Source organism: Bradyrhizobium sp. BRP56 (assembly GCF_020194035.1).
In the GTDB taxonomy this organism is placed as follows: Bacteria; Pseudomonadota; Alphaproteobacteria; order Rhizobiales; family Xanthobacteraceae; genus Bradyrhizobium; species Bradyrhizobium australafricanum.
This window is the reverse complement of the sequence record NZ_JADYVV010000011.1, coordinates 1-111,165: the sequence shown is the minus strand read 5'-3', so window position 1 is coordinate 111,165 and position 111,165 is coordinate 1. Positions and strand designations below refer to the sequence as shown.

The 111,165-nt window shown below is 64.8% G+C and carries 112 protein-coding genes, 3 tRNA genes and 2 pseudogenes (1 of these 117 only partly in view); 72 read left to right on the top strand and 45 right to left on the bottom strand.

Annotated features, from left to right (window positions below; all coding sequences use genetic code 11):
* The 3 genes and pseudogenes from I6F38_RS10655 to plsY all read left to right on the top strand — a co-directional run.
* Positions 1 to 1,428, top strand: the 3' portion of a protein-coding gene (locus I6F38_RS10655) for a cyclic nucleotide-binding and patatin-like phospholipase domain-containing protein (RefSeq protein ID WP_225160267.1). The gene continues 516 nt to the left of window position 1, outside the view; 1,428 of the gene's 1,944 nt are visible here — the last part of the coding sequence; its start codon lies beyond the left edge, outside the window; it ends in the stop codon at positions 1,426 to 1,428.
* Between the two features lie 58 nt (positions 1,429 to 1,486).
* Positions 1,487 to 2,610, top strand: a pseudogene (locus I6F38_RS10650) (amidohydrolase/deacetylase family metallohydrolase).
* Positions 2,611 to 2,650: 40 nt separating this feature from the next.
* On the top strand, positions 2,651 to 3,304 hold the full coding sequence (gene plsY / locus I6F38_RS10645) for a glycerol-3-phosphate 1-O-acyltransferase PlsY (protein WP_225160266.1): 654 nt from the start codon (positions 2,651 to 2,653) through the stop codon (positions 3,302 to 3,304).
* 75 nt (positions 3,305 to 3,379) lie between these two features.
* Here plsY and I6F38_RS10640 read toward each other — a convergent pair.
* The 5 genes and pseudogenes from I6F38_RS10640 to I6F38_RS10620 form a co-directional block, all read right to left on the bottom strand.
* A pseudogene (locus I6F38_RS10640) lies at positions 3,380 to 3,565 on the bottom strand (ABC transporter substrate-binding protein); the annotation flags it as partial.
* Entirely contained in the window at positions 3,565 to 4,758 is a 1,194-nt protein-coding gene (locus tag I6F38_RS10635) for an aspartate kinase (protein WP_225160265.1), read from the bottom strand. The pseudogene I6F38_RS10640 and the gene I6F38_RS10635, both read right to left, overlap by 1 nt.
* 39 nt (positions 4,759 to 4,797) lie before the next feature.
* Complete coding sequence (locus I6F38_RS10630) at positions 4,798 to 6,096, bottom strand: peptidase M15 (RefSeq protein ID WP_225160264.1); 1,299 nt, start codon at positions 6,094 to 6,096, stop codon at positions 4,798 to 4,800.
* A 340-nt stretch (positions 6,097 to 6,436) separates the two neighbouring features.
* Entirely contained in the window at positions 6,437 to 6,883 is a 447-nt protein-coding gene (locus I6F38_RS10625) for a DUF4440 domain-containing protein (protein WP_225160263.1), read from the bottom strand.
* Positions 6,884 to 6,988: 105 nt separating this feature from the next.
* Entirely contained in the window at positions 6,989 to 7,681 is a 693-nt protein-coding gene (locus I6F38_RS10620; protein ID WP_225160262.1) for a winged helix-turn-helix transcriptional regulator, read from the bottom strand.
* 405 nt (positions 7,682 to 8,086) lie between these two features.
* On the opposite strand from I6F38_RS10620, the gene I6F38_RS10615 reads away from it, so the two are divergent.
* On the top strand, positions 8,087 to 10,096 hold the full coding sequence (locus I6F38_RS10615) for an SPFH domain-containing protein (RefSeq protein WP_225160261.1): 2,010 nt from the start codon (positions 8,087 to 8,089) through the stop codon (positions 10,094 to 10,096).
* A 275-nt stretch (positions 10,097 to 10,371) separates the two neighbouring features.
* Here I6F38_RS10615 and I6F38_RS10610 read toward each other — a convergent pair whose 3' ends face one another.
* Entirely contained in the window at positions 10,372 to 11,967 is a 1,596-nt protein-coding gene (locus tag I6F38_RS10610; protein ID WP_225160260.1) for an ABC transporter substrate-binding protein, read from the bottom strand.
* 317 nt (positions 11,968 to 12,284) lie between these two features.
* On the opposite strand from I6F38_RS10610, the gene I6F38_RS10605 reads away from it, so the two are divergent.
* From I6F38_RS10605 to coaA, 5 genes are all read left to right on the top strand, one after another.
* Positions 12,285 to 12,743, top strand: a complete 459-nt coding sequence (locus I6F38_RS10605) for a hypothetical protein (protein WP_225160259.1) — start codon at positions 12,285 to 12,287, stop codon at positions 12,741 to 12,743.
* Positions 12,744 to 12,997: 254 nt separating this feature from the next.
* Positions 12,998 to 13,858, top strand: coding sequence for a xanthine dehydrogenase family protein subunit M (locus tag I6F38_RS10600; protein ID WP_225160304.1), 861 nt, complete (start codon positions 12,998 to 13,000; stop codon positions 13,856 to 13,858).
* A gap of 4 nt (positions 13,859 to 13,862) precedes the next feature.
* Positions 13,863 to 14,345, top strand: a complete 483-nt coding sequence (locus tag I6F38_RS10595) for a (2Fe-2S)-binding protein (protein WP_225160258.1) — start codon at positions 13,863 to 13,865, stop codon at positions 14,343 to 14,345.
* The gene (locus I6F38_RS10590) at positions 14,342 to 16,600 is read left to right on the top strand and encodes a xanthine dehydrogenase family protein molybdopterin-binding subunit (protein ID WP_225160257.1); all 2,259 of its coding nucleotides are present in this window, start codon (positions 14,342 to 14,344) and stop codon (positions 16,598 to 16,600) included. The genes I6F38_RS10595 and I6F38_RS10590 overlap by 4 nt, the downstream gene beginning before the upstream one ends.
* Before the next feature lie 224 nt (positions 16,601 to 16,824).
* Entirely contained in the window at positions 16,825 to 17,757 is a 933-nt protein-coding gene (coaA, locus tag I6F38_RS10585) for a type I pantothenate kinase (protein WP_225160256.1), read from the top strand.
* 738 nt (positions 17,758 to 18,495) lie between these two features.
* On the opposite strand, the gene I6F38_RS10580 is transcribed toward coaA, so the two are convergent.
* Positions 18,496 to 19,440, bottom strand: coding sequence for a dehydrogenase (locus I6F38_RS10580; RefSeq protein WP_225160255.1), 945 nt, complete (start codon positions 19,438 to 19,440; stop codon positions 18,496 to 18,498).
* Between the two features lie 159 nt (positions 19,441 to 19,599).
* Here I6F38_RS10580 and I6F38_RS10575 point away from each other — a divergent pair, with 159 nt between their 5' ends.
* Positions 19,600 to 20,340 (top strand): hypothetical protein, encoded by a 741-nt coding sequence (locus tag I6F38_RS10575; protein WP_225160254.1) that lies wholly within the window; start codon positions 19,600 to 19,602, stop codon positions 20,338 to 20,340.
* 259 nt (positions 20,341 to 20,599) lie between these two features.
* Positions 20,600 to 20,986, top strand: coding sequence for a hypothetical protein (locus I6F38_RS10570; protein WP_225160253.1), 387 nt, complete (start codon positions 20,600 to 20,602; stop codon positions 20,984 to 20,986).
* Positions 20,987 to 21,151: 165 nt separating this feature from the next.
* Here the strand turns inward: I6F38_RS10570 and I6F38_RS10565 are convergent, their stop codons facing one another.
* Positions 21,152 to 21,733 (bottom strand): HdeD family acid-resistance protein, encoded by a 582-nt coding sequence (locus I6F38_RS10565; RefSeq protein ID WP_176936851.1) that lies wholly within the window; start codon positions 21,731 to 21,733, stop codon positions 21,152 to 21,154.
* A 244-nt stretch (positions 21,734 to 21,977) separates the two neighbouring features.
* On the opposite strand from I6F38_RS10565, the gene I6F38_RS10560 reads away from it, so the two are divergent.
* Positions 21,978 to 22,199 carry a dodecin gene (locus I6F38_RS10560; RefSeq protein WP_026192947.1) on the top strand — a complete coding sequence of 74 codons (222 nt, stop codon included), beginning with the start codon at positions 21,978 to 21,980 and terminating at the stop codon, positions 22,197 to 22,199.
* A gap of 354 nt (positions 22,200 to 22,553) precedes the next feature.
* Here the strand turns inward: I6F38_RS10560 and I6F38_RS10555 are convergent, their stop codons facing one another.
* The 4 genes from I6F38_RS10555 to I6F38_RS10540 all read right to left on the bottom strand — a co-directional run bounded on the left by I6F38_RS10555 (position 22,554) and on the right by I6F38_RS10540 (position 27,545).
* The gene (locus I6F38_RS10555; RefSeq protein WP_225160252.1) at positions 22,554 to 23,114 is read right to left on the bottom strand and encodes a GNAT family N-acetyltransferase; all 561 of its coding nucleotides are present in this window, start codon (positions 23,112 to 23,114) and stop codon (positions 22,554 to 22,556) included.
* A gap of 18 nt (positions 23,115 to 23,132) precedes the next feature.
* Positions 23,133 to 25,490 (bottom strand): Orn/Lys/Arg decarboxylase N-terminal domain-containing protein, encoded by a 2,358-nt coding sequence (locus tag I6F38_RS10550; protein WP_225160251.1) that lies wholly within the window; start codon positions 25,488 to 25,490, stop codon positions 23,133 to 23,135.
* A 105-nt stretch (positions 25,491 to 25,595) separates the two neighbouring features.
* On the bottom strand, positions 25,596 to 26,747 hold the full coding sequence (locus I6F38_RS10545) for a DJ-1/PfpI family protein (RefSeq protein ID WP_225160250.1): 1,152 nt from the start codon (positions 26,745 to 26,747) through the stop codon (positions 25,596 to 25,598).
* A gap of 201 nt (positions 26,748 to 26,948) precedes the next feature.
* On the bottom strand, positions 26,949 to 27,545 hold the full coding sequence (locus tag I6F38_RS10540; RefSeq protein ID WP_225160249.1) for a tetratricopeptide repeat protein: 597 nt from the start codon (positions 27,543 to 27,545) through the stop codon (positions 26,949 to 26,951).
* A 254-nt stretch (positions 27,546 to 27,799) separates the two neighbouring features.
* On the opposite strand from I6F38_RS10540, the gene I6F38_RS10535 reads away from it, so the two are divergent.
* Positions 27,800 to 28,186 (top strand): ester cyclase, encoded by a 387-nt coding sequence (locus tag I6F38_RS10535; protein WP_225160248.1) that lies wholly within the window; start codon positions 27,800 to 27,802, stop codon positions 28,184 to 28,186.
* Positions 28,187 to 28,214: 28 nt separating this feature from the next.
* On the opposite strand, the gene I6F38_RS10530 is transcribed toward I6F38_RS10535, so the two are convergent.
* Complete coding sequence (locus I6F38_RS10530; RefSeq protein ID WP_225160247.1) at positions 28,215 to 29,948, bottom strand: adenylate/guanylate cyclase domain-containing protein; 1,734 nt, start codon at positions 29,946 to 29,948, stop codon at positions 28,215 to 28,217.
* A gap of 129 nt (positions 29,949 to 30,077) precedes the next feature.
* Positions 30,078 to 30,632: a PAS domain-containing protein gene (locus tag I6F38_RS10525; protein WP_225160246.1), complete on the bottom strand. Its 555-nt coding sequence runs from the start codon at positions 30,630 to 30,632 to the stop codon at positions 30,078 to 30,080.
* Between the two features lie 486 nt (positions 30,633 to 31,118).
* Between I6F38_RS10525 and I6F38_RS10520 the strand changes: the two genes are divergently transcribed.
* Together I6F38_RS10520 and I6F38_RS10515 are read left to right on the top strand one after the other, a co-directional pair.
* Complete coding sequence (locus I6F38_RS10520; protein ID WP_168856741.1) at positions 31,119 to 31,916, top strand: rhomboid family intramembrane serine protease; 798 nt, start codon at positions 31,119 to 31,121, stop codon at positions 31,914 to 31,916.
* Between the two features lie 191 nt (positions 31,917 to 32,107).
* Positions 32,108 to 32,536 (top strand): CBS domain-containing protein, encoded by a 429-nt coding sequence (locus I6F38_RS10515; RefSeq protein ID WP_028336151.1) that lies wholly within the window; start codon positions 32,108 to 32,110, stop codon positions 32,534 to 32,536.
* Between the two features lie 3 nt (positions 32,537 to 32,539).
* On the opposite strand, the gene I6F38_RS10510 is transcribed toward I6F38_RS10515, so the two are convergent.
* A complete protein-coding gene (locus I6F38_RS10510) occupies positions 32,540 to 33,571 on the bottom strand; it encodes a patatin-like phospholipase family protein (RefSeq protein WP_092082213.1) in 1,032 nt (343 codons plus the stop codon).
* Positions 33,572 to 33,864: 293 nt separating this feature from the next.
* Between I6F38_RS10510 and I6F38_RS10505 the strand changes: the two genes are divergently transcribed.
* Both I6F38_RS10505 and I6F38_RS10500 read left to right on the top strand, forming a co-directional pair.
* Positions 33,865 to 34,941, top strand: a complete 1,077-nt coding sequence (locus I6F38_RS10505) for a hypothetical protein (protein WP_225160303.1) — start codon at positions 33,865 to 33,867, stop codon at positions 34,939 to 34,941.
* Between the two features lie 177 nt (positions 34,942 to 35,118).
* The gene (locus I6F38_RS10500; protein ID WP_225160245.1) at positions 35,119 to 37,602 is read left to right on the top strand and encodes an EAL domain-containing protein; all 2,484 of its coding nucleotides are present in this window, start codon (positions 35,119 to 35,121) and stop codon (positions 37,600 to 37,602) included.
* A gap of 177 nt (positions 37,603 to 37,779) precedes the next feature.
* On the opposite strand, the gene I6F38_RS10495 is transcribed toward I6F38_RS10500, so the two are convergent.
* Both I6F38_RS10495 and thrS read right to left on the bottom strand, forming a co-directional pair.
* On the bottom strand, positions 37,780 to 38,343 hold the full coding sequence (locus I6F38_RS10495) for a nitroreductase (protein WP_076831733.1): 564 nt from the start codon (positions 38,341 to 38,343) through the stop codon (positions 37,780 to 37,782).
* Between the two features lie 85 nt (positions 38,344 to 38,428).
* Positions 38,429 to 40,477: a threonine--tRNA ligase gene (thrS, locus tag I6F38_RS10490; protein WP_225160244.1), complete on the bottom strand. Its 2,049-nt coding sequence runs from the start codon at positions 40,475 to 40,477 to the stop codon at positions 38,429 to 38,431.
* 227 nt (positions 40,478 to 40,704) lie between these two features.
* Here thrS and I6F38_RS10485 point away from each other — a divergent pair, with 227 nt between their 5' ends.
* Together I6F38_RS10485 and I6F38_RS10480 are read left to right on the top strand one after the other, a co-directional pair.
* Positions 40,705 to 42,015 carry an ATP-dependent Clp protease proteolytic subunit gene (locus I6F38_RS10485; RefSeq protein WP_225160243.1) on the top strand — a complete coding sequence of 437 codons (1,311 nt, stop codon included), beginning with the start codon at positions 40,705 to 40,707 and terminating at the stop codon, positions 42,013 to 42,015.
* A 106-nt stretch (positions 42,016 to 42,121) separates the two neighbouring features.
* Positions 42,122 to 43,258, top strand: a complete 1,137-nt coding sequence (locus tag I6F38_RS10480; RefSeq protein WP_225160302.1) for an MFS transporter — start codon at positions 42,122 to 42,124, stop codon at positions 43,256 to 43,258.
* 82 nt (positions 43,259 to 43,340) lie between these two features.
* Here I6F38_RS10480 and I6F38_RS10475 read toward each other — a convergent pair whose 3' ends face one another.
* Both I6F38_RS10475 and yidD read right to left on the bottom strand, forming a co-directional pair.
* Positions 43,341 to 43,508: a hypothetical protein gene (locus I6F38_RS10475; RefSeq protein ID WP_016843922.1), complete on the bottom strand. Its 168-nt coding sequence runs from the start codon at positions 43,506 to 43,508 to the stop codon at positions 43,341 to 43,343.
* Between the two features lie 146 nt (positions 43,509 to 43,654).
* On the bottom strand, positions 43,655 to 43,966 hold the full coding sequence (yidD, locus tag I6F38_RS10470) for a membrane protein insertion efficiency factor YidD (protein WP_018272286.1): 312 nt from the start codon (positions 43,964 to 43,966) through the stop codon (positions 43,655 to 43,657).
* A 282-nt stretch (positions 43,967 to 44,248) separates the two neighbouring features.
* Here yidD and I6F38_RS10465 point away from each other — a divergent pair, with 282 nt between their 5' ends.
* Complete coding sequence (locus I6F38_RS10465; RefSeq protein WP_057019664.1) at positions 44,249 to 45,172, top strand: hypothetical protein; 924 nt, start codon at positions 44,249 to 44,251, stop codon at positions 45,170 to 45,172.
* A 126-nt stretch (positions 45,173 to 45,298) separates the two neighbouring features.
* Here the strand turns inward: I6F38_RS10465 and I6F38_RS10460 are convergent, their stop codons facing one another.
* A complete protein-coding gene (locus I6F38_RS10460; RefSeq protein WP_028342685.1) occupies positions 45,299 to 45,745 on the bottom strand; it encodes an iron-sulfur cluster assembly scaffold protein in 447 nt (148 codons plus the stop codon).
* Between the two features lie 240 nt (positions 45,746 to 45,985).
* On the opposite strand from I6F38_RS10460, the gene folE reads away from it, so the two are divergent.
* From folE to I6F38_RS10410, 10 genes are all read left to right on the top strand, one after another.
* Positions 45,986 to 46,666: a GTP cyclohydrolase I FolE gene (folE, locus tag I6F38_RS10455; protein WP_016843918.1), complete on the top strand. Its 681-nt coding sequence runs from the start codon at positions 45,986 to 45,988 to the stop codon at positions 46,664 to 46,666.
* Positions 46,667 to 46,694: 28 nt separating this feature from the next.
* Positions 46,695 to 47,123 (top strand): phosphoribosyl-AMP cyclohydrolase, encoded by a 429-nt coding sequence (gene hisI, locus I6F38_RS10450; RefSeq protein ID WP_225160242.1) that lies wholly within the window; start codon positions 46,695 to 46,697, stop codon positions 47,121 to 47,123.
* A gap of 205 nt (positions 47,124 to 47,328) precedes the next feature.
* Complete coding sequence (locus tag I6F38_RS10445; RefSeq protein WP_346657106.1) at positions 47,329 to 47,940, top strand: cytochrome c4; 612 nt, start codon at positions 47,329 to 47,331, stop codon at positions 47,938 to 47,940.
* A gap of 49 nt (positions 47,941 to 47,989) precedes the next feature.
* Positions 47,990 to 49,204: a cytochrome c gene (locus tag I6F38_RS10440; protein ID WP_225160300.1), complete on the top strand. Its 1,215-nt coding sequence runs from the start codon at positions 47,990 to 47,992 to the stop codon at positions 49,202 to 49,204.
* A 115-nt stretch (positions 49,205 to 49,319) separates the two neighbouring features.
* Positions 49,320 to 49,499: a hypothetical protein gene (locus tag I6F38_RS10435; RefSeq protein WP_016843914.1), complete on the top strand. Its 180-nt coding sequence runs from the start codon at positions 49,320 to 49,322 to the stop codon at positions 49,497 to 49,499.
* Entirely contained in the window at positions 49,499 to 50,062 is a 564-nt protein-coding gene (locus I6F38_RS10430) for a cytochrome C oxidase subunit II (protein WP_225160241.1), read from the top strand. Before I6F38_RS10435 ends, I6F38_RS10430 begins: the two co-directional genes overlap by 1 nt.
* A complete protein-coding gene (locus I6F38_RS10425; protein ID WP_225160240.1) occupies positions 50,052 to 51,677 on the top strand; it encodes a cbb3-type cytochrome c oxidase subunit I in 1,626 nt (541 codons plus the stop codon). The genes I6F38_RS10430 and I6F38_RS10425 overlap by 11 nt, the downstream gene beginning before the upstream one ends.
* Positions 51,674 to 52,465, top strand: coding sequence for a c-type cytochrome (locus I6F38_RS10420; RefSeq protein ID WP_225160239.1), 792 nt, complete (start codon positions 51,674 to 51,676; stop codon positions 52,463 to 52,465). The genes I6F38_RS10425 and I6F38_RS10420 overlap by 4 nt, the downstream gene beginning before the upstream one ends.
* 92 nt (positions 52,466 to 52,557) lie before the next feature.
* Positions 52,558 to 53,562: a transglycosylase SLT domain-containing protein gene (locus I6F38_RS10415; protein WP_225160238.1), complete on the top strand. Its 1,005-nt coding sequence runs from the start codon at positions 52,558 to 52,560 to the stop codon at positions 53,560 to 53,562.
* 163 nt (positions 53,563 to 53,725) lie between these two features.
* Positions 53,726 to 54,907: a DUF2336 domain-containing protein gene (locus I6F38_RS10410; RefSeq protein ID WP_225160237.1), complete on the top strand. Its 1,182-nt coding sequence runs from the start codon at positions 53,726 to 53,728 to the stop codon at positions 54,905 to 54,907.
* Between the two features lie 69 nt (positions 54,908 to 54,976).
* Here I6F38_RS10410 and I6F38_RS10405 read toward each other — a convergent pair whose 3' ends face one another.
* From I6F38_RS10405 to I6F38_RS10395, 3 genes are all read right to left on the bottom strand, one after another.
* Positions 54,977 to 55,555 (bottom strand): Hpt domain-containing protein, encoded by a 579-nt coding sequence (locus I6F38_RS10405; protein ID WP_225160236.1) that lies wholly within the window; start codon positions 55,553 to 55,555, stop codon positions 54,977 to 54,979.
* A 9-nt stretch (positions 55,556 to 55,564) separates the two neighbouring features.
* Positions 55,565 to 56,110, bottom strand: a complete 546-nt coding sequence (locus I6F38_RS10400) for a response regulator (protein WP_028336173.1) — start codon at positions 56,108 to 56,110, stop codon at positions 55,565 to 55,567.
* Between the two features lie 104 nt (positions 56,111 to 56,214).
* Positions 56,215 to 56,994, bottom strand: coding sequence for an NAD kinase (locus I6F38_RS10395; RefSeq protein WP_028336174.1), 780 nt, complete (start codon positions 56,992 to 56,994; stop codon positions 56,215 to 56,217).
* A 162-nt stretch (positions 56,995 to 57,156) separates the two neighbouring features.
* On the opposite strand from I6F38_RS10395, the gene I6F38_RS10390 reads away from it, so the two are divergent.
* On the top strand, positions 57,157 to 58,773 hold the full coding sequence (locus I6F38_RS10390) for a peptidase S10 (RefSeq protein ID WP_225160235.1): 1,617 nt from the start codon (positions 57,157 to 57,159) through the stop codon (positions 58,771 to 58,773).
* A 268-nt stretch (positions 58,774 to 59,041) separates the two neighbouring features.
* Here I6F38_RS10390 and I6F38_RS10385 read toward each other — a convergent pair whose 3' ends face one another.
* Positions 59,042 to 59,938, bottom strand: coding sequence for a DUF2189 domain-containing protein (locus I6F38_RS10385; RefSeq protein WP_225160234.1), 897 nt, complete (start codon positions 59,936 to 59,938; stop codon positions 59,042 to 59,044).
* A gap of 546 nt (positions 59,939 to 60,484) precedes the next feature.
* On the opposite strand from I6F38_RS10385, the gene I6F38_RS10380 reads away from it, so the two are divergent.
* From I6F38_RS10380 to I6F38_RS10350, 7 genes are all read left to right on the top strand, one after another.
* Positions 60,485 to 61,318 carry a cytochrome c oxidase subunit II gene (locus tag I6F38_RS10380; RefSeq protein WP_225160233.1) on the top strand — a complete coding sequence of 278 codons (834 nt, stop codon included), beginning with the start codon at positions 60,485 to 60,487 and terminating at the stop codon, positions 61,316 to 61,318.
* Between the two features lie 83 nt (positions 61,319 to 61,401).
* The gene (gene ctaD, locus I6F38_RS10375) at positions 61,402 to 63,177 is read left to right on the top strand and encodes a cytochrome c oxidase subunit I (RefSeq protein WP_225160232.1); all 1,776 of its coding nucleotides are present in this window, start codon (positions 61,402 to 61,404) and stop codon (positions 63,175 to 63,177) included.
* A complete protein-coding gene (locus tag I6F38_RS10370; RefSeq protein WP_225160231.1) occupies positions 63,174 to 63,878 on the top strand; it encodes a cytochrome c oxidase subunit 3 in 705 nt (234 codons plus the stop codon). The genes ctaD and I6F38_RS10370 overlap by 4 nt, the downstream gene beginning before the upstream one ends.
* A 14-nt stretch (positions 63,879 to 63,892) precedes the next feature.
* Positions 63,893 to 64,615, top strand: a complete 723-nt coding sequence (locus tag I6F38_RS10365) for a heme-copper oxidase subunit III family protein (protein ID WP_057019651.1) — start codon at positions 63,893 to 63,895, stop codon at positions 64,613 to 64,615.
* A gap of 8 nt (positions 64,616 to 64,623) precedes the next feature.
* Positions 64,624 to 65,031 (top strand): cytochrome C oxidase subunit IV family protein, encoded by a 408-nt coding sequence (locus tag I6F38_RS10360; RefSeq protein WP_050384760.1) that lies wholly within the window; start codon positions 64,624 to 64,626, stop codon positions 65,029 to 65,031.
* Positions 65,032 to 65,171: 140 nt separating this feature from the next.
* A complete protein-coding gene (locus I6F38_RS10355) occupies positions 65,172 to 66,080 on the top strand; it encodes a heme o synthase (RefSeq protein ID WP_225160230.1) in 909 nt (302 codons plus the stop codon).
* 767 nt (positions 66,081 to 66,847) lie between these two features.
* A complete protein-coding gene (locus tag I6F38_RS10350; protein WP_225160229.1) occupies positions 66,848 to 67,285 on the top strand; it encodes a DUF5658 family protein in 438 nt (145 codons plus the stop codon).
* Positions 67,286 to 67,363: 78 nt separating this feature from the next.
* Here the strand turns inward: I6F38_RS10350 and I6F38_RS10345 are convergent, their stop codons facing one another.
* The 3 genes from I6F38_RS10345 to I6F38_RS10335 form a co-directional block, all read right to left on the bottom strand.
* Positions 67,364 to 67,870, bottom strand: a complete 507-nt coding sequence (locus I6F38_RS10345) for a hypothetical protein (protein ID WP_225160228.1) — start codon at positions 67,868 to 67,870, stop codon at positions 67,364 to 67,366.
* A gap of 24 nt (positions 67,871 to 67,894) precedes the next feature.
* Complete coding sequence (locus I6F38_RS10340) at positions 67,895 to 68,107, bottom strand: hypothetical protein (protein ID WP_225160227.1); 213 nt, start codon at positions 68,105 to 68,107, stop codon at positions 67,895 to 67,897.
* Positions 68,108 to 68,241: 134 nt separating this feature from the next.
* On the bottom strand, positions 68,242 to 69,123 hold the full coding sequence (locus tag I6F38_RS10335; protein WP_057019646.1) for a LysR substrate-binding domain-containing protein: 882 nt from the start codon (positions 69,121 to 69,123) through the stop codon (positions 68,242 to 68,244).
* 181 nt (positions 69,124 to 69,304) lie between these two features.
* Between I6F38_RS10335 and I6F38_RS10330 the strand changes: the two genes are divergently transcribed.
* From I6F38_RS10330 to I6F38_RS10305, 6 genes are all read left to right on the top strand, one after another.
* Positions 69,305 to 69,766 (top strand): (2Fe-2S)-binding protein, encoded by a 462-nt coding sequence (locus I6F38_RS10330; protein WP_057019645.1) that lies wholly within the window; start codon positions 69,305 to 69,307, stop codon positions 69,764 to 69,766.
* Between the two features lie 3 nt (positions 69,767 to 69,769).
* Positions 69,770 to 71,947, top strand: a complete 2,178-nt coding sequence (locus tag I6F38_RS10325; RefSeq protein WP_225160226.1) for a xanthine dehydrogenase family protein molybdopterin-binding subunit — start codon at positions 69,770 to 69,772, stop codon at positions 71,945 to 71,947.
* Between the two features lie 88 nt (positions 71,948 to 72,035).
* Positions 72,036 to 72,437: a hypothetical protein gene (locus I6F38_RS10320; protein ID WP_225160225.1), complete on the top strand. Its 402-nt coding sequence runs from the start codon at positions 72,036 to 72,038 to the stop codon at positions 72,435 to 72,437.
* A 99-nt stretch (positions 72,438 to 72,536) separates the two neighbouring features.
* Positions 72,537 to 72,938 carry a FixH family protein gene (locus I6F38_RS10315; RefSeq protein ID WP_225160224.1) on the top strand — a complete coding sequence of 134 codons (402 nt, stop codon included), beginning with the start codon at positions 72,537 to 72,539 and terminating at the stop codon, positions 72,936 to 72,938.
* Complete coding sequence (locus I6F38_RS10310) at positions 72,935 to 74,377, top strand: efflux RND transporter periplasmic adaptor subunit (RefSeq protein ID WP_225160223.1); 1,443 nt, start codon at positions 72,935 to 72,937, stop codon at positions 74,375 to 74,377. The genes I6F38_RS10315 and I6F38_RS10310 overlap by 4 nt, the downstream gene beginning before the upstream one ends.
* Entirely contained in the window at positions 74,374 to 77,526 is a 3,153-nt protein-coding gene (locus I6F38_RS10305; protein WP_225160222.1) for a CusA/CzcA family heavy metal efflux RND transporter, read from the top strand. The genes I6F38_RS10310 and I6F38_RS10305 overlap by 4 nt, the downstream gene beginning before the upstream one ends.
* A 52-nt stretch (positions 77,527 to 77,578) precedes the next feature.
* On the opposite strand, the gene I6F38_RS10300 is transcribed toward I6F38_RS10305, so the two are convergent.
* A complete protein-coding gene (locus I6F38_RS10300) occupies positions 77,579 to 78,643 on the bottom strand; it encodes a citrate/2-methylcitrate synthase (RefSeq protein WP_225160221.1) in 1,065 nt (354 codons plus the stop codon).
* Positions 78,644 to 78,831: 188 nt separating this feature from the next.
* Here I6F38_RS10300 and I6F38_RS10295 point away from each other — a divergent pair, with 188 nt between their 5' ends.
* From I6F38_RS10295 to I6F38_RS10260, 8 genes are all read left to right on the top strand, one after another.
* The gene (locus I6F38_RS10295) at positions 78,832 to 79,275 is read left to right on the top strand and encodes a hypothetical protein (RefSeq protein WP_225160220.1); all 444 of its coding nucleotides are present in this window, start codon (positions 78,832 to 78,834) and stop codon (positions 79,273 to 79,275) included.
* A 76-nt stretch (positions 79,276 to 79,351) separates the two neighbouring features.
* A complete protein-coding gene (locus I6F38_RS10290; protein WP_225160219.1) occupies positions 79,352 to 79,663 on the top strand; it encodes a hypothetical protein in 312 nt (103 codons plus the stop codon).
* A gap of 9 nt (positions 79,664 to 79,672) precedes the next feature.
* Positions 79,673 to 81,100 (top strand): TolC family protein, encoded by a 1,428-nt coding sequence (locus I6F38_RS10285; RefSeq protein ID WP_225160218.1) that lies wholly within the window; start codon positions 79,673 to 79,675, stop codon positions 81,098 to 81,100.
* A gap of 12 nt (positions 81,101 to 81,112) precedes the next feature.
* The gene (locus I6F38_RS10280) at positions 81,113 to 82,468 is read left to right on the top strand and encodes a copper oxidase (protein ID WP_225160217.1); all 1,356 of its coding nucleotides are present in this window, start codon (positions 81,113 to 81,115) and stop codon (positions 82,466 to 82,468) included.
* 42 nt (positions 82,469 to 82,510) lie between these two features.
* Positions 82,511 to 82,984: a cupredoxin family protein gene (locus I6F38_RS10275; protein ID WP_028335355.1), complete on the top strand. Its 474-nt coding sequence runs from the start codon at positions 82,511 to 82,513 to the stop codon at positions 82,982 to 82,984.
* 29 nt (positions 82,985 to 83,013) lie between these two features.
* Positions 83,014 to 83,316: a copper-binding protein gene (locus tag I6F38_RS10270; protein ID WP_225160299.1), complete on the top strand. Its 303-nt coding sequence runs from the start codon at positions 83,014 to 83,016 to the stop codon at positions 83,314 to 83,316.
* A 146-nt stretch (positions 83,317 to 83,462) separates the two neighbouring features.
* A complete protein-coding gene (locus I6F38_RS10265) occupies positions 83,463 to 84,212 on the top strand; it encodes a cation transporter (protein ID WP_225160216.1) in 750 nt (249 codons plus the stop codon).
* Between the two features lie 148 nt (positions 84,213 to 84,360).
* Positions 84,361 to 84,636: a hypothetical protein gene (locus I6F38_RS10260; protein ID WP_225160215.1), complete on the top strand. Its 276-nt coding sequence runs from the start codon at positions 84,361 to 84,363 to the stop codon at positions 84,634 to 84,636.
* 181 nt (positions 84,637 to 84,817) lie between these two features.
* Here the strand turns inward: I6F38_RS10260 and I6F38_RS10255 are convergent, their stop codons facing one another.
* Positions 84,818 to 85,366, bottom strand: coding sequence for a tetratricopeptide repeat protein (locus tag I6F38_RS10255; RefSeq protein WP_225160214.1), 549 nt, complete (start codon positions 85,364 to 85,366; stop codon positions 84,818 to 84,820).
* A 283-nt stretch (positions 85,367 to 85,649) separates the two neighbouring features.
* Here I6F38_RS10255 and I6F38_RS10250 point away from each other — a divergent pair, with 283 nt between their 5' ends.
* The 4 genes from I6F38_RS10250 to I6F38_RS10235 all read left to right on the top strand — a co-directional run bounded on the left by I6F38_RS10250 (position 85,650) and on the right by I6F38_RS10235 (position 88,251).
* Positions 85,650 to 85,970: a hypothetical protein gene (locus I6F38_RS10250; RefSeq protein WP_225160213.1), complete on the top strand. Its 321-nt coding sequence runs from the start codon at positions 85,650 to 85,652 to the stop codon at positions 85,968 to 85,970.
* Positions 85,971 to 86,200: 230 nt separating this feature from the next.
* A complete protein-coding gene (locus tag I6F38_RS10245) occupies positions 86,201 to 86,626 on the top strand; it encodes a hypothetical protein (RefSeq protein WP_225160212.1) in 426 nt (141 codons plus the stop codon).
* Between the two features lie 361 nt (positions 86,627 to 86,987).
* On the top strand, positions 86,988 to 87,704 hold the full coding sequence (locus I6F38_RS10240) for an outer membrane protein (protein ID WP_225160211.1): 717 nt from the start codon (positions 86,988 to 86,990) through the stop codon (positions 87,702 to 87,704).
* A 307-nt stretch (positions 87,705 to 88,011) separates the two neighbouring features.
* Positions 88,012 to 88,251, top strand: coding sequence for a DUF6719 family protein (locus I6F38_RS10235; RefSeq protein ID WP_028342644.1), 240 nt, complete (start codon positions 88,012 to 88,014; stop codon positions 88,249 to 88,251).
* Between the two features lie 68 nt (positions 88,252 to 88,319).
* On the opposite strand, the gene I6F38_RS10230 is transcribed toward I6F38_RS10235, so the two are convergent.
* Positions 88,320 to 88,568: a hypothetical protein gene (locus I6F38_RS10230; protein ID WP_016843366.1), complete on the bottom strand. Its 249-nt coding sequence runs from the start codon at positions 88,566 to 88,568 to the stop codon at positions 88,320 to 88,322.
* A 495-nt stretch (positions 88,569 to 89,063) separates the two neighbouring features.
* Here I6F38_RS10230 and I6F38_RS10225 point away from each other — a divergent pair, with 495 nt between their 5' ends.
* From I6F38_RS10225 to I6F38_RS10215, 3 genes are all read left to right on the top strand, one after another.
* Complete coding sequence (locus I6F38_RS10225) at positions 89,064 to 89,432, top strand: hypothetical protein (RefSeq protein ID WP_063790153.1); 369 nt, start codon at positions 89,064 to 89,066, stop codon at positions 89,430 to 89,432.
* Positions 89,429 to 90,277, top strand: a complete 849-nt coding sequence (locus I6F38_RS10220; protein WP_225160210.1) for an alpha/beta hydrolase — start codon at positions 89,429 to 89,431, stop codon at positions 90,275 to 90,277. The genes I6F38_RS10225 and I6F38_RS10220 overlap by 4 nt, the downstream gene beginning before the upstream one ends.
* A gap of 101 nt (positions 90,278 to 90,378) precedes the next feature.
* Positions 90,379 to 91,539: a DUF2652 domain-containing protein gene (locus I6F38_RS10215; protein ID WP_225160209.1), complete on the top strand. Its 1,161-nt coding sequence runs from the start codon at positions 90,379 to 90,381 to the stop codon at positions 91,537 to 91,539.
* Between the two features lie 36 nt (positions 91,540 to 91,575).
* On the opposite strand, the gene I6F38_RS10210 is transcribed toward I6F38_RS10215, so the two are convergent.
* From I6F38_RS10210 to I6F38_RS10180, 7 genes are all read right to left on the bottom strand, one after another.
* A complete protein-coding gene (locus I6F38_RS10210; RefSeq protein ID WP_225160208.1) occupies positions 91,576 to 92,106 on the bottom strand; it encodes a hypothetical protein in 531 nt (176 codons plus the stop codon).
* A 134-nt stretch (positions 92,107 to 92,240) separates the two neighbouring features.
* Positions 92,241 to 92,561, bottom strand: coding sequence for a hypothetical protein (locus I6F38_RS10205; protein WP_225160207.1), 321 nt, complete (start codon positions 92,559 to 92,561; stop codon positions 92,241 to 92,243).
* A 48-nt stretch (positions 92,562 to 92,609) separates the two neighbouring features.
* The gene (locus I6F38_RS10200) at positions 92,610 to 92,789 is read right to left on the bottom strand and encodes a hypothetical protein (protein ID WP_141339738.1); all 180 of its coding nucleotides are present in this window, start codon (positions 92,787 to 92,789) and stop codon (positions 92,610 to 92,612) included.
* A gap of 55 nt (positions 92,790 to 92,844) precedes the next feature.
* Entirely contained in the window at positions 92,845 to 93,033 is a 189-nt protein-coding gene (locus I6F38_RS10195) for a hypothetical protein (RefSeq protein WP_057019624.1), read from the bottom strand.
* A 193-nt stretch (positions 93,034 to 93,226) separates the two neighbouring features.
* Positions 93,227 to 93,589: a hypothetical protein gene (locus I6F38_RS10190; RefSeq protein ID WP_225160206.1), complete on the bottom strand. Its 363-nt coding sequence runs from the start codon at positions 93,587 to 93,589 to the stop codon at positions 93,227 to 93,229.
* Position 93,590: 1 nt separating this feature from the next.
* Positions 93,591 to 93,665: transfer RNA gene (locus I6F38_RS10185), tRNA-Thr, on the bottom strand.
* 162 nt (positions 93,666 to 93,827) lie between these two features.
* Positions 93,828 to 94,268: a hypothetical protein gene (locus I6F38_RS10180; RefSeq protein WP_225160205.1), complete on the bottom strand. Its 441-nt coding sequence runs from the start codon at positions 94,266 to 94,268 to the stop codon at positions 93,828 to 93,830.
* A 194-nt stretch (positions 94,269 to 94,462) separates the two neighbouring features.
* On the opposite strand from I6F38_RS10180, the gene I6F38_RS10175 reads away from it, so the two are divergent.
* The 3 genes from I6F38_RS10175 to I6F38_RS10165 all read left to right on the top strand — a co-directional run bounded on the left by I6F38_RS10175 (position 94,463) and on the right by I6F38_RS10165 (position 96,450).
* Positions 94,463 to 95,203, top strand: coding sequence for an urease accessory protein (locus I6F38_RS10175; protein ID WP_225160204.1), 741 nt, complete (start codon positions 94,463 to 94,465; stop codon positions 95,201 to 95,203).
* 255 nt (positions 95,204 to 95,458) lie between these two features.
* The gene (locus I6F38_RS10170; protein ID WP_225160203.1) at positions 95,459 to 95,932 is read left to right on the top strand and encodes a hypothetical protein; all 474 of its coding nucleotides are present in this window, start codon (positions 95,459 to 95,461) and stop codon (positions 95,930 to 95,932) included.
* A gap of 95 nt (positions 95,933 to 96,027) precedes the next feature.
* Entirely contained in the window at positions 96,028 to 96,450 is a 423-nt protein-coding gene (locus I6F38_RS10165) for a hypothetical protein (RefSeq protein ID WP_225160202.1), read from the top strand.
* A gap of 60 nt (positions 96,451 to 96,510) precedes the next feature.
* Here I6F38_RS10165 and rlmB read toward each other — a convergent pair whose 3' ends face one another.
* Positions 96,511 to 97,335, bottom strand: coding sequence for a 23S rRNA (guanosine(2251)-2'-O)-methyltransferase RlmB (rlmB, locus tag I6F38_RS10160; RefSeq protein WP_225160201.1), 825 nt, complete (start codon positions 97,333 to 97,335; stop codon positions 96,511 to 96,513).
* A 309-nt stretch (positions 97,336 to 97,644) separates the two neighbouring features.
* On the opposite strand from rlmB, the gene I6F38_RS10155 reads away from it, so the two are divergent.
* Positions 97,645 to 97,730, top strand: a tRNA-Tyr gene (locus tag I6F38_RS10155).
* Between the two features lie 309 nt (positions 97,731 to 98,039).
* A complete protein-coding gene (locus tag I6F38_RS10150) occupies positions 98,040 to 99,275 on the top strand; it encodes a glycosyltransferase family 87 protein (protein ID WP_346657105.1) in 1,236 nt (411 codons plus the stop codon).
* Positions 99,276 to 99,311: 36 nt separating this feature from the next.
* Here the strand turns inward: I6F38_RS10150 and I6F38_RS10145 are convergent, their stop codons facing one another.
* A complete protein-coding gene (locus tag I6F38_RS10145) occupies positions 99,312 to 100,172 on the bottom strand; it encodes a sterol desaturase family protein (RefSeq protein WP_225160200.1) in 861 nt (286 codons plus the stop codon).
* A 166-nt stretch (positions 100,173 to 100,338) separates the two neighbouring features.
* The gene (locus tag I6F38_RS10140; protein ID WP_346657104.1) at positions 100,339 to 101,265 is read right to left on the bottom strand and encodes a LysR family transcriptional regulator; all 927 of its coding nucleotides are present in this window, start codon (positions 101,263 to 101,265) and stop codon (positions 100,339 to 100,341) included.
* A gap of 118 nt (positions 101,266 to 101,383) precedes the next feature.
* Here I6F38_RS10140 and I6F38_RS10135 point away from each other — a divergent pair, with 118 nt between their 5' ends.
* From I6F38_RS10135 to I6F38_RS10125, 3 genes are all read left to right on the top strand, one after another.
* Positions 101,384 to 102,739: an MFS transporter gene (locus tag I6F38_RS10135; protein ID WP_225160198.1), complete on the top strand. Its 1,356-nt coding sequence runs from the start codon at positions 101,384 to 101,386 to the stop codon at positions 102,737 to 102,739.
* A 22-nt stretch (positions 102,740 to 102,761) separates the two neighbouring features.
* Positions 102,762 to 104,006, top strand: coding sequence for an amidohydrolase family protein (locus tag I6F38_RS10130; RefSeq protein WP_225160197.1), 1,245 nt, complete (start codon positions 102,762 to 102,764; stop codon positions 104,004 to 104,006).
* 275 nt (positions 104,007 to 104,281) lie between these two features.
* Positions 104,282 to 105,472: an adenylate/guanylate cyclase domain-containing protein gene (locus tag I6F38_RS10125; protein WP_225160196.1), complete on the top strand. Its 1,191-nt coding sequence runs from the start codon at positions 104,282 to 104,284 to the stop codon at positions 105,470 to 105,472.
* A 77-nt stretch (positions 105,473 to 105,549) separates the two neighbouring features.
* Here the strand turns inward: I6F38_RS10125 and I6F38_RS10120 are convergent, their stop codons facing one another.
* The 3 genes from I6F38_RS10120 to I6F38_RS10110 all read right to left on the bottom strand — a co-directional run bounded on the left by I6F38_RS10120 (position 105,550) and on the right by I6F38_RS10110 (position 106,885).
* The gene (locus I6F38_RS10120) at positions 105,550 to 105,750 is read right to left on the bottom strand and encodes a hypothetical protein (protein ID WP_225160195.1); all 201 of its coding nucleotides are present in this window, start codon (positions 105,748 to 105,750) and stop codon (positions 105,550 to 105,552) included.
* Between the two features lie 338 nt (positions 105,751 to 106,088).
* On the bottom strand, positions 106,089 to 106,226 hold the full coding sequence (locus tag I6F38_RS10115; protein WP_225160194.1) for a hypothetical protein: 138 nt from the start codon (positions 106,224 to 106,226) through the stop codon (positions 106,089 to 106,091).
* A gap of 263 nt (positions 106,227 to 106,489) precedes the next feature.
* Positions 106,490 to 106,885 (bottom strand): NUDIX hydrolase, encoded by a 396-nt coding sequence (locus tag I6F38_RS10110; protein WP_225160193.1) that lies wholly within the window; start codon positions 106,883 to 106,885, stop codon positions 106,490 to 106,492.
* Between the two features lie 340 nt (positions 106,886 to 107,225).
* On the opposite strand from I6F38_RS10110, the gene I6F38_RS10105 reads away from it, so the two are divergent.
* Positions 107,226 to 107,522 (top strand): hypothetical protein, encoded by a 297-nt coding sequence (locus I6F38_RS10105; protein ID WP_225160297.1) that lies wholly within the window; start codon positions 107,226 to 107,228, stop codon positions 107,520 to 107,522.
* Positions 107,523 to 107,585: 63 nt separating this feature from the next.
* Positions 107,586 to 107,813 carry a hypothetical protein gene (locus I6F38_RS10100; RefSeq protein ID WP_016843397.1) on the top strand — a complete coding sequence of 76 codons (228 nt, stop codon included), beginning with the start codon at positions 107,586 to 107,588 and terminating at the stop codon, positions 107,811 to 107,813.
* Positions 107,814 to 107,902: 89 nt separating this feature from the next.
* Here the strand turns inward: I6F38_RS10100 and I6F38_RS10095 are convergent, their stop codons facing one another.
* Positions 107,903 to 108,133 carry a hypothetical protein gene (locus I6F38_RS10095; protein ID WP_225160192.1) on the bottom strand — a complete coding sequence of 77 codons (231 nt, stop codon included), beginning with the start codon at positions 108,131 to 108,133 and terminating at the stop codon, positions 107,903 to 107,905.
* 345 nt (positions 108,134 to 108,478) lie between these two features.
* Between I6F38_RS10095 and I6F38_RS10090 the strand changes: the two genes are divergently transcribed.
* A complete protein-coding gene (locus tag I6F38_RS10090) occupies positions 108,479 to 109,276 on the top strand; it encodes a lytic murein transglycosylase (RefSeq protein ID WP_038383190.1) in 798 nt (265 codons plus the stop codon).
* A gap of 72 nt (positions 109,277 to 109,348) precedes the next feature.
* Entirely contained in the window at positions 109,349 to 109,771 is a 423-nt protein-coding gene (locus tag I6F38_RS10085) for a hypothetical protein (protein ID WP_018272222.1), read from the top strand.
* A 74-nt stretch (positions 109,772 to 109,845) separates the two neighbouring features.
* Here the strand turns inward: I6F38_RS10085 and I6F38_RS10080 are convergent, their stop codons facing one another.
* Positions 109,846 to 110,232 carry a YciI family protein gene (locus I6F38_RS10080; RefSeq protein WP_028335390.1) on the bottom strand — a complete coding sequence of 129 codons (387 nt, stop codon included), beginning with the start codon at positions 110,230 to 110,232 and terminating at the stop codon, positions 109,846 to 109,848.
* Positions 110,233 to 110,726: 494 nt separating this feature from the next.
* Here I6F38_RS10080 and I6F38_RS10075 point away from each other — a divergent pair.
* Positions 110,727 to 110,800 (top strand) — tRNA-Gly (locus I6F38_RS10075).
* Positions 110,801 to 111,165: the final 365 nt, after the last annotated feature.

Genomic DNA, 111,165 nt, shown 5'->3' with positions numbered 1-111,165 from the left:
GCCTTTGAGCACAGGTTACGCGAAGGCCTTGCCGCTGCCGGTGCCGAGATCGTCGACCTCGCGCGGGTTCAGGCGATGTTTCCCGGCCGCGCGCTCGACGCATCCGAGGTCGCCGACTGGCTCAACAGGATCGAGTACGACGCGCCGCTGGTGGCCTATTTCGGTGGTCCTGACGCATCGGAGTGGGCGCGGAAAACCATCCGTCAGGCCGACCTTGTCGTGTTCGCCTGCCGCGGCCATGCGCCGACGCCCGATCTGACCGAGATCGAACGCTTCGCCTGCGGAGTGCATCCGGCGTCGACGCGACGCCTCGTCCGGGTTCATGACGTCAGGCGCCACGAGGTCAGCGGCACGGCGGCGTGGCTGGCGCGGCTGCCCTGCTTCATGCATCATCACGTCGCGCTCGAGGACCAGCTCGACATCGACAGCCTGGTTCGCTTCCTGTGCGGTCGCGCCGTCGGATTTGTCGCCGGCGGCGGCGGCAGCCTCGGTACCGCGCATGTCGGCGTCTACAAGGCGTTTCGTGAGCGCGGCGCGATGTTCGACATCTTTGTCGGCACCAGCGTCGGGTCGGCGATGGCGGCGGGCTTTGCCAAGAACTACGACGCCGAGCATCTCGAGCGCGGCACGCATGAGATCTTCGTCTCCAGTCGCAGCTTCCGCCGCCCGACCTGGCCGCGCTACGCCTTGCTGGACCACAAGGCGTTCGATGCCGCGCTCGCCGAGCAGTACGGCCACAATTGCCGGATCGAGGACTGCTGGCGGCCGTTCGCGGCGGTCGCGACCAATCTGTCGACGCACAGTCTCGAATTGATCCGCACCGGTCTGCTGTGGCACGCGGTGCGGGCGTCGAGCGCCATCCCCGGTCTGCTGCCGCCGTTCTATACGAGGGACGGCTCGATGCTGGTCGACGGATGCCTCGTCGACAACGTTCCGCTGGCGCAGATGCACCAGATGAAGAGCGGACCGAATCTGGTGGTCCATTTCGGAGACCCGGCAACCGAGATGTTCGACGTCGACTATGCCGCGCTGCCGGGGCGGCTTGAGCTGCTTGCATCGCTGCTGACGCCGTTCCGCAAGAAATTGCTTCCGGCCGCGCCAAGTGCCGTCAACGTGCTGTGGCGAAGCCTCGTCGCGCATCAGCGCTATGATACGCTGCCGACCACGCCGCTCGACATGGTGATGCGTCCGCCGACGCCCGACGGCATCGACGTCACCGATTTCGACCGCCATCAGGAAATCTTCGAATCCTCGTACCGCTGGGCCCGCGAGACCATTGCTGCCTCGGAGGCAGTGCATAATCCCGCCATTGCGGCCATCGTCGCGTCGGCCAACGGAGTGGACAAGGGATCGGACATGGTCGCTGGCAAGGGCGCGGATGATGCGACAGCGACCGCGCCGGTTTCCCAGCAGGCCCGCGTCGGTTGAGCGGCTTGCAGGCGGCGGCGAAGTCGACCATCGTGCCGGACCGAATCCGGAGAACACGATGCCTTTCGATTTGATCCTGCGCGGCGGACGGGTGATCGACCCGTCGCAGAAACTCGATGCCGTGACCGATATCGGCTTTGCCGCGGGCAAGGTCGCTGCGCTCGGCCGCGAGTTGCAAGCCGATCCCGCCACCGAGGTCCGCGACGTCTCGGGGCTGATCGTCTCACCGGGGATCATCGACCTGCACACTCATGTCTATTGGGGCGGCACCTCGCTCGGCATCGACGCGGAGGAATTTTGCCGCAACTCCGGCGTCACCACCTCGGTCGACACCGGCAGCGCCGGCCCCGGCAACTTTGCCGGCTTCCGCAAGCATGTGATCGAGCCGAGCCAGGTCCGCATCCTCGCCTATCTGCACGTCTCGCACGCCGGCATCTTCGGCTTCTCGGATCGCGTGATGGTCGGCGAGAGCGAGGAGCTGCGGCTGATGAATCCAATCGATGCGGCGCGGGTCGCCGACGAGAACCGCGACCTGATCGTCGGCATCAAGGTGCGGGTCGGCCTGTTCGCCTCGGGCACCTCGGGGCTGGTGCCGCTCGAGATCGCGCTCGAGGTTGCCGAGCAGGTCGGCATGCCCCTGATGGCGCATATCGACCATCCGCCGCCGAGCTATGAGGAGGTGCTCGCGCGCCTGCGTCCCATGCGTTCCGTCCGTTCCCCAACACGCCCGCGACCGCGCAGGGCACCGTGAAGAAGGTCGTGCTGGACGCGCGCGAGCGCGGCGTGCTGTTCGACATCGGCCATGGCAAGGGTTCGTTCGCCTTCAAGACGGCGCGCGCGATGCTCGCCAACGGCTTCTATCCCGACACCATCTCCTCCGACATCCATCAGCTCTGCATCGACGGCCCGGCATTCGACCAGGTGACGACGATGTCGAAATTCCTCTGCATGGGGATGCCGCTGCCGGACGTGATCGCGGCGTCCACCGTCAATGCCGCGATGGCGTTGCGGCGGCCGGAGCTCGGCAGCCTCAAGCCGGGCAGCGTCGGCGACGCCACGCTGATCTCGGTCAGGGAAGGGCAGTTCGATTATGTCGATGTGGTCGGCGAGCATCTGGCGGGCGATCGCAAGATCGCATCCGAAGGCGTCGTGATCGGCGGACGCTGGTGGCATCCGCGTTAGGATTCATGGACGCGCCGCCAAGGGCATCGAGGTGACTGACATGGTCTTCTGGATCGCGGGCGTGGCTGGATTGGCGATCGCCTATCTGCTCGGTTCGACGCCGACGGGGTATCTGGCGGGGAAGCTGCTCAGGGGCATCGATATCCGCCAGCATGGCTCCAAATCCACCGGGGCAACGAATGTGTTGCGAACCCTCGGGAAGTGGCCCGCAGTGGCGGTGCTCGTGGTCGACGTGCTGAAAGGCATGGCGGCCATCCTGTTCGCCCGCTGGTTTTATCCCTGGTTGTACACGTTGCCGTCCGTCAAGCCGCCGGCAGCGCTTGATCTGCAAACGTGCGCGTCGTGGGCTGTCTGCCTGGCCGGGCTTGCTGTGTTGCTAGGGCACGGCCGTTCGATCTGGCTGAAGTTCACCGGCGGCAAATCCGCTGCGACCGGGCTCGGCGTGTTGCTGGCGATGTCCTGGCCGGTAGGCCTGGGCGCTGCGGCGGCCTTTGGCGCTGTGGTGGCTGTCTTTCGGATCGTTTCCCTCGGCTCGATGCTGGCGGCATTGACGGCGATCGTCCTCGTCTGCGGCCTGGAGCAACCGCTGGCCTATCGCTTGCTGGTGATCGCAGGCGGCATCTACGTGATCGTGCGCCATCGCGCCAACATTCAGCGGCTCCTGGCCGGCACGGAGGCGCGGCTCGGGCATTGATAGAAGAAAACGCGTTTGAACCATGGATATGGAATCCCGTTCCGATTCCATCGTAACTGCGCTCTAGTCGGCGAGGACTTCGTCACTTTCGACGAGCTTGCGGACCTGCTCGACCGTCTTCGCCGGCGTCGCGGCATCGTCGTAGGAGATCAGGTTGATCCGGCGGCCGTTGATGCCGCCCCGCTCGTTGATCATCCGGAAGTAGGCGGCCTGCACCTTGCCGATGCCAAGGGCCGACGTCATCCCTTGCCAAATTTCAACTAGATCAGCGAATGCAAAGCCATGACTGCGGCCTCACGGCTCTCAACCGGAACAAAGAAGCTTACCGAATGCGATGACAGGATATACTTGTCGGCGATGATTCCGTGACGTTGCAGAATCTGAACCGCCTTGTATGGCAGGTCTGAGGAAATGCCGCCGAAGCAAGTGAGGCTCACAGAACTCAGCGTCTCGCGCTGTTTGCGCAGGTCTTTGCTCCGTTCCAGTGTGCGCAGCAACGCGTCGAGTGTCTCAGAATCGCAAGTCATCATGATGCGGGTTTTTTCGGCGGTGAAAGCCGAGGCGAGGAGTTGCGGCCAAGGCAAGCCATTTTGCTGGAGATGCCGCGCGAACTTCTCGAAGCCTTGATTGAGGTCCGCCGAATCGATCTCCACATGCTCGATGCGAGCCATCGAGTTGACGGCCAGGACTTTTCCGTTCTCCATGTCTGCGACCTCCTTCGTCACTTGCGTGCTGTGTCGAGCGCCGCCCCACTTTCTCAGGACCAAAGGAACGTTTTGGCTGTGGGCCAGCTCCACGCTGCGAAAGTGCAGGACTTTGGCGCCCCAGAAGCACATTTCGGATAGGGATGCGAAATCCAGCTGACGCAAGGGTTTTGCGTCCGCGACGATGCGCGGGTCAGCCGAGCAAACTCCGTCGACCTCCTTGATGATCTCGCAGCACTCCGCCTTGAGCGCCGCGGCCATGGCGACCGCGGTGGTATCGCTGCCACCCCGGCCAAGCGTCGTGATTTCCTTGGTCAGCGGGTTCACGCCCTGAAAGCCCGCCAAAACCACGATGCGTCCACGATCGAGCTCTTCGCACACGCGAATGGGCCGCACGTCCAGGATGCGTGCGGAGGAATGGGACCCGTCGGTCATGACACCGGCCTGACTGCCAGTAAAGCTGATCGCCGGCACGCCGAGATCAGACAGCGCCATGCTCATCAAGGACATGCTGATGCGCTCGCCGGTGGTCAATAGCATATCGAGTTCGCGGCGATTGGGATGCGGGCTGACCTGATAGGCCATCCTGACGAGTTCATCAGTGGTCTTGCCCATCGCTGAAACGATCGCCACGACACGATGACCACGGCCATGCAGATCGGCGATACTGCTCGCGGCCGCGCGGATTTTTGCCGGTGTTTCGAGACAGACGCCGCCGTATTTTTGCACGATGATGGGATTGCTAGGCATTGTTGCCCGCGTCGCGTTGGAAGGCGCAGCTGAACCCGATCAGATCGTTCTCCCCTTCGACGCTTTTGCGGTCTTTGATCGTTTCGCCACGACCCGCACAGCGCCCCGGTCACGCTTCTTGCGATCCGCTTCCGCGTGCCGAGCTTTCGTCCCGCCGCGGTGAGCGGCGTATTCCTTGCCGTCCATCGGCGCGACATGCGGTGGATCTCGATCGAGATACGGTCGCCCGATTCCAAAATCCGGTCCACGCGCGTCGATCCATTTCCAAAGGGCCTCGGTGGTGACCCAACGCTCCGCCCGCGTCGCGCCTTTGACGCTCACGACATCGACGGCAAGCCCGTGGCCATAGCCGCCACGGAAGCTCCCTCCATGGTATGACCTGTCGGACGCCGCCTTCAGGCCGCTCGCGATCGATTGACGGTAGTCGTCGCGGAACGCGCTGGTGATGCCGGGCGCCAACCCGGCCTGCTCGGCCGCGTAAAGCGCGTGAAACAGCTTGAGCTTGAAGCTCCGATCCACCCCTCCAATCACGTAGTCGATCATCGGCATGCCCATTCGTTCCGCCGCCTTCGGATCCTTCCACGTGAAATCGTTGTCGACGCGTCTGGTGAACGTCCTGGTGACAGTCACCGTCTTGCGCTTCTTCTTGACGGTCACTTTCCGCTGCTCTTGTACGCTGATCGTGTCTTGCTTCGGCGTCCGTTCGTAGAGCGCCCACAAGTACCGGTCGATGCAGACATCGACGACGAGGCACTCCTCGAAAATATCCAGGGGTCTTGCGGCCTCCTCGGTGTCGCTCGACACTGGAGGCGGGCTCGCCGTCGCCGCTTGCACCGGCGATGTTTCGGCCCGCAGCGTCTGCGACGAATCCGGCAAGGCAGCCACGACGATTGGCTTCGGCTCGCTCGAGGTCGCTGTCGCATCAGGGGTCGTCGCCGGCACCGATTCAACCGCCATCCCCGCATCGGCGTTGGCGACAGCGTTAACCATGACGCCTGCCTGCGGGGTGGCCATCCTGTCGGACGCCGGCCCCGTTGCGGGTTCCGCAGCCATTGCTGCTTCAGCATTCACTTTGGTGACGTCGTCGACTGCCGTGGCCTGTCGCGTATCAGCCGGTTCGGCGTTGGCGGCGAGAGATGGTGCGAGGTCCTCGATGGACACTACGCCGCTGTTCCCGGTGCCGGCAGAGCCGGCAAGCCAGGCAAGGAGCCAACCTGCGAGAATGACCGTCCCGCATAACTCCGGAGTCGCAATTCGCCGCGGGTTCATCACCCCGTAGCCTCCAAAGGCTCGATCCGAGCCCTGTTGCACCGCCCAGCACGCGACGGCATCGATCATTCGGATCAAAATGAAAATGCGCAATGGGCGGAAGCAGTTGGCGCCACGCTTTTCCAGAAAGTGTTGCCCGACCGCAACGCGCGGCCGCGTGCAACCCGGCACGGCGCGTGCTGCTGCGTTCGGTGATTTTCACCAGCGATCGAGCTCTGATTTCCACTCTGGGTCAAAAGCCGCCCATAGCGACCGAGCCTGGTGACTTCCGGTTCACCTCGAAGAGCCGACGTTCGCGATCGTCATGCAGACCGTCAGCTATGGACCAATAGGGTGCATGGCCATCTATCACTTGCGACCCGTGTCAGGTCTGTGGGTGTCTGACCGGACGGCTGTGGCACTCGCGAATTTATTCTTTAACGAAGATATGAGACTTTATCTTCCACTGTCCGTCGGGTTGGCGTTCAAGGAGTCTCACGGTGCTGCCAGAAATTGGCGCCGCCTTCTCATTCACCACTAACGTGGCCGTGAAATGGGAGGTGGTATAGGCGTAGCTGCCGATGGGCAACACATCGACCAGCTCAACCTTGTGATCTCTGACGCTTCTTCCTCGCCCGGCAAAGAAATTACGGATTGCCAAAGAGCCGGTGACGGGCTGCGCACCAGGCGGCATCAATCTGGCGTCAGCGGTATACAATGGTAATAGGGCATCGAAGTCTGCGTTGTTGATGGCGGCATCCCATTTGGCAGCCGCCGAGGAAAGTTCGTCGGCAAGTGGGTCTGCCCCTGCGGGACTGACGCACGTACAAGTAAAAATCAATAGTAGGGCGTATGAAGGAAGGGAATGGCGGCTCATGTTTGCCTCCTTTAGCTGGGATGCTTAGCGCAAGAGCGCATTCGCAAACGCTACCGCTCAGGGAAGCAGAGCCACTAGTCCAAAAAGTGGACTAAGAGATTGTCGTCAACTGGTTGAGACCCGATCTGCGGTCGCAGGCGACTCATTGGCATATTTGCTGCGTGGGAACCAAGCCCGCATGCTCTTCACAAGATGCTTTGGACCATCGATCTCGATTTTGCCGAACTCACGCGCCCGTAGCAGCGGCAACTCGCCTATGAAAATCTGCACAAGCGTCAGCAGGCTCGCATGGAGGCTGATATCGACCTCGAAGCCGGGATCTTCCCAGCAGAGATCCGCTTCCTCCTTCTTCACAACAAACCACCAGCGCCTCGGTCGAGCGTCCGCAATCTCGATGTACAGCACAAAGTCGCATGGAATGTGCTTTAGATCGAACGAACGGCGCATATTCCACATGAGTCGGCCCGCGTGGAGTTCGTTGGGCGTAAGCTGGCTGCGCGCCCACCTGTGGCCCCAATAGCCCAATGCATCGATAATTGGCCGGGCCTCCCTAGCCGCTTGGGTTGGATGGTACTCCCAATGCCCATTATCGCCTGATTGGCGTGAGATTAGCCCGGCTTCCTCTAGCGTTTGCAGGCGCTTGGAGAGGAGGGTCGGCGACATCTGGGGGATGCCGCGGCGAAGCTGGTTGAAGTGGCTGGACCCTAGCAACAGTTCGCGGAGCACGAGCGGGGTCCACCGCTCCGTGAGAATTTCCGCAGCTTTGGCTACAGGGCAAAATGATCCATAGCCTTTCATGGCGAGAACTTTAGCATCACGAGGGCCACCAAAGTAGTCCAGTTTCTGGACTAAAGTCCGGGGCGCACGCCAGGATCGAGGCTCTCCTGCTGCGCGTGAGACGGGTACCAGTTCAGCACGGCAATTACTGCGTCGCCGTCAGAAGCGGACCTTTGTGAGTCCACGCCCTCGTTATCGGCGAGGCTGGGGTGATGCGAATGATGCGCAATCGCAGCCAATGGTTCGCGCCGATCGATGTCGCGCGACTCGTTTGCCAGTTCATCCCGTCATCGAAAAAAAGATTGGCAGCGCCAATAATGTTCACGCCTTGCGCCGCCAGGGCCGCGCACCACATGTCCGCACCGCAATTCTTGGGTGCAGGTTTGGGCTCCCAAACCGCCCAGTTGCGAATTGTGGAGATGGACTATGGACTTCCTCGCATTTCTTAATGACTCAGGTTTAACCCAGCCGGCCATTTGGACCGCAGTCGTGATCGCGTTTGTGATCCTGCTGCGCATATCGAACGTATTTCGCTACATTCCGAATAATCAGGTCGGCATCGTCGAGAAGCTGTGGTCGATAAAGGGCTCGATCGACGACGGCTTCATCGCGCTGAACGGCGAGGCCGGCTACGAGCCCGAGGTGCTGCGCGGCGGGCTGCACGTGATGTTTCCCTTCATGTACCGGATCCACCGCTCGGACCTCGTGACCGTCGGCCAGGGCAAGATCGCCTATGTGTTCGCGCGCGACGGTGCGCTGCTGGAGCCCTCGCAGGTGCTCGGCGCCAATGACACCGAAGACAAGTCGGACTTCCAGGATGCGCGCCGCTTCCTGCTCGGCGGCGGCCAGAAGGGCCCGCAGCGCAAGGTCCTGCGCGAGGGTACCTATGCGATCAACACCACGCAGTTCGCCGTCATCACCGACGAGCGCGTCTACGGCCATGCGCTGAGCGAGCGCGAGCGCGGCGTGCTCGAGAGCATGCAGCTCACGATCGCCGAACGCTGGGGCTTTGCGCCGGTGGTGCTGGCGGCCGATCACGATCTGGTCGGCATCGTCACCGTGCATGACGGCCCGTCGCTGCCTCCGGGCGAGATCATCGCGCCCGAGGTCGGAATCGAGCTGCACGACGCGGCGACCTTTCACAACAATTTCCAGGAGCCCGAGAAATTCCTGCGCGCCGGCGGCTATCGCGGCCGCCAGCTCCAGATCATCGTCGAGGGCACCTGGTACATCAACCGCCTGTTCGCGACTGTCGAGGCGGTGCCGAAGACGGTGATCCCGGTCGGCAATGTCGGCGTCGTCATCTTCTACACCGGCCCGCGCACCGACGACGTCTCGGGCGAGCAGTACCGTCATGGCGAGCTCGTGCTCAACGGCAGCCGCGGCGTCTGGAAGGATCCGCTGTTGCCGGGTAAATACGCCTTCAACACCTATGCCGGCAAGATCGAGATCATCCCGACCGTCAACTTCATCCTGAAATGGATGCGCGGCGAGGTCGGTGCGATGAAGCTCGACGAGAACCTGTCGGAGATCTCGCTGATCACCAAGGACGCGTTCGAGCCGACGCTGCCGCTCTCGGTGGTGATGCATATCGACTACAAGAAGGCGCCGATGATCATCCAGCGCTTCGGCGACGTGAAGAAACTGGTCGAGCAGACGCTCGACCCGATGGTCAGCGCGTTCTTCAAGAACATCGCGCAGAAGATGACGCTGATCGAGCTGCTGCAGAACCGCGCCGCGATCCAGGCGGAAGCGGCCCACGACATGAAGGCCAAGTTCGAGAGCTATTCGCTCGACCTCCAGGAGGTGTTGATCGGCACGCCGCGCGCGGCGACCGGTGACCACACGATCGAGAACATCCTGATCCAGCTCCGTTCGCCCCAGATCGCGCGCGAGCAGATCGAGACCTATCAGGAGCAGGAGAAGGCCGCGGTGCAGGAGCGCGCGCTCAACGAGGCCAAGGCGACGGCGGCGGCGCAGACGGCACTGACGCAATCGCTGATCCAGGTCAAGGTCAACGAGAACGAGGGCGCCGCGGCGCTCGCCCGCGCGCAGAAGGATGCCGAGACGAGGAAGGTCACCGCGGCCGCGGTCGGCGAGCAATCCAGGCTCGAGGGCCAGGGCGAGGCCGACCGGGTGCTCGCGGTCGGTGCCGCCAACGCGCAGGCGACCAAGCTGTCGGTCGATGCCTATGGTGGGCCGGAGTATCGACTTGCCGAGCAGAACTTCGCGAAGTTCGCCGAAGCGCTGACCCGGATCAACCAGCCGCTGGTGCCGCAATTCCTGATGTCCGGCGGGCAGGGCGCGGAGAGCAACAGCGCGGGCCTGATCCCGACCGCGATGCTGAGCTCGATGTTCGGGCAAATGATGCCCGGCGCATTGGAGAAGCTGAAGGACGAGGCGCCGAAGGCCGCGCGCAAGGCCAACGGCCAGTGACGCGGCGATCGTGCGACGAGGTCGAATAGCAGCCGAAAGCAACTGCGCTCCCTCTCCGGATTGCCGGCCGGAGGGGGAGGCTGATTTCGGAATAGTGGAAATGTATTCCTGATTTGCCCGACGTGTCAAGTTGCCCGGTCGAACGCCGGCGGCCGTCGGCTCCTTTGCATGGGGTTGTTTTCGATATTTTGCGGCGCCCGCAAGCGAGAGCGGTGAAGCGCCCCGGCGGCTGGCCCAACGTTGATCAGCGGCGCGCGTCGCTCGCGCCGCTGGTCCTATTCGGTCTTGTCGACGTTCCAGAACACCGGCGGCGCCGGGCCTTCCAGCACGCCGGTGAGCGATTTGCGCCAGGCGCTCGGCAAGCGGAACTGGCCGAGCGGGATATAGATCACCTGCTCGTAGGCTTGCTTTTGAATCTCCACCGCGACCTTCTTCTGCTCCTCAGGGGAGGTGGCGCGCGCATAGGCGTCGCGCATCTGCTCGAGCTTGGCGTCTTCGGGCCAGCCGAACCAGGCCCGCTTGCCGTTGGCGGCGATCTGGTTGTTGACGATCGGGTTCATCACCTCGGTCGCGCCGGTGAAGGTGAAGAACAGGTTCCAGCCGCCTTCCTTGGGCGGCTTCTGGCTGGCGCGGCGGCTCACCACGGTCTGCCAGTCCGTCACTTGCGCGTCGACGTTGAAGCCGGCCGCGCGCAACAGCTGCGCCGCGACCGTCGGTGGCCCCTTCAGCGTCTGCACGTCGCCGGGGATCATGATCACGACGGGCGTGCCGTCGTAGCCCGAGGCGGCGAGCGCCTTCTTCGCCTCGGCCATGCCGTTGGCCTTGATCAGCGTCTCGGCGCCTGCGTCGCTGGCGAGCGGCGTGTCGCAGGCGAAATAGGAGCCGCAAATCTCGTAGTATTTCGCGTTGCCGACGGTGGCGTCGAGCACGTCCTTCTGGTTCATCGCCAGGAATGCGGCGCGGCGGACCTTGGCGTTGTCGAATGGCGGGTGCAGGAAATTCATCCGGCCCTCGATCTGGAAGCCGAACTTGTTCAGCACGGCCACGGTGAGGTCGGAGTTCGCCTCGAGCACTGGCAGCAGGTCGACCGACGGCTGTTCCAGGAAGTCGATCTCGCCGGATTGCAGCGCGTTGATCGCGGTCTGCGCGTCGGGCATCGTGACCCATTCGACGCGATCGACCTTCGCGACCTTGCCGCCCGACAGCCAATCCGGTTTGTCCTTGCGCGGCACGTAGTCGGCATTGCGCTCATAGACGGCCTTCACGCCCGGCTGGAATTCCGCCTGTATGAATTTAAACGGCCCGCAACCGATCTGCTCGGCGATCTGCTTGCCCGGCGCCGTCTCCGCGAGCCGCTTCGGCATCATGAAGGCGACGTAGGAGGAGGGCTTTGCCAGCGACTCCAGCACGAGGCCGTACGGTTCCTTGAGCTTGAGCACGATCGTCTTCGGCCCGCTCGCCTCGAGGGAAGCGGTGAATTCGGCCAGCTTCTGCGCCATGCCGTCGACGGCGGTCCAGCGCTTCAGCGAGGCGATGCAGTCCTCCGCGGTGACGGGCGCGCCGTCATGCCATTTCAGGCCGTCGCGCAGCGTGAAGGTGTAGGTGAGCTTGTCGTCCGAGATCGTCCAGTCCGCCATTTGCGGCCGGACCTTGAAGCTTGAATCGATGCCGAGCAGCGTGTCGTAGACCATGTAGCCATGGTCGCGGGTGATGTAGGCGGTGGTGAAACCGGGATCGATGATGCGCAGGTCCGAATGCATCACGGCGGTGATGGTCTTGCCCTTGCTCGCGGCAAGGGCGCGCGATGACAGGATGGCCGGCGGTACGCCGGCCGCAAGCTTGAGGAGCGTTCTGCGCGAAACTTCGACCATTCGCCGTCTCCCGATCTGTCATTGCGCCGGCATGCTTCACCAATCCGTTGTTGAAAGCAAGCAAGAGCCGCGCCATCGCGTTCGGTCCGGTTGCGAGGTTGCGCAGCCGTGTGCGCTCACTGCTTGAGCACGTCGCCGAGCGGGCGCTGGTTCCGGGCTTCGCCGCGCTCAGCACGTGCCGACGAGGTTGAGGAGGACTTAACCGGCTGCTGACACTTGTATCGCCCGGGTTAGCCGGGGTTGGATACCTTTCCGGTAGCTTGTTTGATGAGTGTTCGGCGGTCGAACCGCCGCGCCCCTTTGAGAGGCAAGACGCCATGCGCCGCGGTCTGCTCGTTCTTCTCGTGTTCGTCGGCCTGGCGGTGTCCGGTCATGACGTACGCGCCGCGGAGTTCGGCACGCGATACAGCTACCAGCAGCTGCAGGACCTGACCGAGAAGGGTCCCAAGGGCGAAGCCCTCGCGCTGGGCTATGTGAGCCTCACGCACTCCTTCATCCTGCCCTACAAGATGACGGGCTACTACGCCCTCATGGTCAAGGGCTCCGGCAGAGACCTCAACGGCCGCCCGCTCAACGTTTACCACGAGCTCTCGCAGGAGAAGATCGAGCAGATGCAGCGTGCCGGCACGCTGCCCAATCCGCTTCCCCCTTACCGGCGCACGATCTTCGAATACATGTTCGGCTATGTGTTGTGGTGGTGCATTCCGGCGGCGCTGCTCATCATCGGGATGTTCTCGATGCTTGGGATCGGCTCCGGCAAACGCGGTCAGGCCTGACCGATCTGGTTGGCGGCCTCGTCGCGGCGGGTCGCGAGCGCGCCCCAAGGCATAGGCCGCGCGCCGCCGCCGGCACTGCACAAGTCCGCATCCTGCATAGGAGCCTGCGCTTCCTGCCGCACCTCGCGGGCTGTTCGGACCCCGATCCGCCGTGTAGGCTCGCGATCTGCCGGCCAGCAATCAATAAGGCCACATCCCGCAAATCCTAAGGGAACAAGCAGTCGAGGGAGACCGAAAGAACCGTCATGACCGATATCCGATACGTAGCACCGCGCACGCTTGACGAAGCGATTGGCGCATTTGCTGCCGCCGGGAGTGCCGCCCGCATTATGGCAGGGGGCACCGACTTATTGGTGCAAATGCGCTCCGGCCTGGTGCGGCCGGGACTGATCGTCGACATCAAGAAGATCGGCGAGATGACCGAAATCAGCGAAACCGCCGATGGCGGTTTCCGCGTGGGTGCCGCCGTCTCCGGCATGGAGCTCGCCGAGCATGCGCGCTTCGGCAAGGTATGGCCCGGCGTGCTCGAGGCCGTGAACCTGATCGGCTCCAAGCAGGTGCAAGGCCGCGCTTCCGCCGGCGGCAATCTCTGCAACGGCTCACCGGCCGGCGACAGCGTGCCGGCGATGATCGCGGCGGGTGCCGTCGTCACCGTGCAGGGTCCGAACGGCCGGCGGGACATGAAGGTTGAGGATGTGCCGGCCGGACCTGGTCGTACCAACCTCAAGCCGGGCGAGATCCTGGTCAGCTTCGCCTTGCCGCCGCGGCCGAAGGGCTCGAGCGACGCCTACCTGCGGATGATCCCGCGCACCGAGATGGACATCGCGGTGGTCGGCATCGGCGTCAGCCTGACCTTGAAGGACGGCGTCTGCACCGCGGCCCGCGTCGGCCTCGGCGCGGTGGCGCCGACCGCGCTGCTGGTTGATCCTGCCGCGCAGGCACTGATCGGCTCGAAGCTCGACGATACCGCGCTCGAAGCTGCTGCCGCCGCATGCCGCGCCGCCTGTCGTCCGATCGACGACAAGCGCGGCACCATCGCCTACCGGACCAAAACCGCCGGCGTGCTGCTCAAGCGCACCGCCGCGATCGCCGCCCAGCGCGCGGGAGGACACTAGCACCATGGCGAAACTGCACGTCACCACCTCAGTCAACGGCGAGCCGGTCGAGTTCCTGTGCGAGCCGTATGAGACCATGCTCGACGCGCTGCGCGGGCAATTGGGGCTCACCGGCTCCAAGGAGGGCTGCGCGTCCGGCGATTGCGGCGCCTGCTCGATCACGCTCGACGGCCGCCTGGTCTGCTCCTGCCTGATGCTCGCGGCTGAGGCCGAGGGCCACGAGATCGGGACCATCGAGGGCATGGCCAGAGGCGAGAAGCTGCATCCGTTGCAGCAGAAATTCCTCGAGCACGCCGCGCTTCAGTGCGGCATCTGCACCTCGGGCATGCTGGTCGCCTCCGAGGCGCTGCTCGCCAAAAATTCCAATCCGACCGAAGAGGAAGTCCGCTTCTGGCTCGCCGGCAATCTCTGCCGGTGCACCGGTTACGACAAGATCGTCCGCGCGGTGATGGAGACCGCGGCTGAAATGCGGGAGGCTCGCCCATGAACGTCGTCAACAACAAATGGATCGGCCAGCGCACCATCCGGCCCGATGGCGTCGACAAGGTGACCGGCCGCGCGGCGTTTGCCGCCGACACCACCATGCCCGGCATGATCTGGGGCAAGGTGCTGCGCAGCCCGCATCCGCACGCCCGCATCAAGTCGATCAAAACCGCCAAGGCCGAGGCGCTGCCCGGCGTCAAGGCGGTGGTCACATCGCGCGACATTGTCGACTTCACGATCGAGAAGGGCGCCGTCATGCTCGGCATCCAGGACATGCGCTGGATGTGCCGCAACGTGATGGCGCGCGACAAGGCGCTGTTCCCCGGCCATCCCGTCGCCGCCGTGGCCGCGACCACGGAGGCGATCGCGGCGGAAGCCTGTAAGCTGATCGAGGTCGACTACGAGGTGCTGCCTTGGGCGATCGAGATCGACGATGCGCTGAAGGCGGATGCGCCGATCCTGCACGAGTTCAACAAATTCGAGGGCAAGCCCTCGAACATCATGGGCCGCCTCGAATCCAAGAAGGGCGACATCGCGCAGGGCTTCAGGGATGCCGAAGTTATCATCGAGCGTTCCTTCACCACGCGCCCGGTGCATCAGGGCTATATCGAGCCGCATGCCTGCCTGATCTCGGTTGCGGCCGACGGCAAGACCACGATCTGGTCGTCGAGCCAGGGCCAGTTCATGGTGCGCGCGATGACCTCGATGCTGACCGGCATCCCGCAGAGCGACATCCGCGCCATCCCCGCCGAGATCGGCGGCGGTTTTGGCGGCAAGACCATCGTCTATCTCGAGCCGCTCGCGACCTTGCTCGCCAAGAAATCCGGCCGCCCGGTGAAGATGGTGATGACCCGCGAGGAGGTGATGCGCGCCACGGGGCCGACCTCGGGCTCGAAGAGCACGGTGAAGATCGGCGCCAGGAAGGACGGCACCATCGTCGCCGCGCACGGCAGCTTCTATCTGCAGGCCGGCGCGTTCCCGGGCTCGCCGATCCGCGGTGCGGTCGGGTGCAGCTTCGCGCCCTACGACATCCCGCATGTGCTGTCGGAGGGGTTCGACGTCTGCTCCAACCGCTCCAAGGTCGCGGCCTATCGCGCGCCGGGCGCGCCGATCGGCGCCTATGCGGTGGAGTGCGTGCTCGACGAGCTTGCCGAGGCGCTCAAGATGGATCCGCTGGCGCTGCGGCTGAAGAACGCGGCGAAGGAAGGCACCAAGGCCGCCCATGGCCCGGTGTTCCCGCGCATCGGCTATATCGAGACGCTGGAAGCCGCTAGGAACCATCCGCACTATGCCGCGCCGCTCGGCAAGCTGCAGGGCAGGGGCGTCGCGTCGGGTTTCTGGTTCAACGCCGGCGGTGAATCCTCCGCGCAGGTCAACATCACCGAGGACGGCAACGTCGTCGTCACGACCGGGCATCCCGATATCGGCGGCTCGCGCGCCGGCATCGCCAATATCTGCGCCGAGCTGCTCGGCATCGACTACAAGCGCGTCTCCGTCATCATCGGCGACACCCAGACGGTCGGCTTCTCCAACCTCACCGGCGGCAGCCGCGTGCTGTTTGCCTCCTCGATGGTGGTGACGCAGGCGGCCGACAAGGTGATCGCGACCTTGCGCGAGCGCGCGGCGAAGCTCTGGGAGATCGACCCTGAAGCCGTGAAGTGGGAGAACGGCGCCGCGCATCCGGTCAGCCCGAATGCCGGCCAGTTCGAACCGCTGACGCTCGCCGATCTCGCCGAGAAGGCGCCGTCGCAGGGCGGCCCGATCGGCGCCAGCGTGCAGCTCAACACCCAAGGCGCCGAGGGTGGCTTCGGCACCCATATCTGCGACGTCGAGGTCGATGTCGATCTCGGCATCGTCCGCGTCATTCGCTATACCGCCGTGCAGGATGTCGGCCGCGCCGTGCATCCGAGCTATGTCGAGGGCCAGCTGCAAGGCGGCGTCGCGCAGGGCATCGGCTGGGCGCTGAACGAGGAGTACATCTACAACAAGGACGGCAAGGTCGATAATCCCGGCTTCCTCGATTATCGCATGCCGGTCTGTTCCGACCTGCCGATGCTCGACTGCGCGCTGGTCGAGGTGCCGAACCCGAAGCATCCGCAAGGCGTCAAGGGCGTCGGCGAGGTGCCGCTGGTGCCGGTCATGGCCGCGGTCGCCAACGCCGTCCACGACGCGCTCGGCAAACGCTTCTACAGCCTGCCGATGTCGCCGCCGAAAGTGTCGGAGGTGCTGGACGAGCCGACGCAGCAGGCCGCGGAGTAAGGAGCGTAGGGCGGGTTACGCCAACGCAAACCCGCCCTACGGTTCTACTACGGTCGCCGCGTAGCCCGGATGAGCGAAGCGATATCCGGGGGGAGACGGCCCCGCATGTCGCTGCGCTCATGCGGGCTACTCGTTGCCATCGCCGCCGCAAAGGGCGATTGACGTAACCGGCATTGCCTCGGCAAGATCGATCGGACGCATCAGGCTCACCGTGAACGGCTGAGATGACCCACCCCGACGAGCTGTCCGCCTACATGATCTTCGGCCGCAGCGATTGGGCGGCCTTGCGCGCCAGCACGTCGCTGACGCTCTCGGACGCCGATCTCGCGGCGTTGCGCGGCTTGAACGAGCCGATCAATTCCGCCGAAGTCAGCGACGTGTATCTGCCGCTGACGCGCTTGTTGAACCTGCATTTCGCCGCGGCGCGCAACCTCGCGCACGTCAAGGCGGAGTTTCTCGGCCGCCCGGCACGCCGTTCGCCCTACATCGTTGCATTGGCCGGCAGTGTCGGCGTCGGCAAGAGCACCTTTGCCCGCGTGCTGTGTGCGCTGCTGGCCCGCTGGGCCGATCATCCGCGGGTCGAGCTGGTGACGACCGACGGCTTCCTGCATGCCAACGGCGTTCTCGAAGAGCGCGGGCTGATGCGGCGCAAGGGCTTTCCCGAGAGCTACGACCTGCCGCGCATGCTGCGATTTCTCGCAGCGGCGAAGGCGGGCGAACGCGAGCTCGAGCTGCCGGTCTACTCGCACCTGATCGGCGATATCGTGCCGTCGGAACGCCAGGTCATCCAGCAGCCTGACATCCTGGTCTTCGAGGGCCTCAACGTGCTGCTGGCGCGCGGCACGGCGCCGGTGGTGGTGTCGGATTTCTTCGACTTCTCGATCTATCTCGATGCCGACGAGGCCGACATCCAGTCCTGGTATGTCGAACGCTTCCTCAGATTGCAGCCGACGGCGTTCCGGAATCCCGCCTCCTATTTCCACCACTACAGGGACCTGCCGCCGGGTGACGCGCGTGAGGTCGCGGAGCGGCTGTGGCGCGAGCATCATCGCGCCAATCTCAGGGAGAACATCTTGCCGACGCGGACGCGGGCCGACGTCGTGCTGCGCAAGCGCTTCGACCATTCGATCGGCGAGGTCTGGTTGCGCGAGATGTAGCAAGCATAGATGTAGCCCGGATGAGCCAACGGGTCGCGCGAACGCGCCCGATGACAGGCGCCGCGATATCCGGGAGAGGTTTTCCCGCATGTCGCTGCGCTCATGCGGGCTACTTATCAACCGCCCGGTCGTTGCATTAGTTCGTGGAACGGACCGCGATCCTCGCGCTTCCTATGGCGCTCTCAACTTCTCGGAGCTCAGAACTAAGAACCCTAATCTTATTTGATAGATCATCGATCTCTGCCGGACTTATGGGCTTCGTTTGATAGGGTAGCTTCCCTGCCTCAGGCGTCGCCGTCCTAAGCATAATATAAACTTGGTTTTCCAAGCTTCGCCCAATCGGATTATGCAGCAGCTCATTTCGACCTTCTGCCAACTGACGATAATTCTTCAGCGCACTGCGAAGACTCGTTCGCAGGTCCTCGGTCATGAACGGCGCGATCCTCGCGAGCTTATTTAGTACGTCACATTGGGTACGAGTTGCCTTAAAGAAGCTGAAAACGGTCACCGCGATAGTCAAGTTCGTATCTGTGAGGTGACCGAACGTCCACGCAAGAATCGACTCCACATGGGTCCAATTATTTGAGCATCGCCCTATTGCTGATGCCATGACTGGATCGTCATCTACGGGATGAGACATGAAATTGGCTCGATGAAATTCAACACCCTGCACCACAAATTAGCGCTGACAATTCTCGGTAAGCAAGCAGCAATGGCAGCGCTAGCGCGGGCTACCCGTTACCGCAGCTCCTTGCCCAACTGCGCCAACACCGTCTCGCAGGTCATCAGATCCAGATGCCCGCCGCCGGCGTTCTTGAAGAAGGTGATGTCGCTATCCGACAGCCGACCGGCGACCTTGCCGCCGGCAAGATCGTAGTGATCGCCGAGCACGTCGCTCTCGGTGATCGCGCCGCTCGCGATCGGTTGCAGGATGTCGCCGACGCCATCGAAGGCGGATTCGCGGCGGTCGACGAAGATGCGCGAACGCCGCGCCGCCTCGTCGTCGGACTCGCGGGTCTCCGGGGTGAAGCCGCCGACCAGATCGAGATGGGTGCCGGGCCTTAAATTGGCGCCCTTGACCAGCGGCTCGCGCGAGCGGGTGCAGGTGGTGATGATGTCGGCCTCGCGTGTCGCGGCGTCGAGATCGGTGACGGCCTCGGCCGCGATGCCGTCGCCTTCTAGCAGCGCGGCGAGCTCCTGGGCGCGTTCCACCGTCCGGTTCCAGACCCGCACCCGCTTCAGCTGCGGTCGCACGGTGCGGTGCCCGCGCACCAGCCAGCGCGCCATCTCGCCGGCGCCGACCACCAGCAGCGTCTCGGCATCCGGCCGCGCCAGGTGTTTTGCGCCGAGGGCGGAATCCGCGGCGGTCTTCCAATGGGTGATCTCGGCGGCGTCCATCACCGCGAGGGGACGCCCGTCATTGCCGTCGAACAGCACGCAGACCGCCTGCACCGCCGGCAGCTTGCCGTGGGCGAGGTTGCCCGGAAAGCTGGTGTAGAGCTTGGTCATCATGAAGCGGCCGGCGTCGACCGCGCTGCGCGTCACCAGCTGCTGGCCCTTGTCGTCGCCGAGATAGCTGTCGTGCACCGCGATCTTCGGCCGCCGGTGCGCGGCTTCGATCGCCTCGATCAGGACCGGAAAGCTCAGGACGCGGTTGACCTCGCTGTCGTCGACGATATGCACGTGCTATCTCCTCTGGAGCGCCCCTCGCGCTCTCGCCGGACGTTCCCGAAACCTGTCCGGACTGGATAGCGCGTGGGGACGGCCAGTCAACCGGACATGCACCATTGGGCGTCCCTTGCTATCCTGCGGACCTGATTCTCTCGCAGGTTTTCGCAAGCCGTGGTTGCATTCATCGTCGCCGTCCTGATCTTCATCCTGCTCGGCGGCGCCGCGCTTGCGACCATGGCGATCCATGCCCGGCTCGCCGATCATCACCGCAGTGACGAGACCAACACCTCGGTACGCCTGGTCGCGACGCTGTTCGTCACCATGCCGTCGCTGCTGCTCGGCCTGATGATGAACAGTGCCGCCAACACCTATGTGGCTGTCGACCGCAATCTGCACGTCTTCGCCACCGACATCATCCTGCTCGATCGCAGCTTGCGGCCGCTCGGCCCGAGTGCCGACGAGCCGCGCAAGCGGCTGCTCGCCTATGTCGAGCAGGTGCTCAAGGATGTCCCGATCTCCAGGGCAAGCGCGGTGTCCGAGCGCCTGCTCGACGAGGTCGGCACCAGCCTCCGCGAGCTGCGGTTCGACGACGAGCAGAAGGTGGCGCTGTGGAACGACGCGCGCTCGGTCTATCGGCAGGCGGTGCAGCAGCGCTGGACCTTTGTCGAGCAGTCCGACGGCTCGTTTCCGTCGCCGCTGATCTGTATCCTGGTCGGGTGGCTCACGCTGATGTTCGCCACCCTCGGCTTTCGCGCGCCGCGCAACGCAGTGGTGATCTCGACCACCGTCGCCGCCGCGGCGCTGATCTCGGCCGCGATCTATCTGATCCTCGAAATGAGCACGCCGTTCTCCGGCCCGATCCAGCTCTCGGACCGCCCGCTGGTGCGCGCGGTCGAGGAAATCAAACGGTAGCACATTCGGTGTTGTAGCCCGGATGAGCCAACGGGTCGCGCGAACGCGCGCCCGATGACAGGCTCCGCGATATCCGGGGCGGCTCCCGCATGTCGCTCCGCTCATGCGGGCTACGGGACGGTATCGGCGCGCGCCTGCGGCTTTATTCCCCTCGCATTGATCGCCGTCCCGAAAATTCTTCGCGCGTCGTCAGCGGAATAGTGCGCACCCTCCGGCGTCCTAACGCATGCAAGCCATTTGCATTCGAACAGGAGACATCATGAAGACATCGATCTCGCTCGCGCTCGCCACCGCCGTGTCGTTTGCGTTCGCCTCAGCCGCCTTTGCCGCGCCGCCGACCAAGACCGGAACCACCGCGAAGGGCTCGGTCCTCACCGACGCCAAGGGCATGACGCTCTACACCTTCGACAAGGATTCCGAAGGCAAGTCGGCCTGCAACGGCCCGTGCGCGACGAACTGGCCGGTCTTGAAGGCGGACGCCGGCGACAAGGCCGAAGGCGGCTACACCATCATCTCGCGTGACGACGGCTCCAAGCAGTGGGCCTACAAGGGCAAGCCGCTCTATACCTTCGCCAAGGACCAGAAGGCCGGCGACATCACCGGCGACGGTTTCCTCAACGGCGCCTGGCACCTCGCGCAGCCCTGAGGCTTGCAGGTGGATTGAGGGTAGGGCGGGTTAGCGCAAGCGTAACCCGCCCTCTCTCCGCGCATGAAACGTGCGGCGTCACGCGGAGCCTGCCATCGGGCCGCCCTGCGGGCGGACCCGTTGGCTAACCCACCCGTCGATCGTGCCTGAGGCGACGATCGCGCCTCACACCCTGCGCTTCAGCGCCATGCCCATGCTGATCCAGCTCACGCCGGCGCAGATCAGATCGACGCTGAGGAAGATGCCGAGCACGTAGAGGCTCGACACCGGCCAGCGCGCCAGGATCATGGCGCCGAGCACCAGCGTGATCAGGCCGGAGATCGCGACCATTCCCCAAGGCGCTTCCGAGTTCATGCCGAAGGCGAGGAAGATGCGGACGATGCCCGACACCACCAGCGCGATGCCGAGGAACAGCGTCAGCGTCGCCGCGGCGAGCAGCGGGTTCTCGAAGGTGATGAAGCCCGCCACGACATAGAGCGCGCCGAGCAGCAGCCAGAACAGGAATTTGCCCCAGGTCTTGAACTGGAACGCGTTGATGATCTCGGCGACGCCGGCGACGATCATCATGGCGCCGACGAACAGCACGCTGACGACGGTGGCGAAGAAGACGCTGCCGAAGGCGAGCACGCCGGCGATCAGGTAGATCACGCCGAGGGCGACGATCCAGCCCCACTTGGCGCGGAGGTTGGAAAGCCCGGATCCGAGGCTGTGAGGAGGTGTGGCGGGTGAGCTGGACGCAGTGGACATCGTATCGCTCCCGAATACTTGATGAAACCATGCTACCATAGGTCAAGGCACGGACAAGGGCAGGTGCGCAGCTGGCACGAACTGCATGCTGGCACCAAAGGCGCCGCGATACGTTGATTCAATTCGTCCGCTGTGTTGCCGCGCAGCATTCGTCGGTTTGACGGCCGCCGGCCCGCATCGGACGATGGACTGTCCGAACCGCAGCGCAAGCGGTCCGGATCGCGCATCCACAGAGGAGGTCGACATGCCCGCCACGCACGACAAGGATCACGTCTACAAAATCCTGGAACTGGTCGGATCATCGGACAAGAGCATCGAGGCGGCGATCGAGAACGCCGTGAGCCGCGCGTCAAAGACGATCCGGGAAATGAAGTGGTTCGAGGTGGTGCAGACGCGGGGCCATATCGAGGACGGCAAGATCCGGCACTACCAGGTGGCGCTGCGCGTCGGCTTTACGCTGGAGTAGGGCGTTCAGGTCGCTTGCGCCTTGCAGCCTGCAGGATTGCTCGGGACCCATGGGTGCGATCGGCATCCGGCTTTCCCTGCGCCCTCTGTCATCAGAGCGGCGAAACGAAATGCAAAACTCGCGCTGCAGAGGCCGCGAGAATGCCGGTGTATGACTCACCGGCCGTGCAACACATTCGCTGTCGTCCCGGCGAAGGCCGGGACCCATAACCACCGAAGGTGATTATTGCGCGACGCTGGGGCCACAGCCTTCCTTGCCAATCCAATCCTGTGGTTATGGGTCCCGGCCCCCCGTGCGCAATTGCGCACTAGGCCGGGACGACGAATGTGGAAAAAACGGTGCGGCCGGCCCCCATCACCGTCGCGACAGCGGCGCGGGGGGCGGCGGGGCGGTGGCGCCGGCGGCGAGGGAGCGCTGCACCATCACGGTGTCGGACCAGCGGCCATACCGATAGGCGACACCGGGCAAATGCCCGACGCGGGCGAAGCCGAAGCGGTCGTGCAGCGCGAGCGAGGCGGCGTTGTCGCTGTCGATGTAACCGATCATCTGGCGGAAGCCGGCGGCGGCGCAGGTGTCAATCAACTCCTGCAGCAGCCGGCCGCCGACACGCTGGCCGGTGAAGCGGTGATGCACATAGATCGAATGCTTCACCGTGTAGTGGTAGGCCGGACGCTTGCGAAACAGCACGACATAGGCATAGCCGACCACTTCGCCGTCACAGATCGCGACGAGGTGGGGCAGACGGGTGTTGCGCAGATTCTTGCGGCGATCGCGCAGATCGTCGGGCTCCGGCGTGCCGCTGTCGTCGACGCTTTCCTCGACGCCGCGGCGGATATGGTGGCGGTAGATCGACAGCATGGCGTCGACGTCGCTGTCGCGGGAAGGACGGACGGTGATCTTGTGATCATTCTCCATTGTGTTGCGTCCGTTCGCCTATTCGGACACGACATAGGTGTAGAAGCGGACGCGGCCGGAGCCGTCGATCTCCTTGTAGATGCCCTGGACCTCGACCTCGAAGCCCGGGAATGCATTGAAGCTCGCCTCGAACATCTTCAGATAATCGATCATCGGCTTGCTGCGTTCCGACAGCCGCTCGCCGGGCACGATGGTGGCGATGCCGGGCGGGTAGACCACGAACGGCGTCGCGGCGACGCGGCCGAAGATCTGGTCGATCGGCAGATAGTCGACATCGTTGCGGATGAGATATTGTGCGGCCTGGCGCGGCGACATCGCGATCTCGGGCAGGTGCTCGGGCAGGAATTGCCTGGCCTGCAGCGTGCTGACGCCGCCGTCGCGGAAGAAGCGGTGCATGTCGCCGCAGAGGTCGCGCAGCCGCACCCCGCTATAGCGTTGCGGGCGGCGGCGGAAGAATTCGGGGATGACGTCCTCGATCAGCGCGTTGTCGTCGTGCAGCTTCTTGAAGGCGACGAGCCCCGACACCAGTGTGCCGGCCTTGCTGGCCTCGACGCCGGGCGTCAGCAGGAAAAGCAGGGAGTTGAGGTCGTTCTTCTCGGCGACGATCTGGTTCTCGCGGAGATATTGCGCCACCACCGGCGCGGGGATGCCGTGATCGGCGTAGGCGCCGGTGGCGTGATCGAAGCCCGGCGTCAGCAATGTGAGCTTGTTCGGGTCGGTCATGGCGAAGCCCGCGGTCAGCTCGGGAAAGCCGTGCCAGGTCTCGCCGGGACTGAGCTGCCAGTAGGACGGATTGGTCGCGAGCTGATCGGTCGAGATCGTCTCCCAGGCGACATTGTGCACGCCGTTCTCGCGCGCGACGTCGGGGATCATGACGCGGTCCGGCACGAACGGCTCGAAGAACCAGCGCCGCTCGGGGCGCGTCTCCTTCTCCTCGAACTCGCGCTTCACGGCGCGGATCTTCTTGCGCAGCTCGATGCCGAGCCGGATCGTGTCGTCCCACAAGACTTCGCCGGAGCGGCCCTTCATCATCTGCGCGCCGACATCGAGCGAGGCGAAGATCGGATAGAACGGCGAGGTCGAGGCGTGCTGCATGAAGCTTTCGTTGAAGCGGCGGTGCTCGACCCGGCGCTTCTGGCCCTTGATGTGGCGGTCGCGGATGTGGATCTGCGAGGCCTGCGAGAAGCTCGCGAGCTGCTTGTGGGTCGATTGGGTCGCAATGATGCCGGGGGCCTCGGGGCCGAGATCGGACAGTCCCATGGCGAAGCGGCCGGCATAGATCGGGTGGAATTTCATGAAGCCGGCCCAGGCCTCGTCGAACAGGATGTAGTCGCAGAGATGGCCGATCCGCTTGAGGATCATCTCGGCCGAGTGGATGGTGCCGTCATAGGTGCACTGCTCGACCACGGCGACGCGGAACGGACGCTCCTTCTTCCAGGCGTTCTCGTCCTTGACCAGCGGGTGCTTGCGGACGTGGTCGCGCAGCGCGCCCTCGTCGAGCAGGTCCCAGCGCATCGGGCCGATCAGGCCCCAGGCGTTGCGCACCGTCGGCACGTAGACCGGGATGCCGCCGCCGATCAAAAGCGCGCCGTGATGCGCGGCCTTGTGGTTGTTGCGGTCGAACAGCACGAGGTCGCCGTCGGTGACCAGCGAGCCGAGCGCGACCTTGTTGGAGGTCGAGGTGCCGTTGAGCACGAAATAGGTCTTCTCGGCGCCGAAGATCCGCGCCGCCTCCTTCTGCGCCCGCAGCGCCGGTCCTTCGTGGGTGAGGAGGTCGCCGAGGTCGAGCACGGAATTGTCGAGGTCGTCGCGGAACACCGCTTCGCCGAGATGTTCGACGAACACCCGTCCGATTGGGCTGCGGCTGTAGAACACGCCGCCATTGTGGCCCGGGCAGGTCCAGAGCTGGTTGCCTTCCTCGGCATAGTCGACCAGCGCGCCGAAGAACGGCGTCTTCAAATTCTCGGCATATTGCTTCAGCCTGGAGATCAGGTTCTTGGCGATGAAGGGCGGGGTTTCCTCGGACAGGAACACGTAGCCGTCGATGAAATCGAGCACCTCGACCGGCAGGTCCTCGAACCGCTTGCGCCGGATCAGGAGGATGATCGGGAAGTCGAGGCCGCGCCGGCGCATCAGGTTGATCAGCGCCGCGGTCTTGCCCTCAAGGCCCTTCTTGCCCCAATCGACCACCATGCAGCCGATCGCGGCGTCGGTCTGCACCGCGATCTCGGCATCCTCCAGCTTGCGGGCACGGACCACCTCGAAGCCGGAGCGCTCGATCTCGGCGATGATCTGGTTGAAGCGGATGCCCTCGAGGTCGTCGGCCTCGAACACCGGCGCAGCGAACAGGAAGTTGAAGCGTTTGAAATAGCCCATGCGTGTCCCCGAACTGGTCCGGCGCTGACGTGTCGGCACAATTCATGACAGGGAGATGACAATGGGGTCGATGGAGGATCGAATACGTTGCTGGGACGCAATCCCTCACTGCACGGCGTCAGCCCGTGGATATTCGAGCTGCATGGCGACGAAGTCCGCCGTACCACGGCCATAGCGTGTCTCGATTCCGGCGAGCGCCCGGTCGAGTGCCTGCGCGGGCGGCGCGGTGCCGACCGCGGGCAGCAGACCATCCGCGGACCAGGCCGACGCCACGACCTGCGGATAGACGCGCAGGCCGTTGCGGGTCGTCACGACGTCGCCGGTCGCGGCGAAGGTCACGGCGTGCGAGCGGTAGGTGCGCGACCAGCTGTCGGCGACCAGCGCCAGCGAGACCTCGTCGACGCCGGGGGCAAGCGCGAGGCCGAGCTGTTCCCGGTTCCAGAACGCCAGCGTGTTCCGGATGGCGGTCAGCGCGAAGGGACGCGTGAACTTGAAGGCGTTGCTGTCATGTCGCGCGTCCCAGCCGGGCAGGCCGATCTCGCGCGCGACGGCCTCGGCCTTGTCGCGGCCGGCGATCGCCTCGATCAGGGTCAGCGACATCGGCATCGACGCCGAAATCCCGGTCGTCGTCGCGACGCCGCGGTCGACCACGATGCGGCGGTCGGCGACATATTGGATGGCGGGATGTTTGCTGCGCCAGTTCTTCAGGTAAAACCAGTGCGTGGTGGCGCGCCTGCCGTCGAGCAGGCCGGTCGAGGCGAGCACCTTGGCGCCGGCGCAGACGGCGACGATCACGGCGCCTTTCTCCGCCTGCTGCCGGATCCATTGCATGACCGCCGGATCGTCGTCGCGGCTCATCGCCGGCACGATGACGTAGTCGGCGCCGTCGCCATGTGCAGCATCGAATGCGGCGATGGTCGCATCAGGCTCGACCTTCAGCACCGGGAACAGCGCGACCGGACCGGGTCCCGTCGCCAGCGTGACGACATCGGCGACATCGGCGCGCTTGAGGATGCCGTAGGGCATCAGATAGTCGGTGGTCTCGGTCATGTCGTTGATGCCGAGCATCGCGATCAGCGGGCGCGCCCGCTTCGGCGGCTTCAGCGCCGCGAGCGTTGCATCCTGCTCGGCCTTGGCGATCGGCGGCGGAACCCGGAATGCCGATGCGGCGGGCAGGGTGAAGAGCCAGATGCCGCCGATGATTGGAACCAGCGCGGCAACGGCGATGCCGCTCCACGCGAGAAGCCGCCAGGTCATGATGATCGATCTCAAAATATCCGCGTGCGTCGCCCGGCACGCAAGCTACTCGCCGGTCACGTCGACCAAAACGGCGAAATTCCCGCAAAAACGGACACGCCAACAAAGCGGCTCACAGGCATAGCCCGGACGAGCGACAGCGACATCCGGGGCCGGTCCTTCCCCGCATGTCGCTCCGCTCATGCAGGCTACGCGACGCGCTCAGTAGACGAGGTTCGTGCCCGGCGGCTTTTCCAGTGCCGCCGCCAGCGTCCGATACTCCTCGCAGTCGGTGCCACAGATCTCGGCGATCCGCTGCAGATGATACTGCGCCTGGTCGCGGTTTCCCTGTTCGATCTGCCACAGGCCGTAGTAGTTCCACGTCAGGACGTGGTTCGGATCGGCCTTGAGCGCACGTTCGTACCAGACCTGCGATTGCTTGTAGTCGCCGAGCTTGCGATAGGAGTAGCCGATCACGTTCGCGACATCAGGCTGATCATCGCGGCCGAGTGCGTGCAACTGATCGATCGCGGCGGCGTAGTCGTTGTGTTCGTAGATTGTCGCATAGGCCGCGCGATAGCCGTCGCGGAACGCCGGGTCCTCGAAGCCGGACTGCTTGACGGGCTTCTTGACCTTGTGCGTGGTCTTTCTGTCCTTCTGCTGGGGATAGGACGGCGCGGGAGTGCCGTAGCTCGACCCGTATGGGTCGCCACCACCACCACCGCCGCCACCTCCGCCAGCCGCGATGGCGGTCTGCGGTGGGAACAGAATGATCGGCGCTGTCAGAAATGCCGCAAGCATCATCGGCGACTTGATCATGGACGCCTCCCGATTTGACAAGGACAGTTATTGACCTGAAGCACTAACTCCCGATCACGGGAGACATTCCGCGCGTTTTGAGAAATTGTTTGCCGAAGCGGCAATCGCACTGTCTCTTCGGGACGTCGCGCTTTCACGTGCACGCCGGCTGAGTGTTTCGTTCGCGCCATCGGACATCGGAGTCGAAACTAACATCGGTGTTAGAATCACAGTCGAATGCTCAATGGCTATACCCGCGGCAAGGAGGACGATCGATGATGAGGACGGACCTCGCCGAGATCTACCGGAACTACATTGCCTGTTTGAATCGCCAGGACTGGCCGCAACTCGGTCAGTTCGTTGACGAGCATGTGTGCCACAACGGCCGGCGGCTCGGGTTATCCGGCTATCGCGAGATGCTGGAAGGGGACTTTCGCGACATCCCGGATCTTCGCTTCAACATCGAACTGCTGGTGTCGGATGCGTCCCATGTCGCGAGCCGGCTGGCGTTCGACTGTTCGCCGAACGGCACGTTCCTCGGTATCGGCGTCAACGGCAAGCGCGTCTTCTTTGCCGAGAACGTGTTCTACGAATTCCGCGACGGGAAGATCGTGCAGGTCTGGTCGGTGATCGACAAGGTTGCAATCGAGGCCCAGCTGTAGCGGCGGAGCCTGGATGAGCGTGGCGCCGCTACTTCCGCTCCAGATGCCAGGCGCCGTCCCAATCGGCCGCCGGCGGATCCTGCCTGAAGGCTGCGACGCGCGCCTTCATGGCGATCGACGGGCCGTCGCCGGGCGCCGCCGCCAGCGCGGCGGTGAAGGCCTGCTCGGCGTCATCCCAGCGGCGCTCGCGATAGGCGGCGAGACCGTCCGCGTAACGCTGCCGCAACTCGGTCTGCGCCGGCGTCAGTTCGTCCTTCTTGCCGAGGATCTCGAACACCGCGACCGGCTGGGTCTGCCCCATCACCACGAGACGATCGATCTCGCGGAGCTCGATCGTTGCGGCGCAGGCCGCGGCGGTGGCCTCCGAGATCAGGCTGCGGCTGCCGTAAAACTTGTTGGCGCCTTCCAGCCGCGAGGCGAGGTTCACGGTGTCGCCGAGCACGGTGTAGCTCATCATGAACTCGGAGCCGATGCTGCCGACCAGGGCCTCGCCGGTAGCGATCCCGATCCGGATGTCGCAATCGGCCGGAATCACGCGCACGCCGAGCAGTTCGGGCAGATCCTTGCGCAGCTGGTTGACCTGGCCGATCATGTCGATGGCGGCAAGCGCGGCCAGATGGGTCTGCTCGGCTTCCTCGACGAAGGGCGCACCCCAATAGGCCATGATGGCGTCGCCGATATATTTGTCGATGATGCCGCGATGCGCATGGACCGGCGCTGACATCGTCGACAGATAGAGGTTCATGATCTTGACGAGGCCGCTCGGCGTCACGCCCTCGCTCAGGCTGGTGAAGCCCTTCATGTCGCAGAACATCACCGTCATGACGCGGCGCTGTCCTTCGGTCGCGGCGATCGCCGGCTGTTCGAGCAGGCCCTCGGCGATCCGCGGATTGATGTAGCGGCCAAACGTCTCGCGGATGCGCTGGTTGTGGCGCAGCGTCTCGATCATGCGGTTGAAGGCGGCCGACAGCTGGCCGATCTCGTCCTGGGTCGTGATGGTGATGGCACCGTCGAGGCGGCCGGCCTCGACCTCGCGGGTGCTTTCGAGCAGGCGCATCACCGGACGCGTGATGCCGCTGCCGACCAGCATCGCGAACACGAAGCCGAGGATCGCGGCTATGGCGGTCACGACGCCGGAGATGATGATCGCCCGCTGCTGCGCACTCATCACCTTCGCAGCGGCCGAAGCGACCTGCGCCAGCATGTCGGCGCGGATGCTCTCGATCCTGGTGTTGAAGTCGTCGCGCAGGGCGTCGGCGCGCAGCGTGGTCGCTTTCGCCGCCGCAAAGTCCTTGGCGTCGATTTGCTCGAGCAGCGTCTTGTTCTCTGCGTTCAGGCGCATCAGGAGGTCGTTGACGGCATTGTCGATGCGGTCATCGAGGCGTCCGAGCGCGGCGTTGTCGGATGGCGTCGAGGGATCGGCGATGATCGCATCGATCAGCACGCGTGCGGCATCGGCCTCGCGCTTGATCAGGGGCTCGATCTCGTCGAAGGCCTTGCGCGCGCTTTCGTAGCCGGAGTCTTCGGCCGGCGCCTGCATCTTCGCCATCATCATCCGGCGCATGGCGAGCGAGCGCTCCAGCGCGCGGATGTTGACGCGGGCGAGGTGGCCATAGGCGGGGATGTAGCGGTTGGTGAGCTCGTCGAGGAGATGGCCGACCTGACCCGCCATCACCATCGACAGCAGCGAGGTGATCACCGCGAGGATGATGAGTCCCGCGGCAATGCCGACGATCTTCTGCCTGATCGAATTCCGAAACATGCCCAGCCCGGCCGCAGCTGCAATGAGCGGGTCCACCCCGCCGTGACGGCCAGACAGCTAATAGAGTTCCGCGGGGCGGGGTGCAAGCCGCCGGCGCCTGCCGTCCCGTCCCAAGGCGGGCGCCGGCGGCTAGCGCAGGCCCTCGTAGACCATCAGGCCGCGCGCGATCGCGAGCTTGCGCAGGGTCCGCGGCACGAACCGCTCCTGGGGATGCAGGTAGCGCCACGAGGTCAGCACCAGGTCGTGCAGCCGGCCGACGTCGTCCTCGAACGGGGCGAGCAGGCCGGTGAGGCTCGCCGGCACATGGACGCGGGCGGTGAAGGGGAGCAGCAGCAGTTCGAGATGCGCCTTGGCGCCGCTCTCGGTCGTGGCGGTGATGCCGGCGATGGCCGGCAGGGTCTCTTCGACGACACAGGTGATGATGTCTTCGATCTCGCCGCGGCTCGCGCTGGTGAACAGGGCGGAAAAGCTCCGGTTCTTGAGGTCGCAGCCGAGTAGGGCGGAGGTGCGGGTGCCGGCGACGCGGAACGGAAATCGGGTCTCGCCGTCATAGGACAGCACGAAGATATCGGACAGCAGTTCGCGTACCGCGGACGGCTCGAACTCACTCCGGTCAGGTGCACGTGCGGTGCCGCGCTTCGCATTCCAATATGCGAAGAACTCGCGGCTCGAGCTGTGTTTCATCTAAACCTTGCCCGGCACCTGTCTCGGCGGGACACATCTGTCCCGGTTTTGCTCAGGCGCCTTCCCTTCTCTGTTGTGCAGGGAAGGCTGTGCAGCGTCCATGCCGTGGCCGCGCTTTGGGCGGCTTATCGGCAGCTTTGTGTTGTTAACGTAAATTTAACTATGTCCTTGGCCCCCGCGGAACCTGTGGGTAGGGTCCGCGCGTTCCCGTTCGTGCCGGCTGCCCCAAGCGCCGGCGCCGTTGGTACACAGGTGGCGTCAAACAGTTTGGTCACCGTGCGGGGAGGGGTGGGGATTCTCTCCCGATCCCTCCGGGGCACGAGAAGACCAGCCGATCAGGGAGGGCGTTCTCAGCGCCCTCCCTTTTCTTTTGTCCCGATTCCGCACTGCGCGACACTCGGTGTCCGATTTTGGGACTGTGCACTTGCACAGGGGTGCGAAAGCCGCCTATCTCTGATCCACCGCCGCATCGAGGTCGCCGACCCCTTGGACTCCCATCCCGAATCCCCGCTCGCGCCGCCGCCGGAGGCGCCGCGCGAGCCGATCCTGACCTTGCCGCCGGCGCTCACCGCCTACATCCTCCTGATTGCGGCGATCCATCTGCGGGTGCTGCTGCCGCCGGAGCTGGAGAACTGGACCATCGACGTCTTCGGCTTCATCCCGAAGCGCTACGATTCAACGCTGCTCGACATCACCTTTCCGGGCGGCGAAGGCGCCAAGGTCTGGACCTTCGTCACCTATTCGCTGCTGCACGCCAACCTCACCCATATCGGCTTCAACGTGCTGTGGCTGCTGCCGTTCGGCAGCGCGCTGGCGCGGCGGTTCGGCGCGCTGCGTTTCTTTGTCTTCATGGCGGTGACGGCGGCCGCCGGGGCGCTTGCGCATCTGTTGACCCATGAGCACGCGATCGCGCCGATGATCGGAGCTTCGGCTTCGGTGTCGGGCACGATGGCGGCGGCGATCCGCTTTGCCTTCGTGAAGGGCAGCTTCCTGTCGTTCAGCCGTGGCGATGCCGAGGCGGCGGCCAAGGTGCCTGCGCTGTCGCTGTGGCGGGCGCTGCGCAACGGACGGGTGCTCGCCTTCCTGGCGATATGGTTCGGCGTCAACATCCTGTTCGGCGCCACCTCGCTGTCGCTTGGCGGCGAGGGCGCGAGCGTCGCCTGGCAGGCGCATATCGGCGGCTTCCTTGCCGGACTGCTGCTGTTCTCGTTGTTCGATCCGGTGCCGCGCACGCGGGACGATGCTGCAGATGCGTCGTCGGTGGATCAGTCGGGGCGCGTCTGATCGCCGCTTGCGGCCTGGATCGAATTCCTCCATCATCTTTGCGACGCAGAAACAAAGCGGGCCGACAAATCGAGCCCTGCTACTCGCCGCGCCCCGGAACCGAAATCGGCGCGGAACTGTTGATTGAAGACTCTGGCGAACAGGCTCGGCTCCGCTCAAGCGGGGCGCGAGCGGATTCAGGGAGGCCGACAATGACGGTACGTTCCATTCTCGATGCAAAAGGCCATCAGGTCATGAGCGTCGCGCCCGGCGCGAAGCTCTCGGCCGCGGTCAAGCTGCTCGGCGAGCGCAAGATCGGCGCGGTGCTTGTGATGGAGCAGAGCCGCATGGAGGGCATCCTGTCGGAGCGCGACATCGTGCGCGTGCTCAGCGAGCGCGGCGCGGGCGCGCTGGACGAACCGGTCAGCGCGGTCATGACCAAGAAGGTCGTGAGCTGCCGCGAGTCCGATACGGTCAGCGGCATCATGGAGATGATGACCACGGGAAAATTCCGCCATCTTCCTGTCGTCGAGGACGGCAAGGTGGTCGGGCTGATCTCGATCGGCGACATCGTCAAGCGGCGCGTCGAGGAATATGAGCGCGAGCAGGAAGCGCTGCGCGACTACATCAAGACCGCCTGAGCGCTACTTCCCGGTGCTACCCGCGCCGCTCGACGGCGGCGCCAGGATGTCGATCGCCTCCTCGATTGCGCTGATGGAGCGTTCGGCCGCACGGATGCCGTGCGCGATCAGGTCGTCGGCGCGGTGGAAGTCGAACCAGCCGATCTGACCGACCCGCGGCGAGATCAGCATGTCAGGCGGATCGCCGGCAAGGCGTGCGCGGGTGATGCGGTCCTGCATGATGTTGAAGGCGTCGACCATGACGCTCGAGATGCCGGGTCGGCTGGCGCTGCCGAAAAACTCCCGCTTCACGGTGCGTTCGGCGGAGAAGAAGCGGCCAAACCGGCGCTTCGGCGGCTCCGGCTCGAGCTCGGCCTCGGCGGTCACCGCAACCGTCACTTCGGGCGCGGCGGAGGGGCCGTGATTGTAGATCGTGGTCGAGTGCGCGAACACGTCGCTGGAGAGGTTGGCCGCAATGACGATCTCGGCGCCGAGCGCGCGCGCGGCCGAGACCGGCACCGGATTGACCAGCGCGCCGTCGACCAGCCAGCGGTCGCCGATCAGGACCGGCGCGAAGATGCCGGGCAGCGCGTAGGAGGCGCGCATGGCGTCGACCACGCGGCCCTGGGTCAGCCAGATCTCGTGCCCGGTGCGCACTTCGGTGGCGACGCTGGCGAACTTGACCGTGAGGTCCTCGATCATGACCTGGCCAAGCGCCGCCTCGATCTCGGCGGCCAGCTTGGCGCCGCGGATCAGGCCGGAGCCGTTGAGGCGGATGTCGAGGTAGCCGAGCACGCTGCGCGGCTGCAGGCCGCGCGCCCACTGCTCCAGCGTCTCGATATGGCCGGCCGCATAGGCGCCGCCGACAACGGAGCCGATCGAGGTGCCGACCACCACATTGGGGACGATGCCGTGGGCCAGCAGGGTCTTGATGATACCGATATGGGCAAAGCCGCGCGCGGCGCCGCCGCCGAGCGCAAGCCCGATGACCGGCCGGCGAACCGTACCCAGTCCTACCTTGTCGGGGCCGTCGGAGCTCTTGTGGCCTCGGCCCATCCAGCTATCCAACACGACAAATCTCCTGCCAGCGCGAGACTAGGCTGCGCAGCATGGCTGCGCCAGCGTCGTCCGTCTTCATGGTTATTCCCACAGGCATGATTCATGCCCCGGGTAGTCCGCGGTAGGCAGGGAATGTGACTGGACCGCGACGGTAGAGCTAACATCGGCTTGATCGCGCGGTTCCAAATGGCGGACGCCGCCCGCCCGGACTGTGACAAAGCCTTGGACGCCCCTTCGATCCCCTTGGACGAAGGCTTGAATTTGCCGCGTTTTCGTTGAAAAGCATGATGATGACTTCGAGGGGCAACGGCATCGACGGATGCGGGCGGGGCATGCGGCTCCTTCCGGTGTTGACGCTTGCGGCATTTTTGCTCGCCCTGATCCCCGGTTCCGTATCTGCACAGTTCTTCAGCGACCGGCCGCCGCCGATTCCGCCCGCCTCGGTCCCTGAGGTGCCGTCCGGTCCGGCACTCAACCTGGCGCCGCCATCGGGCGGCGGTTCAGGGCCCGTTCTGCCCGGTCCGCTGAACCAGCCGACCATCGTCCAGCCCTCGATTGCGACCGTGCCGCCGGTGGTCGCCGTGCCGCCGGCCGGCTCGCCGGCCGCGGGGCAGGCGGTGCTGTCGCTGACGGCGCGGTACGGCAAGGACCTGCCGGTCATCAATGCCGGGCTGGTGTGGCGGGTGTTCGCCGACAAGCCTGACGACAACGGCACCTACAAGCTGGTCCGCGAAGAGCGCGGGGCGACGCCTAACGTGGTGCTGCCGCCCGGCAACTATGTCGTCCATGTCGCGCTCGGCCTCGTCAGCGCGGTGCGCGCCGTCAGCTTGAAGTCGGAGACCGACCGCGAGTCCTTCGTGCTCCCGGCCGGGGGCCTGCGGATCGAGGGCCGGGTCGGCAGCAGCAAGATCCCCGCCAACCAGATCTCGTTTGCGATCTACAAGGGCAGCCAGTTCGACGGCTCGGACCGTGGACCAATGGTGCCGAACGTTGCAGCCGGCGACGTCGCGCTGCTGCCCGAGGGCACCTACTACATCGTCTCCAACTATGGCGACGCCAACTCGGTGGTGCGCTCCGACATTCGCGTCGCGGCGGGCAAGCTGACCGACGTCACCGTCACCCATCGCGCCGCCGTCATCACGCTCAAGCTGGTCAGCGAGCGGGGCGGCGAGGCGCTCGCCAACACCGCCTGGTCGGTGATCACGCCGGGCGGCGACGTGATCAAGGAATCGATCGGCGCGTTCCCGCGCGTCGTGCTCTCCGAGGGCGAGTATCGCGCGATCGCCAAGAACGAAGGCAAGGTGTTCGAGCGTCCCTTCAATGTCGTCAACGGCGTCGATGGCGAAGTCGAGGTCGTGGCGCGCTGACGTCCGACCGGCCTGCATTTCATGCAGCTGTCATAGTCTCTAATGTGAACTAACCATCGCGCGAATTTGAGCCGTCATAATCGCTCGCGGCGATACCGGGCCTGCCTATTTTTACATGACGTTAAGTCGCGGCATGACTTGGATGCCGTGGGGACTAGTGTTTGCGTGGGGCGCGCCATGGTCATGGCCAACAAGAAATCAGCTAAAGCATCGGCCAAATTCAATTCCGAGATGTTCGCCGACGTACCGGTTCTGCAACGCAAGTGGCAGGCCGCGGTCCGTCCCGGCGAAAAGCTGCCGCACTATGAAGACGTGATGCTCGGCAGTCTCGGCCGGCTCGCGGATCATATCGTGCTGCTGCGGAGCGTCGATGGCATGCTCAGCGTCTCGCACGCCGGCCGCTATGTCCAGACATGGCTGAACGACGAGCGCTGGGACATTCCGCTCAGCGCCCTGCCGCCGGATTGCGCCACCGCGTTGACCGAAGCCGCCGCAAACGCGCGCGAGAACTGCCGGCCCTATCTGGCGTCGGCGCATTGCGTCCGCGACGGGCTGGTGCGGACCTTCGACGTGCTGGCGCTGCCGACGCGGTCGCGCTGGGGCGGTATCCTGGTCGGCGTCTACGTCAACGAGCGCAATGCGCAGTACAATCTGCTCGATACGATTTTCTCGGCCACCGACGAGGGCGTGCTGTCGCTCGCCGCGATCCGCGATGCGCGCGGCGAGCCGGCCGACTTCCAGATCGTGCATCTCAACCAGGGCGCCGCAAGGCTGCTGATGCAGCCTGCGACCGAATTGCTGTGGCGCCGGCTCAGCGCCGGCGGCAACCCGCTTGCGGCGTCATCGGTGATGAGCCGTCTGCGTGGATTTGTCGGCGGCGGCCCGGGCGGGCAGTTCGAGATCGACAGCGGTGATCGCTGCCTGCGGCTCGGCGTCACGGCGTTCGGCGACATGCTGTCGCTGACCGTCTCCGACGTCACTGCGCTGAAGCAGCGCGAGCTGTCGTTCCGCCTGCTGTTCGAGAACAACCCGATGCCGATGTGGGTGTTCGACGCCGGCACGATGGAATTCCTCAGCGTCAACGACGCCGCCGTTCAACACTATGGATACAGCCGGGAAAAGTTTCTCGGCATGACGCTGCGGCAGATCTGGCCGGTGGATGAGTGGAGCGTGCACAGCGCCGCGTTGCGCGAGATCGGCGACGTCTATCAATCGAGCCGCGACTGGCGGCACATCAGGGCCGATGGCAGCGAGATCCATGTTCTGACCTTCGGACGCAAGGTGGCGTTCGAGGGCCGCGACGGCTATCTGGTCGCGGTGGTCGACATCACCGAGCGCCGCGCCGCCGAAGCGCGGATCGCGCATATGGCGCACCATGACGGTCTCACCAATTTGCCGAACCGCGATTTCTACCAGGAGCGCCTGCGCGAGGCGCTGGAGCGCGGCCGCAGTGGCAACAAGCGCGTCGCGGTGATGTGCATCGACCTCGACCTGTTCAAGAACGTCAACGACTCCTTCGGACATCCGATGGGCGACCGGCTGCTCAAGCTGGTGGCGGAGCGGCTGCGCGAGGTGGTCCGCGACGACAATGTGGCGGCCCGCCTCGGCGGCGACGAGTTCGCGATCGTGCTTGCGGCCGACGTTTCGCCGAACGAGGCGAGCGCTTTCGCCGAACGGCTGATCGAAGCGCTGAGCGCGCCCTACAACATCGACGGGCTCGAGGTCGTGGTCGGCGCCAGCGTCGGCATCGCGCTGTCACCGGGCGACGGCACGACGTCGGAAGAATTGATGCGCAATGCCGACATGGCGCTGTACCGCGCCAAGTCCGAGGGCGGCGGCGTGCACCACTTCTTCGAACCGGAGATGGATCAGCAGGCGCAGAAGCGCCGCGACATGGAGCGGGATCTGCGCGCGGCGTTCAGCAACGGCGAGTTCGAGCTGCACTACCAGCCGCTGGTCGATATCGCGGCCGACCGCATCTCTGGCTTCGAGTCGCTGCTGCGCTGGCGGCACCCGCAGAAGGGCATGGTCTCGCCTGCGGAGTTCATCCCGGTCACCGAAGACATCGGCCTGATCGTCGCGCTCGGCGAATGGGTGCTGCGCGAAGCCTGCTCGGAGGCGATCAAGTGGCCGGCCGACGTCAAGGTCGCCGTCAATCTGTCGCCGGTGCAGTTCCGCAGCCGCAATCTGGTCCAGGCCGTGATCTCGGCGCTGGCGCATTCCGGCCTGTCGGCGCGGCGGCTCGAGCTCGAGATCACCGAGTCGGTGTTCCTGGCGGAAACCGAGGCCAACCTCGCGATCCTGCATCAGCTGCGCGAACTCGGCGTCAGCATCTCGATGGACGATTTCGGCACCGGCTATTCCAGCCTGAGCTATCTGCGCAGCTTCCCGTTCGACAAGATCAAGATCGACCGCTCCTTCGTGAAGGATCTGGCGCGGCGCTCCGATTGCCTCGCGATCGTGCGCGCGATCTCGGGCCTTGGCCGCAGCCTCAGGATCACCACGACCGCGGAAGGGGTCGAGACGACAGACCAGCTCGACTGGCTGCGCGCCGAAGGTTGCAACGAGGTGCAGGGATTTCTGTTCAGCGCGGCGAGACCGGCCGGCGAGATCGCGGCCTTGCTGAGCGGCTTTGCGGAGCGTGCGTCGAAGGCGGCGTAACGTTTTTCCGGTCGTCATGCCCGGGCTTGACCCGGGCATCCATCCTCTTCGACAGAGTCTTTCAGTAGTCGTCATGCCCGACAATGGCGAGGGGTTTTGTAGCCCGGGTGAGCGAAGCGACACCCGGGACGAGTGTCCCGCATATCGCTCCGCTCATGCGGGCTACAAGGCTATACCCTAGAACCGCGTCACGATATCGGACAGGGCCGGGCGCGGGCGGTCCTCGCTCGGCCTGGTCGGGGTGCCGATGTGAATGAGCCCGGCGAGCTTCTCGTCCGGCTTGAGGCCGAGGCCGTCGAGCACGTCGCGGTCGAAGACAAACCAGCCGGTCAGCCAGCAGGCGCCGTAGCCGAGCGCGGTCGCCGCGGTAACGATGTTCATCGCGCTGGCGCCCGCCGACAATTCCTGCTCCCACGGCGGCACCTTCGGGTGCGGCTTGGTGAAGGAGACCACGCCGATCACCAGCGGCGCGTCGGTCAGGCGTTTCTTCTCGACCTCGATGTCGGAGGCCGGCGCGCCGGGATTCTTCCGGGCGAAGACCTTTGCGATCACGTCGCCGGCCCGCGCGCGGGCATCGCCCTCGAACACGATGAAGCGCCAGGGCGCGAGCTTGCCGTGGTCGGGTACGCGTGCGCCGATCGTCAAAATGGTCTCGAGCTCGGCCGCGGACGGGCCCGGGCCGGTCATCTCGCGCGGTTTCATCGAGCGGCGCGTCTTCAGGAGTTCAATGGCATCGGGCACGGAAATGTCCTTCAAGGGGAGTCGTGCCCCCCAAGATGGGGACACGACCAAGCCAATGAAAGCCAGTTTAGACCGATTGTGAAGATCAGGCGACGGATCGCGCCCGCTTCACGTCGGGCGGCGTCGCCTCATCCACCAGCGCGGCGATCGCCTCATCGGTCGGCATCACGGTCTGCCGCTCGCTGCCGAGGCGGCGGACCGAGACCGAGTGGGTCTCGGCTTCCTTCTTGCCGACGACGAGCAGGGCCGGGATCTTGGCCAGCGAGTGCTCGCGGACCTTGTAGTTGATCTTCTCGTTGCGCAGGTCGATCTCGACCCGGAGCCCGGCGCGGCGCGCTGCCGCCGCCACCACCTTGGCGTACTCGTCGCCTTCGGAGGTGATGGTCGTGACCACGAGCTGGGTCGGCGCCAGCCAGAGCGGGAAGTTGCCGGCATAGTGCTCGATCAGGATGCCGATGAAGCGCTCCATCGAACCGCAGATCGCGCGGTGCACCATGACAGGCGCCTTCTTCGAGCCGTCATGATCGATGTAGAACGCGCCGAACCGCTCCGGCAGGTTGAAGTCGACCTGGGTCGTGCCGCACTGCCAGTCGCGGCCGATGGCGTCGCGCAGCACATACTCGAACTTCGGTCCGTAGAACGCGCCTTCGCCCGGATTGATCTCGGTCCGGATGCGGTTGCTGCCCTTGGCCTTGATCTCCGACAGCACCGTCGCCATCACGCGCTCGGCGTGATCCCACATCTCGTCGGTGCCGACCCGCTTCTCCGGCCGCGTCGAGAGCTTGACGGTGAGCTCGCCGTCGAAACCGAAGTCGGCGTAGGTCGACAGGATCAGGTCGTTGATCTTGAGGCACTCGTCGGCGAGCTGCTGCTCGGTGCAGAACACATGGGCGTCGTCCTGGGTGAAGCCGCGCACCCGCATCAGGCCGTGCATCGCGCCCGACGGCTCGTAGCGATGCACGACGCCGAACTCGGCGAGCCGCAACGGCAGGTCGCGGTAGCTCTTCAGCCCGTGCTTGAAGATCTGCACATGGCCCGGGCAGTTCATCGGCTTCAGCGCGAACCAGCGCTTGTCCTCGGCCTCGTCGCCGGCGGACTGCGCCGCAAACATGTTCTCGCGGTACCAGTCCCAATGGCCCGAGGTCTCCCACAGCGCCTTGTCGAGGATCTGCGGGGCGTTGACCTCGTTGTAGTCGCCGAGCAGCCGGCGCCGCATATAGGCGATCAGCTGCTGGAAGATGGTCCAGCCCTTGGGGTGCCAGAACACCACGCCCGGGCCTTCCTCCTGGAAGTGGAACAGGTCGAGCTCGCGGCCGAGCTTGCGGTGGTCGCGCTTCTCGGCTTCCTCGATCTGCTTGAGATAGGCGTCGAGGTCTTCCTGCCCGGCGAATGCCGTGCCGTAGATGCGGGTCAGCATCGGATTGTTGGAATCGCCGCGCCAATACGCACCCGCCACCTTCATCAGCTTGAAGGCGTTGCCGATCTTGCCGGTCGAGGTCATGTGCGGGCCGCGGCAGAGATCGAACCAGTCGCCCTGGAAGTAGATCTTGATCGGCTCGTTGCCGGGAATGGCGTCGACCAGCTCGACCTTGAAGGCCTCGCCCTTGTCGCGGAACACCTGCTTGGTCTTCTCGCGATCCCAGACTTCCTTGGTGAACGGCTTGTCGCGCGCGACGATCTCGCGCATCCGCTTCTCGATCGCGGCAAAATCTTCCGGGGTGAACGGCTCGTTGCGGAAGAAGTCGTAGTAGAAGCCGTTCTCGATCACCGGGCCGATCGTGACCTGGGTGCCCGGCCACAGCGACTGCACGGCCTCCGCCAGCACATGCGCGGCATCGTGCCGGATCAGTTCCAGCGCGCGCGGGTCTTCGCGGCCGATCAGCTCGATCTTGGCGTCGGCCTCGATCGGATCATTGAGGTCGGCAAGCGTGCCGTCGAGCGCCATCGCGACGGTGCGCTTGGCGAGCGAGGGCGAAATGCCTTTGGCGATGTCGAGACCGGTGGTCCCTCTCGGGAAATCGCGCCTCGCTCCGTCAGGGAAGGTGAGGACGATCTTGTTCACGGGTTCTGCGGGCTTGAGGTTGGAGAGGCTGTACTGGAATCCGGATTCGGATTTGGGTGGCGTATCGGCCATGGTGACTCCTGTAGCTCACTCCTGCGAACGAGCGCAGGTAAGCGGAAAGCAGCGGTATAGCAGGGGATTTGGCGCCTGCAATCCGGCAATATCAAGAAAATGGGCCTCCGGCCGCACGGATTTGAACAAGGCTCGGCTGCAGGCGACGCCACGGATCGTTGCGACGCTGCCGATCATCGTCTAACGTCCGGCCTCCGTTTTCCGCCATCGCGCGATCCGCAAGGTTCATGTTTTCCCGTCTCCTGTTTTTCGTGGCGTTGCTTCTGATCCCGGGCGTGTTGCGGGCGGAAGAAACACCGGTCCAGAAGACCGGATTTGCGAAAAAGCTGACCATCTATCTCGCCCATGGGCCGGCGAACGCCTGCGGCGCCGGCTGCGATCGCTGGATCGCGATCGAAGGCGAGATCGATCGGGAAGCCGCGCAGCGGATTCGCACCTTCCTGTTTGCCAACAAGGACAGGCAGCTTCCGATCTACCTTCATTCGCCGGGCGGAAACGTCGAGCAGTCCTATGGGATCGCGCGGTTCCTGCGCGCGCACAAGGCAATCGCCCGGGTCGGCCGTACCATTGTGCCGGCCTGTTCCACCGGCACGCAGATCGACGCCGCCTGCCTGAAGATCAAGGCTGCCAAGGGAGAGGTCGAGGCCGAACTCACCACGCGCAACGCGATGTGCGTGTCGGCCTGCGCCTATCTGTTCCTGGGCGCGACCAGCCGCGAGGTGGCGCCCGATTCGGTGCTCGCGGTGCATAACTCCAAGCTGATGTTCGTCGTCCACGGGCATCCGCCTGCGCAGGTCGTCGCGGACTTCAGGCGGCGCGAGATGGTGAGCGCCGATCGCGACCGCAATGTATTCCTCGCGGCGATGGGCATCAGCCATGAGCTCAGTGACCTCATCAAGTCCGTGAAGTTCGAGGACCTGCACGTGCTGACGCGGCCGGAGCTCTATCGATTCGGCATCGATACGCGGCCGCTGCCGGAAACCCTGTGGGCGGTGGAGAAGGAGACACGGCCCTATGTTCGCAAGATCGTGCAGCAGAAAAGGGCCGACGGCAGCGCGTTCCGCATGATGGAGTGGCGGCTGTTCTGCGAGAGCAAGGATCGCGGGCGGCTGATGTTCGTGCGCGAGTTCGAGGAGGGGGCAGCCGGCAAGAGCACGGTGCTGATGATGGCCGGCGCGACCAAGACCGTTGCATTCGGCCGGTCGGCACGGTTCGGCAAATACGAGGTCTGGAGCGAGGCGGTGACCTCGGACATCGTCAAGGCGATGCTCGCGGCCCCGCATCTGCAGATCGGCGAAAGCGCGCTGGCAACCGACGCCAAGCCTGACGCCAAGCCTGACGCCAAGTCCGACGTCAAGTCTGACACCAAGTCCGGCCTTGCGACATTCGATATCGGCACCACCGGGCTGGAGCAGGGCTGGACGCAGCTTCTGGCATCATGCCCGGCGGCGACCGCCGGTCCGAAGCCTGCGAGCCCGTTGCCGGCCGCCGTGTCGCCGAGCGTCAGCGCCGTGCCGGCGGCGTCGCCGTCGCCATGAGCGCAAGAGGCGCCGTTCGATCAGGTGCCATGCATTTAGATGCAGTTGCATCGATCTCGACGTCTGCTAACAACGCGGCGTGAAACGCTTCGCTCCCACCGCATTGATGCTCGGCAACATCGTCACCGGCTGCTCGGTGCTGGCGCCGGCCGGCATGCTGGCGGAGTTGTCCGACGGACTCGGCGTCACGATCCACACCGCGGGTCTCCTGATTACCGTCGGCGCGATCGTGCTGTGCGTGGGCTCGCCGGTGACGGCGTGGTTGACCAGCCGGATCGAGCGGCGGGCGCTGCTGACGGCGACGCTGCTGGTGCTGACGCTGACCAATGCGGCTTCCGCCTTCGTGCCGAACTACGACAGCCTCCTGATCATTCGGCTGGTGATGCTCGCGGTCGGCGTGCTCTACACGCCGCAGGCGGCAGGCACCGCGGCACTGATCGTGCCGGTGGAGAAGCGCGGCAGCACGATTGCCTACATCTTCCTCGGCTGGTCGCTTGCTGCCGCGATCGGGCTGCCGCTGATCACCTTCATCGCAAGCCGCTACGGCTTTCGCGCGACCTATGGCGCGATCGCGCTGACCGGGCTCGTTAGCTCCCTGCTGCTGTGGTGGCGGCTACCAGGCGGGCTGCACGGTGCGCCGGTTGACCTCAGAACCTGGGTCGATCTCGGCCGCAATCCGATGGTCATTCTGCTGCTGTCGATCACGACGCTGCAGATGTCCGGCCAGTTCGTGGTGTTCACCTTCATGGGGCCGCTGCTCGCCAAACTGACCGGCGCCAATGCGGACGCCGTCGGGATCGTGTTCGCGCTCTACGGCATCTTCGGGTTCGTCGGCATCGTGATCGCAACGCGCGTGGTGGATTCCTGGGGCGCCTGGAAGACTTCGGTCCTGTTCACCGTGCTGCTGCTCGCAGGCGTCGCCGGCTGGGCGCTGAGCGCCGGCGCCTACGGCCTGATGGCCGCCTCCGTCGCGGTGTGGGGCCTCGGCTTTGCATCGACCAATTCGATGCAGCAGGTACGCCTGGTCGGTGCGGCGCCGGCGCTCGCTTCGGCGTCGGTCTCGCTCAATACCTCGGTGCTGTATATCGGTCAGGCCATCGGCTCCGCGATCGGTGGCTTGCTGTTCGCCCGCGAATGGCTGCACAGCGCAGGCTACGTGGCTACGGCCTTCGTCGCGGCGGCGCTCGCGGTCGTGGTCGTCACGCGGCCGCGACGGGCGGCCGCCACCGCCGCGGCCGAGTGAACGGTTGGCTTTCACGCTTGTGTTCGCGAGAGCATCCCAAGCAACGATCCGCGTGAGGAATATCCCGGAGCTCGACTGCGCGTCACCACCTCACGCTTTGGCTGGGCACGATGAACGCCGTCGTGCTTGGCTTGTTCGGATTGTGGGTGAAGTAGCCGTAGGCGGCGACGATCACGACGAGCAAGGCAAGCACGGCCAGCAAGTCGATCTGCCGGGGATCATGACCATTGTGGCTGATTTTCCAGCGCATTGTTGTTTCCTCCCCAAAGGGGGCAACGAAACAATGCGCCAACTATCGCCACAGTTCCGCCGGGCAGCAATGCGCGCCGCGCTTGGACGTGCCGCAGCAATCGATCAATTGTCGTTGACGCCGCGTCAACTGTTGTTGACGCCGCGTCAGCCTTCGTTGACGCCGCGCCAGCGGCCATAGCGCCAGGGCAGGTACCAGCGTGCCCCGGGCGGCTTCGTCAGCGGGACATTATCGATCCCGGATGTTCCCCAGGGCTGGCAGCGCAGCAGCCGCGCCAGCGTCATCCAGCCGCCGCCCCACAGGCCGAAGCGTTCGATCGCTTCGTCGCCATAGACCGAGCAGGTCGGCAGATGCCGGCAGTTGTAGCCGACCAGCGGCGACAGCGTGTGCCGGTAGATCCAGATCAGGGCGCGGCCGAAGTTGCGCGGCAAGCGGCGCATGGTGCTGGCACAGTCCATGCATCGTGGATGGTGTATCGTTGAATGGTCTGTCGGCGGCATACGCAAGTATGTACGTAGTCTTGCGGGGGTTCCAAGCCAAGGAACTGTTTTGTTGCAGATATTTACGCCACAGTTCGTTATTATTGCACAGCACCGATGGCGCTGCAGCAAGGGCTCTATGGACGGTCCGGGTCAGCAACGCTACCGTTCCCATAACACGCCGCTGACAGAATCGTGGCGCATTGCCATGGGGCCATTGCCACCGCTCGCATCACCAAGGGCTTGGGGGAAGGAACCAAATTGAGGCTCGTCAAGTCGCTCTCGTTGCGCAGTTGGGCGCTTACCGGCGCCGTTGCTCTTTGCTTCGCGGTTTCCGGCACCGCCGCCATGGCGGGCGGTTCCGCGCAGGCCAATTCGACCCTCGAAGAGCGCAAGCTGCCGATGAAGTTCAGCTGGATCGCCTGCCAGCCGAATTGCCGTGGCTGGGTGTCCGCGGTCGGCATCATCACGGCCGATAGTCCGAGGGAATTCGACGAGTTCGCGCGCGGCCGCCAGCTCAACGGCGCCACCATCGTGCTCGACTCCAGCGGCGGCTCGGTCAACGACGCGATCGCGCTCGGCCGCCGCTTCCGCGGTCTCGGCGTGCTGACCACGGTCGGCACCAGCGTCGTCAATCAGGCCGCGCAGGGCGGCCGCGCGAGCGTTCTGCCGGATGCTTATTGCGAGTCGATGTGCGTGTTCCTGCTGTTGTCGGGCAAGACGCGCTACGTTCCGCCGGCCGCCCATGTTCGCGTACATCAGATCTGGATGGGCGATCGCGCCGACGACGCCAAGGCGGCGAGCTACACCGCGCAGGACCTGATGATCGTCGAGCGCGATATCGGCCGTCTTGCCAAGTACACCTTCGATATGGGCGGCGCGGGTGATCTGCTGGCGCTCTCGCTCAGCGTGCCGCCGTGGGAAGACCTGCACGAATTGTCGGCGGCCGAATTGCGGCTGACCAATCTCATCACTACCGATGCGGTTGCCGACGTGCTGCCGCGGCAGGACAACAGCAAGGACAACGCAATTCCCGTCGCCGAGGCGAAGCCGAAGAACAACGATCGCTTCTTGAGCAGCGCGATGGAGGGCGAGGCGTCGCAGGCGAGAGCGACCAAGACCGCCGAGGTCGTGGTGCCGACCGGCGGCAGCGCAGCGCCGGCGCCGGTCCAGCCCGCGCAGTAAGAACGCACATTGTCGCGTCGTTCCGGGACGCGTAAGCGGACCACAGATGCGCAATTGCGCATCTGGGAACCTCGAGATTCCGGGTTCGATGCTGCGCATCGCCCCGGAATGACCTGACATGCAATTTTACGCCGGCTGCTTCGCCTTGGCCTCGATCTGGCCGATCGCATCGACCACGGCATCGAAGGTCAGCAGGGTCGAGGCATGGCGGGCCTTGTAGTCGCGCACCGGCTCGAGCAGCGCGATATCGGCCCATTTGCCGCCCTGCGGGGGCTGGCCGTTTTCCTTCAGCATCTTGCGGACCGTCTCGCGCAATTCGCGCAGCTCGTCCGCGGTCGAGCCCACCACCTGGCTCGCCATGATCGAGGAGGAGGCCTGGCCGAGCGCACAGGCCTTCACGTCATGGGCGAAATCCGTCACTACGGGACCGTCCATCTTGAGGTCGACCTTGACGGTCGAACCGCACAATTTGGAGTGGGCGGTGGCGCTGGCGTCCGGGTCGGCCAGCCGTCCGAGGCGCGGAATATTGCCGGCCAACTCGATGATCCGCTTGTTGTAAATGTCGTTCAGCATGGAGACAGATGCCTGGTTCCGGCGGTGCCGGGCGCTCTTGGCGGCTGGGTTGCACCGTCCTATATATGGACGGCAACGCCGGAAACATAGCCCGGCCATGCAGCCACCGCGGCTCACCTCCGCCGCGGCGGTGCTACAATTGTGGGACTCAGGCGCCCGGCGGTCGAACCATCCGCCCCGTCTGCCCGGTGACACATCCGGACCAAGGTCAAATCCGAGGGCCGGTCGAACGGAGAAGACATGGACGCCTTGATCAAATCGATTCGCCCCAACAAGCCGGCCGACGCGAAGCCCGGCGAGCTCGACCCCTCAGAATTCATGACGGCGGCCGTCCGCGCCGACCAGCCGCGCCCGTCGCGGGCGGAGGCGGAGGACGCCGTGAAGACGCTGCTCGCCTATATCGGCGAGAACACCGGCCGCGAGGGCCTGCTCGACACGCCGCGCCGGGTCGTCGAGGCCTATGACGAGCTCTATCAGGGCTACCACCAGTGCCCGGCCGAGGTGCTGAACCGCACCTTCGGCGAGACCGCCGGCTACGACGATTTCGTCCTCGTCCGCGACATCGAGTTCACCTCGCAGTGCGAGCATCACATGATGCCGTTCTACGGCAAGGCGCATATTGCCTATACGCCGGTGGAGCGTGTCGTCGGCCTCTCCAAGCTGGCGCGGCTGACCGACATCTTCGCCCGCCGTCTGCAGACCCAGGAGCATCTCACCGCGCAGGTCGCGGCTGCGATCGACGAGGTGCTGAAGCCGCGCGGCGTTGCCGTGCTGATCGAGGCGGAGCATACCTGCATGTCGGTGCGCGGCGTTGCCAAGCATGGTGCATCGACCTTCACCAGCCGCTTCACTGGCATGTTCCGCGACAATCCGGCGGAGCAGCAGCGTTTCTTGTCCCTGGTGCGAGGACCGAACCGGTAACCTCGCATTTTCCTGAGCGAGGTTTTCCGTGTCCGCAGCGACCCACGATCACGACCGCGAGGAGGGGCTGGCCTTCCAGCCTAAATTCGACGCGGCAGGTCTTGTGACCTGCGTCGCGACCGATGCCGCGACCGGCGATGTGCTGATGGTCGCGCACATGAACGACGAGGCCCTGCGCAAGACGATCGCGACCGGCGAAGGCTGGTACTTCAGCCGCTCGCGCAATGCGCTGTGGCGCAAGGGCGAGAGCTCGGGCCAGACCCAGCGCGTGCTCGAGATCCGGATGGATTGCGATCAGGACGCGGTGTGGATCAAGGTCGAGCAGATCGGCGCTGCCTGCCACACCGGACGGCGCTCCTGCTTCTATCGCGCGGTGAAGGACGAGGACGGTGACATTGGTTTGTCATTCGTCGATGCCGATCGGATGTTCGATCCGGCGCAGGTCTATCGCAAATAGAGCGTTGATCTAAATCAAATGCGATGCGTCGAAGTGATGCACTTCGTTGCCTCCTGTTCGGCCGTGTGCAAGTAATTGCACATCGTCGTCGCGCTGGGGGTGAGTTGTGGCGCATCGTCTGATACCGCTTGTTGGGTTTCTCGCCTGGGTTGTATTGCCGATCGGTGCAGCACAGTCGCAAACGGCGGAACGTGCGCCCGATACGATGGCCGCGCGCGTCCTTGCTTGTGCGCCGTGTCACGGCGCCGAAGGCGAGGGCACCAGTGACGCCTATTTCCCGCGGCTGGCCGGCAAGCCGGCAGGCTATCTCTACAACCAGCTCATCGCATTCCGGGATGGATGGCGGAAATACCCGCCGATGAACTACCTGCTGGAGTTTCAGACCGACGATTACCTGAAGAAGATCGCCGAATATTTCGCCTCGCTCAGGCCGGCATTTCCGCCGCCGGTCCCGCCGGTCGACAGCAAGGAGATTCTGGCGCGCGGCGAGACGATCGTGAAGAACGGCGATCCACAGCACGGCATTCCGCCCTGTTCAGCCTGCCATGGTCCCACATTGGGCGGCATGGAGCCCGGCATTCCCGGCCTGCTTGGCCTGCGCGCCGCCTATATCAGCGGCCAGCTCGGCGGCTGGCGCTACGGCACGCGGACCGCGTTCGCTCCCGATTGCATGCAGATCGTCGCGAGCCTGCTGACGGAGGACGACGTGAAGGCGGTGGCCGCCTATCTGTCCTCGCGTCCGGCGCCGGCGGATCCATCCTTCGCGCCGCGAGGCAGCCTTCCGATGCCGCTCGAATGCGGCAGCGAACCGCATTGAAGGGATCGTGCCGATGTCGCGAACCTTAACAGGACTGCTTGTCGGACTGATGCTGGCACTGTCGCCCATCGCGGCATCGGCGCAGCAGAAGACGGCCGATCCGGCCGTCCTCGCCAAGGGCGAGTATCTCGCACGCGCCGGCGATTGCATCGCCTGCCACACCGCGCGCGAAGGCAAGACCTTCGCCGGGGGCCTGCCGATGAAGACGCCATTCGGCACGCTCTACACGTCGAACATCACGCCCGACTCGCAAACCGGGATCGGCACGTGGACTTCCGATCAGTTCTACCAGATGATGCACAATGGCCGCTTTCCCGATGGCGGTCTGGTCTATCCGGCGATGCCGTTCGCCTCCTATACCAAGGTGACGCGCGAGGACAGCGACGCGATCTACGCCTATTTGCGCACGGTGCCGCCGGTCAGGCAGCTCAACAAGCCGCACGACCTGACATTCCCGTTCAACAACCGCTCGCTGATCCTCGGCTGGCGCACGCTGTTCTTCAGGGAAGGCGAGTTCAAGCCTGATCCGACGAAGTCGGCGGAGTGGAATAGAGGTAACTACCTGGTCGAGGGGCTGGGTCATTGCGGGATGTGTCACACCCCGATCAATGCGCTCGGCGGCAGCAAGCAGTCGCAGGCCTTCGAGGGCGGCCTGATCCCGATGCAGAACTGGTACGCGCCGTCGCTGACCTCCAACAAGGAGACCGGGCTCGGCGACTGGACGATCGAGGAGATCGTCGACTATCTGCGCAAGGGCGTGTCCGCCAAGGGCGCCGTGTACGGACCGATGGCCGAGGTCGTCTACAACAGCCTGCAATATCTCAATGATGATGATGCGCGCGCGATGGCGGTCTACCTGAAGGGCCTTGCGCAGGGCGGTCCTCCGGAGAAGGCGTCGACTTCGCTGCCGTCGGCCGAGAGCAGTCTGCTGCTGTCCTTTGGCAAGTCGATCTATGACCGCGACTGCGCAAGCTGTCATGGCGCGACCGGGCAGGGCATGCCGCCGGATTATCCGCCGCTTGCCGGCAATCAGTCGATCCAGATGGTCTCCGCGGTGAACCCGATCCGGATGGTGCTCAATGGCGGGTATCCGCCGGGTACGTTGGGCAATCCGATGCCCCACGGCATGCCGCCGTTCGCGCAGAAGCTGTCGGATGACGAGGTCGCGGCTGTCGTGACCTACATCCGAACGGCCTGGGGCAATCGCGGCGAGCCGGTGTCGGCGCGGCAGGCCAACGAACTGCGGGCAGCAACGCTGAACTAAAGCATGATCCGGAAAAGTGCGAAGCGGTTTTCCGAAACGATCATGCTCAAACAAAGGAGCTAAAGCGCGATGACTAGTCAACCTCGTCTCGTCGCGCGTTAAGGGGAGCGCGATCATGATCAACTCGTCTTCGCCGCAACCGCCGGCATCGGGCTCGGAAGACGATGATGTCGAGACCATCGTACGCGCCGGTCCAGGTGGCGCGGTCGCGGTCGCGGGCATTGCGACGGCCGTCGTGGTCGGGTTGTGGTTTGCATTCTATCTGCTGGTCTTCCTGCCGCGGAGCGTTCCCTGATGGCGAGCGAGACTGACCACAGCCTCGGCGAGGCCGTTGCCGCTCGGATCGAGCGGCGCTGGGCGACGCTGTCGATCGTCATTGTCGGCGTCCTGGTCGGCATGGCGACCTATATCGGCATCCATCAGGCGACGATGCCGCAGGGCCGGGTCGAAACCGCCGATCCCAAGACGCTGCATCTGTCGGGCGAATTCGTCGAGAGCAATCTCGGCAGCGAAATGCTGGCCGACGGATCGGTCACCGTGCGCGCGATTGGCCAGCAATATTCCTTCACACCGCAATGCATCGTGGTGCCTGCGGAGACTCCGATCACCTTCCGCGCCACCAGCGCCGATGTCGTCCACGGTTTTCTGATCGAGGGCACCAACATCAACACGATGCTGGTGCCGGGCTACGTCACCGACCTGCCGTTGCGCTTCAAGGCGCCGGGCGATCACGTGATGCCGTGCCAGGAATTCTGCGGCATCGGCCACCAGGGCATGTGGGGCAAGGTCAAGGTGGTCGACAAGGCTGCGTTCCGTGACATGGCGGCAGCTAAGCGGAGGCTGACCTGTGTTGATTAACAAGCGGCTGATCGCGGCGCATTTCTGGCTTGCCTTCATCGTGTTCGGCGTCGCGCTGGTGCTCGGCGCCTGGCAGATGTTCGTCCGCAGCCCGTTGAACGCCTGGCATTTCAATCCGGAATTCTACTATCGCTCGGTCACCGCCCATGGCTCGGCGATGGGATACGTCTTCCCGACACTGATCGCGATGGGATTCGGTTACGCGATCACCGAAGCCTCGCTCGAGAAAGAGCTGGTTGGACGGCGCTGGGCCTGGGTGGGCTTCTTCCTGGTCGCCGTCGGCGCCGTTGTCGCGATGATCCCGGTGTCGCTCGGGCTCGCCTCGGTGCTCTACACCTTCTATCCGCCGATGGTCGGCAATCCCTTCTATTACATCGGCGTCGTCATGGTCGTGGTCGGCTCATGGATCTGGGTCGCGCTGATGGTGACCAATTTCGTGATCTGGAAGCGCGAGAACCCGGGCAAGCCGGTGCCGCTTGCGATGTATGCCAATGTTGCGGGCTCACTGCTCTGGGGCTGGACCGCGGTCGGCGCGGCGCTTGAGATCCTGTTCCAGATCCTGCCCGTGGCGCTTGGGCTGACGTCGACGATCGATGCGGGGCTGGCCCGCGTCTTCTTCTCCTGGACGCTGCACGCCATCGTCTATTTCTGGCTGATCCCGACCTACATCGCCTACTACACGATCTTCCCGCGGGCGATCGGCGGCCGACTCTTCAGCGACCCGATGGCGCGGATCTCGTTCATCCTGTTCGTCGTGGTGGCGATGCCGATCGGCGTGCATCACCTCTTTGCCGACCCGCAGGTCGGCGCCGGATTCAAGTTCATGCATTCGGTGTTCACCGGCCTCGTCGCGCTGCCGACGCTGCTCACGGTGTTCACGATCTGCGCCTCGGCGGAGATTGCCAGCCGCCTGCGCGGTGGCCGCGGCGCCTTCGGCTGGATCGGCGCGCTGCCATGGTCCAATCCGATCATGCTGGCGACGGCGCTGTCGCTGGTCATGCTCGGCTTCGGCGGCGCCGGCGGTCTGATCAACATGAGCTATCAGCTCGACGCCACCGTGCACAACACGCAGTGGATCACCGGCCATTTCCACCTGATCTTCGGTGGCGCCATCGTGATCATGTATTTTGCCATCGCCTATGATCTGTGGCCGCATCTGACCGACCGGGCGCTGGACAGTTTTGGCCTGATGCGCACGCAGCTCTGGCTGTGGTTCATCGGCATGATCGTGACCACCTTCCCGTGGCACTATGTCGGTATTCTCGGCATGCCGCGCCGCATGGCGTATTACGACTATGCCAACCCGGCGATCTCGCCACAGGCCTTGTCGGTCACGATGTCGGCGATCGGCGGGCTCATTCTTCTGATATCGGGCCTGCTGTTCCTGCTGGTGCTGATCCGCGGGCAGTTCGGCGCGCGAGGCGAGGCGGGTGCGTACCGCTTCGCGGTGCCGCTGCACATGCCCGCGCGGATTCCGGTCGCGCTCAACTCATTCAGCCTGTGGCTCGCATTGATGGTCGGCCTCACCGTGGTGAACTATGGTTTCCCGATTGCGCAGCTGATGGCGCTGAACGAGACCAGCGTGCCCGCGGTCTATGTCGGAGCAGGCCGATGAGCGACCAGCCGCTGTTCTCGCTGCGCAATCCGTGGTTCGGCGCCAGCGTCGGCATCACGGTTGCCATCGCTGTGTTGTCGGCCGTCGCAGGCCTGATCTGGTTGCCGCTGGTGCAACCCAATTTGAAGCTTGCCGGCGTCTGGGATGCGATCTGCAGCGCTGCCGGCGTTCCGCGTGCCGCCGTGCAGGAGGCCGGCATCAAGCCGGATTTCAAGACGTCCAATGTCGTCATGACATCGGAGATGCTGACCAAGGCAGATCAGGTCTCGATCGGGCGGGGCGCAACGCTGGCGCAGCGCTGCGCGATCTGCCACGGACCGCAGGGCGTCAGCGACGCCCATTCACCGAATCTCGCCGGGCAATTTGCCGCGGTGACGTACAAGGAGCTGAATGACTTCAAGACCGGCGCGCGGGTCAGCGTGGTGATGAGCCCGTTCGCAGCGGCGATGAGCGATCAGGACATGAAGGACGTTGCGGCCTATTACGCCTATCTGCCGCGGGTGCCTTCGAACAATCTGGATACCGGGCGTCCCGCGCCGGCGATCGTGGTGACGGGCGCCCCGATGCGCAACATCGCGCCTTGCGGCTCCTGCCACGGCGATGTCGACAACAAGGCGGGAAGCCCCTGGCTCGGTGGGCAGTCGGCGGTCTACATCAAGGCGCAGCTCGAGGCCTTTGCATCCGGGGCCCGCCGCAACGACATCAGCCAGCAGATGCGCAACATCGCGCGCCAGATGACGGCCGAGGAGATCGACCAGGTCGCGCATTACTACGAGGCCCAGCCCTGAACCGACGCTATTAACGCGCCATTAACCATAATTACGGCACCTTGACGGGACATGGGTGCCGATTGCCGGCGCCCGGCAAGGCACCCGGACAGATGGCGGTCGACCTCTTCAATGCGACGGCTTCGGCAGGTGTCGATCCCTCGCGACTGAAGGTCGCGAGCTCGATCAAGCAGGCGGCCGCGACCACCGGCACGAGCTTCGAATATCTGCTCACGACCGCGAAGATGGAATCCAATTTCAATCCGCGGGCCGGCGCCACGACCTCGTCGGCGCATGGACTTTATCAATTCATCGACCAGACCTGGCTCGGCACCGTCAAGGAGGCCGGAAGCCAGCTCGGTTATGGCCAGTACGCCGACGCCATCACCAGGAATTCCGACGGCAGCTATTCGGTCAGCGATCCCTCGGCGCGCGCCGCGGTCATGAAGCTGCGCGACGATCCGGACGCGGCGTCCTCGATGGCGGCGGTGCTGACGCAGTCCAACAGCTTCAAGCTTACCGGCAAGCTCGGCCGCCGTCCGACCGATGCCGAACTCTACATGGCCCACTTCATGGGCGTCGGCGGCGCCGGCAAGCTGATCTCGAGCGCCGAGGACAGCCCGAGCGCCAATGCGGCCGCGATGTTTCCGAAGGCGGCGGCCGCCAACCAGTCGATCTTCTACGACAGGTCGGGCAGCGCGCGCAGCGTCAGCCAGGTCTATTCGGTGCTGACCACGCGCTACGCCGCGGCCGCGAACTCCAAGGACACGCGCACCGCCTTCGCCGCGGCGGGCGGCGACACCATGTCGCCTTACGCGATCGCAAGCGCCGCGCCGACCACGGCGCTGACCATGGACACCGCGTCCTATCTCTCGACCTTCCCGGACTCCCGGTCGGCCGCGCCCGTCGCTGCGACTTCGGCCGTCGCATCGGCGCAGCCGGCGCCGACCTTCCGCTCGCTCTACCAGGCCGGCGACCGCTCGGAGCCGATCTCGCCGGCGGTGCAGGAGCTGTGGGGCAATTCCGCCTCGCTGACCGCCTCGGCGACGCCAAAGGTCCGCGCGCCCGGACGGCTCGACCTGTTCAGCGATCCGAGCGGCACCTACAGCAACGGCTAGCGCTGTCTTGCTGCGCGCGCGAAGCCGCGCGCCGTTGCGGCTTTAACGAAACGTCAATAATCCCAAACGTTTATGGTGAACCCTTTGTTAAGCGTCATGGTTTATTTTTCCTTGCGGTGGCGTCGTATGTCGATGCCGTTTCGTTGCGTAAGCCGGAAGGACCATGATCGTTCGGCAGTTTATTAGTTGGATTAGGACCGCTCCTGCAGGTGAACGAGCAGAGGCAACGCGGGCGTTGGCCCGGGCCTGGCTCATCTCGGATCTCACCGAGGACGACCGCATCGCAGCCGAAGGCGCGCTGCTGATGCTGCTCGACGACCCGTCGCCGCTGGTACGGCAGGCGATGGCCGAGGTGTTCGCGCGCAGCGTGGACGCGCCTGCCGCAATCGTACAGGCGCTGTCGGCCGACCAGCCGGCGATCGCGCTGCCGGTGCTGGAGCATTCACCGCTCCTGATCGATGCCGACCTCGTCGACATCGTCGCCACCGGCTCCGACGAGATGCAGTGCGCGATCGCGCGACGCACCAATCTGCCGGCCTCCGTCGCCGCCGCGATTGCTGAGGTCGGCTCGGCGGCGGCCGCGCTCGAGCTGATTGAAAATCCTTACGCTGGCCTCGCGCCGTTCTCCTGGGATCGCATCGTCGAGCGCCACGGCCATCTCGCCGCCATCAGGGAATCGATGCTGCAGCTGGACGACCTGCCGTCGGCAACGCGGCTGGCGCTGGTCGCAAAGCTCTCCGACACGCTGGCGCAGTTCGTCGTCGCGCGAAACTGGCTCGGCGCCGATCGGGCCGACCGCATCGCCGGCGAGGCCAGGGAACGCTCCACGGTGAACATCGCCGCGCGCGCCTTCGGCGACGACATGCAGAACCTGATCACGCATCTGCGCGCCACGGGGCAATTGACCGCCGGGCTGATCCTGCGCGCGCTGTTGTCGGGCAATCTCGATCTGTTCGGTGCGGCGCTCGCAGAACTGTCCGGGCTGCCCTATGGCCGCGTCTCCGCACTGTTGAACGACCGCGGCGGCAACGGCCTGCAGGCGCTGCTGCGCCGTGCCGGCCTGCCGGAATCCACCTACGCCGCGTTCCGCGTTGCGCTCGAGGCGAGCCACGAGGTCGGCTATGTCGACAGCGGCGACGGCGCGGCGCGGCTGCATCGCCGCATGGTGGAGCGGGTGCTGACGCATTGCGAGACCGATCATTCGGCGGCCGAGCCGCTTCTGATCCTGCTGCGCCGCTTCGCGACGGAATCGGCTCGCGAGGACGCACGGATGTTCTGCGAGGAGCTCGCCGCGGAAGACGCCATCGCGGTGCTGCCCTACGACGACGATCTCATCGCGGCCTGAGGGCCGCGCTTCCTTCCCATCGACGGATGCTTGAGTGGGCTGCCGCAATGCGAGCAGCCGGCCGCGCGGCTATTCGCCGGGCACGATGCTCGGCGCGAGGATCGCCTCGAGGTGCTCGGGACGGTCGCGGTTGGCGTGGGTCAGGAATTCGTCGGCGATGCCGCGGAGCTGCTTGCTCAGCACGCCGGCGACGACCGCGGTGTCGAGCTTGGTGCGGTTGCGCACGATCGCCTGCACGGCGTTGATGTGGTGCGCAATCAGCTGTGGCGGCACGGCGCCGAGATCCGGCGCGTGCTCGATGATGCGGCACAGGCTCTCCGCGGCTGCGGCGGCCGACGGATAGCCGAATGTCGCGGCATCGCCCTTGATGTCATGCGCGGCGCGGAACAACTCCTCGCGCGTCTTGTCGCTGAAGCCGTCGCGCTGCACGGTGGCGTGCGCGGCGGAGAGGCGGTCGGCCTCGATCGTCATCCACTCCTTGAACTCGCCCGACAGCCCGGCGAGCGCCTTTTCGGCGCGGCCGACCGGATCGTCGAGATCGCTCTCGGGGACGCGCAGCAGCATCTTGCGCAGCGGATTGGGCTGCGTGATGACGTGGTGCGTGCCGAAACTCCTGACCTCGATCGTCCCGGGTTTGTCTTTCGCCATGGCGATGTCCTAGATGGCCGAGCGCGCCTTTTCGAGCAGCGACGGTTGTTGCAGCACCTCGACCTCGCCGCTGCCGCGGCGTTCGGGGCCGATATAGGTGTTGGTGGTGTTCCGGCGGCGGTCGGGGCCGAAATAGGTCTTGGTCTTGATGAACGGGCGCGGGTTGGCGACCACGTTCATGATGCGCTGGTAGAGGCCCTTGGCCGAGATCGGCTTGGCCAAGAATTCGGTGACGCCGGCATCGCGCGCCACGGTGACACGGCGCTTCTCGGAATGCCCGGTCAGCATGATGATCGGCGCGTAGGGGTTGCCCTTGGATTCCGGCTGCCGGATCATCTGCGCAAGCTCGAGCCCGTCGAAGATCGGCATCGACCAGTCGGTGATGACGATGTCGGGTACGTAGTGCGTATACATCTCGAGCGCGGTGGCGCCGTCCTCGGCCTCATACACCTCGCGCGCGCCGAACGAATGCAGCAGCGTCCGCAGGATGCGGCGCATGTGCGGATTGTCGTCGCAAATCAAAAATCGCAGCTTGTTGAAATCGATGCGATACATGGTCCGGCCCCGAACGGGCATACCGGGCCAACGCGGTATTACCCGACGTTAACCATATCCCGCCCGGGGTTAATGATTGGTTGCCGGGCAAGGGGCAGACGCCGTCAGTAGCCGAATTGCTCGCGCAGGATGCGCTCCTCCAGCGAGTGGCCGGGGTCGAACAGCATCCGCATCGCGATCGTCTTGTCGGACAGCACCTCGACCCGGCGGACGTCGCGGACCTCGTCATGGTCGGCAACCGCGGCGACCGGGCGCTTCTCGCCCTCGATCACCTCGATCACCACGAAGGCGGAATTCGGCAGCAGCGCGCCGCGCCAGCGCCGCGGCCGGAATGCGCTGATCGGGGTCAGCGCCAACAGTGCCGCGTTGATCGGCAGGATCGGCCCCTGGGCCGAGAGGTTGTAGGCGGTCGATCCGGCCGGCGTTGCCACCAGGATGCCGTCGGCCATCAGCTCGGGCATCCGCTCGTGCTCGTCGATCAGGATGCGCAGCTTGGCGACCTGGTAGGTCTGCCGGAACAGCGCGACCTCGTTGATGGCGTGATGCAGATGCACGGCGCCGTGGATGTCGGTGGCGCGCATCAACAGCGGATTGATCAGCGACTCCCGCGCGGCGGCAAGCCGGGTCCGCAGATCATGCGTCGAATATTCGTTCATCAGGAAGCCGACGGTGCCGCGGTGCATGCCGTAGATCGGCTTGCCGCTGCGCATGTTGGCGTGCAGCGTCTGCAGCATCAAACCGTCGCCGCCGAGCGCGACCACGACGTCGGCATCCGCGGGTAGATGGTTGCCGTACATTTCCGTCAGCTGCTCGAGCGCCGACTGCGCTTCCACGCTCGCGCTGGCGACGAAGGCGATCTTGTCATACCGCTTGGAGCTGGCCATTCGCTCACGAACTCGTTTGGCACGGAACACGCCGCGCTCGTCTATACATCCCGGGCGGCCTTGTCGAGATGGTCCGGGAACGGACCGCAACCACGCCGGCGCCGCCAAACTAGCGCAGTTTGCTGCTGGATTGAGTAAATCGGGGCGCAGGGAGTGAACGATATGGCTAACAGTCTTGCGACACGGTTCGCCGCGGCGTTGCTGGTGGCCTGCCTTGCGACCGCGGCGCGAGCCGACGATGACGTCCCGCAGCCATCGCCGTCGCCGAGCGCGCAGGCCCCAAGCGGCCAGAACCCAAGCGGCCAGAACCCAGGTGGTCAGAACCCGAGCGGCCAGAAGGGGCGGGCAGGGCGCGGCGGCGAGGCTGGCGCCGGCGCCAACGCTGCGGCCAGCGGCTCGACCGCCGAGCAGCACCGCCTGCCGCCGGACTCCACGACCAAGCAATCGGTCGCGCTGCCTTCCCGCACGCTGAACTTCAGCGCGACCGCGGGTTCGATCCGCGTGTTCGACGACAAGGGCGAGCCGCTCGCCGACATCGCCTATACATCCTACCAGCTCGACGGCGCCGAGAAGGCGAACCGGCCGGTGACCTTCCTGTTCAACGGCGGTCCGGGCTCCGCGTCGGCCTGGCTGCAATTCGGCAATGTCGGGCCGTGGCGGCTGCCGTTCGATGGCGCGGTGTCCTCGGCCGCGCCCGAGCTGCAGGCCAATGCCGACACCTGGCTCGATTTCACCGATCTCGTCTTCATCGATCCCGTCGGCACCGGCTACAGCCGCTTTGTCACGACGTCGGAGGAGGCGCGCAAGCGCTTCTTTACCGTCGACGGCGACGCCAATTCGGTCGCGCTGGTGATCCGCCGCTGGCTGGAGAAATACGACCGGCTGACCTCGCCGAAATATCTCGTCGGCGAAAGCTATGGCGGCATTCGCGGGCCCAAGGTGGTGCGCAATCTGCAAATGCAGCAGGGCGTCGGCGTCCGCGGCCTGGTGCTGATCTCGCCGGTGCTCGATTTCCGCGAATATACCGGCTCCAGCCTCCTGCAATATGTCGCAAGCCTGCCGACCATGGCGGCGGTCGCGCGACAGGCAAAGGGTCCGGTGACGCGCGAGGATCTCGCCGACGTCGAGAGTTACGCGCGCGGCGATTTCCTGCTCGACCTCGTCAAGGGTCAGGCCGACACTGAGGCCACCACGCGGCTCGCCGACAAGGTCGCAAGCCTGACCGGAATCGATCAGGCGGTGAGCCGCCGGCTCGCCGGCCGTTTCGACATCGGCGAATTCCGCCGCGAGTTCGATCGCAAGAACGGCAAGGTGACCGGCCGCTACGACGCCTCCATCGAAGGCTTCGATCCCTATCCGGATTCCAGCTATTTCCGCTTCAACGATCCGTCCGGCGATCCGCTGATGGCGCCTTTGACCAGCGCCGCCGTCGACCTCACCACGCGCAAGCTGAACTGGCGGCCGGACGGCTCCTATCATCTGCTCAGCGAAAGCGTGAACAAGGCCTGGGAGTTCGGTCACGGCATCAGTCCGGCGGAGTCGGTGACGCAGCTTCGCCAGGCGCTGGCGCTCGACCCCAACCTGAAACTCCTGGTCGGCCACGGCCTGTTTGATCTCGCCACGCCGTACTTCGCCTCGAAGATCATCCTCGATCAGTTGCCGGCCTTCGCGGGCCCGGGCCGCACCAGGCTCGCGGTCTATCCCGGCGGCCACATGTTCTACTCCCGCGACGGCTCGCGCCAGGCGTTCCGCAAGGAGGTCGAGGCGCTGATGAGGTAAGGGGATGTGGCGGTGTGGGTTGCGCCGTCGCTGCAAATACGGTCGTCGTCCTGGCGAAGGCCAGGACCTATAACCACCAAATTCGATTGTGAACGGGATCGCGGCCCCGGCGTCGCGCAACAAATTCCGCTTGGGGTAATGGGTCCTGGCTTTCGCCAGGACGACATCGATAGTGTGACACGGCCGACATCCACCTTCGTCATCCCGGCCCCCGTGCGCAATTGCGCACCAGGCCGGAACGACAGCGACATGCTTCGCGCGAAAACGCTTAGCGCTCACGGCTCCACGGGAAGAGGGAGGCCGGGAAATCGGCCGCGTAGCGGTGACCGATCGGCGGGCGGGGCTCTTCTTGCGGAGGATTCCGGTCAGGCTCGACCACCTTCCTGTAAAGATGCCAGGTCGCATGACCAAGCACCGGCAGAGCGACGCAGAGACCGACGAAGAATGGCAGTGAGCCCACCGCCAGCAATACCGCAACGATCAATCCCCACGCGGCCATCTCAATTGGATTCATCATCACGGCCCGTATCGAGGTGCGGATCGCATCGATCGCGGTCGCGTGACGGTCGAGCATCAGTGGAAATGACACGACGCTGACGCATAGGGCAACCAAGGCGAAAAGGAAGCCGACGCCGCATCCGACGATGATGAGCGACCAGCCTTCGGGCGTCGTCAACACGCGCTTTGCGAAATCAGGGATGCTCGCAGCCGGCGCATAGCCGAATGTCATGATGTAGATCGCGTCCGCGGTGGCGATCCAGACCCCGAACAGAACGAACAGAAGAACGCCAAGCTCGAACATGGCGCCGAACGACGGCGCGCGCAGCACCTGCATTGCATCCCAGGCTCCTGGCTCCTCTCCGCGTTCGCGCCGTCGGCTCAGTTCGTAGAGGCCGAGCCCGGCGAAAGGACCGATCAGGGCGAAGCCGGCGGCGAGCGGAAACAGCAGCGGCAGCACCGAATAGCCAAGCACAAGTCTGAACAGGACAAGTCCGAGCACGGGATACATCACGCACAGGACGATTGCGTGGGTCGGGATGGCCTTGAAGTCTTCCCAGCCGAGGCGCAACGCGTCGCCCAGGTCGGAAAGGCTGATCTTGCGAACGACGAAGGCGGTAGAGACGCCAAACAATTGCAGCTTGGGTCGTGCGAACACCGTGGTCATGGTTCCGGTCTCCTTGCTTGTGGCCGCAGGGGAACGGAGCGCCATCAACACACGCACATCCGCCTCATGCGCGAAAATCGCGACTGAGTCCGGCAAATCAGATTCAACCAGAAGGAGCTTGCCGGACGACGTCTGTCGCAACCGGTCAAGTAAAACTAGTCCGATGCGCGGCAGAAGCAAGGTGGCGAATGCGGTCGGGAGAATTGTGCAGATGCACAAACGAGGTCTTGCGATGCACCATGCGATTGGGGAGGGCCGATCAGTGTTCGCGGCATCCAATGCATTCCCGCCAACACGCGCCGGACAGCGGCGGGCATGACTCCTCTATTGACGTCTGGCTCGATGGGTACCATGTTGATGCTTGACGCCCCCAGCTCCGATGAGGTTGCGGCCGTGACGTTGAGTTTTTGTCATGTCCCAGCATCGCGACCGGCAGAATGGGCGAGGCAAAAGCCACGGTGATGGTGAACGTGAGACCATCCCTCTGACGTGAGCTCCGCCCTTTCGTTCGTCTCCGCAGCCTTCGATGGCAAGGAGGAATGAGGGATGGCTGTAGCGATTTTACTGCTCCTGGTTGCCGTCGCCTCGGTGCTGTTCCACCTCTACAGCCCCTGGTGGTGGACCCCGATTGCCTCGAACTGGAGCTATATCGACCACACGATCAACCTGACATTCTGGATCACCGGAGCGGTGTTCTGCGCGGTGATCGTGTTCATGGCCTATTGCGTCCTGCGCTTTCACCACACCGAGGGACGGCGCGCCCACTACAATCCCGAGAACAAGAAGCTCGAATGGTGGCTCAGCATCGGCACCGCGATCGGCGTCGTCGCCATGCTGGCGCCGGGCCTCATCGTCTGGCACCAGTTCGTCACCGTTCCCGCCGACGCGACCGACGTCGAGGTCGTTGGACAACAGTGGATGTGGAGTTATCGGCTTCCGGGAAAGGACGGCCGGCTCGGCACGTCAGACGCGCGCCTGATCAGTTCCGAGAATCCTCTGGGGTTGAATCCTAACGATCCGAACGGGCAGGACGACATCGTCGTGCAAAACGAGGATTTGCATCTGCCGGTCGGGAAGCCGGTGAAGGTGCTGCTCCGCTCGATCGACGTCCTGCATGATTTCTACGTGCCCGAGTTCCGGGCGAAGATGGATATGATCCCTGGCTCGGTGACCTACTACTGGCTCACGCCGACCCGGACCGGAACCTTCGACGTCCTCTGCGCGGAGCTTTGCGGTGCCGCGCACGCACAGATGCGCAGCAAGGTCGTCGTGGAAGAAGAGAAGGAATATCACGCGTGGCTGGACAAGCAGCACACGTTCGCCGCCTTGTCCGGCCAGCGCAACGTCGCGAAGGCCGCGTACAAGACTGGCAGCGAATGAACATGCCGACGAGGATCGGCCGGATGTTCGGCCGGATATGAAGTGAACTCGTCGCTGAGCGGAAGACCAAGGAGGGTATTCCGATGGTCGATATCCCGTTTGATCAGGTCGCAGGCATCCCGCCCGCCGAAGTAGGTGAGGTCGAGCTCTATCATCCGCACAGCTGGTGGACGCGGTACGTCTTTTCGCAAGACGCCAAGGTTATCGCCGTCCAGTACTCGATCACGGCGATGTCGATCGGAATGGTTGCGCTGGTGCTGTCGTGGATGATGCGGCTGCAACTGGGATTTCCCGGCACATTCTCCTTTATCGATGCCAACCAGTACCTTCAGTTCATCACCATGCACGGCATGATCATGGTGATCTACCTGCTCACGGCGTTGTTCCTCGGCGGCTTCGGCAACTACCTCATCCCGCTGATGGTCGGCGCGCGGGACATGGTCTTCCCCTACGTGAACATGCTGAGCTATTGGGTCTACCTGCTCGCGGTGCTGGTGCTGGCCGCGACGTTCTTCGTGCCGGGCGGGCCGACCGGCGCCGGCTGGACGCTTTATCCACCCCAGGCGATTCTCTCCGGTACCCCCGGACAGGACTGGGGCATCGTTCTCATGCTGGCATCGCTGATCCTGTTCATCATCGGCTTCACGATGGGCGGGCTCAATTACGTGGTGACGGTGCTGCAGGCCCGCACCCGCGGCATGACCTTGATGCGCATGCCTTTGACGGTGTGGGGCATCTTCACCGCCACCGTGATGGCGCTGCTGGCGTTCCCGGCGCTGTTCGTGGCCTCGGTGATGCTGTTGCTGGACCGCCTCCTTGGAACCAGTTTCTTCATGCCGACACTGGTCGAGATGGGCCAGCTGACCAAGTATGGCGGCGGCAGCCCGATCCTGTTCCAGCATTTGTTCTGGTTCTTCGGCCATCCCGAGGTCTACATCGTCGCGCTGCCGGCGTTCGGCATCATCTCGGATCTGATCAGTACGCACGCGCGCAAGAACATCTTCGGCTATCGCATGATGGTCTGGGCGATCGTGGCGATCGGGGCGCTGAGCTTCGTTGTGTGGGCGCACCACATGTATGTCAGCGGCATGCACCCGTATTTCGGGTTCTTCTTCGCCACCACGACGCTCATCATCGCGATCCCGACCGCGATCAAGGTCTACAACTGGGTGCTGACGCTTTGGCGCGGCGACATCCATCTCACGGTGCCGATGCTGTTTGCGCTCGGTTTCATCGTCACCTTCGTCAATGGCGGCCTGACGGGGCTGTTCCTCGGCAACGTTGTCGTCGACGTTCCGCTGTCCGATACGATGTTCGTCGTCGCGCACTTCCACATGGTGATGGGGATTGCGCCGATCATGGCCGTGTTCGGCGGGATCTATCATTGGTATCCGAAGGTCACCGGGCGGATGCTCAATGATGCGCTCGGACGCTTCCACTTCTGGGTGACGTTCATCGGGGCCTATGCGGTGTTCTTCCCGATGCACTATCTCGGCCTGCTCGGGATGCCACGCCGCTATCACGACATCGGCGAGACCTCGTTCGTCCCGGCATCCGCCCATGACCTCAATGCGTTCATGAGCGTGGCGGCGCTGATTGTCGGCTTCGCCCAGCTCGTCTTCCTGTTCAATCTGGTCTGGAGCCTGTTCAAGGGAAGAGAGGCGGGCGGCAATCCCTGGGGTGCCACCTCGCTGGAATGGCAGACGCCGGAGACCCCGCCGGGGCACGGCAACTGGAGCAAGGAGCTCCCCGTCGTCTATCGCTGGGCCTATGATTACAGCGTGCCCGGTTCCGCGAGAGACTTCATCCCGCAGAATGAACCGCCGGCCAAGGTGCTGGCCCAGGGAGCCCATCCGTGAGTGCCATCGTCCTGTTCATTGCTACGATTGCAGCGATCGCGGGATGGTGGCTCTCGCAGCAACGGCTGGCCGCCAAGCCGTGGCTGGAGCAGGGCATTGCCGTCGATCTTCGCGGCGATCTCGGCTCTTCAGTGCCGGCGGCGAAAATCGGCCTCGGTGTTTTTCTCGCGGTGGTCGGCTCGCTGTTCGCGCTCCTGATCAGCGCCTACTCGATGCGCACCACCATGGTGGACTGGCGCGAGCTGCCGCTGCCGAGGCTGGTGTGGTTCAACACCGGCGTCCTCGTCATCAGCAGCGTGGCGCTGCAATGGGCGCTGATGGCCGCGCGCCGCGACGACCGTGAGGGCCTGATCGCGGGTCTGTTGGCCGGCGGTGCATCGGCCGTGATGTTCCTGATCGGGCAGCTCGTGGTGTGGCAGCAGCTCAACATCGCCGGCTATGTCATGGCGTCGAATCCGGCCAATTCCTTCTTCTATCTGATCACCGCGCTCCACGGGCTGCACGTGACCGGCGGCCTGGTGGCGCTCGGCAGAGCGACCGTAAAACTGTGGCGCGGCGCGCCGATGACGCAGATGCGCCTGAGCGTCGAGCTTTGTACCATCTACTGGCATTTCCTGTTGCTAGTGTGGCTGGTCCTGCTCGGTCTGCTGACGGGCTGGACCGACAATTTCGTCGACATCTGTCGCCAGTTGCTCACCTAGCGAGGCAGGAAGCGATGACAGAAACCACACTCGCAACCCCCAAGGCGCTGCCCGGAACGATACCCGGATTGCGCGGCATCGCCGCCGACTGGGCCTCGGACCAGCGCGCGTTCAAGAACGTGTCCTGGGGGAAGGCCATGATGTGGATCTTCCTTCTGAGCGACACCTTCATCTTCAGCTGCTTCCTGCTGTCGTACATGACGGCGCGAATGTCGACGACCGTGCCGTGGCCCAACCCCAGCGAAGTATTCGCGCTCAATATCGGCGGCCAGCACATCCCGCTCATCCTGATCGCGATCATGACCTTCATCCTGATCAGCAGCAGCGGGACGATGGCGATGGCCGTCAACTTCGGTTACCGCCGGGATCGCGTCAAAACGGCCGCCTTGATGCTGGCCACCGCGGCATTCGGCGCGACGTTCGTCGGAATGCAGGCCTTCGAATGGACCAAGCTGATCATGGAGGGCGTGCGGCCCTGGGGCAACCCGTGGGGCGCACCGCAATTTGGCGCTTCCTTCTTCATGATCACCGGCTTCCACGGCACCCACGTGACCATCGGCGTGATCTTCCTGATCGCCATCGCGCGAAAGGTTTGGCGGGGAGACTTCGACGTCGAGCGGCGCGGCTTTTTCACGAGCCGCAAGGGCTACTACGAGATCGTCGAAATCATGGGCCTGTACTGGCATTTCGTCGATCTGGTCTGGGTGTTCATCTTTGCCTTCTTTTATCTCTGGTGAGGTCGCGCATGACAGAAGCAGCGGTACATGTGGAAGGGCAGGCAGCACAGCATGCGCTACACAGCTATGTGCATGGCGCGGTGGCATCGGGCGCCGCGCATGCAGAGGGCCAGCAGCACCCGATCAAGCTCTATCTCGTGGTCTGGGGATGGTTGTTCGTGCTCAGCACCTGCTCCTATCTCGTCGACTATTTTGGTATCCACGGCCACCTGCGATGGTCGCTGATCCTGCTGTTCATGGTGCTGAAGGCCGGCCTGATCGTCGCTGTATTCATGCACATGGCCTGGGAGCGGTTGGCGTTGGCCTACGCCATCCTGTTGCCGCCGGTGCTGGTGCTGGTTTTTGTCGGGATCATGATGTTCGAATCCGACTATACGCATCTGCTTCGGGTGATGTTCTTCGCGTCAGCAAGCTAAGAATGGGACGGCCATGACCGCGTGGGTCATGGTGGACAAGGCAAGGCGTCCTGAAGGCGGGGGACTCGCCACATCGTCCGGAACCCTGCGATGCAGGCCTTTGGCCGATGGTTTTTTCGAACCGACGAGGAATTAGTCTCGTGCAAATCAATCGTTCAATTCTTCGCCGGAGCTATGCCAACATCGGAGACTACGTCGCACTGACGAAACCGCGCGTGATGTCGCTGGTCGTCTTTACCGCACTGGTCGGTCTCATGGTCGCACCAGGCGGCATCGATCCCTTCACCGGTTTCGCTGCTCTTCTCTGCATAGCCGCGGGAGCTGGCGCCGCAGCTGCGCTCAATATGTGGTACGACGCCGACATCGATGCGGTGATGGCGCGTACCGCCATCCGTCCAATTCCCAGCGGCCGCGTATCGCGCCCGGAAGCATTGGCCTTCGGATTGATGCTCGGCACGTGCGCCGTCCTGGCTCTCGGCACCTTGCTGAACATGGCCGCTGCTGCGCTGCTTGCTTTCACTATCTTCTTCTACGTCGTCGTCTACACGATGTGGCTCAAACGCCGAACGCCGCAGAATATCGTTATTGGCGGTGCCGCCGGCGCGCTACCTCCGGTGATTGGCTGGGCTGCGGTCACGGGACATGTTGGGCTCGAGCCGCTCATCCTGTTTCTGATCATCTTCCTCTGGACGCCACCCCACTTCTGGGCACTGTCGCTCAATCTTGCTGGAGAATATGCCCGTGCCGGTGTGCCGATGTTGCCGGTCGTGGCTGGCAAGACCGAGACAAAGCGCCAGATCCTTCTCTATTGCGTGCTCTTGGTTCCGATCTCACTGCTGCCTTGTGCGCTGGGGTTCGCGGGAGCCGCCTACGGTGCGGCCGCGGCGACTCTGGGAGCGATCATGATTTTTCTCGCATGGCAATTGCGCCGGAGCGACGACAAGGAAAGGCGGCCTGCTCGTCGCTTGTTCGTGTTTTCGATGCTCTATCTGGTCCTGCTTTTTGGGGGGCTGCTGATGAATGCTGCACCCTACACTCAGTCCCACTGACTGGACGCATTCGAAGCGACAGTCGCTGGCCAGTATTCTGAAAAAAGCGAATATTGTCGCCGAGCGGGCTTGCCCCGTCGGGCAGCTTAGTGATTGAATTTCACGGGGCTCCCGCCAGGGACGGCCCTAGCGCTCGTCCCGCATATATGGACTTCGCTGGGAGACGAGCCTCAAGTCTTGGTCTGCCGACATCGTCTGGAGCCCGTGCATATGTGGCCCGCTCGTCGGGTTGCCCAACAGGATCCAGGCGATGGCGCCCGTGGCCAGCATTCCGCCGCAAATAACCAAAAGGTCCCGCCTCATCGCGCGTCCTCCGTATGCGGCCATTTCCAAGCATAAATCAGGCCAATCTATTCGGGCCCGGGTAGGTGCGGCGCACAGGATAGCGTTGGACAAGTAGGACAGGCTCGCCCTAAGCTTCGCCCGTTGCAGCAACCAGGCGCGGTTCAAGAATGGACTGGTCCTACTATCTCGGGGGCACTGCTATTGTCCTGCTCCTTCTTGCCTATCGGCTGCATGGCGGGCTGTTTAGGAAGAATTCACTGCGGGACGAGAAACTAAATCGACTGATAGATGAACGCATCGGACGCTTGGACCTGAAGCGCCGCAACGATTGAACCGCCCTGAAGCGGAACCTCGAGGCCAACGCAACGCCACTCTCCGGAATCATCCTCACGGCGACGGCAGAGCTACCTTGGTCTCCCGAGATGACCATCTCGGCAGATGATGCTTTTTTGTGATTTGAAAAGAGCTATTTGAGCAATCGAATGAAAGTCTGGGTCTATACCGACACAAGCAAGCCCGTTGGCGAGCCGGAGCATCTGAAGATTTTCGCGACCAATGACGCCGCGCAGTCGTGGTTCAAGCGAAACGTCCCGGGGGGCGCCGCATTTGCTTACGAGATTATTCTGGGGCCACGTTACCTCGCCAAGACGCTCCTCGTGCTGTCCGTCCTGCTTCTTGGCATCGCCGATCTCTACACCACCAACACGATCCTGAATCTCGGCCTCGGCGAGTTGAACCCGTTCATGCATGTCGCTCAGACATGGCTCGGCCCGTGGTGGCTTATCCCGAAGCTCGGTTTGACCTATTTCATGATGTGGCTGCTCTGGCGCAGCAACAACCCCTACAATATCGCGATCGTGGCGGCGTTTTGCTGCACGCCCGTACTCAATAATCTTCTGATCATCGCAAGCACGAAGTAGCGAGGAACACCAGTGGTGCCTCCGCCAGGGCAGGCGCGAGACATCGCTGGCTTCGCATCGGCTCGCCCGCTGCGGCGATTACTGGCAGTAGTCCCAGAATCCTTGCGTGCGGGACGGATCGGTATAGTACCAGCACATGCCGGGCGCCGGCGCAGCACCGGCCCACGCCGCGGCCGTTGCCGCCGTCACGACCCCGATGGCTGCGCCGGCCGCGATTGCGCCGCCCCGCGGCCAGTAATACCGGCCCGGACGCGCCCATCCGCCGCCTCCCACCACCGTCCGGCCGCGAACCGCGACGTTGCCGCGCGGCCCGACGACTGCGGTGCGGCCGCGATAGGCGCCACCGCGCGGCCCAACGGCTGCGCCGCCACGGTGAACGACGGCACCTCCGCGCGGACCGACCGCTGCGCCGCCACGGCGGCCGGCCGCGCGGACTGCAACGACGTCGGATGATTGCGCGGCGTGATTACCGATCGGCATCGCGCCGAGCAGCGTTGCAGACGCCGATTCAACCGGCATCGCCGCAATGATCGAGGCGGTGAGGATGGACGCTGCAAGCCTCGTTGTACGCATCAAGTCAAGCATCGATGTATCTCCTGTTGAATTCGGTTACGTCCACCGATCGATCCGGTGGGCGCGGCACTGTCCTCCGTCGATCAATCCGCTGCCGCACTCGATGCCGTCCGAGCTCGAAAAGACGAGACTGCCCGAGAGATGACTGCTGGACATCTGGGTCGCGTCAAGGCCCGCGCCGCGAACGGCGTCGCTCAGATCTTCAATTCTCGAGATGGGAAGGCGCGTCCAAACCTCGGCAGGCAGCATGTCGCGCCTCACTTGAACGGAAGCCGCCCGGCATCGGCGCGACGGCCTCATTGCACGTTCTCATCCTACGCGCTCCGTCGCGACGTTACAACCTTGGCCAGTCGCGTTGAGCGGTTTGGCCGCGGCGATCTGTCTCAGCCGTAGGTCTCCACGATGAAGTCGATCAGCGCGCGCAGCTTCGGCGTCATCTTGCGATGCTTCGGCCACAGGATCTGGCGCGCGCGGCTCTGCGTCGTGTAGTTCGGCAGCAGGACCTGCAGCCGTCCCGCGGCGATATCGTCGGCCAGCAGCTCGTCGCGCATCAGCACGATGCCGGCGCCCGCCAGCGCCGCGTAACGGATGCCGAATGCGCTGTTGATGAAGAGGCGGCTCGCGACATCGACATGCACTTCGCCCTCCGGCCCCGAGAATGTCCATCGTTGCCCGTCCGACCAGCCGGGGTAGCGCAGGCATTCATGGCGGGCGAGATCCGCCGGATGGGTCGGCGTGCCGCGTTCGGCGAGATAGCTTGGCGCTGCGCAAACCACGCCGGTATAGGGCGACAGCGAGCGCGACATCATGGTGGAGTCGGTCAGCGTGCCGACCCGGATCGCTGCATCCAGCCCTTCCTCGAGCAGATCGACCATCCTGTCGCTGAGGATGAGGTCGACCGAGACTTCCGGATATTTCTTCATGAAGCGGACCAGCGCGGGCGCCAGGCTGTACGACCCGAAGGCGACCGAGGTCGCGACCCGGAGCTTGCCGCGCGGCGCGCTCAGGGCCTCCTCGACCAGCGCATCGCCGGCCTCGGCCTGTTCAAGCAATTGCTTGCAGTGATCGAGATAGCTGCGGCCGAGCTCGGTGAGGCCCTGCCGCCGGGTCGACCGGTTGATCAATTGCGAGCCGAGCCGGTCCTCGAGAAAGCGGATATGCTTGCCGATCATGGTCGGCGACATCCGCAACTCCTTGGCCGCCGCGGTGAAGGAGCCGAGATCGGCGACGCGGGCGAACACGGACATGCTGGTCAGTCGATCCATGATTATAAACCAATGGTTGTTTCACTGCGCATCAAGGCGCTACTTATAGGGTGCCGGAACTATATTTATTACCACAAGTGAGCAATCGGCGCGATGATCCGTCCGATTGCTTCGAAATGCTGCCGATTTCGCCCGGAGGGACGCAATCCCGCCGGAGCCTGAACCAGACAGGAGTGTCACGATGCCCTTCCAGATCACGATCAACGGGACCAGTCATTCGGTCGACGCCGACGGCGACACGCCGCTGCTCTGGGTGCTGCGCGACGTGCTCGGCATGACCGGCACCAAGTTCGGCTGCGGCATGGCGCTGTGCGGCGCCTGCACGGTGCATCTCGACGACACGGCGGTGCGCTCCTGCATCACGACCATCGACAGCATCGGCGACTCCAGGATCACGACCATCGAGGCGGTCGGCATGACGCCGGCGGGCAAGAAGATCCAGGATGCCTGGCTCGCGCATGAGGTGCCGCAATGCGGTTACTGCCAGTCGGGGCAGATCATGTCGGCCTCCGCGCTGCTCGCGGGCAAGCCGAAGCCGACCGATGCCGATATCGATGAAGCGATGTCGGGCAATATCTGCCGCTGCGGCACCTATGTGCGCATTCGCGAAGCCATCAAGCAAGCCGCGCAGTCGGGAGGTTGAGCCATGACGCTGATCGACAATCTGTCCGAGCGCGCTGCCGACCTGTCGCGGCGCAATTTCCTCCGCGCCGGCGCGATCGCGGGCGGCGGTCTGCTGCTCAGCGTGAGCTTGCCGTTCGCGGGCCGCGAGAGCGAGGCGGCGGCCGCCGACGGCTTCGCGCCGAACGCCTTCGTCCGGATCGGCGGTGACGGCAAGGTGGTGCTGACCATGCCCTATGTCGAGATGGGGCAGGGCACCTACACCTCGATCCCGATGCTGATCGCCGAGGAGCTCGAGATCGGCCTGACGCAGGTCCGGCTCGAACACGCGCCGCCGAGCGACAAGCTCTACGCCAACCCGCTGCTCGGCGTGCAGGCCACCGGCAATTCGAACGCAATGCGCGGCGCCTGGCAGCCGATGCGCAAAGCCGGCGCCACCGCGAAGGCGATGCTGGTCGCGGCCGCAGCGAAGCGCTGGAACGTCGAGCCGGGGACATGCCGCGCCGAGAACGGCGAGGTGCATCATGCAGCCTCGGGACGCAAGCTGGGTTACGGCGAACTGGCGACTGACGCGGCGCAGATGCCGGTGCCGGAGAATGTCACGCTGAAGAGCCCGTCCGAGTTCAAGCTGATCGGCACGCCGGCCAAGCGGCTCGATACGCCCTCCAAGATCAACGGCACGGCGGTCTACGGCATCGACGCGCGGCCGCCCGGGGTGAAGGTCGCGACGCTGGCGCAGTCGCCGGTGTTCGGCGGGCGGGTGAAACGCGTCGATGATGCGGCGGCAAAAGCCGTCAACGGCGTGCGCCAGATCGTGACGCTCGACGATGCCGTCGCGGTGGTGGCCGACCACATGGGGGCGGCGAAGAAGGGTCTGGCGGCGCTCACGATCGAGTGGGACGAGGGCCCTCACGCCAAGCTCGCCACATCGGACATCGCGCGCGAGCTCGAAGCAGCCACCACCAAGCCGGGCACGGTCGCGCAAAATATCGGCGACGCCGACAAGGCGATGGCGGGCGCGGCGACGAAAGTCGAGGCGACCTATCAACTGCCGTTCCTCGCCCATGCGACGATGGAGCCGATGAACTGCACCGTGCACGTGCGTTCCGACGGTTGCGAGATCTGGGTCGGCAGCCAGGCGCTCTCGCGTGCGCAGGCGGTGGCCGCGAAGGTGCTGAACATGCCACCGGAGAAGGTGGTGGTGCACAATCATCTGCTCGGCGGCGGCTTCGGCCGCAGGCTCGAGGTCGATGGCGTCATTCGCGCGGTGCAGATCGCCAAGCAGGTCGACGCGCCGGTCAAGGTGGTATGGACCCGCGAGGAGGACATCCAGCACGACATGTACCGGCCGTACTGGTGCGACCGGATTGCGGTCGGCCTCGATGCGTCCGGCAAGCCGGTCGCCTGGAACAACCGCTTCGCCGGCTCGTCGGTGCTGGCGCGATGGGCGCCGCCGGCGTTCCGCAACGGGCTCGATCCCGACACGACCGAGGGCGCGATCGATCTCGTCTATGACATCCCCAACTTCCACGTCGAATATGTCCGGGTCGAACCGCCGGGCATTCCGACCGCGTTCTGGCGCAGCGTCGGGCCCTCGCACAACGTGTTCGTCACCGAAAGCGTGGTCGACGAGCTGGCTGCGGCGGCGAAGCAGGATCCGGTCGACTACCGCCGCGCGCTGCTCGGCAAGTCGCCGCGCGCCAAGGCGGCGCTCGAGCTCGCGGCGGCCAAGGCAGGCTGGGGCGGCAAGCTGCCGGCCGGGCGCGGACGCGGCGTGTCGCTGCAATTCGTGTTCGGCAGCTACCTCGCGCAGGTCGCCGAGGTCGAGGTCGCCAAGGACGGCTCGGTCCGTGTCCACCGCGTCGTCTGTGCGATGGATTGCGGCACCGTGGTCAATCCCGACACGGTGCAGGCGCAGCTCCAGAGTGGCATCAATTTCGGCGTCACCGCCGCGCTCTACGGCGAGATCACGCTCAAGGACGGCCGCGTCGAGCAGAGCAATTTCGACAGCTACCAGATGCTGCGCATCGATCAGGCCCCGGCGATCGAGGTCCATATCGTGCCGAGCACCGAGCCGCCCGGCGGCATGGGCGAGACCGGAACCTCGGGCATCGTGCCGGCGATCAGCAACGCGATCTTCGCGGCGACCGGCAAACGGCTGCGCAAGATGCCGGTCGATCCGGCGACCTTGAAGCAGACCTAGGGGCGAGTGAGAGGCTCCCCCCTGGTGCTGGCGCGATCGTGAAGCCGGACGGATTTGCGCCGTGCGTTGATCCGTGCGAGAAGCGGGCATGCATCTGAGGCGGCTCGCCAATCTCTCGATTCTGTTGCTCGTCGCGGCCGGGCTGTTGGTCGCGCCCGTGGCGCCGGCATTTGCCCGGATGATGCCGGATGCCTCGGCCGCTGTGATGCAGGCGATGCCGGACGACCAAGCCATGTCTGGACAGGCGATGTCCGAGCAGGCGATGGCCGACGACATGCCGTGCTGTCCGGACCCGGGCAAGAGCAAGGGCTGCGACGACTGTCCGTTCCTCGCGCTCTGCATGTTGAGCGTTTCGCTGCCGGTGCCCGCCGGCGCCATGTCGCTGGTCGAGCGCGATCCGCTGCGTAGCCGGATCGCCGCCTATGACGACCGTCTGCTCGACGGCCTTGGCGCCAAACCTCCCGACCATCCGCCTCGAACCACCGTCTGACGGGCGCGCCAGCGCCTGATCGCTGACGCGTGCGCCAATGGCGCGCGTGCCTTTGCATGCCGCTCACGCGGTTCATCAGACGTATCGAGGATCATCACCATGAAGTCTTTCCACCTGGCGCGCGCCACTGCCGCCGCGCTGATCGGCGTTGCCGTGATGGGCATGTCTGCCCACGCCGAGATCAAGAACTACGAATTCCAGCTGGTGCAGCCGACGGTCAAGGCGGGTGCCGATCGCATCGTCGCGGTGCGGCTGGTCGACAAGACGAGCGGGAAAGCCGTGCCCGACGCGGTCATCTTCTCGACCTGGCTCGACATGGCACCCGACGGCATGCAGGAGATGGCTACCAAGGTGACGCCGATGCCGGGCACCGAACCCGGCACCTACCGGTTCAAGGCGACCTTCGGCATGGCCGGCCGCTGGCAATTGTCGCTTGGCGCCAAGGTGCAGGGCGAGACCGGCGCGGTCGAGAACAAGCTCGTCGTCACGGCCGAGCAATGAGCCGCCTTGCCTGGGCCGGCGCTGCCGCTGCGATCGCCGCAGCGGCAGGCGCCGCATGGATCGGCCGCGACCTGCCGCCGCGGCCGGCGATCGCTGCGATCGTCGCCCTCGCGCGGGCGGCGGAGACTACTGCGCCGCTCTACTACCGCGATCCCGACGGCAAGTCGCTCTATTCGGCGACACCCAAGAAGACGCCTGACGGGCGCGACTATCTGCCGGTGTTTGCCGATGACGAGGGCGGTGCCGGCGGGCCCGGGCAATCGGCAGACGTGAGCGCGCCTGCCGCGAGAGGCGAGCGCAAGGTCAAATACTATCGCAATCCCATGGGACTTCCCGACACCTCGCCGGTGCCGAAGAAGGACTCCATGGGGATGGATTACATCGCCGTCTATGACGGCGATGACAGCGACGACGGGTCGATCACGCTGTCGCCCGGCAGGATCCAGCGCAGCGGCGTCAAGTCCGAGCCCGCGCAGATGCGCCGAATCCGCACGCTGGTCCGTGCACCCGGCACGATCCAGCTCGACGAACGGCGGGTGTCGGTGATTGCAATGCGCGCCGAGAGCTATGTGCAGAAAGTCGCCGACGTCACGACCGGCAGCCGTGTGACGAAGGGCCAGCCGTTGATGGAGATCTACAGCCCGGCAATATCGTCCGCTGCGGCCGAATATGTCGCGACCATCACGTCGAAGGCGACTGCGAACGTCGAGCCCTACGGGCGCGGCTCCAAGCAGCGGCTGACCAATCTCGACGTTCCCGAACCCGTCATCGCCGAGATGGAGAAGAGCCGGACGGTTCCGATCGCGATCCAGTGGCTGTCGCCGCGCGACGGCATCGTGCTGCAGCGCGCCGCCATCGAGGGCATGCGCGCGCAGCAAGGCGACGTGCTGTTTCGGATTGCCGACGTCTCTGTCGTGTGGGCGTTGGTCGACGTTGCCGAGCGCGATCTCGGCAATATCGTGGTCGGGCAGACCGTGACCGTGCGGGCGCGCAGCTATCCCGGCCGCAGTTTCGTCGGCCGGATCAGCGTGATCTATCCGCAGGTCAACAAGGAGACGCGCACCGCCCGGGTGCGGATCGAATTGCAGAATGCCGACCTCGCGCTGCTGCCGGACATGTATGTCGACGCCGAGATCGACACCGGCAGCCCGGCGCCGGTACTTACGGTAGCTGATAATTCCATCCTCGACACCGGAAGCCGCCAGAGCGTGCTGATCGACCGCGGCAACGGGCGGTTCGAGCCGCGTGAGGTCAGGCTCGGGCGGCGTGGCGACGGCTATGTCGAAATCCGCGACGGCATCGCCGAAGGCGATGCGGTCGTGACATCAGCGACGTTTCTGATCGATGCCGAAAGCAACCTGAAGGCGGCGATCAAGGGCTTCGCCGAGGCGGGTGCTGCCCCGGCGGGCGAGGGCGACAAGACGGGGGACCGGCGATGATTGCCCGTGTCATCGCTTGGTCGGCGCGCAACCTGCTGCTGGTGCTGTTCGGCACCGGCTTTGCGGCAGCCGCGGGCCTTTACGCGCTGCTGCATCTGCCGCTCGATGCGATCCCCGATCTCTCCGACACCCAGGTCATCGTCTACACCGAATATCCCGGCCAGGCGCCGCAGGTGATCGAGGACCAGGTCACCTATCCCCTGACCACGGCGATGCTGACGGTGCCGAAGTCGAAGGTCGTGCGCGGCTTCTCGTTCTTCGGCGTCTCCTTCGTCTATGTCATCTTCGAGGACGGCACGGACATCTACTGGGCGCGCTCGCGGGTGCTCGAATTCCTCAACGGCGCGGCGTCGCGGCTGCCGGCCGGTGTCTCGCCGACCATCGGGCCCGATGCGACCGGGGTCGGCTGGGTCTACCAGTATGCCGTGATGTCGAAAGAGCTGAACCTTGCCGACACCCGCACGATCCAGGACTGGAACCTGAAATTCGCGCTTGCCAGGGCGGAAGGCGTGGCCGAGGTCGCCAGCGTCGGCGGCTTCGTCAAGCAGTACAATGTGATCCTCGATCCGCAGCGGATGCGCGATCGCGGCATCACCATGCAGCGGATGCGCGACGCGATTCGTGCCAGCAACGCCGATGTCGGCGGCCGCACCGTCGAGCTCTCCGAGTTCGAATATGTCATCCGCGGCAAGGGCTATCTGAAGGACATCAACGATCTCGGCAATATCGTGCTGAAAACCGACAGCGGAACGCCGGTGCTGCTGCGCGACGTCGCCCGCGTCGAGCTCGGCCCCGACGAGCGGCGCGGCATCGCTGAACTGAACGGCGAGGGCGAGGTCGCGAGCGGCATCGTGCTGCAACGCTTCGGCGTCAACGCGCTCGACGTGATCGAGAGCGTCAAGAAACGTTTCAGGGAGATCGCGACCAGCCTGCCGAAATCGGTCGAGATCGTGCCGGTTTATGACCGCTCCAATCTGATCTATGCGGCGATCGACACGCTGAAGCGGACGTTGCTGGAGGAGAGCGTGGTGGTCGCGCTGGTCTGCATCGTGTTCCTGCTGCATGTCCGCAGCGCGCTGGTCGCGATCCTGATGCTGCCGGTCGGCGTCTTGATGGCATTCGGCGCGATGAAGCTGCTCGGCATCGGCTCCAACATCATGAGCCTCGGCGGCATCGCGATCGCGATCGGCGCCATGATCGATGCGGCGATCGTGATGATCGAGAACGCGCACAAGCACCTGGAGCGCGCCGAGCCCGGCAGGTCGCGGGTCGCGATCCTGATCGAGGCCGCGGCGGAGGTGGGGCCGGCGCTGTTCTTCAGCCTGCTGATCATCACCGTGTCCTTCATGCCGATCTTCACGCTGGAATCGCAGGAGGGGCGGCTGTTCTCGCCGCTTGCGTTCACCAAGACGTTCGCGATGGCGGCGGCGGCGCTGTTGTCCGTGACGCTGGTGCCGGCGCTGATGGTGATCTTCGTCCGCGGCAGGATCGTTCCCGAGCACAGAAATCCGATCAATCGCTTTCTGATCTGGATCTACCGTCCGGTCATCCACGGCGTGTTGCGGGCGAAGACGCTGGTGATCCTGCTGGCGCTCGGTGCCGTCGCCGTCTCGATCTGGCCGGCCCGGCAGCTCGGCACCGAGTTCATGCCCGACCTCAATGAGGGCACGCTGCTCTATATGCCGACCACGCTGCCGGGGATTTCGGTGACCAAGGCGGCCGAGCTGTTGCAGATGCAGGACCGCATCATCCGCAGCTTTCCGGAAGTCGCTTCGGTCTACGGCAAGGCCGGCCGCGCCGCGACCGCAACCGATCCGGCGCCGTCGGAGATGTTCGAGACCATCATCAATCTGAAGCCGAAAGCGCAATGGCGCGCTGGCCTCACGCTCGACCGCCTGATCGCCGAGATGGACAAGGCGCTGCAATTCCCCGGCGTCTCCAACGCCTGGACCATGCCGATCAAGGCGCGCATCGACATGCTCTCGACCGGGATCAGGACGCCGGTCGGCGTCAAGGTGATCGGTCCCGATCTTGCCGTGATCGACAAGCTCGCCCGCCAGGTCGAGCAGGTGGTGAGGGGTGTGCCCGGCACCTCGTCGGCCTATGCCGAGCGCAGCCTCGGCGGCTATTATCTCGAGATCACGCCGAAGCGTGAGGCCTTGTCGCGCTACGGGATCGCCGTGCAGGACGTGCAGGACACCATCGCGACCGCGCTCGGCGGGCAGAGCGTGACGACGACGGTCGAGGGACGCCAGCGCTTCACCGTCAACATGCGCTATCCGCGCGATTTGCGCGACAATCCGGGCGCGATCGCCAGCGACATCCTGGTGCCGATGCCGGCGGGCGGCGCGGTGCCGCTCGGCGAGGTCGCCGACATCGCGCCGGCGCGCGGGCCGACCACGATCCGGACCGAGAACGGGCAACTCGCGACCTACATCTATGTCGACATCCGCGATCGCGATCTCGGCGGCTATGTCGCGGACGCGCAGCGCGCGGTGCAGGCCGGCGTGCAGTTTCCGCCCGGAACCTACGTGGTCTGGAGCGGGCAGTACGAATATCTCGAACGCGCCGCGGCGCGGCTCAGGATCGTGGTGCCGGTGACGCTGTCGATCATCTTCCTGCTACTCTACCTCAATTTCCGCTCGGTGGCGGAGACGATGATCGTGATGCTGTCATTGCCGTTCGCGCTGGTCGGCGGCTTCTGGCTGATGTGGGCGCTCGGCTTCAACCTGTCGGTTGCGGTCGCGGTCGGCTTCATCGCGCTCGCCGGCGTCGCAGCCGAGACCGGCGTCGTGATGCTGATGTATCTCAACCAGGCGCTGGGCGAGATCACCGCGCGTCGCGCTGCCGAGGGACGCACGATCGATCGTGACGATCTCCATCGCGCGATCATCGCGGGCGCGGTCGAGCGCGTCCGGCCGAAGATGATGACGGTGGTCGCCATCATGGCCGGGCTGTTGCCGATCATGTGGAGCACCGGCACCGGCTCGGAGATCATGCAGCGCATCGCGGTGCCCATGATCGGCGGTATGATCTCGTCGACGCTGCTGACGCTGATCGTGATTCCCGCGATCTTCGCCGTCGTGAAGGGATTTGGGCTTGAGGCGTCCGTGCCAGCGAAGGAGCTTGCCCGTGCCGCCGCGCGCTGAAGGCCTCGCGCGTTCGTCATGCAAGGCGAGAGATGTTTCGCGCGACGATGCCCTAGCTCTTCAAGGCTGGACCGATGTAGCGGCTGGTCGGGCGCAGCATGCGGCCCGTGGCCCTCTGCTCCATCGCGTGCGCGAGCCAGCCGACCGCGCGGGCCGTGGCAAAGGTCGGGGTGAACGCATCAGGCGGAATGCCGCAGGCTTCGAGCAGGAGCGCTGCATAGATCTCGAGATTCGGCTGGAGCGTCTTGTCCGGTCTTTGCCGCGCCAGTGCCGCAAGTGCCAGGCGCTCGAACTCGGCGGCAAATCGCAATCGCGCGTTGTCGCCGCCGATGCGGCGCACCGCATCGGCCAGCAGTGCGGCGCGTGGGTCGCCGTTTGGGAAGGCCCGGTTGCCGAATCCGGCCAGCCGTTCGCCGGCGGCGAGCTTTCGGGCAAGCCAGGCCTCGACATCGCCGCTTGCCTGCGCCTCGTCGATCATCGCCAGCGCCGGACCGGGCGCGCCGCCATGCAGAGGACCTTCGAAGGCGCAATAAGCCGCCAGCACCGACGCGGCGAGCGTCGCTCCGGTCGAGATCACGATCCGTGCGGCGAGGGTGGAGGGGCCCAGGCCGTTCTCTGCCGTCACGGCGAAGTAGGTCTTGAGAGCACCGACGAGATCGGGCGAAGCGGCCGTCCCTGCCAGCATCGTCAGAAAATCCGCCGCTGTGGACAGGGCGGGATCGGGCGGCACGGGCGCGAGGCCGCGCCGGTGGCGTATGATGGCGGGCACTCCGACCGCGAGACTGCCTACGATGTCCGCCGCCGTGCTGTCATCCGGCAGTGCGGCAAGGCACCGGCGCGTCGCTTCGCCAGTCGTCGCACCTGCAATGCTCGTCAGCCACGACCCGAGACCCTTGAATGCCCGCTGCCGCGCCGAGCCGAAGTCTGCGACGATGCGCTCCTGCACCAGCCCTGCGTCGCCGAACCCGCCCCACAGCAGTGCCGCGATTCCCTCGTAGCCGAGATCGCGCGCCGCTGCCGCGAGCGGCAGGCCGCGGATCCACAGCTGTGACAGTTGCGCATCGGAATGGCTGAGCACCGTTTCAGCGGCGACCACGCCGTCGAGCCCTATCTTCATGTGCGGTGTTCCTTCAGGCGTTCGTGGCATGGGGCGCATGATGCGGCAAAGCGCGAAAGATTGCCAAGCAGGACAGATCCGGATGATTTTCCGGGGATTGAATGATACCCTATGGGGGTATAGAAGGGTGATGATTGGCAGCGCGGTGATTTATCGTTAGCGTGCGGGCCATCGGAGACGCGAAGCGGGTGTTGGTGCGGTTGACGAGGTCGGGGCGGGTGCGGGCGGGATGTTCCATCATCCTGGCCTATCTGTTTTGCGTGCTCGCGCCGTCCTTCGCACTCGCATTCGGGGCGCCGTTTCCGTGCCTGACCGATGAGGTGCAGCCCGCCGCCGCGGCGCATGTTCACGCGGCGTCAATGCCGATGGTGCATACCGAAGGTGTTGTGCACGATCATGGCGGCATGCATGGGCACCACACGGCCGACAACGCTGCTGCGCCTGCCAAGCATAGCCACGACGGCAAGAGTTCGCCGGGGCCGTGCTGCGCGCTGATGTGCGTGTCGGCGCTGCCGGCCGACCTGCCGTTCGTCGCCGGTCCCTTGCATCCGATCGCGACCCGTCTCGCCGAGGCCTGTCAGGGCCTGCGCAGCGAGGCGCCGGCGCGGCGCTATCGTCCTCCCATCGCCTGATCCTCGCTGACATCGTGGCTGCGCCGCGCGCTCGCGTGCGCATGCCTGTTGCTCATCTGATGATCGGGACAGATCCATGTATTCGCATCTCGGGGCGAGGCTCGCCGCCGTGGCCACCAGGCTTGGCAACAGGCTCGGCTGGCGCGCGCCACCCACATTGCTGCCGCGGATGGCCGCCGCCATCCTCGCATCTGCACCGCTCGCCGGCTGCATGGCCGACGGCCGGCCGGTCGCCGTCGCAGGCGATCCGGCAAATCCGGCGGCGGGGATGGCCGCCGTCGGCTACCGCTCGACGATCGCGCCCTACAGCAGCCTGCGTCCGTCGACGCCGCAGCCCTGGCGCGAGCGCAATGACGGCGTGACGCCGCCGGCCAAGCCGGAACAGTAGGAGGGCGCCATGCGACATCGGATCACTGTGCCGATCCTGCTGCTTGCGTCATCCGCGCTTGCGGGATGCGCGTCGTTCTCGCCCGACACCGGCATGGGGGTCGTCTCCGAGGTGACCGAGCAGGCGATCGGCAAGGACGTCGCCTTCGTTCGCAGCGGAGACGAGGCCGCGACCGTCGACGCCACGGTGAAGCGGCTGCTCGCGCGCAATTTGACGGCGGATGCCGCCGTGCAGGTTGCGCTCTTGAACAACAAGGGGCTGCAGGCCGCCTATAACGAACTGGCGCTGGCGGAGACCGATTACGTCGCCGACAGCCTGCCGCCGAACCCGACCTTCTCGGTCTCCCGCATCAGCGGCAACGGCGCCAGCGAGGTCGAGCGGCAGGTGGTCGGCGACATCCTCGCGCTGGCGACGCTGCCGGCCCGCTCCGAGATCGCGCGCGAGCGCTTCCGCCAGGCGCAGCTCAAGGCCGCGCTCGCCACCTTGCGGCTTGCCGCCGAGGTGCGGCGCAGCCATGTCGCGGCGGTGGCCGCGAACGAGACGGTCGCGCTGCTGACGGATGCGAAGGCGACCGCGGAGTCGACCGCGCAGCTCGCGAAAAAGCTCGGCGAGACCGGCGGCATGAACAAGCTCGACCAGGCCCGCGAGCAGGTGTTCTACGCCGAGATCACCGCCGACCTCGCCAGCGCGCGGCAGAATGCGGCGAGTTCGCGCGAGCGGCTGGCGCGCCTGCTCGGATTGTGGGACGGCGATCTCGGCTTCCGAATCCCCGGCAAGTTGCCATTGCTGCCGAAGCGGCCATTGGAACAGCCGTCGATCGAGATCGCCGCGGTCGGCCATCGCGTCGATCTGCAGATCGCGCGGATGGAAATCGTCGCGCTCGCCAAGGCGCTCGATCTCACCGAGGCGACGCGTTTCGTCACGCTGCTCGATGTCGCCGGCATCGACAAGCGTACGCACGATCCCGAAGCCCCGCCGTTCAGGGAGCGCGGCTTCGACGTCCAGTTCCAGATTCCGATCTTCGACGGCGGCGAGGTGCGCGTGCGCCAGGCGGCGGAGATCTACCGCCAGGCGATGAACCGCCTGACCGAGAAGGCGATCAACGTCCGCTCCGAGGCGCGCGACGCCTACCGCGTCTACCGCTCGACCTACGACATCGCGCGCCATTACCAGCGCGAGGTGCTGCCGTTGCGGCAGATCATCACCGAGGAGATGCAGCTGCGCTTCTCCAGCATGCAGGTCGACGTGTTCGCGCTGCTGACCGAAGCGCGGCAGCGGCTCGCCTCGCTGCGCGCGGCGATCGACGCCAGGCGCGACTTCCTTCTGGCGCAATCCGAGCTGCAGACCGCGATCAACGGCGGCGGCTCGGCCGGCGCAGCATCGACACCGTCTTCCATCGCCTCGGCCGCGCAGCCCGCGGCCGGTGGCGGTCATTGAATGGAGCAGCACATGTTTTCACGACGAGGATTTCTGGGCAGCGCGGCGCTGGTCACGGCAAGCGCGGTCAGCGGCCGCGTCCAGGCCGCCGCCATTCCCGAAGCACCGACCATGGACAAGGCGGTGATGCAGCCGCCGCTGCATCCCGCCAGCGGGCCGGACTACCGGCCGGTCGTCACGCTCAATGGCTGGTCGCTGCCGGGGCGGATGAACGGCGACTGGAAGGAATTCCATCTCGTCGCCGAGCCCGTGGTGCGCGAATTCGCCGACGGCATGAAGGCCAATCTCTGGGGCTATAACGGCCAGGCTCCGGGACCGACCATCGAGGCGGTCGAGGGCGACAAGGTCCGCATCTTCGTCACCAACAAACTGCCGGAGCACACCACGGTGCACTGGCATGGCATGATCGTGCCGTCAGGCATGGACGGCGTGGGCGGGCTCAACCAGCCGCACATCAAGCCGGGCAAGACCTTCGTCTACGAGTTCGAGATGAAGCACAGCGGGACCTTCATGTACCACCCGCATTCCGACGAGATGGTGCAGATGGCGATGGGCATGATGGGCATGTTCATCGTGCACCCGCGCGATCCTGCGTTCCGTCCCGTCGATCGCGATTTCGTCTTCATCATGAGCAGCTACCTGATCGACCCCGGCACCTATCTGCCGAAGGTCAATGAGATGACCGACTTCAACATGTGGACCTGGAACAGCCGCGTCTATCCCGGCATCGATCCGATGCCGATCCGGCTCGGCGACAGGATCCGCGTGCGGATCGGCAACCTGACCATGACCAACCATCCGATCCATGTGCACGGGCATAATTTCGCGGTGACCTGCACCGACGGCGGCTGGGTGCCGGAGAGCGCGCAGTATCCGGAGACCACGACCGACGTGCCGGTCGGCGCGGTCAGGGCGTTCGACATGCTCGCCGACAATCCGGGCGACTGGGCGTTCCACTGCCACAAGTCGCACCACACCATGAACGCGATGGGCCACGACGTCAGAAACTTCATCGGCGTGTCGCGCCAGGATCTGGCCAAGGCGGTCGGCAAGCTCGCGCCCGACGCCATGGTGATGGGATCGACCGGCATGGCGATGGGCAACATGGAGATGCCCGCGCCCGACAACACGCTGCCGATGATGACCGGCACCGGACAATTCGGGCCGATCGAGATGGGCGGCATGTTCACGGTGATGAAGATCCGCGAGGGGCTCGGCCGCGACGATTACGCCGACCCCGGACCGTACAAATATCCGCCGGGCACGGTTGCCTATGAGATCGAGGCGCCCGCCGCCGAGCCCGCGCGCCAGCCGCCGGCGGCGCCCGGGCGAAAAGCCAAGCCATCGATGAAGGGAATGAAGATGTAGCGGATCCAGCCCACTCACCAAACGACAAGCATCAAACACAGAATGGAGAATCCAGTGAAGCAACTCACCAGCATCGGGATCGTGCTGATTGCGCTGTCCGTCACCGCAGTGCCGTCGCGCGGTCACGAGAAGCACGGCCATGAATCCTATTCGGCCGGCGAGCCCGGCGATCCGAGCAAGCCCTCACGCACGGTCGAGGTCGAGATGAAGGAGATGGAGTTCACGCCGTTCCGCATCGAGGTCAAGCGCGGCGAGCAGATCCGCTTCGTGATCCGCAACGCCGGCACCGAGGATCATGAATTCCTGCTCGCGACCACCGAAGAGAATCTGAAGCATGCCGAAGTGATGAAGAAGCATCCGCACATGGAGCATGACGATCCGAACGGCGTTCGCCTCGCACCGAAGAAGAGTGCGGAGATCGTCTGGAAGTTCACCAAGGCCGGAACGTTTGAATATTCCTGCCTGATCCCGGATCACCGCGACTACGGGATGACCGGCCGCGTCATCGTGAAATGAAACCAGCAATGAAAGAAAGCACAACAATGATGAACAGGATGATCCAACTTGCCGGCGCCGGCGCGTTCGCGCTGGCTCTGACCTTGGGCGCGGCGCTCGCGCAGGCCGCCGCGATCAACGGCGAGGTCAAGAAGATCGACGAGGGTGCGGGCAAGATCACGCTCAAACACGGTCCGGCCAAGAGCCTTGGCATGGACGAGCCGATGACGATGGTTTACCGGGTCAAGGATCCGGCGCTGCTGAAGCAGGTCAAGGTCGGCGACAAGGTCCGGTTCGAGGCCCAGGAGGGCGACGGCGGCTACACCGTCACCGCGATCCAGAAGGCGAGGTGAGGGCCCGCATCAGCAGGTTGGGCTGTCGGCTAAACGCAGCCGGCAGCCCTTGAACCCGCGACGCATGATCGCCGGAGCTGTTCCGGATGGATCGGCTTGAATGCGTTGCGCGGCTGGCCTTATCCTGTCGTCTGGAAGGACGAGCCATGAACGATTGCTGCGAGCAGAAGACGACCGAATGCTGCGCACCGCCGCCGCTGACGCTGCCGATCAAGGCTCGCATCCAGGCAGGGGATCGCGATCGCGCGGCCGATTCGTGCGGCTGCTCGGGCGGCGTTCCCGTCTTTGACGGTCTCGATCCGCGCTACAGGCGCGTGCTCTGGACGGTCATCGGCATCAATGGCGCGATGTTCCTGACCGAGATGATCGCGGGTCAGCTTGCCGGATCGCAGGCGCTCAAGGCCGATGCGCTCGACTTCCTTGCCGATACGGTCACCTATGGACTGAGCCTTGCGGTGATCGGCGCCAGCCTGCGTGTGCGCGCCTCCGCCGCGCTGTTGAAGGGCGCGTCGCTGAGCCTGATGGCGCTGTGGGTGTTCGGCTCGACCGTCTACCAGACGTTCGTGCTCGGCGTGCCGAAAGCCGAGGTGATGGGCGCCATCGGCGCGTTGGCACTCGCGGCCAATCTAGGCTCGGTTCTGCTTCTGCTGCCGTACAAGGACGGCGACGCCAATGTCCGCTCGGTCTGGCTCTGCTCGCGCAACGACGCGATCGGAAACCTCATCGTGATGGCGGCCGCTCTCGGCGTGTGGGGATCGGTCTCGGCCTGGCCTGACCTTGCCGTCGCCACCGTGATGGCGACGATATTCCTCACCTCGTCGGTGCAAATCCTGCGGCAGGCATGGGCCGAGTATCGCGAGGCGGCGCTACGCAGCCCGTCAGCGGTGCACGGCTGAGGAAGCCGCAAACGCCCGGTGCTTCCTGCGACAGGCCGCGCCAGGGCGGAAATTTGCCGCGCATTTACCTTAAATCATGACTCCATGGGAACGTCCGTGGCAGCGGCGCGTTGCTGTGCATCATTCGTGCGCACAGAAGGCCCCCTCCATGACAATCAACGCGGCAATACTGATGGCGGCATTGGTGCTATCGGGAACCGTGTTGGCGCAAAGCTCCGGCCCTTCGGCCGGCTCGGCGGTCGGGCAGGCCGCCAACGTGACCACCACCGGCGAGGCGCTGAACAGCGCCAAGAAGACCGGCAACAGCGGGCCGCCGGTCGAGAAGGCCGCGCGTCCGGCCAAGCCGGATGCCGGCGCCGCGGGCAACACAGTGGGGGCGAGTCGCCCGCAAAAGCCCGATCGTCGCCTCGAGCATTATCCGTAATCTCCATCGGTAACGATTATGCTGATCCGTGGGATGGGTGGAGCGAAGCGATACCTATCACCTCTGATCCGCGCGGAAGCAGGATGGGTTTCGCTGCGCTCTAGCCATCCTACGGCGCAGCAAAAAGCCGGCGCAGTCGTTGTGACCACGCCGGCTCGATGCAGGAAGCGGCTGCCTTAACTCAGTAAACCAGGCCGGTGCCCGGGGGCTTCTCCAGCGCTGCGGCGAGCGAGCGATATTCGTCGCTGTTGGTGCCGGCGAGCTGGGCGATGCGGTTCAGGTGGTACTGCGCCTGATCGCGGTTGCCCTGTTCGACCTGCCAGAGGCCGTAATACTGCCAGGTGCGCACGTGGGCCGGGTCGGCCTTCAGCGCGCGCTCGTACCAGATCTGCGAGACCTTGTAGTCGCCGAGCTTGCGATAGGAGTAGCCGATCAGGTTGGCGACGTCGGCGCGATCATCCTGGCCGAGCGCCTTCAGCTGCTCGATCGCGGCGGTATAGTCGTTCTTGTCGTAGATCGTGGTGTAGGCGGCGCGATAGCCGGCCAGGAACTTCTGATCGTCGATCGCGGAGCTCTTGTCCTTCTTCGCCTTCTTGCCCTTGCTGCTGCCGCTATCGGAAGCCGGCGGCGAGGGATTGTCGCTGCCCGCGGCATAGGCCGAGATGACCGGCCCGGAGGCGAGCGTCATCGAGAGCACTGCGAGGCCCAAAAACTTCGTCTTCCTGCTCATTCCTGGTTGCTCCTGATCGTTCCTGATCGTGCTCGGTAATCCTACACCGAAGCCTGATGACTTGAACACCCAAGGGTGCAGAACATTCCCGGCCGATCCCACGATTGCGTGATCCTGCTTTTCCGCCCGAGAGGAGAACATGACAGAGATGTCATGCACATGAATGAAGTCCGTCAGGGTCCTTCAGAACGGGTTCAGTGCGCGGCCCATAAGGTCACGTGCATTGATCGGTGAGGCCGACCATCCGGCCGGAGACCTCTCGATCCCGACGAGGAGGACCATCATGCTGAAGACGATTTCCGCCGCGCTGCTCGCCATGTCCGTGATCGCAGCGCCCGCGCTCGCCGCCGAGACCGGCAAAGCCGCAACGCCCGCGCCGGCGACCACGACTGCCCCGGCAACCAAGGCCGCTCCCGTGATCAAGAGCGAGCAGCTGCCGTCGAAGGTGCGCAACGCCAACGCCAAGATGCACCACAAGCACTATCGCCATCACCGCCACCACAAGCACATGGGCATGCTGAAGGTGAAGTCGCCGAAGCATGCGACCAAGCACGTCCACGCGAAGGTCGCGACCAAGCACGTCGCGCCGGCCAAACGCGGCTGACCCAAGCGCGGTTGAATCTGATCCGAGGGGCGTAGTTTCGATCCACATTGCCCCGCTGCGCCTTTTGGATGCAGAACCGGCCCGTCCGTCCATTGCTTCCCCAATGGCGACGGGCCGGAGTGCGTCCGGCTCCGGTTGTGAACCCGGGCGAGGAATAACCGAGTTGCGAATTCCCTTCGGCCGCCCGGCAGTTTATGAGACGCCTCCGGGGACACAGGGAACAGCGTCGTTTGCGGATTTCATCACAACTGGCAGCCGTCCTGCTGCTCTCGCTTCCGCTCGCCGGCTGCCTCACCAGCGACGACGGCGGCGGGCCGACCACCTTCACCGATGACCGGGGCGTCGCCAATCAGCCGTTCCCGGACCGCTATCGCGACCAGATCGTAGCCTTCATGCGGACCTACCTGAACAATCCGGTCGGGGTCCGCGAGGCTGCTATCGCCGATCCGGCGCAGCGCACGGTCGGCGGCCGGCTGCGCTACGTCGTGTGCCTGCGCTACAGCGCGAAGGATACCGACGGCAATTACCGCCCCGCCCGGGAGCGCGGTGTCCTGTTTGTCGACGGCCGGCTCGACCGCATCCTCGACAACCCCGCCGAGCCTTGCGCCGGCGCGTCCTACGCGGCATTTCCGGAACTGGAAAAGATGCCGCGCTAAGGCATGATCCGGAAAAGTGTGAAGCGGTTTTTCCGAAAAGATCATGCCCGAACAAGAGGCAGAAGCGCGATCTGATCGCGCTTCTGCGCGGCGGCTTGTCGCAAGCCTGATCGAAACGTTAGCGAACTCCGATCACTTTTCGGGGAGCGCTGAACTTCACTTTAGCCGTCTGCGACTTACATCCAGCCGAGATGCGGCTGCTTAACCGGTGAAAAAAACCTTCTGTGCCAGGGAACAAACGGGCGTTGTTGCGACCCTGTCACAGCTCGGAAACATCACGGGTGCGGCATTGCCCCAAAGCAACCTAATTGAGGTCACGTTGTTTGGCTTAACAGCGCAGCGTTAGTAACGGGGATCAGAAATGAAGAAGTTTTTGCTCGGCACAGTCGCGCTGGCCGCCCTTGCGGGCCCTGCGTTTGCGGCTGACATGCCGGCCCGCACCTATACCAAGGCACCGCCGCCCTATACCGCCCCCGCCGTCGTCTACAACTGGACCGGTTTCTATATCGGCGGCCATGTCGGTGGCGCGTTCACCGACGGCAACGACCTGATGGGCAGCGACGCGCGCTTCATGGGTGGCGTGCAGGGCGGCTTCGACTATCAGTTCGCCCCGAACTGGGTGATGGGCGCCGAGGCGCAGTATTCCTGGCTGCCCAGCTCCTCGAACAATGGCGTGCTGCTCCCGGGCGGAACGCTGGTGACCGGCAACACCGACCAGATCGGTTCGGTGACCGGCCGCCTCGGCTACACCTGGGGTCCGGCGCTGCTCTACGCCAAGGGCGGTTATGCCTGGCGCGACAACAACAACATCACCGCGTCGGTCGGCGGCGTGCCGGCGTCCTTCACCACCGATGGCGGCCACAAGGACGGCTACACGGTCGGCGCGGGCCTCGAATACATGTTCGCCCCGAACTGGTCGGCGAAGGCCGAATACCAGTACTACAATTTCGGCAAGACCAACTTCACCAGCGGCCCGGCCGACCTCGTCGGCACGAGCTTCCGGAACGACGAGCACACCGTCAAGCTCGGGGTCAACTACCGCTTCGGCTGGGGTGGCCCGGTCGGCTCCCGCTACTGATCGCGGCTTCATCGCATCAATCGAAAGGCCGGCCTTCGGGTCGGCCTTTTTTGTTGGCCAGCCGCTCGCCCCGGAATGACGACGGATGCGGTGAACCGTAGCTCGGATGGATGGAGCGCAGCGTAATCCGTGGCAGCCGATCCGACGAACGAAGTCCCGGATTTCGCTCCGCTCCATCCGGGCTACGACCCCACATTCACCTGATGTTCAGGCCTGATCGTGCAATGCAAAAAATAATTCCTGCATTGCACGGAACTTTCATCGTGCTGCGCTATTATGCGATCGCCGGGCTGGTGGACAAACGAACATGCGTAGTTTTGCGTTAGGGCTGATCCTCTCTGCGGTCTCCGTGCCGTGCCTTGCCCAGACCATCCTCAAATCCGAACCCCTGGCGCTCGCGCCTTACGAGGTCGTGTTCGTGCAGGACGCGTCCTGCTCGGCCGGCAAGGTGCTCAAGGTGACCGGCGCGATCCGGGGTCTGCATCGGCGGAAGATTTGCGTTTCGCTCGCCGCCGAACAGGCCTCGCTGGCGACGGCAATGCCATAGGCGCGGGGCGCGACGGCACCCATTGCATTCCCGGCCTGCCGCTGCGCGCCGGCCAGCCTACCGTCTGATTAGTTCAATCGCGGCTCCAGGCGCGCTTCGCGATCGGCATCGGCCTTGTTCTTGGCCGGATCCTCGTTCGGCTCGAGCTGACAGGGCCGTATTTCGTAATCGTTATCCAGCACCGGGCGCGGCGCGGACTTCTCCTCGGAGATGGCATCCACCACCAGGCCGGATTTCCTGGCCAGCGTCCAGACATCCGCCTCGGTCGGGTAGGCCTTGCTCAGCTTGGCGTCCTGATAAAACAGCGCGTACGGCATTCGTCGTTCCCCAAACAACCGACAACGCCAGCCCCCGTTTTGGGTTTCAGGCAATATCGCCGTTCCGATCACGGAACCGTGAGCGAGCATTTCCGGCAAGTATCTGAAAATATGAGTCATTTCGGCCCTTTCGCGGAGGAGCCTTGAGTCCTTAACGGGTGGTAAACCCCCGGAAAAAGAATCCCCGGGACTCTCCGGGTAGAATCGCCGGATGCTCCGGCCCATGAGAGCGATCCACCAGCCCCCTTACGAACGCGTGCAGCTCGCGCTTGCGATTGCGCTGCTTGCGGCCTGCGCCGCCAACGTGGCGCTGGTCTGGTCCTGGCTTTAGATTCTCCCGGCTCTCGCCAAAATCTGTATGTAGCGGCCACGCGAAAACGCCGGAGCCGCGCGGCGCCGCTGGCGATTGACGGCACCGGCATTCCTCCCATCATTGCCGGCAGAACAAGCGCCCGCCGCGCCCTGCGCGGACGGGCCGCGATCGGGGGAGCCGGTATGATCGACACGCTGAAGGAACGGGTCAACGGCGACGCCGGCCTGGTGCGGCGCGGCCGCTATCTCACCACGACATTCCTGCTCGAGATCGGCGCGGCCGCCTGGCTGATCGCGATCCATGAGGGCCGGATCGTCGCGGTCACGAAGGGGCCGTTCGTGATGCCCTCGTCGTCGTTCGCGCTGCGCACCTCGCAGGCGGAGTGGGACCGGTTCTGCGAAAAGCGGCCGCCGCCGGGCTCGAACGACCTGATGGCGCTGATCAAGCGCCGGGTGCTGAAGGCCGAGGGCGAGCTGCAGATCTTCATGGCGAACCTGCGCTACTTCAAGGAGGCGCTCGGCAAGCTGCGCCGCGAGGGAGTGGCCGCATGAGCGCCAGGTTCGAACCGATCGTCGGCCGTTACATGCATCTGGAGCTGTTCGGCCGGGCCCACCGCATCTATGTCGAGGAGGCGGGCGAGGGCACGCCGCTGCTCTGCCTGCACACCGCGGGCGCCGACGGGCGGCAATATCGCGGCCTGATGAACGATGCGCGCGTGACGCGCAACCATCGCGTCATCGCCTTCGACATGCCCTGGCACGGCAAGTCGTCGCCGCCGCAGGGCTGGCACGACGAGGAGTACCAGCTCACCTCCGCGCAATACACGACCATGATCCTGGCGGTGATGGACGCGCTCGACCTCGACAGACCGATCGTGATCGGCTGCTCGATCGGCGGCCGGATCGCGCTGCATCTCGCGCTCGAGCATCCCGAGCGCTTCCGCGCCATCATCGGCCTGCAGGCCGGCGCACATGTCGATCCCTATTACGACCTGAACTTCCTGCACCGGCCGGACGTGCATGGCGGCGAGGTCGCCGCCGCCATCGTCTCGGGCCTCGTCGGCCCCGACGCGCCCGACAAGGAGCGGTGGGAGACACTGTGGCACTACATGCAGAGCGGGCCCGGCGTGTTCAAGGGCGACCTCTATTTCTACAAGGTCGACGGCGACATCCGCGCCCGTGTCGCCGAGATCGATACGAGCCGCTGCCCGCTGTTTCTGCTGTCGGGCGAATACGACTATTCCTGCACGCCGGAAGAGACGCTGGCGGTGGCGAACAGCATTGCCGGAGCCGAGGCCACCATCATGAAGGGCCTCGGCCATTTCCCGATGAGCGAGAATCCGGGCGAGTTTCTCACGCACCTGCTGCCGGTGCTGGAGAAGATCGGCGGCCGCTAGCGCACGCCCAGGGTTGCTTTGGTCCTCGACCTCGGGCGGCGCGATATGACAGACTGCGCATCCGCACGATTGGGCATGAACCGGTTGCGCAGGAGGTCCCCATGCTTCCGAAGGCTGAAGCGGCCTATTTCGCGATTGCCGACATCTCCGGCTACACCAACTTCCTCGCGGCGGTCGAGCTCGACCATGCGCAGGACATCATCGCCGATTTCATGGATACGGTGGTGAAAGCGCTGCGCCCGCCATTCCGCCTCGCCAAGTTCGAAGGCGACGCCGCGTTCGTCTACACCACCGCCGAAGCAATCGACGGCTCGCTGCTGCAGGACGCCATCGAGGGCGCCTATTTCAAATTCCGCCGGCGCCTGCGCAACGTGCGCCAGGCCTCGACTTGCGAGTGTCAGGCCTGCGTCGCGATGGGCGATCTCGATTTCAAGTTCGTTATCCATCATGGCGAGATGGTGAAGCAGAAGATGGGCGGCAGGGAGGAGCTCGCCGGGCGCGACGTCATTCTGGTCCACCGGCTGCTCAAGAACACGGTGAGCGAGAAGGTTGGCGGACGCGCCTACGCGCTCTACAGCGACGCGGCCATCCGCGCGATGGGTGTCGATCCGGTCGCCCAGGGTCTCATCGCCCATCGCGAAACCATCGACGTCATCGGCGACGTGACGCTGTGGGCGCGCGATCTCGAAGCGGCGTGGCGGCAGGAAGACGCGCAAACCCGGATGCAGGTGACGCGCGACGACGCCTACGTCATGCTGGAATTCGACATCGCCGCGCCGCGGCAGACGGTGTGGGAGTTTTTCACCGTGCCCGGGCAATGGCAGAAATGGTGGGACGCCGACACCATCGTCGAGGATTCCGGCAAGGGACGACGCGGTCCCGGCACCAGGAACCACTGTATGCACGGCAACCATACCGTCGTTGAGGAGATGCTCGATTGGCGCCCGACCGATTATTTCACGGTGGGCATCACGCTTCCGATTCCCGGCGCGCCGCGGATCGTAATGACTCGCGCCGTTCTGGACGGTCCAAACGGAATGACGCATCTGGAGCTGCGGGTCGCCAAACCGAAACCAAAGGATCGAGAGTTCGTCGACGGCGCCGCGGTGAAATATGCCGAACGCATGACGAAGGCGATCGCCGGCTTGCGATCCATGCTGGAAGGAAAGCAGCCTGCCCTCGATGCAGTGGAGGAGCCGGCGTTGACGCGATCGAGCGGACGCTTCCTGACCGAGCCGGTGAAATCGGGCGCGCGCGGCTGATGCCCAACGCACGGTCCGGGGTCTAATGGGGCTGCGTTACTTGCCCGAGCGCGGCAGCTCGTTGATCGCGGCGCGGACCTTGGCCATGGTCGTGGTGCAATATTCCTCGCGCTCCTTCAGGAAGCGCTGCTGCTGGGCGCGGAAATTGGCAACCCGCTCCCGCACCTCGGATCCGAAGTCGCCGCTGATGTCGAGCCGGGCAAAGTGCGGCAGCTGCGCCGGTTGAGGCGGGACTTCGACGACCGTCACCGCCAAAGGCGACGGAGCGGGGGGCAGGCCCTCGAGCACGGTCGGCACCGGAAGGGGAGGCGGCACGACCGCAGCCCGCACCTCAGCCTTGACGCTGAGCGTGGCGACCGCCTCGGCCAAGGCCTGTTCAGCGGCGATCGGCAACGCGGCGGGGGCAGGTGTAGCGGCAGGCGGCGTGGCGGTCGGCTGGGCGGCAGGCGGCATCGCCGTCCGTGGGGCAGGCGCCGGCAGCTCGGCGTCGGGCAGCTTGCCCTTCACCGACTGTACGAAAGCCATTGTCTGCGCGATCAGGAGATCGCGTTCTTTCATCCACTTCATGGCGCACCCTGAGCGCGCGGATTCCAGCAAAGCAACCGTGCGGAATCAAGCGCTCGCCATCATGATGGTTGACGAAGACGGCTGTTTGGTAGGCGCGGTGACATAATTGTGACACGCCGCGCGGGTGTGGGCGGTCAGCGCTGACGGGGATTGGTGTTCGGGACGAACGGAGTACCGACGATCCGGACCGGGGTCTGGGCCGGTCCCTGATCCGATGTCGACGCTTGATTCGCGGCCGGACGAGGCGCGGGGTTCGCCGGCGCGGGCGCCGGATCGAGCAGGGCGACGAGGCCGGCCGCGGCCATGCTGAGCAGCGTGAACGTGCCCAGAAGCAGCAAATTGCGGTCGGATTCGCGGACCCTCATGCGAGGAAAATCGCGTGAAAGGGCATAATGTTCCGAACAAATCCTCAGGGCGTTGTCGAGCGGATTTGGCCTCACCTTGAGAACGAGCATCAGGAGAGGACGAACCGGTGAGCCGTCCGGAACGGCGCGGGAGCCAGCCTAATGGGCCGCTACCGCAGCGGGTACCTGCTCGATGCTGCGGGCCTCGATCAGGTCGGCGTAGCGGCCATATTCCTCGGCCATTTCGAGCAACTTGTCGCGCACCGCGGCGTCGGTCACCTGCCGGGCCAGCCGTCGCGCCTGATCGGATTGGAAGCGGTAATGTGCTGTGTCGGACATGGTGGCGGCTCCTCACATATCTGTAAGGGCCACCCGGCAAAGGTTCATCAAAGCGTCATTGCAGCGTCGGTGGACGATCCGCCGGGGGAGCCGACGTGACCGGCGCCGTCTTGTCCTCGCGGACCTCGACTTCGAACCAGCCCATCTCCTTCAGCTCGCGAGCCTTCTTCTCGGCCGCGTCTTCGCTGTCGCGCTTCAGCACGATTCGGCTGGTGCCATCTCGGGCAAGGATCAAATAGGTCATTGGCAGAGTCCCACCCCGCATTCTGCATACCCCGTTTGGGGCCGCAAGAACAGAAGCAAGGCGAGGGATGGGTGATCCTACGGGAAGGATCCCACGATTCCTGCCAAGAGGTGTCGCAGCGGCTTTCCGCGATCGACGATGCGGCACTCCTGACAACCGGAATACTACGGCTCGCTTTGTACATTGTGGGCAATCAGGCGAAGCGCTTTGATTGAACCGCGACGACGTGTTCGAATCGCAGCCGGGAACGACGCGGCGTAGGCCGCGCATATCTGATGGAGGACGCGATGCCCAGGCACTTCGGTTTGAAGGCAGCATCGGCCGCAGGACGGTCGGCGTTCACGGGATCATCGAGGGATTTGCAGCAGCGGACTGCTTCGGCGTCGGCATCGAAGAAGCATGCTCTGGACAGCGCTGCAGCGTCGAAGCACGCTTCCCCATGCTCGGAACTGCCGTATTCGCCTGCGAGCTGGCGTGGCTGCTGTGGTCGGCGGTCGATCTCGGCGGACTGAAGCTGTGTCGCCACGGCCAAAACAGCACCGAAAATCCAAGCCAATTGGTGCCGGCTGAGGGGATTGAACCCCCGACCTTCAGTTTACAAAACTGCTGCTCTACCGCTGAGCTAAGCCGGCGAATTGGGAATGATTTGCGCGCTCGAATAGCAGACTTGGCGCGCCAGAGCCAGAACCAAGGCTTGAACCGAGCAGGCGAGAAGCGATCGCGCCCCCGCATCGGCCCGACAGCAAAAGGCGGCCCGCGGGCCGCCTTTTGCGCCGTCGGCCTAATCAGCTGAGCTACTGGCAGGGATGCTGGCGGCCGTCGCTGCCGCGGAACCAGGTGCCGGGGGTGCAGACAAAGCCGTTCTGCCGCGCATATTCGGCGCCGCCGATCGGGGCGCGGGCATAGTCGGGGCCGCCAAACGGGGCGGTGGCGACCGCAGCCGCCGTGCCGACCGCGCCGCCGACGACACCACCGGCCACGCGGGCCGCGGCGTCGACAGGCGCGAACGGGCCGGGGTCATAGCGGTTGTAGCTGCTCTGCCAGCCTTGGTCCGGCCGACCGATGCGCTGGTGATAGGCGGTGCGGGTGGTGGCCGGTGCCATCGCCTGGCATCGGGCGTCCGGCCAGGCGTTCGAGCAGCGCGCGGGGGTGCCGATCGTCTGTTGCGCCATCGCCGGGCTCGCCAGCGCCGAGGCGAGCAGGGCTGCTGCGCCGAGGATTTTGAATTGTGTCATGCGAAATCTCCTCTCGTCGTCGAGAGCTAATTTCGCGGTGCCGTGCCTGTTCCAGCGCGGCCTTGCCCCGTGTTCAAAGCAGTGTGAAGTTCTGCAGGTTCGTGCGCATGATGCGTTCCGGAGCATGCTGCCTTTGACGAGAATTGCGTGTACAGCGGTGAACGGACTGATGTCGGTGCCGACGCGGGGGATTGATGTTCGGAATCTTGAGTCTTGGCTTTCTGCTCGGCATGCAGCATGCGCTGGAGCCGGATCATATCGCGGCGGTATCGAGCATCGCGGCCCGCCGCAGCCATGTCGGTGACATCGTCAAGCACGGGTTGACCTGGGGGCTTGGCCACACGCTCACTCTGTTCATCTTTGCCGGCGCCGCAATCCTGCTCGGGCGCGCGATCCCGGAAACGGTCGCACAGCCGATCGAGACCGCGGTCGGTATCATGCTGGTCGGTCTCGGCGCGCATGTGTGGTGGCGGCTGTGGCGCGACCGCGTGCACTTCCACACCCATTCGCACGGCGACGGCACCACGCACTTCCACGCCCACAGCCACGCCAGTGAAGCCGCGTCCACCGTGGCGCTTGCGTCCATCGTGGTGCGTGCGTCCACCGTGCCGCACGTCCGCGCCGCGCACAGCCATGCGCACGGCTTCCGCTGGCGCACGCTCCTGGTCGGCCTGATGCACGGCATGGCCGGCTCGGCGGCGCTCCTGGTGCTCACGGTGTCGCAGGCCCCAAGTCCGGTGATCGGGCTCGGCTATGTCGCGCTGTTCGGCATCGGCTCGATGATCGGCATGGGCGTGCTGTCCAGCGTGATCGCGGTGCCGCTTGCAGCTTCGGCACGCTGGCTGACCTGGGCCAATCGCGGCCTGCAAATGGCGGTCGGCGCGGTCACGATCGCGATCGGCGTCCACGCGATCATCGAGAACGCCTTCACCTGACGGGTGGGCGGCTCTTTGTTTGAGCATGATCTCCGCGCAAACGCGTCCCGCGTTTGTCGCGAGGGAAATCCGCTTCGCACTTTTCCGGCTCATGCTCCCGGCCGCCCGTTAACGATTTCTGATTCCGCACGGCCGCATTGACCGGATGCCGATGCTTACGCGTTAGGCTTACCGGCGGTTTGGCCGGCGTCCTTAACCCTTCCGCCAAGCCGTTGGATTAGGTTGTGGTGGAACAATTCGGGACGCTGGGTGAACATGCGCGCAAGTCTTGCGCTGGCGATATTGGTTGCGATGAGCTCGACGGCGCTGGCCGGCGGCGGCTTCGACATTGTCGTGCCGGTGCGGCCCGGCGTGCCGATCATCATTAACGGCGTCGACGCGTCCTATGCCGTGGTCGAAAGCGCGATGGGGCTCGCCCGCAACGAGTCGATGGTGCCGACCGTCTATGGCGGCCGCCCGATCGACCCCCAGCCGAATGTCGGCCACTATTATCCGAGCCTCGGCCGCATGCCGGGTTACGGCCGTCTCGAGATCGAGCCGCCGGCCAACCGCCGCCTGCCCAAGCCGGCCGAGAGCTATCATCAATCGTGGGGTGCGGAATCGGCTCCGCTGCCGGCACAGTCCAACGTGCCGGTCGATCCGCCGCCGGTGATCTACGCGCCGGAGTTCAACGGGCCGCGGCCGCTGCCGCGCCCGTTCCCGCGGCCACCGCGACCCCGAGGATTCTGAAATCGACTGCCCGAAATCAAGAGCCCCGCGAAACGGGGGTCCTGAATAGCCATCAAGAGCTACGCGACGAACAGAGAGACCTACAGGAGAGAGTAATGCGTCAAATGATCAAAGGACTGATTGCGGCGGTGGCCGTCATGCTGGCCGCGCCCGCAATGGCGTGCGGTTTCAACCCTTGCGGCTATTCCGCGCCCGTCGTGAATTACGGCTGCGGTGGTTGCGGCGGTGGCTACTATGGCGGTTACGGTTACGGCGCAGTCGAACGTCTGCCCGACCCGGATGCCGTTTATCCCAGCGCGGCGCAGCAGTACTATTACGTCAACCAGGGACCGACCTACACCGGTCCGGGCAACTGGGCACCGCGCCCGTACTACCGCGAAGGCTACGGCCGCCCGTATTACGGCTATCGCCGCTATGGCTACCGTCACTACGGCTACCGCCATCACTACGGCTATCGTTCGCACTACGGCTATCGCTACGGCCGCTACGGCCATCCGGTGCTGCGCCGCTACTACTGATCCGATCGTCAGTTCGAGACATCAGCGCCCGTTCGCGTCACGCGAGCGGGCGTTTGTCGTTCACATCAGCCCGAGCCGGCTGGCGCCGATATAGAGCGCGAGCACACAGGCGTTCGACACGTTGAGGCTTTTGATCTCGCCCGGCATGTCGAGGCGGGCGACGAGGCGGCAGGTCTCGCGCGTCAATTGCCGCAAGCCCTTGCCTTCGGCGCCGAGCACCAGCGCGAGCGGCGCTTGCAGCGCGGCCTTGCCGAGATCCTCGCTGCCCTCGCTGTCGAGGCCGACGGTCTGGAAGCCACGCTCGTTCAACTCGTTCAGCGCGCGCGCCAGGTTCTGCACGGTGACAACAGGCACCAGCTCGAGCGCGCCGGAGGCCGACTTCGCCAGCACGCCGGTCGCCTCCGGGCTGTGGCGGGCGGTGGTGACGATCGCCTTCACCGCGAACGCCGCGGCCGAGCGCAGGATGGCGCCGACATTGTGCGGATCGGTGATCTGGTCGAGCACCAGCACGATGCCCTCCAGCGCCAGCGTGTCGATGCCGGGCGAGGGCAGGGGATCGGCCTCCGCCAGGAGGCCCTGATGCACCGCATCGGGGGTGAGGCGCCGGTCGATCTCGCTGGGCCGGACGATCTCGGGGGCGACGCGGGTCGCGATGTTTTCGTCGGCGAGGCGCTTCGCCGCGTTCTCGGTGAGGTAAAGCTTGCGGATATGGCGGTTCGGGTTGGCAAGCGCCGCCGACACCGTGTGCCAGCCGTACAGAATCACCGGCCCGTCGGAACCGGATTCGCGTTCCCGCCGGGCCGGCGGGCGGCCGAATTTCAGCCCTTTTTGGAAGGGTTTACCGCCCTTGCCTCGGAAATTGGGTTTGCGGTCGCGATCGCTCATGTGAGGCTTGTGTCACGGCTCCCGAATATTGGCAATTTTACACAGCGTTTTCGAGCGAAGTGGGGTCCGGTTCGCGTGAGGAAAACGCGACAAAACAAGAATCTAGCCGCAAGACTCGCTACTTTGGAACAGAGATCGCCCGAGCCTGCAAAAGTATCCCAATTAGATCGTTGGCTTGGTTGACTTTGGGGACCGCCTTCCCCCATAAACGCGCCCGACCGCGCACCCGCTTCGGGTCGGCCGGTTATCAGCGTCATTTCGATGACCCGGTCCGCCGCCACTCGCGCGGCCGGTCTGATGCTGTTGGACGGGGGAGTGTCCCGAGTGGCAAAGGGAGCTGACTGTAAATCAGCCGCCTCATGGCTTCGCAGGTTCGAGTCCTGCCTCCCCCACCACGCTTCGCCCTGACGGGCTACGCGTGGCGCAGCCACGCAGGGGCCCGTCAGGGCGAAGCGTGTCCGGCGTAGCTTGAGCGCCAGCGAAAGCGTAGACGGACTGACATTTTCGACCCACGGCTCGGCAAGCCCAGAAAGCTCCGTCGCAGCGACGTGAGCGAAGCTAGGCCACAGCCCGCTCGTCCATACGATACCCGCTTCTTCACCCTATCCGCGCAAACAGCTCCAGCTGCCGCCGGCGTTCCGTTGCTCGGCCCGAGAGTGCAATGGTAGATTGCGCCATTTCATGATTGAGCCGTTTCAGAGGATATGAAGAAAATTTTGCACTGGGACGCTTCTGCAGGAGATGACCCGGCGCTGATGGTTGCCTGCGTCATCTTGCTTGGCGTCTCGATCCTGGTTTCGATACCGGCATTTTTCGGTGGTGGCGGCCAGGCCGGAATCGATTTTTCATGTTTCTGGGGCGCGGGCGCGATGGCGCTCGAAGGCCATGCGGCGGCGGCCTATGATTGGGAGCAGCTGCATCAGCAACTTGTTCTCCGGCTGCAATCCCTCAATCACGCTCCGTATCCTTACGATCAGGTACCGGTTCCGTTCTTTTATCCGCCGGTGTTTTTCCTGGTTGTGGCGCCGCTGGCGCTGCTGCCGTTTCCGATCGCGTTCTGGGTCTGGAGCGCGGCAAAGCTGTCTTGCTGGCTGCTTGTCGTTCATGCCATCCGGCCACGCTCCGCCGCGCTGCTGCTGGCACTCGCTGCTCCGCCCGTATTCTACGACTTCATTTCCGGCCAAAGCGCGCTGCTCGCCGCATCGCTGCTCGGCGGCATCCTGCTGACATTGGACAGGCGTCCGCTTCTCAGTGGAATCCTGATCGCGCTGCTCATCTTCAAACCTCAATATGGCGTGCTGCTTCCCTTCGTGCTGATCGCCACCGGGCGTTGGCGCGTCGTCATCACCGCCGCCCTGGCGATTCCGGTCCTCCTGCTGCTCGCCGGGCTGATCTTCGGTTGGGATACCTTCGATGGATTCCGCGCCGCCGCCACCTTCGCCACGACGCAATTCCACCTCAGTGGCGCGCTGCCATGGTACAAACTGCAGAGTGTCTACGGGCTCTTGAGAGACGCCGGCCTTGGCTACGGTTCGGCGATGGTGGTCCACGTCGCCATCGCATCGGTGGTTGCGATTGGGGTGCTGATCCTGTGGCGCGGCCATGTCAGCTTCGCCGTAAAGGCCGCAAGCCTGCTGGCGGCAACGCCGCTGATTTCCCCTTACTTCGCGATCTACGATATGCCGGTCCTGGTGGTCGCGCTGGTGTTTCTCATGAACGCCACCGCGGGCCACCTCGCGTCGCGTTCGGGTCGAAGCGCCTTCCGGATCGCTGTCAGCGTCGTCTTCGTATTGGGATACGCTTTCCCGTTCGTGCGCACGCCTCTCGGCCCCATGATGTGCGCAACCGTGATCGCGCTGATCTGGATGAGATACCGGCAAGAGGCCGGCGAAACGGCTACAGGCGAAGGGTTGCAAAAATCTGCGACGGTCGGAGGCTAGTGTTCCGATCGCGAACAGTCGCGAAGATCATTAGGATCAGCCGTCCTGGTGCGCCGGCGGCGTTGCCGTGCCGGGCACAGCCTCCGCGCCAACCGGATGCCTGGTGCCCGACGAATCGTCGCGCTTGAGCATCGAGGCCCAGGCGAAAAATGGATAGGCCAAAAGCGCCAGGTATCTCGTGGGCATCGGATGATCGACGCCGAATGCCGTTGGCTTCTGCCCTTCCGGAAGATAGAGGCTGCCGAACAGCACATCGTAGAACGAGAACAGCCCGGCGTAATTCTTGTCCCTGGCTTCCCGCTCGCTGCTGTGGTGCCAGTGATGAAACTCCGGCGATACCAGGATGTGGCGCAGCGGGCCGTAGCCCAGGCGCACGTTGGCGTGCGCGAGCCAGGACTGCCAGTAGTAGATCGCAAGATAGGTCCCGATCGCCTCAACGGAGAAACCGAGCGCAAACAGCGGAAACAGCGAACCAACCTTCATGAAGGTCACGTCAAGCGGGTGCTGGTGGATCGCGGCGAGCCAGTCCAGCTCTTCGACGGCGTGATGGACGGCATGGATGCGCCACATGGCGGGCACGACATGCAGGATGCGGTGGGTCCAGTAGATGCCGAGGTCCCCGATCACGATCGCGATCGGCGCCTGAGCCCAATACGGGAGATCGCTGACCGCCTGCTTGACTGCCGAGGGCAGGATCGATTGATTGACTAGCGTCGCCAGTGCGATGATCGCGGTCACGCCGATGAACACCAGCCAGCCGTTGAGGAACAGGAAGGCCATATCGGTCGAAAGACCACGCCTGAAGATCTTCTGCTGCCTCGCTGCAAAGAGTTGCTCGAACGGCACGAAGATCAAGGGCGCCAGCAAAAGCTGATATTGTTCCAATAACTCGCGCATTCAAATGGCCACGTGAAATGGCGACAGCCTACCACCTCGGTCCCCGATGGCGTCAATCGGAAACAAAACCCGGGTTGTGGGAGCGTTAATCAGCATCCCCGTGCCGCTACGGGGGTCACGGGTGTCCGGGAGCCGGGCTAATCCGCATGCGCCAATCCCACCCCCTTCACTCCATCCTTGCGAACATCTCCACCAGCGTCTCGCGCAGCCAGCGTTGCGCGGGAACGGTGTCGTTGCGCTGGTGCCAGAACAGGCTGACGATGCGCGGCGGCGCCGGCAGCGGCACCGGCATGGCGTGCAGATGGGGCGCGTGGCGGGACTGGGCGCTGAGATCGCGCGGCAGCACGGCGATCAGGTCGGACTGGCGCACGATCTCGTAGGCGGCATTGTAGTGGTTGACGGTCGCGACCAGATTGCGCGACAGCCCGCGCGAGGCGAGAAACTGGTCGTAGGTCGGCAGCGTCTTGCCGGCGAGGCTGACATCGACATGCTTGGCGGCAAGGAAGCTCCGGGTGTTGAGCCGCTTCTGCCTGGCCAGCGGATGGTCCCGCCGCATCATGCAGGCATATTCGACGGTCCACAGCGAGCGGGAGCGGATCACGGCCGGCGGCTGCTGCGCCTCGTTGACATAGACGCTCAGCACGCAATCGACCCGGTTGTCCTCGAGCCGATCGCCGATCTCCAGGATGGTGTTGGGCACGGTGTGGATGCGCGCGGACGGCGCCACGTCACCGAAGCGGTTGAGCAGCCGCGGCATCACCAGCGAGGCTACGTAGTCGGACATCGACAGGATGAATTCGGCCTGGGTCTGTCGCGGATCGAAAGCGTCCTCATCGAGCGCGTGGCGAACATGTTCGAGGGCATCGCCAATCGGCTGCCACAGCGCCACGGCGCGCTGCGTCGGGCGGATCCCGCTCGCGGTGCGCACGAACAGGGGATCGTCCAGCGCGTCGCGCAGCCGCGCGAGCGCGTTGCTGACCGCGGGCTGCGTCATCGTCAGCGCGCTGGCGGCGCGCGTGACGCTGCCCTCGGTCATCAGCGCCTCGAAGACTTTCAGGAGGTTGAGGTCGAGCGTGCGGAAGGACACGAGCAATATTCACGGGGGTGATGTGCCAGATAACGATTATAAATTATTCGGATAATATTGGTTTGTCTATCATTCCCCGGCTGACCCTGTGGCGCGTGCCGCTGCGGGGCGAGGGGGGACTTTCATGTCGATGATCTCGGCGCGCATCGAGCGCCTGCCGTTCGCGCGGTTCCATGTGCACCTGCTGCTGATGGGCGGCCTCGGCTATCTCTTTGACGCGATGGATGCCGCGGTGCTGGCGTTCATCCTGCCGGTGCTGCGCACCGCCTGGGGGCTGACCAATGTCGAGACCGGCCTGCTCGGCAGCAGCACCTTCGTCGGCTATCTGTTCGGCGCGCTGCTCGCGGGGACGCTAGGTGACCTGATCGGCCGCCGCGCGGTGATGATGTCGGCGCTCGCGCTCTACAGCGCGGCCTCGCTGGTCAGCGCAGCGGTGGATAGCTGGCCGGCGTTCTTTGCCGCGCGCGTCGTCGCCGGTATGGGCACCGGCGCGGAGAGCGCGATCATCGCGCCGTACCTCGCGGAGTTCGTGGCGCGGCGTTACCGCGGCGCCTTCACCGGCGCGCTGGCGGGCTTCTTCTCGTTCGGCTTCGTCGCCGCCGCCTTGCTCGGCTATTTCATCGTGCCCGCCTACGAGAACGGCTGGCGCATCGTGCTGGTCATCACGGCCGTGCCTGTCGTGATGCTGCTGTGGTGGCGCCGGTCGCTGCCGGAATCGCCGCGCTGGCTGGAAAGCCGCGGCAGGGCGAAGGAGGCCGAAGCGGTGCTCGACAGGATCGAGGCCGGCTTCGCGCGCGAGGGCCGCGCGCTGCCGCCTGCCGTCGCCGAGCCGGCCGCGCCAGTCGCCTCGTCGGGAACGCTATTGAGCAATTTTGCCGCGCTGCTCGCCGGCCGGCAGGCGCGCATCACCACCATGACTTGGATCATGTGGCTGTCGATCACCTTCAGCTACTATTCCTTCTTCGTCTGGATTCCCGGCCTCTTGGTGCAGAACGGCATGAGCATCACCAAGAGTTTTGGCTATTCGCTCGCGATGTATTGCGCGCAGGTACCGGGCTATTTCACCGCCGCCTTTTTCAATGAGCGGATCGGACGGCAGGCGACGATTGCGACCTATATGCTGCTCGGCGGCGTCAGCGCGCTCGGGCTCGCCTTTGCCAAGAGCGATGCGGAGATCATGACGGCCGGCCTGCTGCTGTCGTTCTTCATGAACGGCACCTATGCGGGCGTCTATGCCTACACGGCCGAAGTGTTTCCGACATCGATCCGGACCACGGGTGCCGGGCTCGCATCTGCGATCGGCCGGATCGGTGCGATCGCGGCTCCCATCCTGGTCGGCTACCTCTATCCGAATTTCGGCTTTGCCGGCGTGTTCGGCGTCACCACGTCGGTCCTCCTGATTGGCGCGCTGACCGTCGTGCTGATGGGCGTGCCGACGCGCGGCCGCTCGCTGGAAGACATCGCAAGCGAAGCCGCGTGATCGCGGCGCTTGGGAGACCATCATGGCTACGACCCTCTTCAAGAATGCCGCGCTGCTCGATCCCCTGCGCTCCGATCTGCTCGAAGGACACCACGTGCTGGTCGAGGACCGCTTGATCAAGGAGGTGTCGGACCGGCCGATCGAGGCTTCCGCCGATCGGGTCGTCGACCTCAAGGGCAAGACCCTGATGCCCGGCCTGATCGACCTGCATGTGCATGCGGTCGCGGTCGAGCTCGATCTGTCGCAGCAGGCGCGGATGGCGAACGTGCTGGTGACGCTGCGCTCGACCATGCTGCTGCGTGGCATGCTGAAGCGCGGCTTCACCACCGTCCGCGATGCCGGCGGCGCCGGCTACGCGCTGAAGCAGGCGATCGACACCGGCCTGACCGACGGTCCACGGCTGTTCGTCTCCGGCCGCGCGCTGAGCCCGACCGGCGGGCATGGCGACGGGCGCGCCCGCTCCGACTATCTGGCCGATCCGACCTGCTCCTGCTGCGTGCGGGTCGGCGCGATTGCGCGCGTCGTCGACGGCGTCGATGCGGTGCGCAAGGCGGTGCGCGAGGAGCTGCAGATGGGCGCCGACCAGATCAAGATCATGGCGTCCGGCGGCGTCGCGTCGCCGACCGATCCGATCGGCGCCTACGGCTATTCCGAGGACGAGATCCGCGCCATCGTCGCGGAGGCGAGAGCGCGGCACACCTATGTGCTGGCGCATGCCTACACGGCGGAGGCGATCGAGCGGGCAATACGCTGCGGCGTGCGCACCATCGAGCACGGCAATCTGGTCGACCTTCCGACCGCGCGGTTGATGGCCGAGCAGGGCGCCTATGTGGTGCCGACCCTGGTCACCTACGAGGCGCTGGCCAATGAGGGCGCGAAGTACGGCCTGCCTGCGGCGAGCGTCGCCAAGATCGCCGACGTTCGCGACGCCGGCCTGCGCTCGCTCGCGATCTACCGCGAGGCCGGCGTGAAAATGGGGTTCGGCACCGACCTGCTCGGGCCGTCGCAGCGGCTGCAGAGCGAGGAATTCCGGATCCGCGCCGAACTGCTCGGACCGCAGGCGGTGATCGCCAGCGCGACCATCGTCGGCGCCGAGGTGCTCGGCATGGAAGACAAGCTCGGCCGCATCGCGCCGGGGGCCTTCGCCGACCTGCTGGTAGTCGAGGGCAACCCGCTGCGCGACGTGAGTTGTCTACTCGGCCAGGGCGAGCACATCCCGCTGGTGATGAAGGTCGGCAAGGCTGAGGTCGATCGGCTGGGCGGGTAGGCTGAATCGATACGATTTCTGAATAATGGAAGAGTACCGCTGATTTGCCCGACGAGTCAAGCTGCCGTGTCCGCCGGCTACTTTGCATGGGGTTGTTTTCGATATTTTGGCAGTGCGTCCGTCTTCACCACACCATGCGCAGTGCAGGACAGGGCGGGGATACAGAGCCTTGACCACCGGCGCGCCCGATCACGTTACCGCTGGTGGCGTTGACGTTGCCGGGCAGAAGCACGACATATCGCGTGCCGATCCCACCCGCCGCTCCGGAGCAAGCCATGAACACCCCCAACATCGAGTCCGTCACGCCGCAGTCTGGCGGCGACGTGGTGGCCTGGCTGACCAACGAGACCCGCGACGAGCGCTTCATCGACAATATCTTCGCCGAGCTGTGCATCCGGTTGCAGCAAACGGGTATTCCGCTCAAGCGGGCGACGATGAATCTGCTGATCCAGCATCCGCAATGGCTCGGCGCCCGGATCATCTGGGGCGACGGCAAGCGCGAGGCCGAGATCACGCGTGTCGACTACGAGGTCAGGGAGCGCTCGGAATATATCGGCAGCCCGGTCTACGAAATCCACCAGGGCGCCGGCGAAGTGCGCGAGCGGCTCGAACGGGCGCCTGGCCGCACGCATGCGCTCTTTGACGAGATGCGCGCGCAAGGCCTGACCGACTATGTGGCGTGGCCGCTGCTGCATACGCTCGGCAAGCGGCATGTCGTGACCTTCGCGACCGACCGGTCCGGCGGTTTCGATAACGCTGATATCGCCGAGCTGCGCAAGGTGCTGCCGGTGCTGGCGCTGGTCAGCGAAATCCGGATGAAGAACCGCCTGGCGCGGACGCTGCTCGAGACCTATGTCGGCACCCATGCTGGCGAGATGATCCTGGCGGGTGCGACGCGGCGCGGCAGCGGCACCACGGTCCGCGCCGCGATCATGATCTGCGACCTCAGGGACTTCACCCGGATCTCGGACTCCTGGCCGCGCGACGATGTCATCGATCTCCTCAACGACTATTTCGACGCGATGTCGGAGCCGATTGCGCGGCACGGCGGGGAAATCCTGAAATTCATCGGCGATGGTCTGCTTGCGATTTTCCCGCTCAGCGATCCCAGGGCCTGCGCCAACCTGCTGCACGCGGTGTCCGAGGCGCGGCAGGCGATGGCGGCGCTGAGCGAAAAGAACAGCATGATGGGCCGGGCGCCGATGAATTACGGCATCGGCGTCCATGTCGGCGACGTCATGTACGGCAACATCGGATCGCGCAGCCGGCTCGACTTCACGGTGATCGGCCCCGCGGTGAACATGGCCTCGCGGCTCGAGGCTCTGACCAAGCAGTTGGGACGAAACGTGCTGCTGTCGCGCGCCTTCGCCGATCTGGTCTCGCACGATTTCGCGCTCGAGCATGTCGGCGAGCATTCGGTGCGCGGTTTCAGCGAGCCGATCGAGCTGTTTGCCTATCGGGGCTGAGGCTCGATTGGCCAAAGCAGCGTGACGTGCGGCGCACGTACCGGCTGAGACGGTCCAATGTCCAAAGGCTCCTGCCGTTAAGGAGATTGGCCGGACAGGTTTACTCTCGGTGCGCGCAGTAATTGCTGCTCGGCATAGTTGGCCAGACGATCGTACTCCTCGGCGATCTTCAGAAGATTCGCACGTGAGTTTTGGTATCTGAACAACTCCGCCTTGGCACGTGTCTTAGCGGCTCGATCCCGCCAATAGGTGGCGTTGGTCATGACGTTCTCGACCATGGTGCTTCCCCCTTTCTCAGGGATTGCCCATAGACCAACGTCGCCGCGACAAGTCCGCTCCCCGAGGAACCCGGAACTGGCGTTCACGCATGAAGAGTCACTGAAACATTCCGTTTGTTCCAGACGAAATTTATTCAAGCTGGATTCACGCGTGTTGTTTTCCGGAACGCCGGATAGCGTGAATCTTCGAATGCTGGGCAGGCTTTTTCATTAAGGAAATTTTTCAAGGCCCAGAGGGTCCGCCTGATTATCGGCACCGGCGGTTCGCCGTGAGCATGGGAATAGGACGGCCCCGGCAACGCGAGATGCCGGGGCCGTTTTCCCTTGGTGCCGGGAATTCAGATCGAGGTGATCTTCTGCGCCGGCGCAGCGCGCTCGACGAAGCCCTTGGCGAGGGCGTGATAGACGCCTTCCTTGCAGATCAGGCGCGAGCCCGCATTTCGGGCAAATCTCGGTCTTCGGTTCCATGACTCCACGCAACGATTAAACAAACTTACGTCGCGTCAAATTGCAGGTCGGCGAGCGCAGATAGATAACGTGCGTTGTCGCCCAGCTAAAAAGCCAGGCCCGCCGTCCAGGAACCGACGCGGCGTAGCATGATTGTCAGAGGTTCGGTGCTGTCCCTGCCGGCAGCGCCCGGACGATCAAGGTAAACTCGCGGCCCCAGCTTGTACCCCCTCGCTGGGGCCGTTTCTTTGGGATGGAAGCGCGGCGCTTTCAAGCAGCGATGACCCCGCCGCTATCTCCGGCGGCGCTGCTTTCTCGGAAACAGCCGGTCGCGGATGTAGCGCGAGGTCGGTGTCAGGCGAAGGCCCCGCGGCTTCTGCCAGGCGGCGCGGTCGATCTCCTTCTTGTCGCCGATCGCCAGTCGGCCCTTGGCGTTCTTGGCGATGAAGATCGCGTCGCTCATCCTGCGGCCGGAACGCTTGTTCCTGGCCGTCACTTCCTTCCACAGGCTAAGCCTGCCGAGCTTGAGCTTCGGCAGCTCCTCCCTGATTTCGCGCTTGAGGCAATCCTTCCCGGTCTCGCGCGCGCGCCTGCGCCCGCCTGGGAACATCCACAGCCCGTCAGATCGGCGTCTAACCAGAAGAACTTTGCCGCGCTTCGCGGCTACCAGCTTGGAGGACTTGGGCATTGGAGTACTTGGGCATTTGCTGCGCAATGATCGAAATAGAATCGACCCATTTTAACTTGTCTATTTGTGTAGACAAGTTCGATGCTACATTGTTCCACAGTCGTATGTCGGCTGTTTGTCTTTGACGGCTGCGATCCTCGCTGCGCGCGATCGGCCGTGGCTTCCTTGATCTCGCTTGATGTCCGGTACCTCACGTTGAATTCATGAAAGCTGTTACGGCCGGTGACTGCAACTCACGCGGTTACGTCGTGATAACGATACCCATGACGGACGGCCTTCACGCTTGACTCGATGTTCTTGTTTTGTTCTAATTGCCCTCCACCGGGAATTGGAGGACGCCATGGACAACCGCATAAGCGAAATTCGCAGGCAGATCAGGGCGCTGCGCGTCAGCATGCTCGAGGCCGAAGCCATCATGCGCCAGCAGATCAACCGCGATGAGGACTGCGCCTTCGTCGCCGGGGACCTCTTGAGGATGCGGCTGGTCATGAGCCGCCTGGTCGAGGAGCGGGAGGTCCTGGGCGACCGCGATCCGATCATCGTGCATGCGAGCGTTGCACCGCGCCGTCGCGCCGCGACGCCAGCCTTCATTCGCCCGGCGAAGCGAGATCTGGCCGCCGGCGAAGCGCGTGCATGACGGCGCGCCCGGGATGCGGCGGCTGCGCGCCGAGCTGCAAGACGTGATGTGCCGGAGGAAAAGATGAGAGAGCCGCTTCGGTATTTCCACGACAGCGATGACCACGCGCCTTGGATCAAGGCGCTGGCCGAGGTCCGGCACATGGCGACGCGGGAAGGCTGGTGCTTTCACCACGTGCAGGCGATCATCGTGGCGATCGACCAGTATGCCGAGGCCGCGCTCGGCAACCGCGAGTTCTTCCTCAACCGGCCGCAGACCGTCGGCCCGGTGAGGCGAGGCGACGTGCCCTAACACGCTGATCGGCAGGCACGCGTGTTCGACGTCGCGGCAGCTCGACGCGCTGTCCGCGGCGGCGAAAGGCCTTTCTCAAGACGTGCCGACTATTTCGTGTAGCCTTGACTGCTGCAGTACCACCAGGATTCGGCGGGCGATGCGCCATGCTCGATCACGTACTTCCGGCAGGCTTCGTAGCTGACCGCGTACCGCTTTCCGCACGGTACCGCAGAGATGCCGAAATTGCTGGTCGAGCATGTGGATGCGGCATGGCCCGTTGACATCGACAGGACGCCGATAAAGGGCAGGACCGCTAGAAGTGACAGGGTCTTCATCATAGCCATCGCCTCCCAAGTTGGAGGACAGCGGGGCCGCCGTCCCCGCGAAGAGGCTACTACATCAAGCGCCTTTCACCACCGGATTTCGCTGATCTCACGCGCGCTCTGCATCGTCACGCACGCCGTGTTCGTCGTCATGTCCGGCGCATGACGCCTTCCGGGCGCAGGGGCCAAATGTCCCGGCCTGCCCGAGGCGGCCGGGATGGCCAATCCGCTGCCGGCGACATATCGTGACGGTCCGCGGCCGAATCTGAGGCGGATCGTTCATCGCCGGGTCATGTCCATCCGGCCATCGTCAGCGCCGCGCCCGCGAGGGGCGGCGGCACATTTGCGGAGGAGTTTCGGATGATCAGGGGCTGGCAGGTTGCGACGTCGGCGCTCGCCATCGTCGTGATGGTTGCAACGCTGGGGGCTGAGGCGAACGCGGCGCAGTGCGGCAACGGGCCCGGCGGGTTCGAAGCCTGGAAGCAGCAGTTCTCGGGCGAGGCGAGCGCCAAGGGCATCGGCGCCACCGCGATCGCCGCGCTGATGCAGACCCATTATGCCAGTGCGACGATTGCCGCGGATCGCGGCCAGCGCAGCTTCGGCCTGTCGCTCGAGCAGTTCATGGCCAAGCGCGGATCTGCGACCATCGTGGCGCGCGGCCGATCGCTGAAGCAGTCGCAGGCGGCGCTGTTCGCCTCGATCCAGCAGCGCTATGGCGTGCCGCCGGGACCGTTGATCGCGATCTGGGGCATGGAGAGCGGTTTTGGCAGCCAGCGCGGCAACCAGAACATGCTGTCCTCGATCGCAACGCTTGCCTATGACTGCCGCCGGCCGGAGTTCTTCACCGACCAGCTCTATGCGGCGCTGAAGCTCGTCGACCGCGGCACTTTGTCCGGAAGCACGCGCGGCTCGATGCATGGCGAGATCGGCCAGACCCAGTTCATGCCGAAGAACGTCCTCGCCTACGGCACCGGCAATCTCGACGTCGCGGCCAACGCGCTGAGCTCGACGGCGAACTTCCTGCGCGCCCATGGCTGGCGCGCCGGCGCCGGCTATCAGCCCGGGGAACCCAACTTCGCCGCGATCGAGGCGTGGAACGCGGCAGGAGTCTACCAGAAGGCGATCGCCATCATGGGGCGGCAGATCGACGGCCAATGAGCGCAGGCGCGAGTTCCTTCATCGCCTGTTAACGCAACGATGCCCAGATCGTGCGCTGTGAAACGGGAGCAGATGGAAACCGGCTCCATGCTCAAGAACGGCACCTACGCGGCGTGGTTTCGAACGTCGCTTGCGGACGGCACCGGCATCGTGCATGTCGCCGATGGCAGGCTGTGGGGCAGCGATGCGGTCATGCTCTACAGCGGCACCTATGAGGTCGACGGCGAGCGCTTCTCCGCCGTGCTCACCACGCAGCGGCACTCCAGGGACGGCACGACCGTGTTCGGCACCGACGACCTCGTGGTGCGGCTCGAGGGCATCTGGACCGGCGCGATCGCGACCTGCACGGGCAGGGCGGACGCCGTGCCCGATCTCGCCTTCGAGGTGACGCTGATTCCGAGCCAGGAGGTGGCACCCGAGCCGCCGCCGGATCTGCCGCTGCCGAAGTTCGACCCGAGCAAGCTTCCGAAGCTGCCGAAACGCTCCAGCCGCTAAGGCATGATCCGGAAAAGTGCGAAGCGGTTTTCCCTCGCGACAAGCGCCAAAGCCGTTTGCGCGGGGATCACGCGCTACGCGTCGCGCGGGCCCGCGGTCTCCGGAAACGGCGCGCCGGGGATGTAGAGCTTCAGCGCGCGGATCTCGTAGACCGCCGACGGGTTGACGCTGCGCAGGTCGCGCGCCGCGGCGATCGCCTCCGCCTCATCGGCGCAATCGATCACGTAGAAGCCGAGCAATTGCTCCTTGGTTTCGGAGAACGGCCCGTCGATCACCATGCCGTGGCCGGGCCCACGCAGCGTGCTGGCGTTGCGGGTATCGCCGAGCCGCGCAGCTGGGCCGAGCTTGCCCTTCAGCCGTTGATGGACCTCGCGCAGACCCGTCATCACGGCAGCGTCCTCCTCGGCGTTCCACGATTTGACCTCGGCTTCGACGTGATAGGCCAGGATGGCATAAAGCATCTGATGTGCTCCTTATTTCTGATGCGACTGGCCCAAGGACGTCTCGCGGCGATCCGAGCCGACATTTCATCTGTAGCGGATCGGACGGTCTCTGGGTTGCGACAAGGTATCCCGCCGTCCGGCATGGCGGCGGCGAATCGCGCGGGCCAAAACAGCAAAAAAGGCGCGGCGGATGAGCTTCCGCCGCGCCCCCGATTTTGATGTCTCGCTGGTCCAGGGCTGAGAGCGCCCCGATGCCAGGCTGATTACTCAGGTCCTAGCGGGCGATCCCAGCGAGGTGACAGCGCTTGAGACAAGACACTAGATCACCTCCTTTCTTTGTTGATGGGACTTCGAATATAGGTGCCGAATCCGCCGCTGTTAAGGCCGCCCTCCGGCCCAGCCGCGCCGGGAAACCGGCCGGATTGCGGCGAAATGGTTTCGTTTACCGGAGAACAGAACGCACGCCGGGGCAGTTGAGGCCGCCGCCCGGCCGTGTTAGGTGAACCCGAGATGCGGGTGTAGCTCAATGGTAGAGCAGCAGCCTTCCAAGCTGAATACGAGGGTTCGATTCCCTTCACCCGCTCCAATAATTTCAGGTACTTATCGGAATATTTGATTTCCATTCCGACAGAAGCGCCGAATCCATTCCGACAAACGTTCACTTTCTGGCCGCCTGCTTGCGCAGCTTGATGGCTTGATCCGTGCGTGCTGCTTGGCCTCGTCGTCATGATGAAGGTCGTGCGCCATCGCTTTGGTCGTACGCATCCGACGGGCGCCGTCTTGCGTGACGCGAGGTAATTCGCGAAGCGTGTAGCCTTAAGTCTAGCTTTAAGGTCATCAGGCGATGCGGGTCGAGGTTTTGGGCGGGCTGGAGCGGCGGCGGCGCTGGTCGCAGGACGACAAGGCGCGGATTGTCGAGGAGACGTTGGTGCCGGGCGCGAAGGTGACTGA

Coding starts and splice junctions, on each gene's coding strand:
- thrS (WP_225160244.1), bottom strand. CDS start 40,477: ATGGCCGATACGCCACCCAAATCCGAATCCGGATTCCAGTACAGCCTC.
- I6F38_RS10560 (WP_026192947.1), top strand. CDS start 21,978: ATGCCCGCCACGCACGACAAGGATCACGTCTACAAAATCCTGGAACTG.
- I6F38_RS10090 (WP_038383190.1), top strand. CDS start 108,479: ATGATCAGGGGCTGGCAGGTTGCGACGTCGGCGCTCGCCATCGTCGTG.
- I6F38_RS10420 (WP_225160239.1), top strand. CDS start 51,674: ATGAGCGACCAGCCGCTGTTCTCGCTGCGCAATCCGTGGTTCGGCGCC.
- I6F38_RS10305 (WP_225160222.1), top strand. CDS start 74,374: ATGATTGCCCGTGTCATCGCTTGGTCGGCGCGCAACCTGCTGCTGGTG.
- I6F38_RS10625 (WP_225160263.1), bottom strand. CDS start 6,883: ATGAGCCGCCATTCCCTTCCTTCATACGCCCTACTATTGATTTTTACT.
- I6F38_RS10395 (WP_028336174.1), bottom strand. CDS start 56,994: ATGGCCAGCTCCAAGCGGTATGACAAGATCGCCTTCGTCGCCAGCGCG.
- I6F38_RS10205 (WP_225160207.1), bottom strand. CDS start 92,561: ATGCTCGTTCTCAAGGTGAGGCCAAATCCGCTCGACAACGCCCTGAGG.
- I6F38_RS10350 (WP_225160229.1), top strand. CDS start 66,848: ATGAAAGTCTGGGTCTATACCGACACAAGCAAGCCCGTTGGCGAGCCG.
- I6F38_RS10220 (WP_225160210.1), top strand. CDS start 89,429: ATGAGCGCCAGGTTCGAACCGATCGTCGGCCGTTACATGCATCTGGAG.
- I6F38_RS10250 (WP_225160213.1), top strand. CDS start 85,650: ATGCTGAAGACGATTTCCGCCGCGCTGCTCGCCATGTCCGTGATCGCA.
- I6F38_RS10325 (WP_225160226.1), top strand. CDS start 69,770: ATGACGCTGATCGACAATCTGTCCGAGCGCGCTGCCGACCTGTCGCGG.
- I6F38_RS10550 (WP_225160251.1), bottom strand. CDS start 25,490: ATGGGCTATTTCAAACGCTTCAACTTCCTGTTCGCTGCGCCGGTGTTC.
- I6F38_RS10095 (WP_225160192.1), bottom strand. CDS start 108,133: ATGATGAAGACCCTGTCACTTCTAGCGGTCCTGCCCTTTATCGGCGTC.
- I6F38_RS10555 (WP_225160252.1), bottom strand. CDS start 23,114: ATGGAGAATGATCACAAGATCACCGTCCGTCCTTCCCGCGACAGCGAC.
- I6F38_RS10620 (WP_225160262.1), bottom strand. CDS start 7,681: ATGAAAGGCTATGGATCATTTTGCCCTGTAGCCAAAGCTGCGGAAATT.
- I6F38_RS10365 (WP_057019651.1), top strand. CDS start 63,893: ATGACAGAAACCACACTCGCAACCCCCAAGGCGCTGCCCGGAACGATA.
- I6F38_RS10135 (WP_225160198.1), top strand. CDS start 101,384: ATGTCGATGATCTCGGCGCGCATCGAGCGCCTGCCGTTCGCGCGGTTC.
- I6F38_RS10165 (WP_225160202.1), top strand. CDS start 96,028: ATGCGTCAAATGATCAAAGGACTGATTGCGGCGGTGGCCGTCATGCTG.
- I6F38_RS10145 (WP_225160200.1), bottom strand. CDS start 100,172: ATGCGCGAGTTATTGGAACAATATCAGCTTTTGCTGGCGCCCTTGATC.
- I6F38_RS10270 (WP_225160299.1), top strand. CDS start 83,014: ATGAACAGGATGATCCAACTTGCCGGCGCCGGCGCGTTCGCGCTGGCT.
- I6F38_RS10150 (WP_346657105.1), top strand. CDS start 98,040: ATGAAGAAAATTTTGCACTGGGACGCTTCTGCAGGAGATGACCCGGCG.
- I6F38_RS10565 (WP_176936851.1), bottom strand. CDS start 21,733: ATGTCCACTGCGTCCAGCTCACCCGCCACACCTCCTCACAGCCTCGGA.
- I6F38_RS10615 (WP_225160261.1), top strand. CDS start 8,087: ATGGACTTCCTCGCATTTCTTAATGACTCAGGTTTAACCCAGCCGGCC.
- I6F38_RS10400 (WP_028336173.1), bottom strand. CDS start 56,110: ATGTATCGCATCGATTTCAACAAGCTGCGATTTTTGATTTGCGACGAC.
- I6F38_RS10110 (WP_225160193.1), bottom strand. CDS start 106,885: ATGCCCAAGTCCTCCAAGCTGGTAGCCGCGAAGCGCGGCAAAGTTCTT.
- I6F38_RS10180 (WP_225160205.1), bottom strand. CDS start 94,268: ATGACACAATTCAAAATCCTCGGCGCAGCAGCCCTGCTCGCCTCGGCG.
- I6F38_RS10100 (WP_016843397.1), top strand. CDS start 107,586: ATGAGAGAGCCGCTTCGGTATTTCCACGACAGCGATGACCACGCGCCT.
- I6F38_RS10290 (WP_225160219.1), top strand. CDS start 79,352: ATGTATTCGCATCTCGGGGCGAGGCTCGCCGCCGTGGCCACCAGGCTT.
- I6F38_RS10435 (WP_016843914.1), top strand. CDS start 49,320: ATGATCAACTCGTCTTCGCCGCAACCGCCGGCATCGGGCTCGGAAGAC.
- I6F38_RS10415 (WP_225160238.1), top strand. CDS start 52,558: ATGGCGGTCGACCTCTTCAATGCGACGGCTTCGGCAGGTGTCGATCCC.
- I6F38_RS10230 (WP_016843366.1), bottom strand. CDS start 88,568: ATGCCGTACGCGCTGTTTTATCAGGACGCCAAGCTGAGCAAGGCCTAC.
- I6F38_RS10545 (WP_225160250.1), bottom strand. CDS start 26,747: ATGACCTGGCGGCTTCTCGCGTGGAGCGGCATCGCCGTTGCCGCGCTG.
- I6F38_RS10085 (WP_018272222.1), top strand. CDS start 109,349: ATGGAAACCGGCTCCATGCTCAAGAACGGCACCTACGCGGCGTGGTTT.
- I6F38_RS10460 (WP_028342685.1), bottom strand. CDS start 45,745: ATGCTGAACGACATTTACAACAAGCGGATCATCGAGTTGGCCGGCAAT.
- I6F38_RS10310 (WP_225160223.1), top strand. CDS start 72,935: ATGAGCCGCCTTGCCTGGGCCGGCGCTGCCGCTGCGATCGCCGCAGCG.
- I6F38_RS10540 (WP_225160249.1), bottom strand. CDS start 27,545: ATGATCAAGTCGCCGATGATGCTTGCGGCATTTCTGACAGCGCCGATC.
- I6F38_RS10385 (WP_225160234.1), bottom strand. CDS start 59,938: ATGACCACGGTGTTCGCACGACCCAAGCTGCAATTGTTTGGCGTCTCT.
- I6F38_RS10510 (WP_092082213.1), bottom strand. CDS start 33,571: ATGGGCCGAGGCCACAAGAGCTCCGACGGCCCCGACAAGGTAGGACTG.
- I6F38_RS10340 (WP_225160227.1), bottom strand. CDS start 68,107: ATGCTGCCTGCCGAGGTTTGGACGCGCCTTCCCATCTCGAGAATTGAA.
- I6F38_RS10360 (WP_050384760.1), top strand. CDS start 64,624: ATGACAGAAGCAGCGGTACATGTGGAAGGGCAGGCAGCACAGCATGCG.
- folE (WP_016843918.1), top strand. CDS start 45,986: ATGGACGCCTTGATCAAATCGATTCGCCCCAACAAGCCGGCCGACGCG.
- I6F38_RS10485 (WP_225160243.1), top strand. CDS start 40,705: ATGTTTTCCCGTCTCCTGTTTTTCGTGGCGTTGCTTCTGATCCCGGGC.
- I6F38_RS10080 (WP_028335390.1), bottom strand. CDS start 110,232: ATGCTTTATGCCATCCTGGCCTATCACGTCGAAGCCGAGGTCAAATCG.
- I6F38_RS10390 (WP_225160235.1), top strand. CDS start 57,157: ATGGCTAACAGTCTTGCGACACGGTTCGCCGCGGCGTTGCTGGTGGCC.
- I6F38_RS10255 (WP_225160214.1), bottom strand. CDS start 85,366: ATGAGCAGGAAGACGAAGTTTTTGGGCCTCGCAGTGCTCTCGATGACG.
- plsY (WP_225160266.1), top strand. CDS start 2,651: ATGGTCTTCTGGATCGCGGGCGTGGCTGGATTGGCGATCGCCTATCTG.
- I6F38_RS10125 (WP_225160196.1), top strand. CDS start 104,282: ATGAACACCCCCAACATCGAGTCCGTCACGCCGCAGTCTGGCGGCGAC.
- I6F38_RS10315 (WP_225160224.1), top strand. CDS start 72,537: ATGAAGTCTTTCCACCTGGCGCGCGCCACTGCCGCCGCGCTGATCGGC.
- I6F38_RS10590 (WP_225160257.1), top strand. CDS start 14,342: ATGAACGTCGTCAACAACAAATGGATCGGCCAGCGCACCATCCGGCCC.
- I6F38_RS10530 (WP_225160247.1), bottom strand. CDS start 29,948: ATGTTTCGGAATTCGATCAGGCAGAAGATCGTCGGCATTGCCGCGGGA.
- I6F38_RS10345 (WP_225160228.1), bottom strand. CDS start 67,870: ATGCTTGACTTGATGCGTACAACGAGGCTTGCAGCGTCCATCCTCACC.
- I6F38_RS10410 (WP_225160237.1), top strand. CDS start 53,726: ATGATCGTTCGGCAGTTTATTAGTTGGATTAGGACCGCTCCTGCAGGT.
- I6F38_RS10240 (WP_225160211.1), top strand. CDS start 86,988: ATGAAGAAGTTTTTGCTCGGCACAGTCGCGCTGGCCGCCCTTGCGGGC.
- I6F38_RS10170 (WP_225160203.1), top strand. CDS start 95,459: ATGCGCGCAAGTCTTGCGCTGGCGATATTGGTTGCGATGAGCTCGACG.
- I6F38_RS10265 (WP_225160216.1), top strand. CDS start 83,463: ATGAACGATTGCTGCGAGCAGAAGACGACCGAATGCTGCGCACCGCCG.
- I6F38_RS10175 (WP_225160204.1), top strand. CDS start 94,463: ATGTTCGGAATCTTGAGTCTTGGCTTTCTGCTCGGCATGCAGCATGCG.
- I6F38_RS10200 (WP_141339738.1), bottom strand. CDS start 92,789: ATGTCCGACACAGCACATTACCGCTTCCAATCCGATCAGGCGCGACGG.
- I6F38_RS10275 (WP_028335355.1), top strand. CDS start 82,511: ATGGAGAATCCAGTGAAGCAACTCACCAGCATCGGGATCGTGCTGATT.
- I6F38_RS10380 (WP_225160233.1), top strand. CDS start 60,485: ATGGCTGTAGCGATTTTACTGCTCCTGGTTGCCGTCGCCTCGGTGCTG.
- ctaD (WP_225160232.1), top strand. CDS start 61,402: ATGGTCGATATCCCGTTTGATCAGGTCGCAGGCATCCCGCCCGCCGAA.
- I6F38_RS10320 (WP_225160225.1), top strand. CDS start 72,036: ATGCATCTGAGGCGGCTCGCCAATCTCTCGATTCTGTTGCTCGTCGCG.
- I6F38_RS10440 (WP_225160300.1), top strand. CDS start 47,990: ATGCTGGCACTGTCGCCCATCGCGGCATCGGCGCAGCAGAAGACGGCC.
- I6F38_RS10195 (WP_057019624.1), bottom strand. CDS start 93,033: ATGACCTATTTGATCCTTGCCCGAGATGGCACCAGCCGAATCGTGCTG.
- I6F38_RS10525 (WP_225160246.1), bottom strand. CDS start 30,632: ATGAAACACAGCTCGAGCCGCGAGTTCTTCGCATATTGGAATGCGAAG.
- I6F38_RS10130 (WP_225160197.1), top strand. CDS start 102,762: ATGGCTACGACCCTCTTCAAGAATGCCGCGCTGCTCGATCCCCTGCGC.
- I6F38_RS10445 (WP_346657106.1), top strand. CDS start 47,329: ATGGCCGCGCGCGTCCTTGCTTGTGCGCCGTGTCACGGCGCCGAAGGC.
- I6F38_RS10285 (WP_225160218.1), top strand. CDS start 79,673: ATGCGACATCGGATCACTGTGCCGATCCTGCTGCTTGCGTCATCCGCG.
- I6F38_RS10105 (WP_225160297.1), top strand. CDS start 107,226: ATGGACAACCGCATAAGCGAAATTCGCAGGCAGATCAGGGCGCTGCGC.
- yidD (WP_018272286.1), bottom strand. CDS start 43,966: ATGGACTGTGCCAGCACCATGCGCCGCTTGCCGCGCAACTTCGGCCGC.
- I6F38_RS10610 (WP_225160260.1), bottom strand. CDS start 11,967: ATGGTCGAAGTTTCGCGCAGAACGCTCCTCAAGCTTGCGGCCGGCGTA.
- I6F38_RS10605 (WP_225160259.1), top strand. CDS start 12,285: ATGCGCCGCGGTCTGCTCGTTCTTCTCGTGTTCGTCGGCCTGGCGGTG.
- coaA (WP_225160256.1), top strand. CDS start 16,825: ATGACCCACCCCGACGAGCTGTCCGCCTACATGATCTTCGGCCGCAGC.
- I6F38_RS10635 (WP_225160265.1), bottom strand. CDS start 4,758: ATGCCTAGCAATCCCATCATCGTGCAAAAATACGGCGGCGTCTGTCTC.
- I6F38_RS10330 (WP_057019645.1), top strand. CDS start 69,305: ATGCCCTTCCAGATCACGATCAACGGGACCAGTCATTCGGTCGACGCC.
- I6F38_RS10480 (WP_225160302.1), top strand. CDS start 42,122: ATGCTCGGCAACATCGTCACCGGCTGCTCGGTGCTGGCGCCGGCCGGC.
- I6F38_RS10505 (WP_225160303.1), top strand. CDS start 33,865: ATGACTTCGAGGGGCAACGGCATCGACGGATGCGGGCGGGGCATGCGG.
- I6F38_RS10630 (WP_225160264.1), bottom strand. CDS start 6,096: ATGATCGATGCCGTCGCGTGCTGGGCGGTGCAACAGGGCTCGGATCGA.
- rlmB (WP_225160201.1), bottom strand. CDS start 97,335: ATGAGCGATCGCGACCGCAAACCCAATTTCCGAGGCAAGGGCGGTAAA.
- I6F38_RS10475 (WP_016843922.1), bottom strand. CDS start 43,508: ATGCGCTGGAAAATCAGCCACAATGGTCATGATCCCCGGCAGATCGAC.
- I6F38_RS10260 (WP_225160215.1), top strand. CDS start 84,361: ATGACAATCAACGCGGCAATACTGATGGCGGCATTGGTGCTATCGGGA.
- I6F38_RS10215 (WP_225160209.1), top strand. CDS start 90,379: ATGCTTCCGAAGGCTGAAGCGGCCTATTTCGCGATTGCCGACATCTCC.
- I6F38_RS10595 (WP_225160258.1), top strand. CDS start 13,863: ATGGCGAAACTGCACGTCACCACCTCAGTCAACGGCGAGCCGGTCGAG.
- I6F38_RS10535 (WP_225160248.1), top strand. CDS start 27,800: ATGATGAGGACGGACCTCGCCGAGATCTACCGGAACTACATTGCCTGT.
- I6F38_RS10120 (WP_225160195.1), bottom strand. CDS start 105,750: ATGGTCGAGAACGTCATGACCAACGCCACCTATTGGCGGGATCGAGCC.
- I6F38_RS10500 (WP_225160245.1), top strand. CDS start 35,119: ATGGTCATGGCCAACAAGAAATCAGCTAAAGCATCGGCCAAATTCAAT.
- I6F38_RS10235 (WP_028342644.1), top strand. CDS start 88,012: ATGCGTAGTTTTGCGTTAGGGCTGATCCTCTCTGCGGTCTCCGTGCCG.
- I6F38_RS10335 (WP_057019646.1), bottom strand. CDS start 69,123: ATGGATCGACTGACCAGCATGTCCGTGTTCGCCCGCGTCGCCGATCTC.
- I6F38_RS10515 (WP_028336151.1), top strand. CDS start 32,108: ATGACGGTACGTTCCATTCTCGATGCAAAAGGCCATCAGGTCATGAGC.
- I6F38_RS10570 (WP_225160253.1), top strand. CDS start 20,600: ATGAAGACATCGATCTCGCTCGCGCTCGCCACCGCCGTGTCGTTTGCG.
- I6F38_RS10225 (WP_063790153.1), top strand. CDS start 89,064: ATGATCGACACGCTGAAGGAACGGGTCAACGGCGACGCCGGCCTGGTG.
- I6F38_RS10300 (WP_225160221.1), bottom strand. CDS start 78,643: ATGAAGATAGGGCTCGACGGCGTGGTCGCCGCTGAAACGGTGCTCAGC.
- I6F38_RS10210 (WP_225160208.1), bottom strand. CDS start 92,106: ATGAAGTGGATGAAAGAACGCGATCTCCTGATCGCGCAGACAATGGCT.
- I6F38_RS10430 (WP_225160241.1), top strand. CDS start 49,499: ATGGCGAGCGAGACTGACCACAGCCTCGGCGAGGCCGTTGCCGCTCGG.
- I6F38_RS10280 (WP_225160217.1), top strand. CDS start 81,113: ATGTTTTCACGACGAGGATTTCTGGGCAGCGCGGCGCTGGTCACGGCA.
- I6F38_RS10405 (WP_225160236.1), bottom strand. CDS start 55,555: ATGGCGAAAGACAAACCCGGGACGATCGAGGTCAGGAGTTTCGGCACG.